Source organism: Kitasatospora sp. NPDC004614 (genome assembly GCF_042873675.1).
Taxonomy (GTDB): Bacteria; Actinomycetota; Actinomycetes; order Streptomycetales; family Streptomycetaceae; genus Kitasatospora.
On sequence record NZ_JBIALR010000006.1, the window covers coordinates 1 to 115,343 of the forward strand.

Here is a 115,343-nt window from a genome sequence, read left to right on the forward strand (position 1 = left end):
GATGGTACTGCAGGGGGGACCCTGTGGGAGAGTAGGACGCCGCCGAACAATCATTCAGGGAAAGCCCCCCGCCTTTTGGCGGGGGGCTTTTTCGCATTTCCGGGGCATTTTCGGACGCCCCTCGGGGTGGGCGGGTGGAACGAGTCCGGTCTGTGATCGGTGGGCTGTTGTCTGGGTCGGGGGTTGGCGGCAGACTGCCCGTCATCGAGATTGGTCCAGACCACCGGCGGACGGGAGGGCTTCGGGGGAATGGGAGCGGACGGGTGGGGTTCGCCCGCGGGGGTTCGGCGGGCGGGGCAGCACGGGGTGGTGCTGGGAGCTGCTGCGGTGACGGTGCTGGTGGCGGTGGCGGTGTTGACCGCGCTGACGGCACTGACGGGGAGTTCGGTGACGCAGGGGATGCGGCACCGGTTGGCGGCGGATCCGCGATTCTCGGTGTCGCTGTCGGGGCGGTATGCCGAGGGCGGGGACACGGCGGTGGATGCGCAGGTGCGGGCGGCGTTGCACCGGGCGTTGCCGGGGATGCCGGCGGAGATCGAAGAGGCGCTGCACGGGACGATGCCTTTGCGGACGCCGCTGCCGAAGGTGGCGGGGGTGGACTCGTCGCCGCTGGGGTTGGCGATGGCGCCGCTGGCGGTGACGGAGCCGCAGCGGGTGGCGGAGTTGGCGCGGGGGGCCTGGCCGACTGGGCTTGAGCAGGTGGCGGTGTCGGAGACGGCGGCGCGTTTGCTGGGGGTGTCGACGGGCGCGAAGTTGCCGTTGGCGCTGCCGGCCGGCGGGACCTTGTCGCTGACGGTGAGCGGGGTGTACCGGGAGCTGCCGGGGGCGGCGCGGCTGTGGCGGGCGTGGGGTGCGACGTCCGCGGTGGAGTCGCCGGAGCGCCTGGTGCTGGCGTCGCAGGAGTTGCTGCGGACGCATCCGCTGCTGCACGACCAGGTGGACGTGCAGTGGACGGCGGTGCCGGAGCCGGGGCAGGTGCGGCCGGAGGGGCTGGGGCTGCTGCGGGACCGGGTGGAGCGGCTGACGGGCGGTGATGTGAACCGGGCGGTGTTCCGGGGCGCGAACCCGTCGCTGCAGGGGTTGCGGGCGTCGAGCGATCTGTCGGCGGTGTTGAACGATCTGCGGTCGCCGATGATGGTGGCGCGGTCGGGGATGCTGGTGCCGGTGACGATGCTGGCGGTGCTGTCGGCGGTGACGATGGTGCTGACGGCTCGTCAATTGACTGATTTCCGGCGGGCGGAGCTGCTGTTGCAGCTGGCGCGCGGTGCGGGTCGGGCCCGGCTGTTGGGTGCCGCGGCGGTGGAGTGGGCGCTGTGCACGGTGCCGGCGGCGCTGCTGGGGGTGTGGGTCGCGGGGCCGTTGCTGCGGTTGCTGGAGCGGCTGGGGCTGCCGGTGGACGGGGCGGCCGCGGAGGCGACGGGCGCGGCGGCCTGGGCGGTGGCCGGGGTGGCGCTGGTGCTGCACGGGTGTGCGGCGCTGCTGCCGGTGCTGTGGACGGCGGACGGCGGCGAGCGGGAGACGCCGTCGCGCAGTGCCCGGCGGGCGGTGGCGCAGCGGGCCGGGGCGGACCTGGCGCTGGCGGCGGTGGCGGTCCTGGCCTATCTGCAACTGCGGCAGTACCAGGGGCTGTTGAGCCCGGCGTCGAGTGCGGTCGGGTTCGATCCGGTGCTGGTGGCGGCGCCGGTGGTGATGACGGTGGCGGCGGCGTTGCTGCTGTTGCGGTTGTTGCCGCCGCTGGGTCGGGCGTTGGAGGCGTTGGCGCGGCGCGGGCGGGGTCTGGTGGCTCCGCTCAGCGGTTGGCAGGTGAGTCGGGGCCGGGCGGGTCAGGCGGCGCCGGTGCTGTTGATGGCGTTGGCGTTGGCGGTCGGGGCGTTGACGACGACGGCGATCGCGGGTGAGGGGCCGAGCGATCGGGACCGGGCGGCGTTCGAGCTCGGGGCGGACCTGCGGGTGACGGGTGGTGAGCTTCCGGCGGGGGCGCGGCTGGCGGCGCTGTCGGCGGTGCCGGGGGTGGCGGCGGTGACGCCGGTGGCTTCGGTGGCGGGCCAGATCCAGGGGTCGCAGGTCTCGGTGCTGGCGGTGGACACGGCGGCGGTGGGGCCGGTGGCGACGTCGGAGCGGACGGCGCCGGGGGCCTGGACGCATGCGGTTCCGGCGGTCCGGGCGGATCTCGAACAGGGCGCGCTGGCCGACCAGTTGGCGTTGCTGCGGGACGACAGGGTGCCGGTGCACGGGATGCCGCTGGAGGGACGCCCGTCGGAGCTGAAGGTGCGGGCGGCGGTGTCGGCGGCGGACCGGGTGGGCCAGGTGTGGCTGGTCGCGCAGGTGGAGGACGCGAGTGGCCTGGTGACGCAGGTGCAGGCGGAGCTGACGGCGGACGGGGTGGCCCGGTCGGTGTCGCTGCCGTTGGCGTCGGGGACGTTGCACTATCCGCTGCAGGTCACGCAGTTGGGGGTGCGGAGCGCGGCGCGGGGTTTCCCGCGGGCGACGCTCCGGCTGACGGTGTCGGCGGTCGAGGGGGCGAGCGTGCCGCCCGGCGCGAGCTGGGTGAACGTCACGCGCGGGGACGTCCGGGTGGCGGGCATGGGGTGCCCGGGCGTGACGGATCTGGGGGATCGGCGGGTCGAGGCGGGGGTGTGCGAGGTGTCGAAGCCCGAGGGCGGGCTGCTGTCGGCGGTGGTGCGCGGGGCGGATCCGGCGCAGGGGGAGGCCTTGGACGGGGTGTCGTTCGGACTGCTGCCGCCGGGGGCGCCGAAGCGGGTGCAGGGGATGCCGGTGACGGGGTACCTGGTGCCGGCGCTGGTGAACGAGGCGTTCGCGCGGAAGATCCGGTTCGGGATCGGTGGCGAGGTGCGGCTGATGGGCGGCGCGGAGGACCTGTTCGGGCTGCGGATCGTCGGGGTGCTGCCGGAGCTGCCGGGTGGCGGGGACCGTGACAAGGCGCAGGTGCTGGTGGATCTGCCGGCGTTGTCGGCGGCGCGGTCGGGGCTGGGGCTGCCGCCGGTGACGGACGGGTCGTGGCTGCTGGCGGCGCAGTCGAGGGCCGGCGCGGAGCAGGCGGAGCGGGTGATCGCGGCGGATCCGCGGCTGGGCCGGGTGGAGAGCGTCCGGTCGCGGGCGGCGGCGCTGGCGGCGGATCCGTTCCGCTCGGGCCGGCGCAGTGCGCTGGTGCTGTCGTTGGCGCTGTCGCCGGTGTTCGCGGTGGCCGGGTTCACGGTGCACGCGGTGGGTTCGGCGCGCTCGAGGCGCCGGGAGTTCGCGGTGCTGCGGGCGATCGGGGTGCGGCGCCGGCAGTTGGCGGGGGTGCTGCGGCTGGAGCAGTTGGCCGTGGTGGGTTTCTCGGTGCTGCTGGGTGGGGCGCTGGGTGTCGCGCTGGCGGCGGTGGTGCTGCCGTTGATCGTGGTCGACGGGAGCGGCCAAGCGGTGTTCCCGTCCATGGAGTTGACGGTGGGCTGGGGCTGGACGGCGGCGGTGGTGCTGGCGACCGGTCTGGGGGTCGGCACGGTGGTGCTGGTGCTGTCGCGGATGTTGGCGCGGGTGGATCTGGCGCGTGAGCTGCGGGCGGGGGAGAGCGGATGAGGGGCCTCGGCGGGTTCGGTGGGTGGCGTCCGGCGCTGCGGGAGGCTCGGACGGGGTGGCCGGTGCTGGTGGTGCTGACGGCGCTGGCGGTCGTGCTGACGGTGGCGTCGCTGCTGTGGCCGCCGGTGTTCGACGGCCTGGCGACGAAGGAGCTGAGCCGCCGGCTGACGGTGGCGCAGGTGGACGGGCCGCTGGTGATGGCGCGGGCGTCGCTGAAGGCGCCGCGGAACTTCTACGGCAATTCCACGGCGCCGCAGTTCGGCTCGTTGGACAGTGACCTGACCCGGGTCGGGGAGACCCTGCGGCAGGGGGCGTCGGGGGAGTTGGCGCACACCCTGGTGCGGGTGTCGGGCTGGGCGCAGAGCGAGGGCATGAAGCTGTCGGGAGCGGGCGTGCCCGAGCCGGACGACAGTGGCACGTCGGTGTCGCTGGCGTACGCGCAGGACGCGGCGGACCGGGTGCGCTGGACGGCGGGCCGGGCGCCGGCGCAGCCGGACGGGGCGAAGGAGGCTCCGATCGAACTGGGGATGTCCCGCCGGGGGTTGGAGCAGTTCGGGCTGACGGTCGGGCAGCGGGTGAAGCTGGAGGGGCAGACGGAGGCCACCGAGGCGGTGGTGGTCGGCGAGTTCGAGCCGCTCGACGGCGCGGACCACCTCTGGCGTGAACTCCCCTTGCTGAACTCGCCGTTGTACGCGCCGGAGCCGAACGGGTACGTCCGGTACGGGCAGGCGCTGGTGGCTCCGGCGGGGCTGGAGGCGCTGGAGGCGCGCGGGTCGCTGTCGGTGTCGGCGACCTGGGCGTTCCGGGCGGCGCAGCAGCCCTGGGGGACCGGTGGCACGGCTGCGGGTACGCGTGAACTGGCAGTCGGGGCAAAGGGGTTCACCAGGTCGGCGGTGGACCGGGTGTGCGGCGAGATCGTCTCGGATTCGCTGCCGTGCCCGGCGGGGGTGCGGACGGTGTCGCCGCCGCAGGTGCAGGAGCGGCTGTCGGTGCTGATGGACCGGTTCGCGGAGCAGCGGGCCCGGACGGTGTCGTTGCAATCGTTCGCGCTGGCCGGGCTGTTGGCGATCGGGGTGTGCACGGCGGTGGCGGCGGCCCGGCTCGGGGCGCGGCGCCGGGAGGCGGCGCTGACGCTCCAGCGGGCGCGCGGGGCGGGTGAGGTCGCGCTGGCGGCCGTGCGGGCCCTGGAGGCCGTTCCTGCGGTCCTGGTAGGGGTGTTGGCCGGCTGGCTGGCGTCCCGGTCGCTGGCGGGGGAGCGGCCGCTCGGTGCGTGGTGGCCGGCGCTGCTGGCGGCCCTGCTGGTGGCGGGCGCGCCCGCGGTCGCGGTGTGGTGGCAGGGTCGGGCGGTCCGCCGGGCGGCCCGGGAGCCGGTGCAACGGCGGGGCCTGAAGCGGGCGTTGGGCCTGTCGGCGCGGGTCGTGGTGGAGGGCACGGTGCTGGCGCTGGCGGCGGCGGGCGTGCTGCAGTTGCGGCTGCGCGGCGCGGTGTCGGCGGCGGCGACCGACCCGGATGCTCAACTGGCCCTGGTGCCGGTGGTGTTGGGCCTGGCGGCGGTGGTCGTGGTGCTGCGGGTGTACCCGGTGCCGCTGCGGGTGCTGACCGGTTGGGCGCGGCGGCGGCGCGGCACGGTCGCGCTGGTCGGCCTGTCGCAGGCCGGGCGGCGTTCCGCGGCGGCGGCGACGGCGTTGCTGGTGCTGGTGCCCGCGCTGGCCTGCGCGGTGTTCGGCGCACTGGTGTCCGGGACGGTGCGGCAGGGCCGGGTGGAGGCCGCCGAGTGGCGCACCGGCGGGGACGCGGTGGTCCTCGGGCCGTCGCAACGCCCGTTGCCACTTGAGGAGTTGGCGAAGGTGCCGGGCGTCGGCGGGGTGCTGCCGGTACGCGGCGGGGTGGCCGTGCTGACCGCCGACGAGGACGGCTCGGTGGTCAAGGGCGTCGGCCTGGTCGGCGTCGACCGGGCGGCGCTGGAGGCGGTGGAGCCGGGCTCCCCGGTGGCGGCGGCGCTGTCCGGCGGCGCCCTGTCCGCACCGCTCGCCGCGGGCGCGGAACTGCCCGCGCTGGCCGACGCGAAGACCGCTGCGCGCTACCCCGAGGGGTCGTTCGACGCGGACGCCGGGGCGACCAGGTTCCGGGTCCGGATCGTCGGCGTGCTGCCCGCCGGGGCGGACCGGGACCGGGCGATCGGCCCGGTGGTCGGCGACGTCGCCACCGGCCCGCTTCTGGTGTTCGGCGGGCCCGCCGCGGACCGGCTGCCCCGGCAGACCGGGCAGCGCAACGCCGCGGTGCTGTTCGTCGAGCCCGGCCGGCCCGGCTCGCCGGCCAGTGCGCAGCGGATCGACGGCGCCCGGCTGCGGGCCGTGGTCGCGGCCTCGGCGGCGACCGGGGGCGCGGGTGGCGCAGGGGCGGCCGGTGGTGCGGTGCTGCGTGGGGCGCCGGTGGAAGTCCGCGATCTGGCAGGGCAGTTGAGGGAGTCGACGGACGACGGGCTGGTGTCGGCGCTGGAGCTGGCGTTCCGGACGGCGGCGGCGATCGGGCTGCTGCTCGGGCTGGCGGCGGTGGTCCTGGAGCTGCTGCTCGGCTCGGCGGAGCGCGGGCGGATGCTCGCGTACCTGCGGACGCTGGGGCTGGACGGGCGCTCTGCGGCGGGCGTCCAACTGGTGCAGCTGCTCCCGGTGATGGCGGCGGCGGTGGTCGGCGGGACGGTGCTCGGCCTGGGGCTGCCGTGGCTGCTCGGGCCGGCGCTGGAACTGCGGGCGTTCACGGCGGGGCCGGGGGCGCCGGCGTTCGCGCCGGACTGGCTGACGATAGCTGCCGCCGCTCTGGCGCTGCTGGTGCTGGTGCCGTGTGCGGCGGCGCTGGAGGGGGTGACGGGGCGGCGGCGGGTGCCCCAGTTGCTCCGGCTTGGTGAAGGAGCGCAGTAGCCGGTTCAAAAACGGACAGTGCAACGGGGTCGTGCGTCGTCGGCGTGCGGTCCCGTCGCGCTTGGCCGCGCAGTTCCGCCCCCTCGCTTCGTTGGGGGGACCCCCAGCGCCCCTGACGGGGCGCGAGAGTTAGGGGTGTCAGTAGGGCGCGGTAGGTTCATCGGTGCGATGTGTCCTGATTGTGGGTGAGGTGTCCGTTGCAGTTGGCGCAGGTGGAGGGGGTCCTGGAGCGGGTCACGTACGCCAATGAGGACACGGGGTACACGGTGGCGCGGGTGGACACCGGGCGTGGGGCGAATGATCTGTTGACGGTGGTGGGGGCGCTGCTCGGGGCGCAGGTGGGGGAGAGCCTGCGGTTGTTCGGGCGGTGGGGGTCGCATCCGCAGTACGGGCGGCAGTTCACGGTGGAGAACTACACGACGGTGCTGCCGGCCACCGTGCAGGGCATTCAGCGGTACTTGGGTTCGGGGTTGATCAAGGGGATCGGGCCGCGGTTCGCGGAGCGGATCGTGGAGCGCTTCGGGGTGGAGACCCTGGAGGTGATCGAGAACGAGCCGAAGCGGCTGATCGAGGTACCGGGGCTGGGGCCGAAGCGGACGAAGATGATCGCCAAGGCGTGGGAGGAGCAGAAGTCCATCAAGGAGGTGATGGTCTTCCTGCAGAGCGTCGGGGTGTCGACGTCGTTGGCGGTGCGGATCTACAAGCAGTACGCGGACGCGTCGATCGGGGTGGTGAAGAACCAGCCGTACCGGCTGGCGGCGGATGTGTGGGGCATCGGGTTCCTGACGGCGGACCGGATCGCGCAGGCGGTGGGTATTCCGCACGATTCGCCGGAGCGGGTGAAGGCGGGCCTGCAGTACGCGCTGTCGCAGTCCACCGACCAGGGGCACTGTTATCTGCCGGAGGAGCGGCTGATCGCGGACGGGGTGAAGCTGCTGCAGGTGGATGTGGGGCTGGTGATCGACTGCCTGGCGGAGCTGGTCGCGGCGGAGGGTGTGGTGCGCGAGCGGCTGCCGGGTGGGGACGGGCTGGAGGTCACCGCGGTGTATCTGGTGCCGTTCCACCGGGCGGAGATCTCGCTGGCGGGCCAGTTGCTGCGGCTGTTGCGGGCCGAGGAGGACCGGCTGCCGTGGTTCCGGGGGGTGGACTGGCCGGCCGCGCTGGGCTGGCTGGCGAAGCGCACGGGTGCGGAGCTCGCCCCGGAGCAGGAGCAGTCGGTGCGGCTGGCGCTGACCGAGCGGGTCGCGGTGCTGACCGGCGGGCCGGGCTGCGGCAAGTCGTTCACGGTGAAGTCGATCGTGCAGTTGGCGCTGGCGAAGCGGGCGAAGGTGGTGCTGGCGGCGCCGACGGGGCGGGCGGCGAAGCGGCTGGCGGAGCTGACCGGCGCGGAGGCGTCCACCGTGCACCGGCTGTTGGAGCTGAAGCCGGGCGGGGACGCCGCGTACGACCGGGACCGACCGTTGGACGCGGACCTGGTGGTGGTGGACGAGGCGTCGATGCTGGATCTGATCCTGGCGAACAAGCTGGTCAAGGCGGTCGCGCCGGGTGCGCACCTGCTGTTCGTGGGGGACGTGGACCAGCTGCCGTCGGTGGGTGCGGGCGAGGTGCTGCGTGACCTCCTGTCGCCTGGCAGCCCGATCCCGTCGGTGCGGCTGACCCGGATCTTCCGGCAGGCCCAGCAGTCGGGTGTGGTGGTGAACGCGCACCGGATCAACGAGGGCCTGCCGCCGCTGACCGACGGCCTGCCGGACTTCTTCCTGTTCGCGGAGGACGACACGGAGCGCGCGGCGGGCCTGACGGTGGACGTGGTGGCCCGACGCATCCCGCAGCGCTTCGGTCTGGACCCGCGGCGCGACGTCCAGGTGCTGGCACCGATGCACCGCGGCCCGGCAGGGGCGGGCGCGCTGAACACGCTGCTCCAGTCGGCGGTCACGCCGGCCCGCGAGGGCCTGCCCGAGCGGCGTTTCGGTGGGCGGACGTTCCGGGTCGGCGACAAGGTGACGCAGATCCGGAACAACTACGACAAGGGGCGCAGCGGCGTCTTCAACGGCACAGTGGGCGTCGTGACCTCGCTCAGTGTGGACGATCAGCGGCTGACGGTGATGACCGACGAGGACGAGGAGATCCCGTACGACTTCGACGAACTCGACGAGTTGGCGCACGCGTACGCGGTGACGATCCATCGTTCTCAGGGCAGCGAGTACCCGGCGGTGGTGATTCCCGTCACGATGTCGGCGTGGCCGATGCTTCAGCGCAACCTGCTGTACACCGCGGTGACGCGGGCGAAGAAGCTGGTGGTCCTGGTGGGGTCGCGGAAGGCGATCGGGCAGGCGGTGCGGGCGGTGAGCGCCGGGCGGCGGCACTCCGCGCTGGACCACAGATTGGCCTCGGGGCGTGGTTCAGGGGGTACGGTACGGGCAGAGGTTGTCTTGACGTGAAGAGATTTAGGGCGGAACCTGGTCTGGTGCCGATCTTGTCCGGTTCACACCGGCTGCGGCAGCAGAGTTTGTAGGCCCTGGTCCTTTCCCGGGTCACCCCCGGTGCGCGGCCGTCCTTCGGATGGGGGATCGTTGAGACAGTCAGGGCAGTCGGATGAGGATCAATTTCGTCGGTGAGGAAGACGTGAGCGACAAATCGGTAGTACTGCGGTACCAGGACGGCGAGTACGAGTACCCCGTCGTCGAGAGCACTGCGGGCAACGCCGGCTTCGACATCTCGAAGCTGCTTCCGCAGACCGGCCTGGTCACCCTGGACAACGGTTTCGGCAACACCGCCGCCAACAAGTCCGCGATCACCTTCATTGACGGTGACGCCGGCATCCTGCGCTACCGCGGCTACCCGATCGAGCAGCTGGCCGGCGAGGCCAACTTCATCGAGACCGCCTACCTGCTGATCAACGGCGAGCTGCCGAACGCGGGCGAGTTGGCGACGTTCAGCAACGAGATCACCCAGCACACCCTGCTGCACGAGGACGTCAAGCGCTTCTTCCAGGGCTTCCCGCGGGACGCCCACCCGATGGCGATGCTGTCCTCGGTGGTCGGCGCGCTCTCCACCTTCTACCCGGAGAGCCACAACCCGTTCGACGCGGACCAGCGCCACCTGTCGACGGTGCGCCTGCTGGCGAAGCTGCCGACGATCGCGGCGTACGCGTACAAGAAGGCGATGGGCCAGCCCTTCGTCTACCCGCGCAACGACCTCGGCTACGTCGAGAACTTCCTGCGGATGACCTTCGCCGTCCCGGCCGAGGACTACGAGCTGAACCCGGTCGTGGTCAACGCCCTGGACAAGCTGCTCATCCTGCACGCCGACCACGAGCAGAACTGCTCCACCTCGACGGTGCGCCTGGTCGGCTCCTCGCACGCCAACCTGTTCGCCTCGATCTCGGCGGGCATCTCGGCGCTCTGGGGCCCGCTGCACGGCGGCGCCAACCAGGCCGTGCTGGAGATGCTGGAGCAGATCAAGAACGACGGCGGCGACGTCGACGCCTTCATCCGCAAGGTGAAGAACCGCGAGGACGGCGTCAAGCTGATGGGCTTCGGCCACCGCGTCTACAAGGCGTTCGACCCGCGCGCCGCGCAGGTCAAGGTGCTCGCCCACGAGGTGCTGGCCCAGCTCGGCAAGTCCGACGAGCTGCTGGAGATCGCCCTCAAGCTGGAGGAGCACGCGCTCAAGGACGACTTCTTCGTCTCGCGTCGCCTCTACCCGAACGTGGACTTCTACACGGGTCTGATCTACCGCGCGATGGGCTTCCCGACCAGCATGTTCACCGTGCTGTTCGCGCTCGGCCGGCTGCCCGGCTGGATCGCCCACTGGCACGAGATGATCAAGGACCCGACCAGCCGGATCGGCCGCCCGCGGCAGATCTACACCGGCGTCGAGATCCGCGACTACGTGCCGCTCGACGGCCGCTGAGCGAGCCGCGACCGAACGAAGGGGCCCGGCCCCCGGCCTCCCGATGAGGGAGGCGGGGGGCCGGGCCCCTTTTTCGATGCCGTGGTGCTGGTCGTTGGGGCGCACGGCGCCCGGGACGGACCCCGGGTGGGGAACGGCCGCTCAAAGCAATCCCCGGGCTCCCGGATCCGGCCCGGCGCCGTGCGCGAGGGCCGTCGACGAATCGACGACCGTCCGGGGCCCGCCGGAGCCCCGCTCTACAAAAGGTAAGACGTAACAGGGGGCGCAGAGTTACGCCAGGGGGGTGTGAGTTGCCTCTCTCCACTCTCCGTGTGCATCCGCGCACCCGGACGGCGGAGCGCATATCACACCGCACGGTGAGCGCGCGACGTCACCCACCCCGCAGACACCGCAACCCAGCGTGATAGGAATCGTGGCAATCCGGTACGGACCGCCTGCCATCCGCTGAGCGGTGAACGGTCAGGGAGGGAGTCCGCTATGGCCAGGAACGTTGTTGTCACCGGTGGAGGAACCGGCATCGGCCTCGAGGTGGCCCGGCGCTTCGCCGAGGCCGGCGAGCAGGTGGTGATCGTCGGCCGCCGTCCCGGCGTCCTCGACCACGCCGCCGCCGAACTCGGCCCCAACGTCACCCCGTTGGTGTGTGACCTCGCCGACCCGGACGCCGTGGAGGCCGCCCTGGCCGAACTGCCCGCCCGGATCGACGTGCTGGTCAACAACGCCGGCAGCCGGGAGACGGTGTTCGGCGCCGGCCCGCACGCCGTACTGGCCCGCTGGCGCGGCGACTTCGAACGCAACGTGCTCACCGCCGTGCTGCTCACCGAGTCCGTCCGCGACCGGCTCACCCCCGGCTCCGGCCGGGTCATCACCGTCTCCTCGATCGCCGCGCTGCGCGGCGCCGGCTCGTACGGGGCGGCGAAGGCCTCGCTGCACGCCTGGAACAACTTCCTGGCCGCCCAGCTCGGCCCGTCCGGGATCACCGCCAACATCGTGGCGCCCGGCACGGTGGCGGGCACCGAGTTCTTCGGGCCGCGCCTGGACGAGGCGGAGGTCGCCCGCCGCTCGGCGCGCACTCTGCTCGGCCGGATCGGCGAGTCCGGCGAGGTCGCCGCCGCCGTGTGCTTCCTCGCCTCCGAGGAGGCCGGGTTCATCACCGGCGAGATCCTGCACTGCAACGGCGGTGAACTGCTCGGCCGTTGACCGGGCGGTTGGTGCTCAGGCCGGTGCTCAGGCCGGCTGGAAGCGGCGCAGCCGCAGGCTGTTGGTGACCACGAAGACCGAGGAGAACGCCATGGCGGCGCCCGCGATCATCGGGTTGAGCAGGCCGGTCGCCGCCAGCGGCAGGGCGGCGACGTTGTAGGCGAAGGCCCAGAACAGGTTGCCCTTGATGGTGGCGAGGGTCCGGCGGGAGAGCCGGATCGCGTCCGCCGCGGAGCGGAGGTCGCCGCGGACCAGGGTCAGGTCGGCGGCCTCGATGGCGGCGTCGGTGCCGGTGCCGATGGCCAGGCCCAGGTCGGCCTGGGCGAGGGCGGCCGCGTCGTTGACGCCGTCGCCGACCATGGCCACGGTGCGTCCTTCGGCCTGGAGGCGCCGGACGGTGGCGACCTTGTCCGCAGGCAGCACCTCGGCGATCACGTCCTCGGTGGGGATGCCGACCTCGGCCGCCACCGATTCGGCCACCAGCCTGTTGTCGCCGGTCAGCAGCACCGGACGCAGACCCAGGGCCCGCAGTTCGGCGATCGCCTCGGCGCTGGTCGGCTTCACCGCGTCCGCGACCTCCAGCACGGCGCGCGCCGCGCCGTCCCAGGCGACGGTGACGGCGGTGCGGCCGGCCCGTTCGGCGGCGGCCCTGGCGTCGGCGAGGGCGGGCGGCAGGGGGGTGTCGGCGAGCAGCGCGGCGCGTCCGGCCAGCACCTGGTGGCTCTCGACGGTGCCCCGCACGCCCAGGCCGGGGACGTTCTCGAAGCTCTCGACCGGCTTCAGCTCGCCGAACTTCTCCTGCGCGGCGGCGGCGACGGCCTGGGCGATCGGGTGCTCGGAGGCGTGCTCCAGGGCGCCGGCCAGCCGCAGCGCCTCGTCCGCGGTGGTGCCCTCGGCGGTGTGGACGGCGGTGAGGGTCATGCGGCCGGTGGTGACGGTGCCGGTCTTGTCGAGGACGACGGTGTCGACCTTGCGGGTGTTCTCCAGGACCTCGGGGCCCTTGATCAGGATGCCGAGCTGGGCGCCGCGGCCGGTGCCGACCATCAGGGCGGTCGGGGTGGCCAGGCCGAGGGCGCAGGGGCAGGCGATGATCAGGACCGCGACGGCGGCGGTGAACGCCTCGGTGGGACTGTCGGTGACCAGCAGCCACCCGACCAGGGTGGCGAGGGCGATCAGGATGACGGCGGGCACGAAGACGGCGGAGATCCGGTCGGCGAGGCGCTGGGCGGCGGCCTTGCCGTTCTGCGCGTCCTCGACGAGCTTGGCCATCCGGGCGAGCTGGGTGTCCGCGCCGACCCGGGTGGCTTCGACCACCAGCCGGCCGCCGGCGTTGACGGTCGCGCCGGTGACGAGGTCGCCGACGGCGACCTCGACGGGCACGGACTCGCCGGTCAGCATCGAGGCGTCCACGGCGGAGCTGCCCTCGACCACGGTGCCGTCGGTGGCGATCTTCTCGCCGGGACGGACCACGAACCGGTCGCCGACCGCGAGCCGGTCGATCGGGACGCGGGTCTCGCGGCCGCCGCGCAGCACCGCCACGTCCTTGGCGCCGAGGTCGAGCAGGGTGTGCAGGGCGGCGCCGGCGCGGCGCTTGGAGCGGGCCTCCAGCCAGCGGCCGAGCAGGATCAGGGTGGTGACGGCGGCGGCGGTCTCCAGGTACAGGGTGGAGGAGGCGGCGGTGCGGTCGACGGTGAAGGCGAAGGAGTGCCGCATGCCGGGCATCCCGGCGTGCCCCCAGAACAGCGCCCACACCGACCAGCCGAAGGCCGCGAGGGTGCCGAGCGAGACCAGGGTGTCCATGGTGGCGGCGCCGTGCTTGGCGTTGGTCCAGGCGGCGCGGTGGAACGGCCATCCGCCGTAGACGACGACGGGGCCGGTGAGGGCGAAGGACAGCCACTGCCAGTTGTCGAACTGGAGGGCCGGGACCATCGAGAGCAGCACCACCGGGAGACTGAGCACGGCGCTGATCAGCAGCCGTTCGCGCAGCGGGTCGGGCTCCGGCGCGGGGGCCTCCGGCTCGGGCTCGGGGGCCGGCGGGAGTTCGGCGGTGTAGCCGGTCTTCTCCACGGTGGCGATCAGGTCGGCGACGCTGGTGCCGGGGCCGAAGTCCACCCGGGCCTTCTCGGTCGCGAAGTTGACGCTGGCCTCGACGCCGTCGATCCGGTTCAGCTTCTTCTCGATCCGGGCGGCGCAGGACGCGCAGGTCATACCGCCGATCGCCAGTTCGACGCGCTCCCGGGGCCCGGCGGGGGCGGCGGGATCGGTGGTGGTGCTCATCGGCTCGTTCTTTCTCGGCGGCGGCGCGGGGGCGGGCATGCGGCCCACCCCCGGCGGCGGGTCAGACGGCCCGGCCGACCAGCTCGTAGCCGGCCTCGTCCACGGCGGCGGCGATCTGCTCGTCGCTGACCGGGGACTCGGCGGTCACGGTGACGGTGCCGGCCTTGGAGTCGGAGGAGACCGCGGTGACGCCCGCAAGGACGGAGACCTCGCCGTTGATGGCCTTCTCGCAGTGGCCGCAGCTCATGCCGCTGACGTTGTAGGTGACGGTGCTGGACATGGAAACCTCCGGGACGCTCGCGCTTGTACCGACAGGAACAGCATACCCCCCAGGGGTATTCCGTCCAGGGGTGACCGGCGTTTTCTTCGGCCGGAGCAACCAGCGGCCCGAACCCGAGCCTAGTCCGCGGCCGCCGCCCGTCCGTAACGCCGGGCGACCCGCCGCCACCCGTGGCGCCGAACGGCCCGACCGCCCGCCGAGGCCCGCCCGGTCGAGAAGGGCGGGGTGGACGGCGGTCCGATATGTTCGGAAATGTGCAACATCGACGCCGGGAACGGACGCCGGCCACCGGGAGCGGCGATGTGCCGTCCTCCTGGCGTCGGGCCGCGTTGCTCGCAGACCTGCAGGACATCCCCCTGCTGCTCCGCTCCGCACCCGCGCTGATGGCCATCGGCCTGGTGACGATGGCCGACCTGCTGGCCGGGTCGAGCACCTACCTGGCGCCGCTGATGGTCGTCGTGCCGTCCGTCGCCGCGCTCACCCTCACACCGCGCGAGCTGCTCGGGACGTGCCTGCTCGGCCTGCTGGCGATGCTGGCCCTCAACCGCTACTACGACCGGGTCACCGCCCCGTCCGACAGCCGGTTCCTGTTCGGCGCGGCGATCAGCTACATCGTGCTGAGCGCGTTCAGCGCCTGGGTCGCCGAACTGCGGATGCGACGAGCCCAGGCCTTCGCGGCCGTCAGCTCGGTCGCGGAGGCCGCCCAGCGGGCGCTGCTGCGCCAGCCCGACCCGGTCGTCGGGCCGCTGCGGCTGGCCGTGCACTACGTCTCCGCCGCGGACGCCGCCCGGATCGGCGGCGACCTGTACTCCGTGCTGGAAACCCCGCACGGCACCCGGGTGCTGGTCGGCGACGTCCGCGGCAAGGGGCTCGGCGCGGTGCAGACCGCCGCCGTGGTGCTCGGCGCGTTCCGCGAGGCCGCCTACGACGAGCAGCGACTGCCGGACGTCGCCGCCCGGATCGAGGCCAGCATGCACCGGCACGTCGCCGACGGGGAGTTCACCACCGCGCTGTTCGCCGAGTTCCGCGCCGCCGGCCACGTCGACCTGGTGCACCTCGGCCACGTTCCGCCGATCCGGGTCGGTGCCGACGGCCGCGCCGAGGTGCTGGAGGCCGCCGACCCGTGGCTGCCGCTCGGCCTCGGCGACCTCGCCGCCGGCGCACCCCGCTCCATCACCGTCCCGTTCGGCCCGCAGGACGTCCTGGTGCTGTGCACCGACGGCGTGATCGAGGCCAAGGGCCGCAGCTCCGGAACGTTCTACCCGCTGGCCGAACGGGTCGGCCCGCTGGTCAAGGACGGCTGGCGGTCACTGACCGAGCTGGACACCGCCGTCGCCCACCTCTACGGCGACCTGCTGGAACACACCGGCGGCGAACTCGGCGACGACGCGCTGCTGCTGCTGATCACCCGGCCCGGCGAGGCGCAGGCCGATCACTTGGCGTCGCCGTAGCAGTCGACCACGGCGGTGCTGAGCGGGAACCGGACCGGGGTGTCGCCGAACACCAGGGCCGACGCCTCGTCGGCCGCCGCCGCGACCTCGGCGGCCACCGCGTCCGCCAGGTCGGCCGGGGTGTGCACCACCACCTCGTCGTGCTGGAAGAACACCAGGTGCGGGCGGTCCGGGCCGGAACGCAGCGCGGCCAGCCGGCGGCGCAGCGCCGCCAGCAGGGCCAGCGCCCAGTCGGCGCCGGAGCCCTGGATGACGAAGTTGCGGGTGAAACGGCCCCGGGCGCGGGCCGAACGGCCGCCCGCCTCGCCGGACTCCGGGGCCTCGGTGAGGTCCAGCCAGTCCGCCGACGGCGGCGGGCAGACCCGGCCCAGCCGGGAGGAGACCACGCCGCCGTCCTCGCCGGTGCGGGCCGCGGCCTCCACGTAGCCCATCGCGTCCGGATAGCGGCGGCGCAGCGTGTTCAGCAGCGGGCCGATGCCGCCGCCCGTCTGGCCGTACATCGCGCCAAGCAGGCCCAGCTTGGCCTTCTCCCGGTCACCCTGGAAGGCGCTCGCGGCGAGCGCCGCGTACAGGTCGCCGCCGGCGGCAGTGCGGGCCAGGCCGCGGTCGCCGGACAGCGCGGCCAGCACCCGCGGCTCCAGCTGCGCGGCGTCCGCGACCACCAGCAGCCAGCCCGGGTCGGCGACCACGGCGCGGCGCAGGGTGCGCGGGATCTGCAGCGCGCCGCCGCCCCGGGAGGCCCAGCGGCCGGTGACCACGCCGCCCACCACGTACTCGGGGCGGAACCGGCCGCCGCGCGCCCACGCCGCCTGCCAGGCCCAGCCGTGCGCGGCGTGCAGCCGCGACAGCTCCTTGTAGCGGACCATCAGGGCCGCCGCCGGGTGGTCGACCGCCTTCAGCTCCCAGGAGCGGGTGGACGACAACTGGATGCCGCGATCGGCGAACGCCTTGATCACCTGGGTGTGCGAGTCCAGGTTGAACGGCCGCGCGCCGAGCGCCTGCTGCACCTCCAGGGCGAGATCGGACAGCTTCGAGGGCAGCGTGCCCGGAATGGTCGGACGCGGGCCCAGCAGCTCGGTCAGCAGCGCGTCGTGCACGTCCGCGCGCCACGGCAGCCCGTCGTACGCCATCTCGCAGGCCAGCAGCGCCCCCGCCGACTCGGCCGCCACCAGCAGCCGGAACCGGGACCGGGACGCCGGATCGGCGATCGCCGCGAGCCGCCGCAACTGCTCCGCGTGGACGGCCACCGTGGCCTCCAACGGATCGGTGCCGGGCGGCAGTTGCAGCCGGTCCGGGGCGAACAGGCCGTCCTCGTCGGGCAGCGCGCCCTCCGGCAGGTCGGCCGGCACCGGCAGCCCGCGCAGCCGCGCCCACGCCGCGCCCAGCGAACGCGGCGCACCGAACCGGCCCTCCCGGCCGAGCAGCAGCGCCTCCGTCAACCGCAGGTCGTGGCAGCGCGCCACCCGCTCCGGCAGCGCGGCCAGCAGCGGGCCGTACGCGGTGTCGGCGGTCGGCCACACCCAGCGCGGCGCGTGCTCGGCCTCCACCGCCGCGACCGCCTCGGCCAGCCGCGGCACCCGCTCGGCCGGGCCGAGCGGGGAACCGTCCTCGGCCAGCGGGCGCAGCCGCCCGCCCGGGCCGTGCGGGTCGGGCACCAGGGCGTATCGCACGGGGCGGCTCCTTCCGGGGGCGGGCAGGTTTCGTGCTGCGGCTTCGTGCTGCGGCTTCGTGCTGCGGCGGGGGACCTGTTGACGGTAGCCGGTACCGGTGACAGCCCACGTCAGCGGTGCTTGTGGGGATTCGGTGTTCCGCCCGGGCCCGGCGCCCCGTAGGGTCGGCGGACATGAGCGACAATCCCTTCTTCTCGCCCAGCACCCTGGTGTTCGAGCTTCCGCCCTTCGCCGAGATCCGGGAAGAGCACTACCGTCCGGCGTTCGAGCGGGGCATGGCCGACCAGCTCGCCGAGGTCGCCGCGATCGTCGCCGACCCGGAGCCGCCGACCTTCGACAACACCGTGGTGGCGCTGGAACGTTCCGGCGCGGTGCTGCGCCGGGTGAGCGTGGTGTTCGAGAACCAGGACTCCTCCGACACCACCCCCGGAGTCCAGGCCCTCGACGCCGAGATCAGCCCCCGGCTGGCCGCCCACTCCGACGCGATCCACCTCGACGCGGCGCTGTTCGCCCGCATCGACACCCTGCACCGCACCCGCCACGAACTCAGCCTGGACGCCGAGTCGCTGCGCCTGCTGGAGCGCCACCACACCGCCTTCGTCCGGGCCGGCGCCCGCCTCGACGAGGCCGGCCAGCAGCGGCTGCGCGAGATCAACACCCGGCTCGCGGCCGACGCCGCCGCGTTCCGCAAGAACACCCACGAGGCCTCGCTGGCCGGCGCCATCGTGGTGGACAGCGCCGACGCCCTCGACGGGCTGCCCGACACCGCGATCGCCGCCGCCGCCGAGAACGCCCGCGCGCTCGGCCACGACGGCCACTGGGTGCTCAGCCTGAAGAACTTCTCCAACCAGACCGAACTCGCCGAGCTCACCGACCGCGCCCTGCGCGAGCGCCTGCTCACCGCCTCGCTGCGCCGCGGCCTGGACACCAACGGCCCGCTGGCGGCCCGGATGGCCGCGCTGCGCGCCGAACGCGCCGCGCTGCTCGGCTACGACAGCCACGCCGCGTACGTCGTCGCCGACGAGACCGCCGGCACCGTCGAAGCGGTCGACGCGATGCTCGGCCGCCTCGTCGGACCCGCCGTCGCCAACGCGGAGCGCGAGGCCGCCGAGCTGGCGGCCGCCGCGGCCGCCGACGGCGTCACCGAATTCGCCGCCCACGACTGGGCGTTCTACGCCGAGAAGGTCCGCGCCGAGCGCTACGACGTGGACACGGCAGCGCTGCGCCCGTACTTCGAGCTTGAGCGGGTGCTGCGGGACGGCGTGTTCTTCGCGGCCGGCCTGGCGTACGGGCTGAGCTTCACCGAGCGTCCGGATCTGACGGCCTACCACGCGGACGCCCGGGTGTTCGAGGTGACCGACGCGGACGGGTCCTCGCTGGGCCTGTTCATCGGCGACTTCTTCGCCCGCGAGTCCAAGCGCGGCGGCGCGTGGATGAACGAACTGGTCCCGCAGTCCCGGCTGCTGGGCCGCAAGCCGGTGGTGGTCAACAACCTCAACATCGCGCACCCGCCGGCCGGCGAGCCGGCGCTGCTCAGCTGGGACGAGGTGCGGACGCTGTTCCACGAGTTCGGGCACGCGCTGCACGGCCTGTTCTCGGACGTGCGGTACCCGCTGTTCGCGGGCACCGAAGTGCCGCGCGACTTCGTCGAGTTCCCGTCCCAGGTCAACGAGATGTGGATGGTCTGGCCCGAGGTGCTGGCCAACTACGCCCGGCACCACGTCACGGGCGAGCCGCTGGCCGCCGAGACGGTGGAGCGGATGCTGGCCGCCGAGAACTACGGGCAGGGCTTCCGCACCGTCGAGTACCTGGCGGCGGCGCTGCTCGACTGGGCCTGGCACTCGCTGCCGGCCGGCACTGTCGTCGAGGACGCGGAAGCCTTCGAGACGCGGGCCCTCGCCGAGGCGGGCGTCGGGATGGCGACGGTGCCGCCGCGGTACCGGACCGGCTACTTCAACCACGTGTTCTCGAACGGGTACAGCGCCGGGTACTACGCGTACATCTGGTCCGAGGTGCTGGACGCCGAGACGGTGGAGTGGTTCGGCAGTGGCGGGCGCGGGGTGCGGGAGAGCGGCGAGCTGTTCCGGGCGGAGCTGCTTTCGCGGGGCGGGAGCCGGGACGCGATGGAGTGCGTGCGGGCGGTGCTGGGGCGGGAGCCCTCGATCGAGCCGCTGCTGGTTCGGCGCGGGCTGAAGTAGGGGCCGGGACCCGCGCCCCGACAGGGGCGCGGGGAACTGCGCGAGCAACCACGCACGAGCAGGACGGACGGCACCCGAGCGCCCCGTGCCTACCGTCCGGCGAACACCGGGCCGTAGCCGGGGGCGGGGCTGCCGGTGGGGGTGAGGGCGCAGTAGCCGCCGTTGCCGCGGCACCAGTACCACATGGTCCAGGCGGCGGCGAAGCCGTTCATCGCGGTGACCTGGCGGCGGATCAGTTCGGCGTTGCCGGGGGTGGCGGCGCTGGGCGGGCCCCATTCGCCGACCAGGACGGGGAGGTGGTGGGTACGGGGGTAGGTGGTGATGGCGTCGGTGTAGGCGTCGACGAAGCCGCCGGCCGGGTCCCAGTCCTGGCCGGCTTCGACGGCGGTGTCGTAGAAGTGCGGGGCGTAGCCGATCCGGTCGGCGCCGGGCCGGGGGTCGGTGAAGGCGGGGAGCCGGGTGGGGACGCCCTGGCCGACCAGGACGGTGGGTTCGACGAACAGCCAGGCGTCGCGGTCGACCTGACGGACCGCCGCGATCAGGCGGCGGTACATGGCGGGGAGCCGGCCCTGTTCGAGGGCGGCGGCGGAGGCGGCGAGGACGGCCGGGTCGGTGGGGTCGCCGTTCACCGGGCCGAACGGCTCGTTGAACAGGTCGTAGCCGAGCAGGGCGCGGTGGCCGCGCAGTTCGCGGGCGACGGTGGCGTAGAGGTCGGCCTGGGCGCGTTGCAGGTCGCGGTCGTCGTAGAGGTGGCGGAAGGCGGCCTGGACGGAGGGCTGGAAGTAGCCGGCGAACCAGTCGTTCGGGTCGGGGGTGAACGGCAGGCCGTCGTCGCGGGTGGCCCAGCTGGGTGCGCCGCCGTCGCCGCCGCCGAAGTACTGCCCGTAGACGTCCTGGTGGTAGTCGACGACGGCGTACAGGTGGTACTTCTCGGCCCAGTCCAGGATGCGGTGCAGGCGGGCGAGTTGGGCCTTGTCGTAGCGGCCGGGGGCGGGTTCGAGGCGGGCCCAGGAGACGGCGACGCGGATCAGTTGGAAGCCGTGCGAGGCGAGGTCGCGCAGGTCGGCCTCGGTGGTCTCGTCGTACTTGTCGAGGTTGAAGCCGCGCAGGTCGAGGACGCGTCCGTGCCGGTCGGTGAAGGCGGTGCGGCCGTCGGGGAGGGTGGTGGCGGAGACCTTGCGGGCGTCGAAGCGGTCGGCGAAGCGGTCGGCGTGGTCGGCGGGCGGGCCGGCCGAGACGGTGCCGAGGACGACGGCGGCGGTGAGCAGCAGGGCGGCGGCGGAGCGGCGGACGCGCACGGGGCACCTCGCGGCGGGGTGGGGAGGGGTGGGGTGCGCCGATCCTGCCGGAGCCGTCCCCGCCGCACAAGAGGTGAGACATGCTCATGTTCGATGGGTGGTCAGGCCTCCGGCGTGGCGAGCATCGGCGGCAGGTCGGCAGCCGCCGAGAGCCGGCCCCACAACAGGTCGGCGAGCGCCTGCACCATCCGGGCGCGCGGGCAGGGGCGGGTCTCCAGCCACCAGTCGCCGGCCGCCAGCACCATGCCGGTGATCGAGCGGCCCCAGGTCTCGGAGAGCAGCGGCCCGTCCTGCCCGAGGTCGATCTGCCGCTGGATGGCGCGGGTGATCTCCTCGGCGATCTGCCGCAGCGCGGGCGCCAGCGCGTTGCCCGCGCCGGTGGGATCGCCCGGCTCGGGGTGGGTGAGCAGCCGGTACACCTGCGGGCGGGCCTCGATCGCCGCCAGGTAGATGTCCAGCACGTGCTCGACCCGGTCGCGGCGCTCCAGCGGCTCGTTCAGGGCGGCCCGGACGGCGGCCAGCAGTCCGGCCGTGTGACGCGCCGTCAATGCGCCGATCAGGCCGTTCCGGTCGCCGAAGTGCCGGTACAGGATGGGCTTCGTGATGCCCGCCTCGGCGGCGATCGCGTTCATGCTGGCGCTCGGGCCTTCGCGCTGGACGACCCGGTCGGCGGCGTTGAGCAGTTGTTCACGGCGGGGTTCGGTGGTCATGCGCTGCTCCTCGTGCGTGCAGGGCGGTCCGGGACGGGCGTTGACACCGGTTACCTATCGGTAGCAGACTCGCCACCATGTTACCGGAGGTAACAGCGCAGTGGCGCGGACGCTCCGGCCCGCATCCCCGTCCCATGGAGGCCGACCCATGACCACCTTCTCGCTCGACCCCGGGCCGGACCAGATCGCCGTCCGTGACTGGCTGCACGGCTTCGCCGCCGACGTCATCCGCCCGGCCGCCGCCGAGTGGGACGAACGCGAGGAGACCCCCTGGCCGATCATCCAGGAGGCCGCGAAGATCGGCATCTACTCGCTCGACTTCTACGCCCAGCAGTTCTTCGACCCGTCCGGCGTCGGCATCCCGATCGCCATGGAAGAACTCTTCTGGGGCGACGCCGGCATCGCCCTGGCCATCACCGGCACCACCCTGGCCGCCGTCGCCGTGCTCGCCAACGGCACCGACGAGCAGATCGGCACCTGGGCGCCGCAGATGTTCGGCACCCCCGACGACGTCAAGGTCGCCGCGTTCTGCTCCTCCGAGCCCGACGCCGGCTCCGACGTCTCCGCGCTGCGCACCCGCGCCGTCTACGACCAGGCCAAGGACGAGTGGGTGATCAACGGCACCAAGACCTGGGCCACCAACGGCGGCATCGCCCACATCCACGTCGTGGTCGCCACCGTCGACCCCGAGCTCGGCTCGCGCGGCCAGGCGTCCTTCCTGATCCCGCCCGGCACCAAGGGCCTGAGCCAGGGCCAGAAGTTCAAGAAGCACGGCATCCGCGCCTCGCACACCGCCGAGGTCGTCCTCGACGACGTCCGGATCCCCGGCCACTGCCTGCTCGGCGGCAAGGAGAAGCTGGACGCCCGCCTCGCCCGGGCCCGCGAGGGCACCAGGGGCGGCGGCAAGAACGCCGCGATGGCCACCTTCGAGGCCTCCCGCCCCGCCGTCGGCGCCCAGGCCATCGGCATTGCCCGGGCCGCGTACGAGGTCGCCCTGGACTACGCCAAGACCCGGGTCCAGTTCGGCAAGCCGATCATCGAGAACCAGGGCGTCGCCTTCCAGCTCGCCGACATGAAGACCCGGATCGACGCGGCCCGGCTGCTGGTCTGGCGGGCCTCCTGGATGGCCGTCAACAACCGGCCGTTCACCAACGCCGAAGGCTCGATGTCCAAGCTGTACGCCGGCGAGACGGCCAAGTTCGTCACCGCGCAGGCCATGCAGATCCTCGGCGGCAACGGCTTCACCCGCGAGTACCCGGTCGAGCGGATGCACCGCGACAGCGCGATCTACACCGTCTTCGAGGGCACCAGCGAGATCCAGCGGCTGGTCATCGCCCGGGCCATCTCGGGCGCGCCCATCCGCTGACGAGCCACCCGCCGGCGGCCGGTCAGCGGGTCCGTCGGTCGGCGGGCTGCAGGTCGGCGGGCTGCAGGTCGGCGGTCCGCCCGTCAGCGGGCCGCCCAGAAGGTCAGCCCGGCGGTGGCGGCACCCACCAGTGCACCGACCACCGTCTGGGCCCGGGTGTGGTCCCGCAGCACCACGCGGGACCACCCCACCAGTGCCACCCCCGGCAGCAGGAGCAGCCACCACGGGCCGAGCGCGACCGCGGTGCAGACGATCGCTCCGCTGAGTACGGCGGTGTGCACCGAGACCTTCCACCACACCGTGATCGCCATGATCGGTACCAGCGAGGCGAACATCGCCAGTACCATCGCCGTCATGTCGGCCGGGGCGTCCAGGAGCATCATCGTCAGCAGGCTGACCAGCACCGATCCCATGATGAACGGGATCACCACCAGCCGGCGGCGGCGCTGCCCGACGTGCCGGTCCTCGATACTGCCCTGGCGCACTCCGCGGGCGATGAACCAGGTCGGTATCACCGCGGCGAACAGCGCGGCGAACGCCGCCCAGGCCAGCCCCGTCCAGCCGTAGCGGCCTGCGCCGATCAGCGGCAGCACTGCGATGATCACATTCTTCGGCTCCATGCCGTCGCTGATCCGGGAGGCCCAGGCGGTCTCGACGGCGGGGGTGGACATGCTGCCTGCTCCTTCGGCCGGGCCGGACTCGCGGTGTGACGATCCGGTCATCGGAGATTGTGCAGCACTGTTGAACCGCCGTGCGCCGGTCAGAAACCCGGCTCGCGCCGCTCCAGGAACGCCGCCAGGCCCTCGCGGACGTCCGGTGCCGTGCGGGAGGCGCGCTCCCACGGCTCCAGGGCGTCTGCGGCATCCGCTGCGGGGACGGCCAGGGCCGCCTTCACCGCGCCGATGGTCTGGGGTGAGCGGTGGGTCAGCAGGCGGGCGAACTCGCGTGCGCGGGAGTCGAGTTCCTCGGCCGGGACGACCTCGTCCAGCAGGCCGAAGCGCTCCGCGCGGGCGGCCGGGACGAGCGTGCCGGAGAACAGCAGGTACTTGGCCCGGGCCGGGCCGACCAGCGCGGCCAGCCGCAGGGTCGGTACCGCCGGGTACACCACGCCCAGCTTGGCCGGGGTGATGCCGAGCCGGGCGTCCTCGGCGGCGAAGCGCAGGTCGCAGGCGACCGCCAGCTGGCAGCCGCCGCCCACGCAGGCGCCCCGGATCACCGCCAGCGTCGGCCGCGGGAACGCTGCCAGCGCCTCCTCGGCCGCCACGTTCAACGCGTGATAGGCGTCCGCGGCGGCCGGATCGGCGTACACCCCGGCGAGTTCGGCGATGTCCGCACCGGCCGAGAAGGTGCCCTCTGCGCCGGTCAGCAGCAGCGCCCGCACGTCGGCGCGGGCGCCCAGCTCGGCCAGCAGGCCCGGCAGCGCCCGCCACATGGCGCCGGTCACCGCGTTGCGGCGCTTCGGCCGGTCCAGCAGCACCGTCGCCACCCGGTCCGCGCCCACCCAGCAGCGCAGGCCCGCCACGCCGGTCGGCAGCTCGGTGTCCCCGGGGCCTGGGCGGTCGAGCGGGTCGGTGTCTCCGGGGCCTGGGCGGTCGAGCGGGTCGGTGCTCGCGGACATCACGGCCTCCGGAATAGCGGGAAGGGACGGTTCGTCAGCCTTCCACAGCGTGCCGGGCGCGGGCCATGTGATCAGGATCAAGCCGCCTCGCAGGCCGCCCGCCACTCCGGCGCCAGCATCGACCAGATCTCCAGGTCCAGGCGCTCGCCGTGGTGCTCGGTGTGCTTGCGCATCGTCCCGTCCAGGGTCATGCCCAGGCGCTGGGCGGTCGCCCGGCTGCGCGGGTTCACCGTGGAGTTCCACCACTCGGCGCGGTACAGGCCGCGCTCCAGCAGCGCGTAGTCCAGCAGGTGCCGGACCGCCTCGGTGACCAGCCCGCGGCCGCGGCCGGCCGGCTCCGACCACACGCCGATCTCGCACACCCCGCCCTTGGCGTCGAAGTGGACGAACATCGTCCCGCCGACCAGGGTGCCGTCGAGCCAGATCCCGTAGATCCGGCCGGCGTCGGCGGCCTGCTTGTCGGCGTAGCGCTGCAGGGTCGCGCGGGCCGAGGCCAGGTCGGTGCTGATGGAGGCCCACGGGATGAACGGGTCGACGGTGGCCCGGGCGCGGTCCATGTGCGCCAGGAACTCCTCGGCCTGCCACGGCTCCAGCGGGCGGAGCTCGGCGTTCTCGGCGAGTGCGACGGTGTACATGGGCGGCCCCTCCGGCGTTCCGACATACATAACAAACGTTTGGTAGGTACCCTAGCGCGATGACACCACCCGCCCGCGGAGACCACGAAGCACGCCGCCGGGACGTCTCCGAGGCGGTCTGGCGAGTACTCGCCGCCCGCGGCTTCGGCGGACTCACCCTGCGCGCCGTGGCCGCCGAACTCGGCGCCTCCACCGGGCTGCTCACCCACTACTTCCCCAACAAGCGGGCGCTGGTCGCGCACGCGCTGGACGTCCTCGACCGGCAGAGCGCCGAACGCCACCGCCCCGCCACCGCCGAGGCCGCCACCGCCCGCGGCCTGGCCCTGCTGCGCGCCGCGCTGCTCGACATCCTGCCGCTGGACGGCGCGGGCGCCGCCGGCAACCGGATCTGGGTCGGCTCCTGGGACGCCGCGCTCATCGACCCCGAACTGACCGCCGAACACGCCGAGCGCTACCGCCGCAGCCGGCGGCGGATGACCGAGCTGTGCGCCGAGGCGCAGGAACTGGGCGAACTCCCCGCCGACCGGCCGGCCGCGGACCTGGCCGCGCTGGCCCAGTCCTTCGCGCTCGGACTGGTGGTGCAGGCGCTCTTCGCGCCCGCCGAATTCCCGCCGGAGCGCCAACGCGCGCTGCTGGACGGCTTCCTGGCCGGTCTGGCGACGGGGGAGCGGGCGGGCCCGGACGGGACGTGACCCGGGGCCGGCCGGGGAGCTCAACGGGGACCGGCCGGGGAGCTCAATGGGGGCCGGTCGAGGGCGGGTCGGCGACTGGCCGGGAGGTGCGCCGGCGACTGACCGGGTGCTGGCCGGGGTGGGGCTGCTCGGCGGGTCGCCGGAGCCTTGTGTGCCCCCAGCAGGATTCGAACCTGCGACCTACCGCTTAGAAGGCGGGTGCTCTATCCGCTGAGCTATGGGGGCCGGGTGTGACGTCGGCCCGCTTGCCGGGCCTGGGCGCCGGGACGGGATGTTCCGGGACAGGATACGGGTGTTCAGTTCCGCCACCTGGACTTCGAGGACCCGACAGGGGTGTGTCGGCCTCCACGGGGCGGTCCGATAATCGCAGGTAGTGCCCTGATGCGCAGCGTTCTGCGGCGTCCTGGAGCCGGACGTTGTGCAGTCGTTACGGGGCTGTCGCCCCACCCGTTATGCATTCGGCGTGGCAATCCCCCGAACCGGCCCGCGGGTGGGGGCATGTTTAGGGGTTCGTTCAGGTGGATGACATGGACGGGGCGAGTTGACGCCCGCCCGTTCGGGGTTTCGGCGGTGGCGCACAGGTGTCCTGCGGGTGTGCGGAGAGCCTTGTCGTGAACACGATCCCCGGTACGTCACTTCAAGTGATCGATTCTGAACAGGAAATCACCGGTATTTCACTCTTGCGAGTTATCCCGGTTTTCCACAGGGTCGAGTTTTCCACAGGGGAAGCGAAGTTTCCGGTCCGAATTCGTCGGTGGGAGGAGGATCTGTCCGCGGCGGAAATACCGTCGGCGAAAAGCGGTTCGGCCGGTCCGGCGGTCGGAGAACGGAGGCAGGGGAATGGACGGCGCGCTGGTGACGATGGTCGGCAATGCGGCCTCGAATGTGACGTACCGGGAGACGGCCGGCGGGGTGGCCGTCGCCAGCTTCCGATTGGCCGCCACCGAGCGGCGCTACGACCGGGAGCGCGGTGATTGGGCGGACGGCGAGACCACCTGGGTGACGGTGGTGGCCTGGCGGCGGCTCGCGGTCAACGTGGTCAGTTCGGTCAACAAGGGAGACCCGCTGGTGGTGAGCGGGCGGCTGCGGGTGCGCGAATGGGGAGAGGAGGGCAGTCGGCGCACGGAGGTGGAGATCGACGCCCGGGCGGTGGGGCACGATCTCGCCCGCGGCACCTCGGTCTTCAAGCGGGGGCTGGAGGCCCGGGCGGTGGAGGTCAAGGCGGCTGCGGCGCAGGGCGGTTCGGCGGCCGAGTGGCCGAGCGGCCCGGCGAGGGGCGGGTCGCGGGAGGTGCGGCTGGTGGAGGAGGCGGTGCCGGAGTGGATCGTCAGGGCGGTGGCGGCCCGTCGGGAGGCCGATGCGGCGGCGGGCGCGGCCGGCGGTGCCGCGGGCGGCCCGGCGGGTGTTGCGGCGGGTGGCGTCGCCGGGCCCGCGGGGCCGGGGGGTTCGGATGTGACGGAGGAGGTTCTGAACTGACGGATTCTGGGCACCTGAGGCACCGATCGGTGCAATCCTGATTGCCGCGGCGGCGGCTCGTGACTTTATGTCGACTCATCAACTCCCGCTGACAGTCCGCTCCTTGATAACGAAACAGCTACGATATCGTCCTGATTTGCTACGGGCGCCGAGTGCTCGGGCGGCGTCAATAGGATGCGTCTGGTCCACACACGTGCAGCGGCGCCACAGGGGGTTGCCGCTTTGCAGGGGGCGGGTTGCCAACGGCACGTCGCCGCCCGGAGGGATCGCACATGTTCCACAAGCAGGGGCGGGCCGTCTCCCGCATCGTTGCTGTCATGCTCGCGTCCGGTCTTGTCGTCGGGTCGGGGCTGCTCGCCACCGGTACCGCCGCCGCGGCCGACGGCAACTCGGGAGTGACCGGGAAGCTGGTGGGCGGAATTCGCTACGGCGAGAAGGTCGAGTCCGAGACGCGCCCGGGCCACTGGCTGCCCGTCACCGCCGGACAGTTCACCCTGGGGGTGACCGGCACCGAGTCCACGCTGGACGTCTACTGCATCGACCTGCTCAACGACACGCTCAAGACCGCCACGTACCACGAGACGGACTGGGCCTCCACGTCGCTCTCCCAGCCGGAGAAGGTCAAGGCCAAGGCCGGCCCGAAGATCCAGTGGATACTCGAGCACTCCTTCCCGAACATTGACGAGGTCGCGCTCTCCAAGGCCTCCGGCATCGACGGCCTGACCAAGGACGACGCCGCCGCGGCCACCCAGGTGGCGATCTGGCACTTCTCCGACCCGAACGTGCCGGTCCGGCTGGTCGCAGACCGCCCGACGACCAAGAAGCTCATCGACTGGCTGATCGCCCAGGCCGAGGCCAAGGGCGGCGCCGAGGAGCCCAAGCCCTCGCTGGCGCTCAACCCGGGCTCGGTGGCCGGCAAGAGCGGTGAGACGCTCGGCCCGATCACCGTCACCACCGGCGGCGGCGCCGCCGACGTCGCCGTCGCGCTCGACAAGAAGGGCACCGACGCGGGCGTCACCCTGGTCGACAAGAGCGGTGCCGCGGTGAAGACCGCCAAGAACGGCGACCAGCTGTTCGCGAAGGTCCCGGCCGGTGCCGACGCCGGCACCGCCACCATCAGCGCGGACGCCTCCGCCACCATCAAGCTCGGCCGGGCGTTCGTCGGTGACGACAACGGCAAGCACAGCCAGACGCTGATCCTGGCCGGCAGCAACAAGGTCAAGGTCAACGCCCTGGCCACCCTCGCCTGGGCGCCCACCGGTCCGATCCCGGCCGCCACCGGCAAGGTCGACTGCACGCAGGGTGCGCTGGTCCTCACCGTCTCCAACAAGGGCGACCGGGACTGGAACTTCACTGTCGGCGGCAAGGACGTCACGGTGAAGCCCGGCGCCACCCAGGACGTCGTCCTGCCGGTCGCCGAGGACACCGCCTACAACTTCACCGTCACCGGCCCCGGCGGCTTCTCGCAGACCTTCAGCGGCGTGCTGAACTGCAAGACCGACAGCGTCAGCCTGCCGCCGACCACCCCGCCGGCCACCCCGAAGCCCAGCTCGTCCGCTCCTGAGCTGGCCACCACCGGTGGCGGCATGGGCACCGGCATCACCGCCGCGATCGCCGGTGCGCTGGTCGTCGCCGGTGCCGCCGCGGTCTACGCCCTGCGTCGCCGCGGCCGCCACAGCCGCGCCTGACCCGCACGCTGACCCTCCCCGGCCGCCCGCCGGGGAGGGGCGGCCCCGCCCCCGCAACACTGGGGGCGGGGCCGTTCGCGTCCTGGGCCGCCCGCGGCCACGGCCCGGCCGGTCGCCGTTGCCGCACACCCTCGAGCGCGTTCGGGGCGGCACCGGCCTTACGGCACAATGGAACGCTGCAAGCCGATTAACTCGACGACGACGCCGGAGCGATCTCACGTGGCGGAATACATCTACACCATGCGCAAGGTGCGCAAGGCACACGGCGACAAGGTCATCCTTGACGACGTGACGCTCAGCTTCCTCCCCGGGGCGAAGATCGGCGTCGTCGGCCCCAACGGCGCCGGCAAGTCCACCGTGCTGCGGATGATGGCCGGCCTGGACCAGCCCTCCAACGGCGACGCCTTCCTCTCGCCGGGCTTCACCGTCGGCATGCTCCAGCAGGAGCCGCCGCTGGACGAGACGAAGACCGTGCTGGAGAACGTCCAGGACGGCGTCAAGGAGACCAAGGGCAAGCTCGACCGGTTCAACGAGATCGCCGAGCTGATGGCGACCGACTACTCGGACGCGCTGCTCGACGAGATGGGCAAGCTCCAGGAGGACCTGGACCACGCCAACGCCTGGGACCTGGACGCCCAGCTGGAGCAGGCCATGGACGCGCTGGGCTGCCCGCCCGGCGAGTGGCCGGTCACCAAGCTGTCCGGTGGCGAGAAGCGCCGCGTGGCGCTGTGCAAGCTGCTGCTGGAGCAGCCCGACCTGCTGCTGCTCGACGAGCCCACCAACCACCTGGACGCCGAGTCGGTGAACTGGCTGGAGCAGCACCTCGAGAAGTACCCCGGCACCGTCGTCGCCGTCACCCACGACCGGTACTTCCTGGACAACGTCGCCGAGTGGATCCTCGAGCTCGACCGCGGCCGCGCGTACCCGTACGAGGGCAACTACTCCACCTACCTGGAGACCAAGCAGACCCGTCTCAAGGTCGAGGGCCAGAAGGACGCCAAGCGCGCCAAGCGGCTCAAGGAAGAGCTGGAGTGGGTCCGCTCCAACGCCAAGGGCCGCCAGGCCAAGTCCAAGGCCCGCCTCGCCCGTTACGAGGAGATGGCGGCCGAGGCCGACAAGATGCGGAAGCTGGACTTCGAGGAGATCCAGATCCCGCCGGGCCCGCGTCTGGGCAGCGTCGTCATCGAGGTCGACCACCTCAACAAGGCCTTCGGCGAGAAGGTGCTGATCGACGACCTGAGCTTCACGCTGCCGCGCAACGGCATCGTCGGCATCATCGGCCCGAACGGCGCCGGCAAGACCACCCTGTTCAAGATGCTCCAGGACCTGGAGACCCCGGACAGCGGCACCGTCAAGGTCGGCGAGACCGTCAAGATCAGCTACGTCGACCAGACCCGCTCCAACATCGACCCGAAGAAGACCCTGTGGGAGGTCGTGTCCGACGGCCTCGACTGGATCAACGTCGGCCAGGTCGAGATGCCGTCCCGCGCCTACGTCTCCGCGTTCGGCTTCAAGGGCCCGGACCAGCAGAAGCCGGCCGGCGTGCTGTCCGGTGGTGAGCGCAACCGCCTCAACCTGGCGCTCACCCTCAAGCAGGGCGGCAACCTGCTGCTCCTCGACGAGCCGACCAACGACCTCGACGTCGAGACGCTGTCCTCGCTGGAGAACGCGCTGCTGGAGTTCCCCGGCTGCGCCGTGGTCATCTCCCACGACCGCTGGTTCCTGGACCGAGTGGCCACCCACATCCTCGCCTACGAGGGCGACAGCAAGTGGTTCTGGTTCGAGGGCAACTTCGAGTCCTACGAGAAGAACAAGATCGAGCGCCTGGGTGCCGATGCGGCCCGCCCGCACCGCGCGACCTACAAGAAGCTCACCCGCGGCTGATCCGCGGACGCTCACCCGCGGCTGACCCGCGGACGCACCGGCGGCCCGGCAGCCCACCCCCTCGGGGCGGACTGCCGGGCCGCGGCCCGTAGGCTTCCTGCGGGTCCACCTGATGTGAGGAGAACACCGTGGCACGCCACATCTACGCCTGCCCCCTGCGGTGGTCGGACATGGACGCCTTCGGTCACGTCAACAACGTGGTCTTCCTGCGCTACCTGGAGGAGGCCCGGATCGACTTCATGTTCACCCAGGCCGCCGAGGCCGGCGCCGGGGAGTTCGCGGGCGGGTCCGTGGTGGCCCGCCACGAGATCGACTACAAGCGGCCGCTGGTGCACCGCCCCGAGCCGGTCACCATCGAGACCTGGGTGACGAAGATCGGCGGAGCCTCGCTGACCGTCTCCTACGAGATCAAGGACATCGCCGAGGACGGCACCGAGACGGTCTACGTCACCGCCTCCACCGTGGTCGTCCCCTACAACCTCGTCGAGGGCCGCCCGCGCCGGATCAGCCCCGTGGAGCGGGAGTTCCTCAGCCGCTTCATGGACGAGCAGCCCGCCGCCGTCTGACCGGCCCCGGACCACGTCGCACCGAGACCGCCGCACTCACGAATCGAGCTGAACCCCGTGACCGCGAACCCCCGCCTCGACCTCGCCGACCAGGGCGAGGCCGCCGACCTGGTGGCCTTCCTGGGCCGGCTGCTCCGCTTCGACCGGGCCGCCGCGGTCCGGCTGCAGGCGGTTCCGGGGGCGGACGGCGGCGGCGTGCTGGCGGTGTTCGGACGGCTGCCGCTGGGCGGGTCGGCGGTGCTCGCGGTGCGTACCGTGCGGCTCGCCGGTGAACCGGCGGCGGCCGATCTGACCGTCTCCGCCGGGCAGTTGCTGGAGTCCGTGGACGAGCCGGGTGCCCACCTGACGCTGCCCGCCCCCGTCACCGGCCCGTCCTGGGCGGGCCTGCTGCCGCCGCGCTCCGGCTGGCAGCCGCTCGGGCAGCCGCCGGTGGACCGGGTGATGGACGAAGTGCGCACCGCCGTCGCCGAGTTCAAGCAGCGCGTCGCCGAGGTGCCGGAGCACCATCGGAGCCGGCAGACGGTGGACGCGATGGCGGACGAGATCTGGTCCCGGCCGCTGGGCGCCGCCGAGGGCCTGCCGCTGCGGGCCGCGCACGCCGCCCACGCGATCGGGTTCCTGCGGCCCGGCGCCCCGCTGCACGCGTTCCGGGCCGGCCCCTGGCTGCGTCTGGACGCCCCGGCCGGCTCGGTCGCCCTGCGTTCCGGCGGCGCCCCCGGTGCGGGCCTGGGTCTCAGCCCGCTGCGGTAGCCAGGAGCGGCGTCAGCCCGCGGTGTTGATCATCGCGGAGGCGGCGTACGTCATGTAGTTCCACAGCTCGCGCTCGTCCTCGGCGGGCAGCGCGAGCTGGTCGAGGGCGGTGCGCATGTTCCGCAGCCAGGCGTCGTGCGCGGCGCGGTCGACCTGGAACGGGACGTGCCGCATCCGCAGGCGCGGGTGGCCGCGGTTCTCGCTGTAGGTGCGCGGGCCGCCCCAGTACTGCATGAGGAACAGCGCGAAGCGCTCCTCGGCGGGGCCGAGGTCCTCCTCCGGGTACATCGGGCGCAGCAACTCGTCCTGGGCGACGCCCTGGTAGAAGAGGTGGACCAGCCGGCGGAAGGTCTGCTCGCCGCCGACGCGGTCATAGAAGCTCTGTTCCTCCTCCTCCTCCGCCGTCGTCGGCTGCACGGTCTCCTCGTGTACGGTGTCGCGCCCGGTGTCAGTCACCCGTCCATGGTCGCAGACGCCGACGGGGGCCGTACACCGGGACTTTCGGTGTACGGCCCCCGTCGCGGGGCGGGTGCGGACGGCTACGCGTCGTCCCAGTTGAAGAAGCGCCAGGCGATGGCGGACAGCACCACCGTGAAGCCCAGCAGGACGCCCATGCCGGGCAGGGCCTCGGCGATGCCGCCGCCCTGGCTGAGCACCGACTTGGCGGGGTTGATCAGGTAGCGCAGCGGCAGGGCCTTGGAGACGTCCTGCAGCCAGGCGGGCGCGAAGTCCAGCGGGATGAACGCGCCGCCGAGGAAGGACATCGGCAGGATGATCAGCTGGTTCAGGCCGTTCGCCGACTCCTCGGACTTCGCCAGCGAGCCGGTGAGCAGACCGAGCGACATGAAGGCCAGGGTGCCGCAGATCACCAGCGGGATCACCAGCCACCAGTTGCCGGTGAGCTTGAGGCCGAAGAAGTCCAGCTGCGCGACCGCGAGGAACAGCGCGGTCTGGGCGAGCGCCACGATCACGCTGACCAGCACCCGGGCGCCGACGATGGTGCCCGCCGAGATGGGCGCCAGCCGCAGGCGGCGCAGCACCCGCTTCTTGCGCCAGGTCACCAGGGTGAACGAGGCGCCGTAGACCGCGCCCATGGAGATGGCGTAGGCGAGCAGGCCGGGCGTCAGGTACTGGATCGGCTTGGTGGAGTCGTCCTCGACCTTGGTGGCGTCCAGGGTGAAGGCGGGGGTGGCGTGCGAGGCCTGCTGGTTGGCGGTCTGCACCAGGGAGTTCATGATGCCCTGCACGGTGCCGGACTTGACCTGGTCGGCCTGGCTGAAGCGGAGCACCAGCTTGCCGTCGGGGCCCTCGGTCACCAGGCCGTCGAGGTCGCCCTTCTTGACCTTGGCGAGGGCCTCGTTCTCGTCGGCGAAGGGGGTGATCTCCAGGACGGACAGCGGGCCGTCCTTCTGGTCCTTCAGCGCGTCCAGCAGCTTGACCTGGCCGACTTCGCCGACCTTGACGTGCGAGGTGCCGCCGCCCTTGTAGAGGACGCCGAACAGCACCAGGAACATCAGCGGCAGGGCCAGCGTGAAGAACAGGGTGCCCTTGTCGCGGACGAAGCCGAGCAGCATGACCCGGGACAGTCCGACGAAGGCGTTGGCCTTCTCCCGGCCGCCTTCGGAGGCGGGGGAGGCGGGGGAGGTGGGGGCCTGGTCGGTGGCGGTCATGCCCGGTACTCCCGTCCGGTCAGCTGGAGGAAGACGTCCTCCAGGGTGGCGCCGCGGACCTCGAGGCCGCGCAGCGCGTTCTCCTCGGCCAGCATGGAGAGCACCGGCCCGGGCGCGTCGGTGGACAGGGCCAGGGTGATGCCGTCGTCCTCCAGGTTGCTGAACACCGCGCCGGCGGCGGTGAGCAGTTCCCGGGCGCGGTCGGCGGTCAGCATTCCGGATTCCACCCGGATCCGGACGGTGTCGTCGATCTCGCGGACCAGCGCGGCGGGGGCGCCGGTGCGCAGGACCTTTCCGTGGTCCATCACCGAGACGCGGTCGCAGAGGATCTCCGCCTCGTCCAGGTAGTGGGTGGTGAGGACGACGGTGCGGCCCTCGGCGTTGATGTCGCGCAGCAGGTCCCACAGGTTGCGGCGGGCCTGCGGGTCGAGGCCGGTGGTCGGCTCGTCGAGGAACACCAGCTCCGGGTCGTGCACCAGGGCGCACGCGATGGACAGGCGCTGGGCCTGGCCGCCGGACATCTTGTCGGTCAGCGCGCTTGCCGACTCGGTCAGGCCGACCCGCTCCAGCATCGCGTCGGCCGCCTTCGGACCGATGCCGTAGAAGGAGGCGAAGGTGCGGATGGTCTCGCGCGCCGTCAGCTTGTTGAAGAACGCCGACGCCTGGAACTGCACTCCGATGCGCGGCAGCAGCTTGCTGTTGCGCGGCCACGGAGACAGGCCGAGCAGCTCCACCCGGCCCTCGTCGGCCTCCCGGATGCCCTCCAGGATCTCCAGTGTGGTGGTCTTGCCCGCCCCGTTCGGTCCGAGCAGACCGTAGAACTCGCCAGTGCTGACGGAGAGGGACACTCCGTCGACAGCCTGGACATCCCCGTACCGCTTCCGGATCCCGTCCGCGGTTATTGCTTCAGTCATGGGGCGAGCGTAGGGGGTGCGGGCAGTGCCCACGAACACTCTTGTACGAATTTTGATCGTTCGGTGATGGCCGGACATGCCACCGGCCCGGCGGTGGAAGCGATGAACGCCCCGCCGCCGGGCCGGTGGTGATGCGCCGTCAGCGAACTGACCGCCTGTCAGGCCCGGTGCACCGTGATGGTGGTCCAGGCGCCGATGTGGATGCGGTCGCCGTCATTCAGCGGGATCGCGGTGTGCGGCGGCAGGGTGTCCGGGCCGCCGTTGAGGGTGGTGCCGTTGGTGGAGTCCTGGTCGACCACCACCCAGCTGCCGTCCGGCTGTTCGGCGAGCAGGGCGTGCTGGTGCGAGGCGCCCGGGTCCTCCGGGGACACCGACAGGTCGATCTCCGGCACGGTGCCGCGCTGCTGGCTGCGCCGCCCGATCCGCAGCTGGCCCCGGCCGGTCAGCGGGATCCGCCGCTCCTGGGTGTACGGCGGGAAGAACAGCCCGGCCGCCTCCGGGCCGCTGCGGGTCATCATGTCGCTGAAGTAGTCGTGGTCGGCGGCCACCACGGCGAACCAGGTGGTGCGCTGCGGCGCGGCCGGCGGCTGGCCCTGCTGCTGACCCGGCTGCCCCTGCTGCCCGGGCGGGGTCAGCCGGAACGAGGTGCCGAAGTCGTCGCCGCTCTGCGGGGGACGCTGCTGCTGCCCCGGCTGCGGGCCGGAGGGCTCGGCGTACACCGGGCCCGGGCGCTCGTAGTCGCTGTCGGGGAAGGCGGCCGGCGGGCGCTTCTCGAAGCCGGGCGCGGCAGCAGGCCCTCCGTGGGCAGGCGCGGACGGTGCGGCGGGCGCGGACGGTGCGGCGGGCGCGGACGGGTAGCCGGGCGGCGGCGCGGAGGCCGGGCCGGGCGCGGGCTGCTGGTAGCCCGACCGCTCGTAGTCGGGCCGCTCGTAGTCCGGCCGCTCGTACGGGTTCTGCGGCTCGAACGGCTGCTGCGGGCGCTCGAACGGCGTCGGCCGCTCGAAGCCGGGCGCGGGCGCGGCCGGCTCGAACGCGGACGGCTCGAACCCGGCGGGCGCGGCCGGCGGCGCGGCGGGCGGCGGGAAGCCGTAGCCGTGCTGCGCGGACGGCGCGCCCTGCGGCGCCCGGCCCGGCTCGGGGCGGCCGTGCGGGCCGCCGGCGGGCTGCGGCGCGGGCGGCGGAGGCTGGTGCCCGGCCGGGGCGGGACCGCCCGGCGGGCGGGGCGTGACGGCCAGGTTGTAGTCGTACCCGCAGTCCTCGCAGTACCGGCCGGTCTGCGGGGTGCGGCAGATCGGGCAGGTGGCCAGCGCCGAGGTGGCGGCCGCCGGCGGCGGGGCGCCGTACGGGCCGGGGGCACCGGGTGCGCCGGCGGCGGGCCCGGTGGGCGTGCCGCCCGCCGGGGTGGCGGGGCGGCGCGGCTCGAAGTAGCCGCCACCGCCCCCGGCCGGGGTGCCGCGCGGCGGGGTGCTGCCCGGCCCGGCGGGCGGGAAGCCACCGCCGTACGGGGCCTGCGGCGGGGCAGGCGCGGCGCCGGGCGCGCCGGGGCCGCCGGGCTGGGCCGGTGCGGCCGGGAATCCGGGGATCGCCAGCCCGGGCGGCGGGGTCATCGGGAATCCGCAGTAGTCGCACCAGTCCTCGGCCTGAGACTCGTGTCCCCTAGGGCAGATCGGCATCAGGTCCCCCACACTCCAGCAGGTTCGGGTCCGGCGGTGTCCGGCTCACTTCTTCACGCGTACGGTCTTGGTCGATCGGGTCTCGAGTGTCATCGAGTCGGCCTCGCTCACGTTCTTACGGAACCGAACGGTACCCTCCCCGGCGTCCACGACGTCCACCACCTTCCGCAGCAGCTTGAGGGTGCCCTCGTTGCCGCCGGCGTGGGCGAGGCGGACGGCGGCGCCGAGTTTGGCGGTGGCGCGGTCCAGGTCGCCGGCCCGGTGGGCCTCCAGGCCGTCGCGGATGGAGTCGGCGAGTTCGGCCTGTCCGGTGTAGTGCGCGACCTGGGCGTTGATCCGGGTCGAGGAGGCCAGGTCGTCGGTCCAGACGGCGCGCACCAGGCCCTGGCCGAGGACCTCGGCGGTGCCGTCGGCCTGCGGCAGGACCAGGCTGATCCGGGCGGCCAGCATCTCGTTGCCGACGGCGGCGGCCGGGACTTCGACGCACACGTGGTAGTCGCGGGACTCGTCGCCCCACGAGCCGGTCGGGTAGTCGCCCGCCCGAGGGCCGGCCTCGGTGCGGCGTTCGGTGAGGTCCTCGACGGCGGGCGCGACCTGCTTGACGAACTTCACCCGGGCGTTGGCGGGCGTCCACACCCGCAGGGCCACGTCGGCGACCTGCTTGCCCATGGCGGTGGCCATCATGGCGCGGAAGTCGTCGGCGAGGCCGGAGGGTTCGGCGACGATGTCGACGGTGCCGAGCAGCGCGGAGGAGATCTTCCGCAGTTCGGCGACCTCCCAGTCGGTGCCGACGCCCCGGCAGTCGGCGGTGAAGGCGCCGGTCGCCGCGTCCAGGGCGCGTTGCAGGTCGGCGGGCTTCTCGTGCTCGTTGCGGCCGTCGGTGAGCAGGACGGCGTGCCGGATCGACGCCTGCGGGTGCGAGTCGAACAGCTGCCGGGCCTTGGTGATCCAGGTGCCGATCGCGGTGCCGCCGGACGGCTTGAGGCGGCGCAGCGCCTCCTTGGCGTGGCCGCGGGTGTACCGGTCGACGACGGCGAGCCGGCCGTTGCCGGGGAAGACGTCGACGGCCTCGTGGGTGCCGGCCACCACGGCGAACGCGACGCCGTCGCGCAGGGTGTCGATGGCGGCGGCGGTGGCCTCCCGGGCGTGCCGCATCTTGGTGTTCGGGTGCTCCATCGAGCCGGAGCAGTCGATCACCAGCACCACGGCGGCGCCCGGCCCGGGGGCGGGGGCCGCGCCGAGCGGCCGCCCGCCGGAGGTGCCACCGCCGGTCGCGGTGACGGTGACGATCGCGTTGACCTCCCGGGAGCCCTGCGCGAGGTACTCGTTCTGGAACACGTCGACGTCGAATCTCGGCGCGACGGGCTTGGACAACGAGGCCATGCGTGGGGCTCCTGTCGGAGAGTCGGGACGGTCAGTTCACGGCGGGTTCGGCGGCCTGGCGCAGCGGCACGGTGTCCGGGTCGGCGGCGGCGCGCGGCAGCGGGACGTCGACCAGGGTGGCGTCGTGGGTGGACGGGGCGACGTGCGGGTCGATCGGCAGCACGGCGACGGTGATGTTGTCGTGCCCGCCGCGCTCGACCGCGAACCGCACCAGCTCGCGGGCGGCGGCCAGCGGTTCGGCGCGGGCGTCGGCGCGGACGAAGAACGCCAGGTCGGTGGCGGCCTCGGCGTAGTTCCACAGGCCGTCGGTGCAGATCAGCAGCACGCCGGGGACGTGCGGGGTGAAGCTGACGGTGTGCGGGTCGAGGTCCTCGGCGTCGGCGCCGAGCCAGCCGGTGATGGCGTGGGCGCGCGGGTCGGCGTAGGCCTCGGCCTCGTCCATCAGCCTGGCGGCGACCATCCGGGCCGCCCAGGAGTCGTCCTCGGTGAGGCGGTACGGCTCGGCGGACTCGCGGTCGTCGGGGATCCAGTAGGCGCGGGTGTCGCCGACCCAGCCGATGGTGACCAGGCCGCCGGTGCTGACCGCGCTGACGTAGGTACAGGCGGGCGCGTTGTTGTGGCGGCCCGGTTCGGCGGGGGTGCCGTCGTGGGCGAGCGCGGTGACGGCCCGGTTGGCGGCGCCGATCGCCTCGTGCATGGCCCGGCCGGGGTCGCGGCCGGCCGCCAGCGCGGCGAGCAGCGAGTCGGTGGCGGCGGTGACGGCGGTGGCGGACGCCTCGTCGGGGCGGGCCGAGGAGGAGACGCCGTCGCAGACCACGGCGACCACGGCGGGCGAGCCGTCCGGGCCGTCGGTGGTGGCGACGCCGAACGCGTCCTCGTTGCGGTGGTGGCGCAGGCCCCGGTCGGAGACCGCGGCGACGCCCGTCACCTGGTGTTCCTGGTGGTCGCGTTCGCGGGGCTGGGCGTGCCCGCAGCGCTGGCACCAGCCGTCGGCGAGCTCGGTGGAGCCGCAGTTCGGGCAGCTGGGTACCACCGGCAGGTCGCGGAGGGTCGGCGGTCCGGTCAGGGCAGTGCCGCAGGCCCCGCAGAAGGCGTCCTGGGGCCCCAGCGGTTCGGCACAGGTCGGGCACTCGGTCTGCTGCGGCATGTTCACACCCACGTCCGGGGGCGGGCCCGGTTGGCCCGTTCCACCCACTCGATCCTTTTCTCGGCACGGTCGGTCAACCGTGCCAACACCCGGTAGGAGTGTTCCAGGGCGAGCCGCAGTTCCCGTTCCGCGGCGGGATGTCCCAGCACGGTCAGCGTGGCGGGCTTCCCTTCGGCTCCGGCCAGTACCCACTCCAGGGCGGTCTCCAGTACTTCGGCGGCGAGTTCGGCGCGCCGCCGGGCGTCCAGCGCGAGGGCCGTCAGCTGGGTGGAGCTGTCGGCGAGCTCGGCGGCCAGCGGCTCGGTGGCGGCGCGGCCGCGCAGCCGGGCCCGGACGGCGCCGATCCGGGCCGCGGTGTGGTGCGTGGAGCTCTCCGGCACCGACTCCAGCGCGGCGACCGCGCCGGGCCGGTCGCCGGCCCGCAGCCGGACCCGGGCCAGGCCGAACGCGGCGCCGACGAACGACCGGTCGGTGCCGCCGACCAGCCCGTAGTGGGCGGCGGCCTCCTCGGTGTCGTCGAGCAGTTCGGCGCAGACCGCGAGCGCCAGCTTGGGTGCGGCCTCGCCCGGGAACGCGTCGTACACGGCGTCGAAGGACTCGGCGGCGGTCTCGGCCCGGCCCGCGGCGAGCGCGGCCAGCCCCCGGTACCACACCACCCGCCAGTCGCCGGGGTGTTCGTCCTCCAGGGCGGCCAGCGCCTGGCCCGCGGTGTCGTCGTCGGCGAGTTCCAGGTGGGCGCGCACCACCCGCAGGCGCAGCTCGGCGGAGTCGGCGCCGGCCGCGCGCAGGGCGGTGAGGGCCTCGGCGGGGTCGGTGGCGGGCAGCGCGGACAGGAAGCCGGCGTTCGGGTCGGCCGGGTCGACCAGCGGCGCGGGCAGCGCCAGCGCGGCGGCCCGGGGATCCGGCGGCTGCTCGCCGAAGTCGGGGTCCACCACCCGCAGTTCCGGGCCGAACAGGGTGGAGACGGCGGGCCGGGGCCGGCCGTCCTGGAGGCTGAGCACCTCGCGCAGCACGCCGGTGAGCTGCCCGGCCATCTCCTCGGCGGAGGCGAACCGGCGGGCCGGGTCCGGGTCGGTGGCGCGCAGCAGGAAGCGGTGGAAGGACTCGTAGCGGGCGAACACCTCGACCTCGTCCGGGTCCGGCAGCTCGTGCCGCCGACGGCCGGTCCAGCCCTGGAAGTCGAAGGTCAGCACGGCCAGCGTGCGGCCCACCGTGTACAGGTCGGAGGCGGGGGAGGGGCCATCGGTGGCGATCTCCGGGGCCTGGTAGCCGACGGTGCCGTAGATCGGCCCGTCGTCGTCGTGCCGGCGGACCGCGCCCAGGTCGATCAGCTTGAGGGTGTCGTCCGACTGGATCACGTTGTCGAGCTTGAAGTCGCAGTACACCAGCCCGCGGGCGTGCAGGTAGCCGAGCGCGGGCAGCGCCTCCAGCGCGTACGCGACGGCCTGCTCGACCGGCATCGGCTCGCGGCGGCCGTCCGGGGTGCGGCGCTCGCCGGCGATGTCCTTCAGCGACTTGCCGCCGACGTACTCCATCACGATGTAGCCGTCGGCGGCGGCGGTGCGGGCGTCCGGGTGCTCGACGAAGTTGATGATCCGGACGATGTTCGGATGATCGACCTCGGCCAGGAATCGGCGTTCGGCGATCGCCACCGCCAGCGCGTCCTCGTCGCCGGTGTCCAGCAGGCCCTTGAGCACCACCCAGCGGTCGTTGACCCGGCGGTCCACCGCCAGGTAGATCCAGCCCAGGCCGCCGTGCGCCAGACAGCCCATCACCTCGTACTGGCCGCCGACCAGATCGCCGCGTACCAGCTTCGGGGTGAACGAGTACGGGGTGCCGCACTTGGTGCAGAAACCTTCCGGGCGGCCCGGGACACCGTTCTTCTCCCGGCCCACCGGGTGGTCGCAGCGCGAGCAGAACCGCTTCTTCTCCGGCACCTGCGGGTCCGTCAGCACCGCCTTCGACGGGTCGGCGGTCGGCACCGGCGGCACCGCGACCAGGCCAGCGCCGAGGTTGCCGCGCCGGCCGCTGCCGCTGCTGCCCCGGGAGCTGCGCACCGAGACCGAGCGGCCGGAGGCGGTGCGGGCGGAGCGGCGCGAGCGACCCGAGGAGGTCGGGGCCGGGCCGGACCACGCGGAGGTGGAGGCGCCGGACTCGGTGGTGACGCGGCCGGTGCCGGTGCCGGTCGTGCCGGTGGCGGGTTCGGCGGCCAGGCCGCAGTCGTCGCAGTAGCCGTCGGGGTCGATGGTGCCCGCGCAGTCGGGGCGGCCGCACGGCTCGCCGGGGGCGGGGGCCTTGCGCGGGGCCTGCGCGGAGACGGGGGCGGAGGCCGGTGCGGAGACGGGCCCGGACGCCGTGCGCGGGGCCGGGACGGAGGCGGTGGGGGGTGCCAGGCCGCACTCGGTGCAGTAGCCGTCGTCGTCGATCCGGCCGTCGCAGCCGGGGCGGCCGCAGGGCCGGTCCGGGGACGCGGAGCTGGCGGCGGCGGGGGCGAGACCGCACTCGGTGCAGTAGCCGTCGCCGTCGATCTCGCCGTCGCAGTCCGGACGGGCACACGCCTCAGCCATCGGTCTCCTCCCCCTTGGAACTGTCCTCGATCTGCGGTGCGGGCTCGGCCTGCGGTGCGGGCTCGCTCGGCGGCGCGGGCGCGGGCGCGGGCGCGAGCTGCGGTGCGGGCGCGAGCTGCGGTGCGGGCGCGAGCTGCGGTGCGGGTTCCAGCTGTGGTGCGGGCCGGCGCTCCGGGGCGCGCAGCGCGTGCTGGAAGCGGGCGACGGCCTCGGCGCCGGCCCGCAGGTCGCACGGGGCGCTCCAGAGCAGCCAGCGGGCCTTCTCGAAACGTTCGACCACTTCGGGGTCCTCGGCCAGGCCGAGCCGGGCGGCCATCGCCTTGTACGCCTCCAGCCGGCCGCGCAGTTCGGCCCGGACGGCGAGCGGCTGGGCGACCTCGGTGAGGGCCTGCCGGGCCCGGCCGAGTTCCTTGTCGGCGGCGTCCTCCAGGGCGTCCAGCAGCGGGCCGAGCCGGTGCCACTGGCCGGTCTGCTGGTAGCCGACGGCCTGGGTGATCGCCTCGCGCAGCGCGGACGCCGGGCCGGGTACGGCGGGTACCTCGGTGGCGGCGATCTTCGCCAGCACCTCGCCGCGGGCCCGTCTCGCCTCGGCGAGCGTCAGGTCGGCGCGCTGGAGCAGGTCGGCGACCTGCTGGAGGCGTTCGTGGGACTCGTCGCGCAGCCGCAGCAGCGCCTCCAGTTCGACCCGGACGTCGTCCAGGGCGCGGCCCATCCGGTCGAAGCCGGAGGTGTCGACGGCGCCGGTGGGGGAGGCCCAGGTGGCGTCCTCGGCGGCGCGGCCGCGCTGCGCGGGCACCCGGGACGGCCGCCACAGGGCCAGCGGGTCGGCCACCACCTCGGCCCGCAGCGCCGTCAACTGCCCGGCCAGCTGCGCGAGGTCGTCGGCCAGCGGGTGCCCGCCGGGGCGGACTCCGACGGAGAGCGCGAGCATCTGCACCCGGCCGAGTTCGGCGAGCAGCAGGTCGATCCGGGCGGGCAGCGCCGACCACACCGCGTCGACGGCGCTGACCACCTCGACCACCACGGCGTACCAGGCGTTCATCCGCTCCAGCAGCTCGGCGAGCGTGACCCGCTCCACCAGCCGGGCGGGCGCGCCGAGTTGACCGGCCGCCTCGGGGAGGCGGCCGCCGGAGACGGTGACGGCGCGGCCGGAGAGCAGTTCGCCGAGCTCGGCGAGTTCGGCGGCGGTGGGCCGGGTGCGGCGCGAGCGCACGGCGCGGGCCGAGGCCAGCGCCTCCGCGTACCGGTCGAACAGCGCCCACAGCAGCGCCATGCCGCCCTCGGCGACCGCCCAGCGCTCCTGGGTGCGCCCGGACAGTTCGGCGCCGGTCAGCAGCCGCAGCCCGGGGTGGTCCTGGAGCGCCAGCAGCGCCGCCTCGACCGCGTCGCGCTCGGCGCCCAGCCGGGCCAGCGCGCGGTCCACCTGCTCACGGTTCATCACCGGGCGGTTCCCTCCGACCATCGCGGTTCCTCCTCTCGGGCACGCTCGTGGTGACGGGGCGTCGCTCCGTCGGCGGCAAGTCTCCCCGACGTCCGCCCCGGGGCGGACGCCGGTCCCCCGCCGGACGGTCACGGCAGGTACGGGTCCGGGGCCCCCATGGTGTCGCGCAGCCAGTGGTCGTAGGACGCCTGCCAGCTGCCGTCGGCCCGCCGGTCGACCAGCACCTGGTTGACCCACGCGATCAGATCGGTGTCGTTCTGGTTCATCGCCACGCCCATCCAGGCGGGCAGGATCGGCTCGCCGACCATCTCCACCAGCGGGTCCTGGGCGACCTGCGCGGCGGCCAGCTCGCTGTCCGTCAAGGTGGCGTCCACCTCGCCGAGTTGCATCCGCACCAGGCAGTCCAGCTGGCTCTCCAGGGCGAGCACCGAGACGGTGCCGTGCGGGTCGCGCTTCAGCTCGGCCTCCGAGGAGGAGGTCTGCGCGACGCACGCCCGCTTGCCCTTCAGCGCCTCGGCCAGCGACTTGGCGTGCGCGGACTTCGGCACCACCACCCGCTGGGCGACCCGGAAGTACGGCGCGGAGAAGGAGATGTCTTTCTTGCGCTCGCAGGTGATGGTCATGGTGCGGGTGATCAGGTCGACCTCGCCGTTCTTCACCGCCTCGACCCGGCGGGCGGTGGGCACGGTCTTCAGGGTGACCTTGTCCGGGTCGCCGAGCAGCGACTTGGCGATGGCGTGCGCGAGGTCGAGGTCGAAGCCCTCGATCCGGCCGGTCTGCGGGTTGCGGAAGCCCCAGTGGTAGCTGTTCTGGTCGACGCCGACCACCAGGGTGCCGCGCTCGCGGATCTTGGCGATCTTCGCGCCGGCCGTCTGACGGGGCGGCAGCGAATCCGTCGGATCGCAGCTGTCGGTGGCCGCTGCCGGTGCCTGGGGCGCGGCCTGCGGGGCGGGCCCGCCCGCGCCGTCGGCGCTGCCGGTGGCGAGCACCCCGGCCGCGAGCACCACCGCCGCCACCAGGAAACGTGACCTTGCCGTACGCATCCCTCGTCCCCCCTCTACCGGTACTCGGCCAGTCGGCGGCCGATGCCGCGCAGCGCGGCGGCCGCGCCCAGGACGGTCAGCACTCCGGCGGCCACCGCCTGGCCGGCCAGCACGCCGTCCACGCCGCCCGCCTCCCGGGCGAACGCGTCCTGCTCGACCTGTGCGGCGGCCGCCCACTTTCCGTCGGCGGCCCGGAACGCGGCGTCCGCGGTGTCGGTGCCGCCCGCCGTCAACGTCCGTTGCAGCGCGGCCTCGTAGTCGCCGGCCGAGTTCTTCGCGGCGGCGTCCTTGTGCCGGTCCTGCCACTGCCGGAACGCGCGCTCGGCTTCGGTCAGCGGACCGACCGCCGCAGGATCCCGTTCTGCGCCGACCGCCAACCCGCTGACCGAACCGATGGTGCGCACGTCGGCGCCGAGCGTGGCGACCAGGCCGTCCCACTGCTTGGTGTACTTGTCGCTGGCGCCTCGGGCCACCAGGTCGAGGTTCTCCGCGGTGTGCGCCTGAAGTGCCGCGATCCGTACCTCGTTCAGGTCCTGCAGCGGCCGGGTGCCGAACGCATGACTGGCCGCCAGGTCGCTGTATGCCGTCGCGGTGCCCGTCATCAGCCACAGCAGCGCGGTCAGCACCGCCAGCGAGCTGCCGAGCAGCCCGAGGTTGAACACCCGGTTGGTGCGCCGGAACAGCAGCACCTGGTAACGGACCAGCGCGGCCAGCGCCAGTACACCGAGCGCCAGCGTCGTCCACGGGACCGCCCCGGCGTTGAGGTGGTCGGTGTGCAGGCGGGCCGATTCGGCGTCGGCGAGGCGCTGCGCCTGCGGCAGCACGGTGTCCTGCATCAGCTCGGAGGCGTACCGCAGGTAGGCCCCGCCGAGCGGCAGGCCCTGCCGGTCGACGGCCCGGGCGGTCTCCACCAGGCCCGCGTAGCGCGGCAGTTGCTGGTTGAGCTCGGCCAGCGCGCGCTGCGACTCGGCCGAGCCGCCGCTGCGGCCCGCGGCCTCGGCGAGCAGCCGGGCGGCGGTCGCCAGGTCGTCCTGGTAGCGGGCGCGGACCTCGGCGGGCTCGTTGCCGGCCAGCAGGAACCCGGCGGCGGCGGTCGCGTCGGCGTCCGCCAGCCGGCGGTGGATCTCGGCGGCGTCCTGGCTGAGCGGGCCGCTGGCCGACACCACCTGCCCGGCCGCCCGGGACCGGTGCGCGGACTGCCACACCGCCACCGTGCCGAACAGCAGTATCAGCGCGGCCAGCACCGCGCCCGCGGCGCGCAGCCGCCCCGGCGGGGTGGCCGCCGCGCTGCGCAGCCGGGCCACCGGCCCCGGTTCGCGGGCCGCCGCGGGCGCGGGTGCGCCCGCCTGCTTCGTCACTGCCGGTGCTGCCACCGTCCGACCTCCCCGTCCGACGTCCCCCGTCACCCCGCAGTATGGCGGGCCGCGCCGTCCACCACACCTGACTTGAGCGGGAGTTGATCTCTTTGTTCCCGTTCGGCCGCGGTGCGGTCCGCGCCCGCTGCGACGCGTGGCCGACGGCGGACGGTTCCGGGTCCTCGTAAGCTTTCGGTCATGCGCCTGATCGGAACCGTCACCCCCGACCGCCCGTTGCTCGTCCTCGCGCTGCCCGAGGAGGCCGCGTACCTGGACGCCGCGCTGCCGGTGCTGCTGACGGGCATGGGGAAGGTCAACGCGGCGGCCGCGCTGGCCACCGTGCTGGCGGGCGGCCCGAAGCCGTCCGCCGTGGTCAATCTCGGCACCGCCGGGGCGCTGCGGCCCGGCCTGGCCGGCACCCACGAGATCGGCCGGGTGCTCCAGCACGACCTGGACACCCCGCTGCTGGAGCAGCTCACCGGCCGCCCGATGGACGGCCCGATCGATCTCGGCTCCGCCGGGCCGGTGCTCGCCACCGGCGACCGGTTCGTCTCCTCCGACACCGAGCGCGACGAACTCGCCCGCGCCGCCGACCTGGTGGACATGGAGGGCTACGCGATCGCCACCGTCGCCCGCCGCGCCGGGCTGCCCGTCCGCCTGGTCAAGCACGTCAGCGACGAGGCCGGCGACGGCGCGGAGCTCAGCTGGCAGGCGTCCGTGGACGGCTGTGCCCGGCTGCTCGCCGACTGGGCCGCCGCGCAGCTGCGCTGAGGCCCCTGATGCGCGACTGATGTACGCCGAGGCGCCCGTCCGGGTTCGGACGGGCGCCTCGGCGGTGTGTCAGGACTGGTACGGGTTGGCGCCCGGCTGGCCCGGCTGGCCCGGCTGCGGGTAGGCCGGGGCCTGCGGCGGGTACGGCTGGGCCTGCTGCGGGGGGTATGGCTGGGCCTGCGGCGGGACGGCCGGGGCCTGCGGCGGGTACGGCTGGCCCTGCTGCGGCGGGTACGGCTGGCCCTGCGGCGGGACGGCCGGGCCGCCGCTGAACAGGGCGTTGACGAAGGTGTCCAGCTCGTTGCGCCAGTAGCGGCCGATGTTCAGGCGGGTCACCTTCGGCTCGCCCGGGAACTGGAACTTCAGCGAGCTCCACAGGGTGGCGCGGTTGACGTCGCTGATCGACGCGCGGGCCTGGTCGAGCGGGATGACGTGCACCAGTTCCTGCGGGCGGTTGCTCATCCGGGAGGCGCGGTGCACCGTGACGACCCGGTGGGTCACGGTCACGAAGTAGTACTTGATGAACAGCTGGCCGATCAGGCCGAGCTGGCTCATCAGCCACGGGCTCGGGCCCGAAATGGTGTGGAAGGTCACCACCGGACGGTCGTTCGGCTCGATCGCGGCGATCGCCGCGGCGACCTGCTCCTGCATGGTGGACTTACGGATCGCCATCTGGCATCGGCTCCCGGTCTCCGCGCGCACCCCCGTCGGACACGCTGTGAGTGCGCGACGCTAGCCGCCCCGCGAGGTGCCGTTCAACGGACAGAACGGGGCATCCCGCGCAGTTCGGCGAGATTTTCCCCAATCGAGATGCGATAGCGGAACCTGTCACCCCGGTGACGTACCGTCACCTGCGCGGAGCTCCCTCCTCGGGGTCGGCCACGACGTCCGCGACCGCGCAGGCGATGTTGTCCGGCCCGCCCGCCCGGTTGGCCAGCGCGACCAGCTGCTGCACCACCTGCTCGGGCACCGCGACGGTGCTCAGCACGGTGTGCAGGGCGTCGTCGGAGACCCAGCTGGACAGTCCGTCCGAGCACAGCAGGTAGCGGTCGCCCGCGCGGGCGGTGTGCAGCGACACGTCCGGGCGGTTGTCGCCCGAGCCGGTCAACGCCCGTACCAGCAGGGTGCGTTGGGGGTGCGAGGCGGCCTCCGCCAGGGTGAGGCGGCCGTCGTCGACCATCGACTGCACCAGGGTGTGGTCGTGGGTGATCTGGAACAGCTCGCCGCCGCGCAGCAGGTAGGCGCGGGAGTCGCCGATGTGCACCAGGGCGAGCTGCGGCTCCGACCACAGCATCGCCGTCAGGGTGGTTCCGGTGTCCGGGAGTTCGGACGCCGCCCCGACCCGGCCGTCGATCCGGGCGACGGCGTCCTCCAGGACGTTCAGCAACTCCCCGGCGGGGAGCTCCAGTTCCTTCAGCGCCTCGATCGCGGCGGCGCTGGCCGACCCGCCGCCGCCCTGCGGTCCCATGCCGTCGGCGACGGCGATCAGTCCGGCGCCGGCGTACGCGGCGTCGTCGTTGCGTTCGCGCACCAGGCCCGCGTCCGTTCGGGCGGCGTAGCGGATCCGGAGGGTACTCGTCGTCGTGTCCATCGTGGTGGCCTTCCCCGAGAGGTGGTCGACGAGGAGGGCGGCGAGCTCCCGGCGGGCCTCGGTCTCGGCCCGCACCGACTCCCAGTACCGGGCGACCTCCTCGGCCGCCCGGGCGGGCTCCAGTGCCAGCACCAGCCGGATCCGGGCCAGCGGCATGCCGAGCCTGCGCAGCCACAGCACCAGCCTGGCCTGCTCCAACTGGCCCGGCGCGTACCGCCGGTAGCCCGTGAACGGGTCCACCTCGGCGGGCCGCAGCAGGCCCAGTTCGTCGTACAGGCGCAGTGCCTTCGGCGACAGCCGGGCCGCCCGGGCGAACGCCCCGATGGTCAGCAGCTCCATCCCCGCCTCCTCGTACCGGACCGGTGTCCGGCACCACCGATGCTGGACCTTCCCCGAAGGTGAAGGTCAAGGCCCGAAAGCACGCCGCCGCCGGGCGACCTGCTCCCGGCGGCGGCGTCCGTGCGGTGGCGGGCCGTCAGGCCGCGACCGGGTGGGTGGTGGGGTAGGCGTCGCGCAGGCGGCGGTGGGCGGCGGGGTCGGCGTCGAGGTGGTCGAGGCCGAGCAGGGCGGCGCCGAGGACCGGCGGGGCGACCACGATGCGCGGTTCGGCGAGCGGGGCGGCGGCGGCCAGGCGGGCCGTCAGGTTGTCGATCAGCAGCGGGTGCCGGGAGGCGAGCACGCCGCCGCCGAGGACCACCGGGACCGGCCGGTCGAGCAGGTCGAGGCGGGTGAGCGCGATGGTCGCGAACCGGACGATCTCGTCGGCCTGCCGGTCGACCAGCGACAGTGCGATCGTGTCGCCGGCCTCGGCGGCCGCGAACAGCACCTGGGAGACCTCGTGCAGCCGGGGCAGCGCGAGCTGCCCGAGGTGGATGGCCTCGGCGACCGCGTTGGCCCCGGCCAGGCCGAAGTGCGCGCCGATCATGGGGGAGAGCAGGGTGGGCCCGCCCCGGCCGTCCTCGGCGCGGGCGGCGTGCCACATCGCGGCGTCGGCGAGTCCGCCGCCGCCGCCCCAGTCGCCGGTGAGCTTGCCGAGCGCGGGCCAGCGGGCGGTGCGCCCGTCCGGCCGCAGGCCGACGCAGTTGATGCCGGCGCCGCACACCACGGCCACCCCGAGCGGCCCGTCGGTGCCGGCCCGCAGCAGGCCGAAGGTGTCGTTGGCGACGTGCACGGACGGCGCCCAGCCGTGCGCGGTGATCGCCTCGTGCAGCCGCTGCTCCTCGACCGGCAGGTCGGCGTTGGCCAGGCAGGCGCTGACGTGGCTGGTCAGCGGCTGCCCGCCGGGCCGCAGCGGGATGCCGGCCTGCCGGGCGACGTCGTCGACCAGCGGGGCGAGGGCGGCGACCGCGGCCTCGAAGCCGGTGTTCTGCGGCTGGAAGCCGCCGCCGCGGGCGGTGCCGAGGACCCGTCCGTCGGCGCCGACCAGGGCGAGGTCGGTCTTGCTGTTGCCGGCGTCTATCGCGAGGACGCCGGGCAGGTGTGCGACGGGGCTCATCGGCCGCTCTCTTCGTGGTGGTGCCTGATCGTTCTCATGCCGCCGGTCACGCCCAGCTCAGGTGGTCGCGGTTGTGCGCGAGCAGCCGGTCGGTGAGCTGGTCGGCGAGCTCGAGCTGGCCGATCAGCGGGTGGGCGAGCAGCGCGTCGAAGACCCGGTCGCGGCCGCCGTGCAGGGCGGCGTCCAGTGCCAGGTGCTCGTACGCGGTGACGTTGGCGATCAGGCCGGCGTACAGCGGCTCGACGGGGCGCTGCGGCAGCGGGCGGACGCCGGTGGCGTCGACCTCGGCGGGGACCTCGATCACCGCGTCGTCGGGCAGGAACGGCAGCACGCCGTCGTTGCGGGTGTTGACCACCTGCACGGTGGTGCGGCCGTCGGTGCCGAGCAGCGAGGCGATCAGCTGGACGGCGGCCTCCGAGTAGAACGCGCCGCCGCGCTTGCCGAGCAGTTCGGGCTTGGTGTCGAGGGTCGGGTCGGCGTACATCTCCAGCAGCTGCCGCTCGATGGCGGCGACCTCGGCGGCCCGCGAGCCCTTGACCTTGAGCTCCTCCACCACCTGGTCGTGCTGGTAGAAGTACCGCAGGTAGTAGGAGGGGACGACGCCGAGCCGTTCGATCACCGGCTGCGGCAGGTGCAGGTCGGCGGCGATGGCCGCGCCGTGCTCGGCGAGCAGCTGCGGCAGCACCTCGCGGCCGCCGGCGGCGTTCGGGGCGTCGAGCAGGGTGACGCCGCGCTCCCAGGTGAGGTGGTTGAGGCCGACGTGGTCGAGGCGGATCAGCTCCGGGTCGACGCCGAGGTGGGCGGCGAACTTGCGCTGGAAGCCGATCGCGACGTTGCACAGGCCGACGGCCTTGTGCCCGGCGGTCTGCAGGGCGCGGGTGACGATGCCGACCGGGTTGGTGAAGTCGACGATCCAGGCGTCGGGGTTGGTGCGGCGGACCTGCTCGGCGATGTCCAGCACCACGGGGACGGTGCGCAGCGCCTTGGCGAGGCCGCCCGCGCCGGTGGTCTCCTGGCCGACGCAGCCGCACTCCAGCGGCCAGGTCTCGTCCTGGTTGCGTGCCGCCTGCCCGCCGACCCGCAGCTGGAGCAGCACCGCGTCGGCGCCCTGGACGCCGGCGGTGATGTCGGTGGCGGTGGTGACGACGGCGTCGTGGCCCTGCTTGGCGAATATCCGGCGGGCGAGCCCGGCGATCAGCTCCAGGCGGTCCACGGCCGGGTCGATCAGCACGAGTTCGCCGATCGGCAGGGTGTCGCGCAGCCGCGCGAACCCGTCGATCAGCTCCGGCGTGTAGGTGGAACCGCCGCCGACGATTGCCAACTTCAGTGCGGACATCAGCCCTTGACCCCTGTCAGTGTGACGCCTTCGATGAAGGCGCGTTGCGCGAAGAAGAACAGAACGATCACCGGTGCCAGCACCAGCAGCGTGGCCGCCATGGTGAGGTTCCAGTTGGTGTGGTGGGCGCCCTTGAAGGACTCCAGGCCGTAACTCAGCGTCCAGGCGCCGGGGTTGTCGCTGGCGTAGATCTGCGGGCCGAAGTAGTCGTTCCAGCAGTAGAAGAACTGGAACAGCGCGACGGCGGCGACGGCGGGCTTCGCCATCGGCAGCACCACCCGCAGCAGGGTGCGCAGTTCGCCGCAGCCGTCGATCCGGGCGGCCTCCAGGTACTCCCGGGGAATCGTCAGCAGGAACTGGCGCAGCAGGAAGATGGAGAACGCGTCACCGAACGCCATCGGGACGATCAGCGGCCACAGCGAGCCGGTCAGGTGCAGCTGCTTCGCCCAGAACAGGTACATCGGGATGATCGTGACCTGCGGCGGCAGCATCATCATCGACACCACCGCCATCAGCGCCAGATTGCGGCCCCGGAAGCGGAACTTGGCGAGCGCGTACGCCACCGGCAGGCTGGAGGCGACGGTCAGCGCGGTGCCGGCCGCCGCGTACAGCAGGGTGTTGCGCCACCAGGTGAGGAAGCCGGGGGTGTTCCAGACCTTCTCGAAGTTCGACCACTGCCAGCGGGTGGGCCACAGGTCGGAGGTGAGCGCCTGGTGGTCCGTCATCACCGAGGTGAGGAAGACGAACACGAACGGCAGCAGGAAGAACAGCGCGGCGGCGATCGCCAGCGCGTGCACGGCCACCCAGTGGAGGGCGGCCCGGCGGCGGGCGGTGCGGGCGGCGGTGGAGGCCGGGGCGGCGGCCTCGCGCGGCAGGGCGGGGGCGAGTGTCATCGGGGATCAGTCCTCCGCCAGGAATCCGGACCTGCGGCGCAGCAGGAGCGAGGTGAACGCCATCGACAGGGCGAACAGGATCACCGCGACCACGCAGGCCGAGCCGTAGTCGGAGCGCTGGAAGGCGAGGTTGTAGACCATCTGCGGCAGCGTCCAGGTCGAACCGGACGGGTACCCGGGCTCGAACTGCTGCCCGGAGCCGCCGATCACACCGGAGGCGACCTTTCCCGCGACGATCGCCTGCGTGTAGTACTGCATGGTCTGGATCACCCCGGTGACCACCGCGAACATCACGATCGGCGAGATGTTCGGCAGCGTGACGTACCGGAACCGCTGGAAGGCGCTCGCGCCGTCGAGTTCGGCCGCCTCGTACTGCTCCCTGGGAACGTCGAGCAGCGCCGCCATGAAGATCACCATCAGGTCGCCGATGCCCCACATGGCCAGCAGGGTCAGCGCCGGCTTCGACCAGGCCGGGTCGTTGAACCAGCCCGGCTGCGGCAGGCCCAGCTCGCCCAGCAGGTGGTTGACCGGGCCGGTGCCCGGGTTCAGCAGGAACGCGAACGCCATGGTGGCGGCCACCGGCGGCGCCAGGTAGGGCAGGTAGAAGGCGGTGCGGAAGAACCCGGAGCCGGACTTCACCTTGGTGATCAGCATCCCGATGCCGAGGCCGAACACCACCCGCAGGCTCACCATCACGGTGACCAGCCACAGGGTGTTGCCCAGGCCCTTCCAGAACGACGGGTACTTGGTGAACACGTACTCCCAGTTCCGCAGGCCGGAGAAGGTCGGCGCGAGGAACCCGTCGTAGTGCGTGAACGAGAAGTAGACCGTCGAGACCAGCGGGTACAGGAAGAAGACGCCGAACCCGATCAGCCACGGGGACAGGAACGCCAGCGTCCTGGCCCGCTCCCGCCGGCGCTTGGCCCGCAGCGCCGGCGGGACGGGGGTACTCACGACCGTCACCTCTTCGCCTGGTCGACGGCGTCGTCGATCTCCTTGGCGGTGGCCGTGAGCCCGGCCCTCAGGTCGGTGATCTTGCCGGACTCGACCTCGTAGCTGAGGTTCTGCAGCGAGATCTGGTAGGCGCCGCCGTTGACGCTGGCGGGGGTGGTCGAGGAGTTCGGGTTGCGCGCGATGTCCAGGAAGGTCCTGACGTTCGCGTCGGCCTCCAGCTTCGGCGAGTCCAGCGCGGCCAGGGTGCTCGGCACGTTGTGGATCGCGTTGGCGAAGGACACCACCGCGTCGGTGTCGGTGGTCAGGTACTTGACGAACTCCCAGGCCGCGGTGCGCTTCTTCGAACCGTTGGCGACACCGATGATGGTGCCGGTCTGGTAGCCGCGCCCGTAGGTGGAGGCCAGCTCGTCCGGCACCGGGAACGGCGCGGTCGCCCACTCGAAGGACGGCTTGTCGTCGGCCAGCGCGGCGGCCCGCCACTCGCCGTCCAGGCTCATCGCGACCTGCCCGGTGCTGAACGGATTCTTCGCGCTGTACTCGTCGCCGAAGCTCGTCCGGTACTTCTCCAGCTTCTCGAACCCGCCGAGCCGGTCGACGAGTTGCTTCTGCCAGGTCAGCTCGGCCGCCACCGTCGGGTCGGTCGCGACGTTGGACTTGCCGTCCGGGCCGAAGTAGCTGGAGCCGAACTGGCCGAGGTAGTGCGCGATCGGCGTCTCGTAGCCGTGGTAGTTCGGCATGAAGCCGAGCTGCTGGAACGAGTCGCCGCCGGGGATCGTCAACTTCGCGGCGTCCTCGGCGAATTCGCTGAACGTCTTCGGCGGGCCGCTGATCCCGGCCTTCGCGAACGCGGTCTTGTTCCAGTACAGGCCGTAGGCGTCGCCGAGCAGCGGCAGGGTGCACTGATTTCCCTGGTACTGGCTGTACTTGAGCATCGCCGACGGGAAGGTCTTCGCCGGGTCGATGCCGTCCTTCGCCAGCATCGGCCCGAGGTCCGCGAACACGTGCGAGGAACAGAACTTGCCGACGTTGTCGGTGCTGAACGAGGACACCACGTCCGGCGCGTCCGGGCCGCCGGCCCGCAGCGCCTGCTCGCTCTTCTCGTCGGCGATGTCACCCCGCACCTTGACGTGGATGTTCGGGTGCAGCTTCTCGAAGGCGGCGACGTTGTCGTTGATCGCCTTCACCTCGTTGTCCTGGTTCCAGCCGTGCCAGAAGGTGATCGTCACGTCCTGCCCGGACGCCGAACCGTCCTCCGCGCCACCGGAGTCGGTGCCGGTGCAGGCGGAGGCCAGAACGGCCGTGCAGAGCGCGGCGGCGAGCGCGGCCAGCGGGCGGCGGGCGCGTGGGGAGCTGCGGGTGGTGTCCACGGGATTGCACTCCTGACGAGGGTACGGGCGGCGGACCGGGCGGCCGGCACCCGTGCGGGGGAAGGGGAGCGGAACGTGCGGATCGGACGTGCGGGGCGGACGTTCGTGCTGCTCGGATCGGTGGTCTCAGCGGGTGCTGAACAGGGCGTCCCGGGTGGTCGCCAGCGCGCGCTGCAGCGCACCGGCCAGGACGGGCGACCCGGGGAGGGCGGACAGCCGGACCTCCGGCCGGGGGATCGACATCCGGCCCAGCGCCTGCTGGACCAGCTCGCGCAGGCGCTCACCGCCGGCGGTCGGCGTCCCCCCGGAGAGCACCACCAGCTCCGGATCGACCACCGAGGCGATCACCGCCAGCCCGACCGCCAACCGCTCGGCCAGCTCCGCCAGGAACGCCTCGCCCTCCGGGGCGTCCAGGGCCGCGGCCACCGCCTGCGCCGCGTCGGCGCCGCGCAGCCCGTGGGCCCGGGCCAGCGCCAGCACCGCGGGCTCGCCGGCCAGGTCCTGGAACCCGCCGGAGTGCTTCCGGCGGGCGCTCAACGACACCGGCGCGCCGGGCACCGGCATGTAGCCGACCTCGCCCGCGCCGCCGGTGAACCCGCGGTGCAGCCGGCCCGCCAGCACGATCGCCGCGCCGATGCCCTCCTCGGCCCACAGCAGCACGAAGTCCTCGCACCCGGCCGCCGCGCCCACGGACTGCTCGGCCACCGCGGCCAGGTTCACGTCGTTCTCGATCGACACCGGCGCGCCGATCGCCGTCGCCAACTCCTCCAGCAGGCGCGGAGAGTGCCAGCCCGGCAGGTGCGAGGCGTACCGCAGCTTGCCGGTCACCGGGTCCGGCGCGCCGCCGATCCCTATCACCACCTCGCGCAGCGAACCCGGCGGGAGCTGCGCGCGGCGCACCGTCTCGGCGACCGCCTCCGCGACCCGCTCCACCGTCTTCGCCGCCGGCCAGCCCTTGCACGGCACCTGATGCTCCGCCAGCGTCACCCCGGTGATGTCGGCCACCGCGACCCGCACCGTCGTGCTGGTCACGTCCAGCCCCGCGACGTACCCCGCCGCCGGATTCACCTGGTACAGCTGGGCGTTGGGCCCCGGCCCGCCCGCGGTCGTCCCCACCGGCACCACCAGGCCGGCGGCCTCCAGCCGGGCCAGCAGCTGGGACGCGGTCGGCTTCGACAGGCCGGTCAGGCTGCCGATCTGGGTGCGGGACAATGGGCCATTGGCGAGCAGCAGTTCCAGCGCGGCGCGGTCGTTTATGGCCCGGAGCAGGCTGGGCGTGCCGGCCAGCGGGGAACGGGAACTCTTCTGGGTGGTCACGGGCCCGATCATCCTCCATCCGGTGACGCCGACGCGGCCAACTGTTAGGAAAGTTTCCAATCGCCGGGGCGCGGTTGTCAACGGTCGGATGCGCGTTCGTTGCCGGAGTTTCGGCAGGGGCGGGTGGGGTGAGCCCGGACTCCTTGAACTGACGGACCGTCAGTCACCTTGTCAACAAAGCTCGTTACCCCTTTGTGGGGAAAGCGGAGGGCACTGTTCCGAAGCCCGACCCGGACACGCTAACCTCCGTTGAATCGTGTGCCCGCTCCGGGGGAGCGGGCGCCGACAAGAGGAGGGGAGGAACGTGCAACTCAAGAGAAGCGGCTACCGGCGCTCCGCCGCACTGGCGGCATTACTCGCCGCCGGAATCGCCACCGGCCCCGCGGTCTCCGCGCCCGCCGCCACCGCGGACGGTTCGGTGACGGTGCGGGTGATCCGCGCGGTGGACGAGAGCGGGACGTGGTCGGGCGCGGCCATGGAGCCCGGCATGGCCGGCGTGACGGTGACGCTGACCGGCGAGGACGGCAGGGTCAGTGCCGCCGTCACCGCGGCCGACGGCACGGTGACGCTGAAGCCGAGCAAGTCGACCACCAGCGGTAAGTACCGTGTGGACGTGGTCAATCCGAAGCCGGGCGTGCTGTACCCGGCGTTCGCCTCCCACGAGGGTCTCGCGGGCGGGCCGGACAAGCTGAGCAGCAACACCGAGTTCGTCGACCTGTCGGCGGGCAAGACGGCCACCGTCACCACCGGCCTGTGGAACCCGTCCGACTACTGCCAGCAGAACGCCCCGCTGGCCACCGCCTGCCAGCCCGCGCTCACCGAACCGGCGAGCAAGCGCACCCTGCTGAGCTTCCCGTACCGGTCCCGGGGCGTGAACCAGGACGTCACCAACATCAGCACCTCGGGTGACACCGGCAACGTCTTCGGCATCGCCTGGAACCGGGACGACAGGCGGCTGTTCAGCTCCGCCCAGGCCAAGCGCGACGCGCCCTACGGCCCCGGCGGTGAGGGCGCGATCTACGTCACCGACCCGGCGGCGAAGACCACTTCGCTGTTCGCCACCGTCCCGGACGCGGGCAACACCCCGCACACCGCCGACGGCGACGTCGCCTACCTGACCGCGGCCGGCAAGGAGAGCCTCGGCGGCCTGAAGCTCACCGAGGACAACCGCGACCTGTACGTGGTCAACCTCAACAACCGCAAGCTGTACCGCTACGACGCCACGGCGGCCACCGCGTCCGCGCCGAAGGCCGTGTACCCGATTCCGGTCGCCGACTGCCCGTCGGCGGACGACTGGCGGCCGTTCGGCCTCGGCATGCAGGACGGTGTCGGGTACGTCGGCGGTGTCTGCTCCGGCCAGTCCACCCAGAAGCTCGCCGACGTGCGGGCGATCGTCCTGCCGTTCGACCCGGCCACCGGCAAGTTCGGTGCGGCCGTGCTGAACCAGCCGATGGATCACCGCGGCACGCCCGCGAGCGTCTGCTCCGGCTACTACTGGTACCCGTGGCGGGACACCAAGCCGACGGACGGCACCTGCTACACCTACGGGCAGCCCGAGCTCGGCGAGATCGGCTTCGAGACCGACGGCTCCATGCTGCTCTCGTTCCGCGACCGCTACTCCGACCAGTCCAGCGCGGTCTTCGGCGCCGAGTACATGCTGACGGTCGCCTCCGGTGACCTCAACAAGGCGTGCAAGTCCGGCGACACCTACGTGATGGACGTCAACCTCGGCTGCGGGATCACCACCCGCGGCAAGGGCTTCTACGACACCCGGCGCATCGGCGACGTGCACGCCTACGCCACCTATGCGGGCATGGCGCTGTCCAAGGTGGAGAACTCCATCGCCACCTCCGGCTACGACGTGATGGACCACGCGTGGTCGGCCGGCACCATGTTCACCCTCCGCAACGGAGCCCAGGACCCCGGGCAGGGCCAGGAACTCACCGACGGCACCTCGAAGTTCGGCAAGGCCGCGGCCATGGCCGACCTCGAAGTGCTCTGCGACAAGGCGCCGCTCCAGATCGGCAACCGGGTCTGGTACGACCCCGAGCGCTCGGGTCTCCAACTGCCGCAGCAGAAGCCGGTTCCGGGAGCCACCGTCAACCTGTACGACGGCGACGGCAAGAAGGTCGGTACCGCCAAGACCACGCCGCACGGTGAGTACTACTTCGACAACACCAACGTCGCGGGCGGCCTGAAGCCCAAGACCGCGTACACGATCCGCCTGGACAACCCGGCGGACTACGCCAAGGGCGGCCCGCTGTACCACTGGGTCCCGACCAAGGACAACGTCGGCGACAACCGCCTGATCGACTCCGACGGCACCGTCCCCAAGGGCGGCACGTACGTCGAGCGGAAGCTCACCACCAACGGCCCCGGTCAGAACGACCACAGCTTCGACTTCGGCTTCATGCAGCAGCAGGGCGAGTTGCGCCTGGTCAAGAACGACCAGGACGGCAAGCCGCTGCCGGGTGCCGTGTTCCAGCTGTGGCGCGAGACCAACGGCACCGAAGGCCTCCAGGCCGACGGTGACAAGCCGGACACCAAGGTCGGCGACCCGTGCACCACCGGCGACGACGGCACCTGCCACACCGTCTCCGACAAGGGCACGTACTACTGGCAGGAGGTCACCCCGCCCAAGGGCTACCAGACCCCCGAACAGCCCGTCCTCGGCCCGGTCGTCCTCGACGACGACCACCTCGAAGCCGGCGTCACCACCACCGCCGTCAACCACCTGATCCCCCCGCCGCCCACCACCCCGGCCCCCACCCCGACCCCGACGCCTACCCCGGTGCCGTCGTCGCAGCCCTCGGGCGGCCTGGCCTTCACCGGCATGAACGACACCGTCCTGACGTACACCCTGGTCGGCGGAGCGATCCTGCTCGTCGCCGGCGCGGGTCTGCTGATCGCGGTTCGCAAGCGCCGCACCCACTGACGCCCCGGCGGCAGTGAGGCGGGCCCCGGGACACTCTCCCGGGGCCCTTTCCGGTCCGAGCGAGGAACAGCCTGAGTCCTCGTCAAGCTGGCGGCCACACCCGCCTGTTGTTCTGTGGCGGCGGAAGTGGAGGGCCAAGTTCCGAAGTTCGCGCTGGACCGCTAACCTCCGACACATCGACGTCCGCTCCGGGGGGAGCGGGCGCCGCGACAGGAGGGGAGAAGGTGCAAATCAAGAGAAGCGGTTATCGGCGTCCTGCCGCGCTGGCCGCTCTGCTGGCGGCCGGGATAGCCACGGGCCCGGCGGTCTCCGCGCCCGCCGCGACTGCGGATGGCTCGGTGACGGTGCGGGTGGTCCGCGCCGTTGACGAGAGCGGGACGTACAGCCCGGCGCTGGAGCCCGGCATGGCCGGGGTGACGGTGACGTTGACCGGCGAGGACGGCGCGGTGCGGACGGCGGTGACGGCCGCCGACGGCACGGTGACGCTGAAGCCCACCAAGGCCACCACCAGCGGCAAGTACCGCGTGGACGTGGTCAATCCGAAGCCCGGCGTGCTGTACCCGGCGTTCGCTGCGCGTGAAGGACTGACCGCTCCGGACAAGCTGAGCAGCAACACCGAGTTCGTCGACCTGTCGGCGGGCAAGCAGGCGACGCTGACCACCGGCCTGTGGAACCCGTCCGACTACTGCCAGCAGAACGCCCCGCTGGCGACGGCCTGCCAGCCCGCGATCATCGACCCGGCGGGCAAGCGGACCCTGCTGAGCTACCCGTACCGGTCCCGGGGCATCAACCAGGACGTCACCGACCTCAGCACCGCCACCGACACCGGCAACGTGTTCGGTATCGCCTGGGACCGGGACGGCCGGCGCCTGTTCAGCTCGGCCCAGGCCAAGCGCGACACCCGCTACGGCGCCGGCGGCCCGGGCGCGATCTACGTCACGGACCCGGCGACGAAGACCACCAAGCTGTTCACCACCGTGCCGGACGCCGGCAGCAGCGCACACGGCGGCGACCTCGACCCGGCGTTCATGGCGGCGCCCGGCAAGGAGAGCCTGGGCGGGCTGAAGCTCACCGAGGACGGCCACGACCTGTACGTGGTCAACCTCAACGACCGCAAGCTGTACCGCTACGACGCGACCACGGCCACGGCCGAGAAGCCCAAGGCGGTCTACAGCATCCCGACCCCCGCCGACTGCCCGTCGGCGGACGACTGGCGGCCGTACGGCCTCGGTATGCAGGACGGCGTCGGGTACGTCGGCGGTGTCTGCTCCGGCCAGTCCACCCAGAAGCTCGGTGACCTGCGGGCGATCGTGCTGCCGTTCGACCCGGTCACCGGGAAGTTCGGCGCCGCCGTCCTCAACCAGCCGCTCGACCACCGGGGTACTCCGGCGAGGATCTGCTCCGGCTACTACTGGTACCCGTGGACGGACACCAGGCCGACCAGCGGAACCTGCAACTTCTACGGGCAGCCCGAGCTCGGCGAGATCGGCTTCGAGACCGACGGCTCCATGCTGCTGTCCTTCCGCGACCGCTATCCCGACCAGGCCAACTTCTACCCGAGTGCCGACAACCCGGCCCCGCCGGGCGGCGTGAGGGCGCTCGCGTCGGGTGACCTGAACAAGGCGTGCAAGTCCGGTGACAGCTACGTGCTGGACGTCAACCTCGGCTGCGGGATGACCACCCGGGGCAAGGGTTTCTACGACGTAAGCCGGCTCAACAACTCGCACACCTACGCCACGTACGCGGGCATGGCGCTCTCCAAGGTCGAGAACTCCATCGCCAGCTCCGGCTACGACGTGCTCGAACACATCGTCACCGCCGGCACCATGTTCACCCTGCGCACCGGCGAGAAGGACCCGGGCATGGGCCAGGAACTCTCCGACGGCCGCTCCAGCTTCGGCAAGGGTGCCGCGATGGCGGACCTGGAGGTGCTCTGCGACCGGGCGCCGCTCCAGATCGGCAACCGGGTCTGGTACGACCCGGAGCGCTCCGGCCTCCAACTGCCGCAGCAGAAGCCGGTTCCGGGTGCGACCGTCAACCTGTACGACGCGGACGGCAAGAAGGTCGGCACGGCGAAGACCACCCCGCGCGGCGAGTACTACTTCGACAACACCAACGTCACGGGCGGACTCAAGCCCAACACGGCCTACACCATCCGGCTCGACAACCCCGCCGACTACGCGAAGGGCGGCCCGCTGTACCACTGGGTGCCGACCAAGGCGAACGTCGGTGACAGCCGCCTGATCGACTCCGACGGGACGATTCCCAAGGGCGGTACCTACGTCGAGCGGGCGCTGAAGACCGGTGGCCCCGGTCAGAACGACCACAGCTTCGACTTCGGCTTCATGCAGCAGCAGGGCGCGCTGCGCCTGGTCAAGCACGACCAGGACGGCAAGCCGCTGCCCGGCGCCGTGTTCCAGCTGTGGCGGGAGTCGAACGACACCGAGGGCTTGCAGCAGGACGCCGACACCAAGGTCGGCGACCCGTACACCACCGGCGACGACGGCACCTGCACCGCCAACGCCGACAAGGGCACGTACTACTGGCAGGAGGTCACCCCGCCCAAGGGCTACCAGACCCCTGAGCAGCCCGTCCTCGGCCCGGTCGTCCTCGACGACGACCACCTCGACGCCGGCATCACCACCACCGCCGTCAACCAGCTGATCCCCCCGCCCCCCACCACCCCGGCTCCCACCCCGAAGCCGGAACAGCCGTCGCAGAACGGCTCGCAGCCGTCGGGCGGCAGCCTGGCCTACACCGGCACGAACGACACCGTCCTGACGTACGCCCTGACCGGCGGTACGGCGCTGTTGGCGCTGGGCACCGCCGTCCTGATCGCCGTCCGCAGGCGCCGCGCCTGACGCCCCGCGACAGCAGACGGCCGGGGCCCGGGGAGTGCGAACTCCCCGGGCCCCGGCCGTCGTTGTACGGCAGAAGCGCCTACGCCAGGGGCGGTATCGGCTTGGCCGCCAGCGACCGCGCCGAGCTGGGGTCGGCCAGCGCGGACGGCGGCAGGATCTCGGGGGCGGGGGCCTGGGCGGGGACGGCGGCCGCCGCCTCCTCCTTGAGCTTGACGCCGGCCAGGTCGAACGCGGCCTTGATGCGCAGCCGCAGCGCGCGGGAGACCTGCGCGGACTTGCCGGGCGTGCAGCGGGCCTCGATCCGCAGCTCGACCGAGTCGACGGCGACCGATTCGATGCCGAGGACCTTGACCCGGCCCCAGATCAGCTCGTCGTAGGGGGATTCCTTGGAGAGCTGCTCGGCGGCCTCGGTGACCAGCAGTTCGACCCGCTCCAGGTCCTCCTTGTAGCCGACCTGGACGTCCACCGAGGCGGTGCCCCAGCCCTGGCTCATGTTGGCGATCCGCTTGACCTCGCCGTTGCGGATGTACCAGATCTCGCCGGCGGAGCCGCGCAGCTTGGTGACCCGCAGGCCGACCTCCAGCACGGTGCCGGTGGCGACGCCGGTGTCGATCTCGTCGCCGACGCCGTACTGGTCCTCCATGATCATGAAGACGCCGGAGAGGAAGTCGGTGACCAGGTTGCGCGCGCCGAAACCGATTGCCACACCCGCCACACCGGCGGAGGCCAGCAGCGGCGCGAGGTCCACGCCGAGCACCGACAGGGCCATCAGCGAGGCGGTGCCGAGGATGCTGAAGGACGACACCGAGCGCAGCACCGAGCCGATCGCCTCGGAACGCTGCTGGCGGCGCTCGGTGTTGACGACGCCGCTGTTGGCCAGCAGCCCGCCGATCACGCCGTGGTCGTTGTCCGCCTCGGCGGGGCGGCCCATCCGGGCGACCAGCTTGTCGATGACCTTGCGGACCACCGCCCGCAGTACCAGCGCGAGCAGCAGGATGAAAACGATCCGCAGCCCGTCGATCAGCCAGCCCTGCCAGTTGTCGTCGAGCCAGCTGGCGGCCTGCCGGGTGGAGTCGGTCACATCGGCGGCACTGGTGGGCAGGTTGAACGTCGGCGTCGTGGGATCGGGGGAAGAATCGGCGAGCATCGCCCCACTCTAGGGCCTGCCGTGCGGGCCCCCACGCCCCCGTTCACCCGCCCGGACGGCCCGTCAGACCGGTTCCGGCCACCGTCCGCGCCGCCCCGGCCACGGTGGGTGCAGGTGGGCCCCGAGCTGGGCATACCGCCTATGGGCGGCAGTGCGGGGTCCACCCGGGCGTGCGGCCCGTTCACAGAGAAATGGTGGCGTCGTACGAGGGCGTAAGGCGACACTGAGGGAGATCGCGTCCCGCAGGGGTCACGATCGCCCGCTCGACTCGGCGCGAGCCACGCGCCGCAGGCGTCCAAGGAGGCCCCGTGCCGCATGTCCTTGTCCTCAACGCGTCGTACGAGCCACTCGGTGTCGTCTCGATGCGACGCGCACTCATCCTGGTCCTCAACCACAAGGCGATCGCCCTGGAGGACGCGGGAACCACTCTGCACAGCGCCACCAGCGCCGTTCCGGCGCCGTCCGTCGTCAAGCTGACCCGTTTCGTGCGGGTTCCCTACCGAGGCCCCGTGCCGCTCACCCGGCGCGCGCTGTTCGCCCGCGACCACGGGCGGTGCGTGTACTGCGGGGCTGCCGCCACCAGTGTCGACCACGTGATCCCGCGCAGCCGGGGCGGTCAGCACCGGTGGGACAACGTGGTGGCGGCCTGCCGCCGCTGCAACCACACCAAGGCCGACCGGCACCTCGCCGACCTCGGCTGGCGGATGAAGCGCCCCCCGGCCGCGCCCAGCGGCCTGGCCTGGCGGGTCATCGGCACCGGGATCAAGGATCCGCGCTGGCGGCCCTACCTGGAGCCGTACGGCGGCCTCGACCAGTTCCGGGACTTCGAGCACCACGACCATCCGGAGCTGGCCGTTCCGTCCCCGGTCCGCACCCGTCCCGTCCGACGCGGCGAGCAGCACGCTCCGCTCTCCGCCTGACCAGACAAGGGCCTGCTCGACACGACATTCGGTACGCCTCATGGGCCGCCGGCGCACCCCGCAGCGGGAGCGTCGGCGGCCCACCGTGTATTCGGCCAGCCGGTGACCAGGGCCTGTCCGGCCGACAGACCTAGCCGGTGACCAGGGCCTGTCCGGCCGACAGACCGAGCCGGTGACCAGGGCCTGTCCGGCCGACAGACCTAGCCGGTGACGCCGTACAGCTCGACCGCGGACAGCGTGTAGCCGTAGCGGCCGGCCCGGCTGACGCCCTGCACCCGCAGGTACTGCGCGTCGGCGGCGTCGAAGCGGACCGTCTCGGTGCCGCCCTGCCCGTTGTCCACCACCGCCACGGTGGTCCACACCAGCCCGTCGGGCGAGGTCTGCACCCGGTAGCGGGAGGCGTACGCGTCGCCCCAGTGCAGCACCGCCGCACCCAGCCGGGTCGGCTGCGGCAGCCGCAGCTGCACCCAGGCGTCGTCCTTCGCGGGGGCCTTCCAGGACGTCTTCGGGTTGCCGTCGGCGATCGCCGCCGCCGGGGTCTTGCCGCTGTCGTCGCCCGAGGACGACGCGCTGGCGGAACGGGCCAGGTCGGGACCGCCGGTCGGCGGGACCACGTGCACCTGGAGCTCCTGGCGGACGGTGACCCCGCCCGCGGTGAACACCAGCGGCACCCGGTAGGTGCCCGACGGGGTGTCGGCGGCCGCCGACACCTGCACCGGGGCGCCCGCCTTGCCGCCGCGCGGCACCGTCACGGACCCGGCCGGCGCCACCGTCAGGCCCTTGGCGACGGCCGGGACCTCGGCCTTCAGCTCGCCGGTCAGCGCGTCCGGGCGGCCCGACTCCACGGTGGCCCTGGTCTGCACCGGGGCGGCGCCCGCCACCACGTCCAGCGTCGGCTCGGCCAGCGTCAGCCGGGCCGCCGGGACGTCCGCGTACCAGGGGATCACCTGGTTGACCACCGGGGCCTCGCCGCCGGGCCGCCACACCATGCGGAACGCGTCCACCTGGCTGCCGTCGGCGCGCAGCTCGTTGTAGCCGGGGCGGACCTGGCCGAGGTCGGCCCAGCTGCCGTCCGGGTGCCGCACCTGCACGGTCGCCTCGGCGCGCACCGCCGGGTCGGTCAGTACGGTGAGCCGGTCCAGCGGGCGGGCGGTGCCCAGTTCGACGGTCAGCGGGGCGTCGCCCGCGCTGGGCGGGGCCGCCGCCCGGAACGCCGAGTCCGGGTCGCCCGACAGCACCGCCTCCGGGGACGAGCCGGGAACCGCGGGCGGGCCGCTGACCTCGGCGTCCACCGCGTTCGGCGCGCCGGCGGTGAACTCGCGCACCGCGACGGCGGTCTTCTGCCCGCCGGTGGCGCGCAGCCGCACGGCCTTGGCGACCGCGCCCGCCGGGGCGTTCGCGATCACCACCCGCTGGTCGTGCACCGTCGTCAGCGGCTGCCAGCCGCCCGAGCCGCTGAAGTACTCCAGCACCCCGTCGTGCAGGTAGTCGTCGGCCGCCGAGGCCGAGTCCGGGTCGTCGCCGTGGCCGCCCATCAGCACCGTCACGGTGCCCAGCGGCTTCGCGGTGCCCAGGTCCAGGCCGAAGCTGTCGCCGACCTGCGGCGGCGCCGACGACCAGTAGAACGTCGTCGCGGAACCGTCCGCCATCAGCGCCGGGCCGTGGTCGTGCGCGGTGCCCAGGGTGGTGGTCGGGGAGGCGCCGGTGGTGATGCCCGCCCAGGTGTCGGCGGCCTTCGTCGCCCGGTCCAGGAACGCGTCCAGCACGCCCTTGCCGACCGTCACCGGGTTCTGCTCCAGCACCGCGCGCTGCCGGCCCAGCTCCAGCCGGGCCTGCCAGGCCGCGGTGCCGTCGCCGGCGTGCTGCGCGGTCAGCATGTCCAGCGCGGCCCGGCCCGCCGCGCCGTACGCCGCCAGCCGGGCCAGCCACGGCGCGGCGTCCGTACCCAGCGGGTCGCCCGCCAGTGTCTTCGGGGCGTCCGCCATCACCGCGAACGCCTCGCGCAGCGGCTGCGCCGCCTCCTTGACCTTCGCCTGGTCGGCGGGCGCGCCCGAGACCGGCTCCACCGTCGCCCAGTACCGCTCCACCAGCGGCGCCAGGTACGCCGACTCCTTGTCGCCCAGCGGCGAGGACGCGCTGTTGCCCGCCAGCGCCGCCACCGCGGCCCGCTGCGCCGGGCCGGCCGTCAGCAGCCGCAGCGCCGACGACAGCGAACGCTCCGGCACGTAGCCGCCCGGCTGCCAGCCGAAGTCGGCGGCGGTGGCCAGCGGGATCCGGGACGCCACCGGCTGGCTCATCGCCGAGGTCAGCAGCACCGCCGAGCGCTGCGCCACCTCGGGATCGCGGCCGCCGTAGCCGCCCAGGAACAGCCGGTCCGGCGCCGAGTCGTTCACCGGATAGTTGTCCAGCGTCATCAGCGGACGGCGGAACAGCTCGGCGGTCTCGGTGAGCTGAGCGCCCGTGACCTGCTTGGCGATCGCCGCGCCGCCGCTCCACACCACCTGCACCTCGGCGGGCAGCCCCGCCGCCAGCGCCGCCCGGTACGGCGTCGAACCCTGCTTCTGGAACTCGGTCGGCACCACCGACAGCGGCGCCAGCTCCGGGTGCGGCGCCACCACCCGCTTCTGCACCGCCGCCACCACCGCGGCCTGCGCCTTCGCCGCCGCCGCCGGCCCGGTGCCCAGCTTGCGGCGGTCCGTGCCGCAGTGCCACTCGTCGTAGGAGACGTTCGCGAAGTCCAACTGGAACGCCCGGACGCCCAGTTGACGCAGCCCGTCGAGCTTCGCGATCAGCGCGTCCAGGTCCTTGCCGGACGAGAAGCAGAACGACTGCCCCGGGTTCACCGAGTACGCCAGCGTCACGTGGTTGTCCCGGGCCCGGCCCGCCAGCTCGGTCAACTCCCGTACCTGGTCGGCCGGGTAGGGCTCGCGCCAGCGCCGCGAGCGGTACGGGTCGCCGCCCGGCGCGTACAGGAAGAAGTTCTGCTTGGTGCGGCCCAGGAAGTCCACCGCCGCCAGCCGCTGCTCGGGGCTCCACGGCTCCCCGTAGAACGACTCGGCGGTGCCGCGCACCGCCGCACCCGTCGGCCAGTCCCGCACCAGCACGCCCGGGAAGCCCTTGTCGCCCGCCGCGCCCTGGCCCTGACCGGGGCCGATCGGCGCCAGCAGCTGCGCCAGGCTCTGCGCCGCGTAGAACGTGCCCTCGCCGTCGATGCCCGCCAGCACCACCGCGCCGTACGCGCCGCCCGCGGTGGGCAGTTGGCCCACCGCCAGCAGGTGGCCGCCGGACGGCAGGCCGGTCAGCGCCGGTACCTCGGTGTCCTTCAGGCCCGCCGCCGTCGCGAGGGAGCGCAGCGCCCGGTCGGTCGGCCCGCCCGCGCCCTCGCGCGGGCCGCCCACGTACACCACCAGCGACCCCGCCGCCGGCGTCGCCGGCGCCTCCGGGACGGTCTCCACCTCGGCGGCGCCGGCCCTGGTCAGCAGCGCGCGCACCGCGTCCACCGCCGGGCCGTCCGCGCCGTCCGCCATCACCAGCGTCGCCCGCTTGGGCACCGCCACCGGCTTGCCGCCCGGCCGCAACTGCTGCGGGCGCGGGAACACCTGGGGGTCCGCCAGCGAACCCAGCGGCAGCGGCGCCTCGGCCGCACCCGGGACGTCCACCTCGGCGGAAACCGTCTGCCGGCCGCCCGGCTGCGCTGCGACACTCTGCGCGGGGATCAGCAGCCCGCCGACCACGGCCGCCGCCGACAGCGTCGCCGCCAGCCGCAGCGAACTGCCGCGCCGACCCGCCCGCCGCTCGGCGCGCACCGAGGCCAGCAGCGGGTCCGTTCCCTTGATGTCGGCGATGAACCGGTCCGCGGCGCGCGGCGCCAGTTGACGGGCCGTCCGGGCCGCCGTCCGGCGCGCCGTCAGCGCCGCGGGGTGGTAGAGCACCTCACGCAGTGCCGTTCCCTGCTCCAACTGCTGCCTCAGCCGACGTCCGGCCGCCACCGACACCCGCGCCTGCACCGGAGCCTCCTCGCCCGAAACATCCAGCTCACCGGCCCCCACAGCCCGCCCCGGCCCCCCATGGCCATCCGGCCCGACCAGCCCATCAGCTCTCCGCGTCCCTGTCAACGCCCGTGGCAGCTATGTCCGTTATCGCCCGGTATTACAGTGCTATCGCCGTCGCTCGCGGCAACCCGCCTCCGGAACGTTCACCCGTCCGGTGCCGACGGGCCGCCGTGTCGGTCGGGGTCGGCGGACGGGCGCGCGGGTAGGACTGTGCCTGTCGCGTTCGGGAGCCCGAGGACGGAGTGCGCTGGGTGGCCGCATACCTTGACCGAGAGCAGCTGGGAACCGATCAGGTGCCGGCGGAGGACAACCCGCCCGCACCACCGGAACTGCTGGCACTGGCCCACGCGCACGGGGTGGACACCAGCTACGACGCCGGCGCCGGGCCGGTCCAGGTCGCGCCGCGCACCCTCACCACGGTGCTCGCCGCCCTCGGCGTGGACGCCGGAACGCCCGAACTGGCCGCCGCCGCACTGGAACGCCACCGCGCCGAACAGGCCCAGCGACTGCTGCCGCCCACCGTGGTCGCCTGGCAGGGCCGGCGCACCGCGCTCGACCTGCCGGCCGACGCCGGGGTGCGGGTCGAGCTGGAGGGCGGCGGCTCCTGGGAGTTGACGCACGACCATTCCTGGTGGCTCCCGGAGGACGTCCCGCTCGGCCGGCACGTCTTGCACGTGACAGCCGGTGAACGGGCGGGCCGCGCCGCGCTGATCGTCGCCCCGGCGCGCATCCCCGAACCGCGGCAGCGCGGTTGGGGCTTCCTCGCGCAGCTGTACTCGGTGCTCAGCGACCAGTCCTGGGGCATGGGCGACCTCACCGACCTCGCCGACCTCGCCCAGTGGGCGGGCGCCGAACTCGGCGCCGGCTTCCTGCAGATCAACCCGCTGCACGCGGGCATGCCCGGCGTCCCCTCCGACCCGTCCCCGTACCGCCCGTCCTCCCGCCGCTTCGCCGACCCCGTGCACCTGCGGATCGAGGCGATCCCCGAGTACACCCGCCACGACGGGGTCCGCGACCTGGCCCGCCGCGCCCGGCTGCTGCGCGAGGAAGTGCTCGAACACGACGCGCTCATCGACCGCGACTCGGTCCGGGCGCTCAAGCAGCAGGCACTGGAACTGCTGCACACCGTGCCGCGCGGCGTCGGCCGGGACGCCGCGTACCGGGCGTTCGTCCGCCGCGAGGGCGAGTGGCTGGAACGGTACGCGGTGTGGAACGCGCTGGCAGAGGTGCACGGCGCGGCCTGGCACTCCTGGCCGAAGGGGCTGCGCCACCCGTCCAACCCCCAAGTCGCCGCCGAGAAAGCCGCGTTGGCCGACCGCGTCGAGTTCCACCGCTGGCAGGCCTGGCTGGTCGACGAACAACTGCGCGCCGCCCAGCGCGCCGCCACCGACGCCGGCATGCCGATCGGCCTGATCCACGACCTCGCCGTCGGCGTCCACCCCGACGGCGCCGACGCCTGGGCCCTGCAGGACGTCCTCGCCACCGGCATCTCCACCGGCGCCCCGCCCGACGCCTTCAACGCCCACGGCCAGGACTGGGGCCTGCCGCCCTGGCGCCCCGACACCCTCGCCGAAACCGGCTACGGCCCGTTCGCCGAACTGCTGCGCGCCGCCGCCCGGCACGCCGGCGCGATCCGGATCGACCACGTGATGGGCCTGTTCCGGCTCTGGTGGGTACCCGTCGGCGCCCGGCCCACCGAAGGCACCTACGTCCGCTACGACGCCGAGGCGATGCTCGCCGTCCTCGCCCTGGAAGCCCACCGGGCCGGCACCGCCGTCATCGGCGAGGACCTCGGCACCGTCGAACCCGGCGTCCGCGAACGGCTCGCCGAACACGGCGTGCTCGGCACCTCCGTGCTCTGGTTCGAACGCGACTGGCACGCGGGCGGCGCCGTCCTGCCCCCGGAACGCTGGCGGGCCGGCTGCCTCGCCACCCTCACCACCCACGACCTGCCCAGCACCGCCGCCCGGCTCACCGGCGACCACGTCGCACTGCGTCACCAACTCGGCCTGCTGGCCCGCCCGCTGGCCGAGGAACAGCACGCCGCCGCCACCGAACTCGCCGACTGGCAGCGCGAACTCGTCCGCCTCGGCCTGCTCGCCGACGGCGCACCCGTCACCCCCGAGGCGCTCCACGCCTACCTGCGCGCCACCCCCGCCCGGCTGGTCGGCGTCTGGCTGCCCGACACCGTCGGCGACCCCCGCCCGCAGAACCTCCCCGGCACCTGGGACCAGTACCCCAACTGGCGGCTCCCCGTCGCCGACGCCACCGGAACGCCCCGCACCCTCGACCGGATCGCCACCGCCCCGGGCACCGCCGCCATCGCCGCCACCCTCACCCCGCTCGGCGCCCCACCAGGCGTTCCGTCCGGCGTTCCGTCCGTCGCTCCGGCGGCGGGACACGCCGACAGGCGCACCCCGCCGGGCGACCCGGTGTAGGGGGCCGGTAAGTTGTGAAACGTGGACAAGAGGAACGCAATGCGCGCCGGTGCGGTCACCGCGGCGGCCACGCTGATGATGCTGATGTCGTCGCCCGCCATGGCGCTCGTACGCGACGACGGCGACGACCCGGGCGCCGGCCTGAGCGTCGGCCAGACCCTGGGCCTGTTTGTCGCCCTCCCGATCGTCTCCTTCCTGGTGATCGCGGGCCTCTGCATGATCCCGGGCAAGAAGAAGTAATCCCGCGTCAGGCCGCTGCGCACACCCCGCCGGGTGCGCGGAACGGCGGGGCCCAGCGCCCCCGGGACGGAACACCGGACGCCCGGCGCTCCTCGGAGCACCGGGCGTTCCGTCGTACCCGGACCCGGGCCGGACGCGCACGGGCGGGCGCTCGGCGCGCAGACCGCACCCTGACACACCGTCACCGTCCACCCCGGCGGTCACGGCAGGCCGGGGGTCTCCTCCTGCCGTCCGTCCGGGTGGATCAGCAGCGCGGGCACGCCCCTCGCGGTGAGCCACTCGAGGGCGTGCGGCATCGCGAAGGCCGCGGTGGCGAGGGCGTCCAGGTGCGCGAGGCGGTCGCCGACCAGGGTGAGCGAGGCGTAGGACGTCGCAGGACGGCCGGTGTGCGGGTCGACGATGTGCGGGCCGCGCTCGGCGGTACCGGAGGTGGCGACGGCCAGGTCGTGGCCGGTGACCACGCGGGCCACCGCGCCGGGGCGGTGCGGGTCGGCGATGCCGATGCGCCAGGGGCCGCCGGCGGTCTGCACGTCGCCGCCGCCGCTGACGCAGTGCTGGTCGGAGCCCGACTCGCGCAGGGTGCGGGAGGCCTCCTCGACGGCCCAGCCCTTGACCCAGCCGCTCGGGTCGAGGTGTCCGCCGGGCGTCGCGGTGAAGTAGCCGTCGGTCTCGGCGGCGAGTTCCGCGCAGCGCTCCAGCACCCGGGCGACCTCGGGGTCGCAGTCGGCGAGCGCGAGTTCGCCGCGGCCGAGCCGGCTGATCTCGCTCTCCGGCCGGTACGGTGAGAACACCGCGTCGATCCAGTGCAGGCGGGTGACGATCCGGGCGAGGGCGTCGGCGGTCCCGGCGCCGGGGTCGCGGACGGTGAAGGAGAAGACCGTCCCCATCACGTGCTCGACGTGGGTGGCGGTCACTTCTTCGCCGCCTGGTCCAGGGCGCTCTGCAGGGAGCGGGTATAGCCGTCGCTGGTGTAGGTGGCGCCGGAGACCACGTCGATGTGCGCGTTCTGCGCGGCCATCGCCTCCTGGTTGAGCTGCGGGACGGCGAAGCTGTTGATCTCCTGGTCGCGGCGGTCCCGGTTGGGGTACTGGATCACGTCGATCTTGCCGATCGCGCTGCCGTTCATGGTGACCCGGACCTGCACCGGCCCGTACCGGGTGTTGATGGCGCTGCCGGTGACGGTCCGGGTGGCACCGCCGGTACCGGGCGAGGACGACGCGGAAGACGGGGACGACGGAGACGACGGGGACGACGGGGACATCGGGGACGAGGCCTGGCTGCTGGTGCTCCCCGTGCCCCCGGCCACGGGGGAGGAGGAGATGGCGGCCGCGCCGGACGGGTCGTGCGGCTTCAGGGAGAGCAGCAGGACGACCCCGGCGGCGGTCGCGGAGGCGGTGATGACGGCTCGGCGCATGGCGGTGGGGGCTCCTAGAAGACGAAGGACTCGTGGTGGATGCGGGACGGCCGGACCCCGGCGGCGCGCAGCGCGCGGACCGCCTCGGCGGTGAACGCCTCCGGCCCGCACAGGTAGACCTCGTGGCGGCCGAGGTCCGGCACCAGCCGGTGCAGCGCCGCACCAAGGTCGCCGACCTGCTCGCGGCTACCGAGCAGCTCGTGCACCCGCTTGCCCCGGCCCCCGGCGGCGACGGCCGCCAGCTCGTGGCGGAACAGCAGGTCCTGGGGGTGCCGGGCCCGCTGGACGAGCGTCAGCCGCCCGGGCAGCGTCTCGAAGAGCGCCCTCAGCGGGGTGATGCCGACGCCCGCGCCGAGCAGCAGCACCGGCCCGCCGTGGCGGCGCCGCGCGGTGAACGCCCCGTACGGGCCCTCCGCCCGGACGGCGGTGCCGGGGGCGAGGCCGGCGACGGCGGCGCTGTGCTTGCCAAGGCCCTTGACGGTGAAGCGCAGGAAGTGCGGGTGGGGGGGAGCGGACAGCGAGTAGGGGTTGGCGGCCCAGCGCAGCTCGGGAGTGAGGAACTGGAGGCGGAAGAACTGGCCGGGCTCGGCGCGCAGCTCGTCCAGGTGCCGGCCGGTCAGGAAGACCGAGACCACGCCGGGCCCCTCGGGCCGGACCTCGGCGACCCGCAGCCGGTGCCGGCGGTCACGCAGGAACGGCCGCAGCAGCCGGTACCAGCCGAGGACGGCGGCGGTGCCGAGGTACAGCAGGTACCAGAGGGCCTTGGCCTTGTTGTCGGCCAGGTCGGCGCCGGTGGTGAGCTGGTGGCCGAAGCCGAGTGCGACGGCCAGGTAGGTGGCCAGGTGCAGGTAGTACCAGGCCTCGTAGCTGAGCCGGCGGCGGGCGGCCCGGGCGGAGACCGCGCCGGTGCCGAGGATCAGCAGGGTGGCGGCGGTGGCCTTCAGCATGTCGGGGAAGTGCAGGACGATCTCCACGCCCTGGTTCCACAGGCCCTGGCCGCTGGTCAGCGCGTAGCCCCAGATGACGGTCAGCACGTGCACGGTGATCAGCGACACCAGGTACCGGCCGCCGAAGGCGTGCCAGCGGGCCATCCGGTCGGCGCCGACCTCGCGTTCGAGCAGCGGAATGCGCGCCATCAGCAGCAGCAGGACGGGCGCGGCGTAGCCGGCCAGCAGGCCGGTGATACGGGCGGTGCCGGTGAGCCAGTCCGCGGCGCCGGCTATTCGCGGGGTGTCGATCCACCACAGGGCGAGCACGGCGAGGGCGCCGAGCGCGATCAGGGCGAGCGCGCCGTGCCGGACGGCGTCCGGGGGGAGGCCCTGGCGCGGGGCGGCGCGGCGGGCGGCGCGGGTCGGGCTGGTCAGTACGGTCAACGGGCCCTCCTTCGGTGGTGCTCTGCCACCGTGGCACCGGAATCTCTCAGTTCCCTATGAAAGGGCGCCGCCCCCAGGCCCTCCCCGGGGCGTTCGCGCAGGTCGCCGGGCCCGCACTCTACGCGAAGCGGTCGGATGATCTCACCGCTTTCTCATGCCGGAACGCCAGAATGGATCCATGCAGCACGCGGAAACCCCATGGCGGGTCCTGGTGGTGGACGACGAACCCGACCTGGTCGAGGTGATCTGCGGCGCCCTGCGCTACGAAGGCTGGCAGGCCCGCGGCGTCACCGGCGGCCACGACGCCGTCACCACCGCCGCCGAATGGCACCCGCACGCCATCGTGCTGGACGTCATGCTGCCCGACTTCGACGGGCTCGAAGTGCTCCGCCGGGTGCACCGCACCGACCCCGAGGTACGGGTGCTGTTCCTGACCGCCCGGGACGCCGTCGAGGACCGGATCGCCGGCATCTCGGCCGGCGGCGACGACTACGTCACCAAACCGTTCAGCCTGGAAGAGGTCGTGGCCCGGCTGCGCGGCCTGCTGCGCCGCGCCGCCCCCGCCGGACCGGCCGCCCCCGGCACCCTCACCGTCGGCGACCTGCACCTCGACCCGGCAGTCCGGGAGACCAGCCGCGGCGGCGAGATCATCGACCTCAGCCCCACCGAATTCGCCCTGCTGCGCTACCTGATGGAGCACCCGCGGCAGGTGCTCAGCAAGGCACAGATCCTGGACGCCGTCTGGTCCTACGACTTCGGCGGGCAGGCCCACGTGGTGGAGCTGTACATCAGCTACCTGCGCCGCAAGATCGACGCCGGCCGGCCACCGATGATCCACACCGTGCGCGGCGCCGGCTACGTACTCAAGGCGGCCACCGGATGACGGCCGCCGGACGGCCCCGCACGCTACGGGCGCGGCTGGTCGCGGGCGTCCTGGTACTGATCGCGCTGATCTGCGTCGGCGTCGGCTTCGCCACCACCTCGGCGCTGCGGCACTTCCTGGTCGACCGGACCGACCAGCAACTGGCCGCCGCCGGCGGACGCTACGCCGCCAGCCTCGAACACCCCGGCGTGAACGGCCACGACACCCGCGCCCAGTCGCCCGGCACCTTCGGCGCCCGCCTGGTGAACGGCACCGTCACCCACGCCGCCGTGGTCGGCGGCATCCCGCCCGGCGACGACGACCCCGTCCCGATCGCCGGAAGCGGCGGCAGCGACGCCCCCGTCCCGCTCACCGACCAGGACGTCCGTGCCCTGCGCGCACTCCCGGCCGGCGGCCACCCGCGCGACCTCACACTCTCCGCCCTCGGCCACTACCGGGCCGCCGCCGTCACCGGCTCCGACGGGGACGTACTGATCACCGGCCTGCCACTGCACCCCATCGACGAGACCGTCCAGCGCCTGCTGATGATCGAACTCGTGGTGTTCGCCGTCGCCCTCGCGGTCGCCGCGGTCACCGGCACCATCGGCGTCCGACTCGCGCTGCGCCCGCTGGAACGCGTGGTGGCCACCGCCGAACGCGTCTCCGCCCTCCCGCTGGCCAGCGGCGCGGTCGACCTCGGCGAACGCGTCCCCGACGACGACCCCGGCACCGAGGTCGGCCGGGTCGGCACCGCACTCAACCGGATGCTCGGCCACATCGGGGACGCACTGACCCGCCGTCAGCAGGTCGAGGAACGGCTGCGCGCCTTCGCCGCCGACGCCAGCCACGAACTGCGCAACCCGGTGGCAGCCGTCCGCGGCCACGCCGAACTCGCGCTCCGGCACCCAGGACCGGTGCCCGAGCCGGTCCGGCACTCACTGGAACGGATCACCGCCGAGTCGCAGCGCATGGGCACCGTCGTCGAGGACCTGCTGCTGCTCGCCCGCCTCGACGCCGGCCGCCCGCTCGCCGTCGAGGACGTCGACCTCACCCGGATCGCCCTGGACTGCACCGCCGACGCCCGGGCCGCCGCCCCACAGCACCGCTGGCTGCTCGAACTGCCCGCCGAACCCGTCACCGTCCCCGGCGACCCCCACCGCCTCACCCAAGTGGTGGCGAACCTGCTGGCCAACGCCCGCACCCACACCCCCGACGGCACCGAGGTCACCCTCCACCTCTCGGCCACCCCCACCGACGCGACCCTCACCGTCACCGACAACGGCCCCGGCATCCCGCCCGAACTCCTCCCGCACGTCTTCGACCGCTTCGTCCGCGGCGACCCCACCCGCTCCCGCCGCACCGGCTCCACCGGCCTCGGCCTCGCCATCGTCCAAGCCGTCGTCCAAGCCCACGCCGGCACGGCTACCGTGCACAGCGAACCCGGGGCAACCACCTTCCGCATCACCCTGCCCGCGCAGGACCAGGGAGAGCACCGCCAGGGGCGCGGGGAACTGCGCGAAGGGGAACGCACCCGTCAGCAAGATCGCGACGCCGGACAATGACCTGCACGTGACCGCGCCCTCCCGGACCGGCCGGCGCTTGCCGCGCAGCAGCAGCAACCCCGAACACGCCGGAGGCCCGGGAGAACGCGTCCCCCGGGCCCCGTCATGACCTCGTGTCAGCGATCCGCCGCCTGAGCCTTCAGCGCCCGCTCCACACCGGCCCGCGCCTCGACGACCTGGCGCCGCAGCGCCGGCGCCGGCTCGGCCGAGGCCAGCCACGCGTCGGTCGCGTCCAGGGTGGCCTGCGAGACCGCGTACGAGGGGTACAGGCCGCCGATGATCTGCTGCGAGATCTCGTGGCTGCGGGTCTCCCACACCTGCTTGACCGAGGCGAAGTACTTCTCGGTGTACGGCGTGAGCAGGTCCCGCTGGTCGGGCTGCTGGAAGCCGGCGATGACGGCCTCCTGCACGTAGTTGGTCAGGGTGTCGGACTCCACCACGGACTCCCACGCCTCGGCCTTGGCCTCGGCGGTCGGGCGGGCCGCCCGGCAGGTGGCGGCGTGCTCCTGGCCGGAGGAGGTGTTGTCGCGGGCGAGTTCCGCGTCGATCGCGGCCTCGTCGGCGCGGCCGGTGGCGACCAGGCGGCCGAGCAGCGTCCAGCGCAGCTCGGTGTCGACGGCCAGGCCCTCGACGGTCTCGGTGCCGTCCAGCAGCCCGGCGAGCAGCGCGAGCTGACCGTCCGTGCGGGCGGAGCCGGCGAGGGCGCGGGCCCAGGCGAGCTGGTGGTCGCTGCCGGCGGGGGCCTCGCGCAGCGCCGTCTCGGCGGCGGCGGCCCAGCGCTGCAGGCCGCTCTCGCGCCACGCCGGGTCGGCGTACAGCTCGAGGGCGAGCTTGACCTGGCGGTGCACGGACTGGACCACGCCGATGTCGCTCTCGCGGGGCAGGCCGGCCAGCGCCAGCGACAGGTAGTCGCGGGTGGCGAGTTCGCCGTCGCGGGTCATGTCCCAGGCGGAGGCCCAGCACAGCGCGCGGGGGAGCGAGTCGGTGAAGTCGCCGAGGTGCTCGGTGACGACGGCCAGCGAGTCGGCGTCGAGGCGGACCTTCGCGTAGGACAGGTCGTCGTCGTTGAGCAGCAGCACGGCGGGCCGCCGGCGGCCGGTGAGCTGCGGGACCTCGGTGCGCTCGCCGTCGACGTCGAGCTCGATCCGCTCGGCGCGCTCCAGCTTGCCGTCGACCAGTTCGTACAGGCCGATGGCGATGCGGTGCGGGCGCAGCACGGCCTCGCCGCGGGCGCCGGCGGGCAGCGCGGGGGCCTCCTGCAGGACGGCGAAGGACTCGATGGTGCCGTCCGCGGCGACCTCGAGGGCCGGGCGCAGCACGTTGATGCCGGCGGTCTCCAGCCAGGCCTTGGACCAGACGCGAAGGTCGCGGCCGCTGGCCTCCTCGAGGGCGCCGAGCAGGTCGGTGAGGCGGGTGTTGCCCCAGGCGTGGCGCTTGAAGTAGGCGCGCACGCCCTGGAAGAAGGCGTCCTGGCCGACGTACGCCACCAGCTGCTTGAGCACCGAGGCGCCCTTGGCGTAGGTGATGCCGTCGAAGTTGACCTGGACGTCCTCCAGGTCGTTGATCTCCGCCATGATCGGGTGGGTGGACGGCAGCTGGTCCTGCCGGTACGCCCAGGTCTTCATCTGGTTGGCGAAGGTGGTCCAGGAGTGCGGCCACTTGGAGCCGGGCGCCTCGGCCTGGCAGACCACCTCGGCGAAGGTGGCGAACGACTCGTTCAGCCACAGGTCGTTCCACCACTCCATGGTGACGAGGTCGCCGAACCACATGTGGGCGAGCTCGTGCAGGATGGTCGCGGCGCGCATCTCGTAGGAGGCGTCGGTGACCTTGGAGCGGAACACGTACTGGTCGCGGAGGGTGACGGCGCCCGCGTTCTCCATCGCGCCGGCGTTGAACTCCGGGACGAACAGCTGGTCGTACTTCGCGAACGGGTAGGCGAAGTCGAACTTGTCCTGGAAGTAGTCGAAGCCCTGCTTGGTGACGGCGAAGATGGCGTCGGCGTCGAGGAACTCGCGCAGCGAGGGGCGGCAGTAGACGCCGAGCGGCACGCGCTGCGCGCCGTTCTCGTAGGCGTCGAACACGCCGACGTAGGGGCCGGCCACCAGCGCGGTGATGTAGGTGGAGATGCGCGGGGTGGGCTCGAAGGTCCACACCCGGGTGTCGCCGTCGCCGGTGGGCTCGGGGGTCGGCGAGTTGGAGACCACGACCCAGCCGGTGGGGGCGGTGACGGTGAAGGCGAAGGCGGCCTTCAGGTCGGGCTGCTCGAAGTTGGCGAACACCCGGCGGGCGTCCGGGACCTCGAACTGGGTGTAGAGGTAGGTCTCGCCGTCCGCCGGGTCGACGAACCGGTGCAGGCCCTCGCCGGTGTTGGTGTAGGCGCAGTCGGCGACCACCCGCAGCTCGTTCGCGGCGGCCAGGTCGGGCAGCGCGATCCGGCTGTCGGAGAAGTTCTCCAGCGGCAGCGCGCGGCCGTTGAGGACGATCTCCGAGACGGCGGGGGCGACCAGGTCGATGAAGGTGGAAGCGCCGGTTTCGGTGGCGGTGAACCGGACCACGGTGGTGGACCGGAAGGTGCCGCCCTCGCGCGCCGAGCTCAGGTCGAGCTCGATGTCGTACGACTCCACATGCAGGAGTGCGGCCCGGGTGCGGGCCTCCTCACGGGTCAAGTTGGTGCCAGGCACTCGCAGGACTCCTTCGTCAGGGCTCGGTTACCGGCATCCTCCCACGTGCGTAACGATCCGTGTTCGTACTTGACGGCCCCTCCGATCTGTACCGGAGCATAGAGTTCACAAGTTGAAGCTGAACTTTGGACGAACGAAGTGCGCCCTGGAGGGTGGAACATGTCGACGGACACACCGGGATCGCAGTCCTCGCTGCACCGGGCGAATCTCGAACGGGTGCTGCGGGCGGTGCGGATGGCCGGATCGCTGACCCAGGCCGAGATCGCCCGGGGTACGGGGCTGTCGGCCGCGACGGTGTCCAACATCGTCCGGGAGCTCAAGGAGTCCGGCACCGTGGTGGTCGCCGACACCTCCTCGGGCGGGCGCCGGGCGCGCAGCGTCTCGCTGAGCGGGGACGCCGGGATCGTGGTGGGCGTCGACTTCGGCCACACCCACCTGCGGGTGGCGGTCGGCAACCTGGCGCACCGGGTGCTGGCCGAGGAGAGCGAGCCGCTGGACGTGGACGTCTCCGCGCAGCAGGGCCTCGACCTGGCCGAGCGGATGGTGGCCCGGCTGCTGGAGCAGGCCGGCTTCCAGCACGACAAGGTGATCGGCGTGGGCCTGGGCGTGCCCGGCCCGATCGACCAGGAGACCGGGGCGCTCGGCTCGACCGCGATCCTGCCCGGCTGGTCCGGGGTGACGCCCGGCCAGGAGCTGGCGCGCCGCCTGGGCATGCCGGTGCACGTGGACAACGACGCCAACCTGGGCGCGCTGGGCGAGCTGGTGTGGGGCGCCGGGCGGGGCCTGGGCGACCTGGCGTACATCAAGGTGGCCAGCGGCGTCGGCTCCGGCCTGGTGATCAACGGCCAGATCTACCGGGGCCCGGGGGGCACCGCGGGTGAGATCGGGCACATCACGCTGGACGAGGCGGGCCCGGTCTGCCGCTGCGGCAACCGCGGCTGCCTGGAGACCTACGTGGGCTCCCGTTACCTGCTCAACCTCTTGAACGCCAACCACCCGGGCGAACTGACACTCGGAAAGGTGGTGCAGTTGGCCCAGCAGGGCGATCTGGGCTGCCGCCGGGTGATCGCCGACGCCGGCCGCCAGATCGGCATGGGCGTGGCCACCCTGTGCAACCTGCTCAACCCCCGCCGGGTGATCCTCGGCGGCGACCTGGCCGAGGCCGGTGAACTGGTGCTTTCCCCGATCCGGGACTCGGTGGCCCGGTACGCCATCCCCAGCGCCGCCCGCCAGCTGTCGGTGGTCCCGGGGACGCTCGGTGGCCGCGCCGAGGTGCTCGGGGCGCTCGCCCTGGTGATGAGTGAGATGGGTGAGACGGGAGGGCTCTGACGGGGTGCGAGAGGTTCCGGACGGCTCCTGAGCGGCCGTCCGATCTCGACTGAGCCTTCAGGAAGATAACGAAAAGGTCTGAATCCCCTGGCCAGATGCTTTACTTGTTGACGACAAGCTTGGTGACGGGGTTGACTCCTGCCCACCTCGCCGCAACGTTGCGGCTCTGTCAGGGAGGCACCCCCCACCATGAACGCAATGATGCGTCGCGTTGTCGTCGGCACCGCCGCTGTCTCGATGGCCCTCACCATGGCCGCGTGTGGCAAGGCCGGCAGTGACAAGAAGGACAGCGCGGCCTCGGGCAACAACAAGTCGATCGGCCTGCTGCTGCCGGAGAACGCCTCCTCGACCCGTTACGAGTCGTTCGACAAGCCGTTCATCGAGGCGAAGGTCCACGCGCTCTGCTCCGACTGCAAGGTCGAGTACAGCAACGCCGAGGGTTCCGCCTCGAAGCAGAAGCAGCAGTTCGACACCCTGATCGCCCAGGGCGTCAAGGTGATCATCCTGGACGCGTTCGACGCCAAGTCGACCCAGTCCTGGGTGAAGGAGGCCGCCGACAAGGGCGTCAAGGTCATCGCGTACGACCGCCTGGCCACCGGCCCGGTCTCCGCGTACGTCTCCTTCGACAACGAGAAGGTCGGCGAGCTGCAGGGCCAGGCCCTGGTCGACGCCCTCGGTGCCAAGGCCGCCGACGCCAACATCGTGATGATCAACGGTGACGACGCCGACCCGAACGCCGGCAAGTTCAAGTCCGGCGCGCACAAGGTGCTGGACGGCAAGGTCAAGAAGGTCGTCTACGAGCAGAGCGGCGAGTGGAAGCCCACCGTCGCGGGCCAGAAGATCGGCGCCGCCATCTCCTCGCTCGGCAAGGACGGCTTCCAGGCCGTCTACTCGGCCAACGACGGCATGGCCGGCGCGATCATCACCCAGCTGAAGGCCCAGGGCATCAACGTCCCGGTCGGCGGCCAGGACGCGGGCCTCGACGCCGTCCAGCGTCTGGTCTCCGGCGACCAGGCCTACACCATCTACAAGGCCTACAAGCCGCTGGCCGAGGGTGCCGCCGAGCTCGCGGTCAACCTGCTCCAGGGCAAGGACATCAAGGGCGTCGCCACCGCGACCGTCGACAGCGACACCGACAAGGGCATCCCGGCCACCCTGCTGGAGCCCAAGGTCGTCACCAAGGCGAACATCAAGGACACCGTGATCGCCGACAACCTGTACAAGGTCGCGGACATCTGCACCGCCGACTTCGCCGCCGCCTGCACCGCGGCCGGCCTGCAGTAATTCCCGCCCGGCGGGGGCTTCCTGACCACCCGGAAGCTCCCGCCGGCCCTTTTTGTTGGAGCAGTCCCACCCCGCGCGCCCGGACCGGCGCGCGGGTCGCCCGTGTCGGAAACGTCAGGTCCGACACGGAACTCAAGGAGATGGTTCACGTGACAGGCGCACCCGTACTGGCGTTGCGCGGGGTCTCCAAGCGCTTCGGTGCCGTCCAGGCACTCACCGACGTGCAGCTGGAGGTCCACGCGGGCGAGGTCGTCGCCCTGGTCGGCGACAACGGCGCAGGAAAGTCCACCCTGGTCAAGACCATCGCGGGCGTCCACCCGATCGACGAGGGCGTCATCGAGTGGGAGGGCAAGCCGGTCACCATCGGCCGCCCGCACGACGCCCAGACGCTCGGCATCGCCACCGTCTACCAGGACCTCGCCCTGTGCGACAACCTCGACGTGGTCGGCAACCTGTTCCTCGGCCGCGAGCTCAAGCGCTTCGGCACCCTGGACGAGGTCGCCATGGAGAAGCGCGCCCGGGAACTCCTCGACACCCTGTCGATCCGCATCCCCAGCGTCCGGATCCCGATCGCCGGCCTGTCCGGCGGCCAGCGCCAGGTGGTCGCGATCGCCCGCGCCCTGGTCGGCGACCCGAAGATCGTCATCCTGGACGAGCCCACCGCGGCCCTCGGCGTCGAGCAGACCGCCCAGGTCCTCGACCTGGTCGAGCGGCTGCGCGAGCGCGGCCTCGGCGTGATCCTGATCAGCCACAACATGGCCGACGTCAAGGCCGTCGCGGACACCGTCGCGGTGCTCCGCCTGGGCCGCAACAACGGCAGCTTCGAGGTGGCCACCACCTCGCACGAGGAGATCATCTCCGCCATCACCGGCGCCACCGACAACGCGGTGACCCGTCGTCAGGCCCGTATCGCGGAGGACGCCAAGTGAGCACCGAAACCCCCACCACGCCCACCCCGCCCGCCGTCGACCCGCGCCTGCTGGTCCGCAAGGAGGGCCTGGCCGGTTACGTCGAGGAGTTCGGCCGCAAGATCCGCGGCGGCGAGCTCGGCTCGCTGCCGGTCGTGGTCGGCCTGATCATCATCGCCGCCATCTTCCAGTGGAAGACCGGCTCCTTCCTCAACGCCGACAACCTCACCAACATCACCAAGTGGATCGCCGGCCCCGGCCTGATCGCCACCGGCGTGGTCTTCGTGCTGCTGCTCGGCGAGATCGACCTGTCGCTCGGCTCGGTGGCCGGCGCCGCCGCCGCGATCTCCTCGGTGCTCGCCGTCCGCCAGGGCGTCAACGAGTGGCTGGCGGTGCTGCTCGGCATCGTCGCCGCGGTCGCCATGGGCGCCCTGCACGGCTTCTTCTTCTCGAAGATCGGCGTGCCCGCGCTGCTGGTCACGCTGGCCGGCATGCTCGTCTGGAGCGGCCTGCAGTACCTGGTCATCGGCAACCTCGGCACCGTCAACAACCTCAACGACGGCGTCATCGCCAACCTGGACACCTACTTCCTCGGCGACGGCGACATCATCTGGGCCTGGCTGGCCGCGATCCTCGCCATCGCGCTGTTCGGCGCCGGCCAGCTGCTGGAGGCCCGCCGCCGCACGGCCGCCGGCCTGCCGGCCCGGCCGATCGCCGAGATCGCGCTGCGCACCGGCGTGCTCGCCGTGGTCGTGCTGCTGGTCGCCTACATGTTCAACCAGGACCGCGGCCTCCCGCTGCCGCTGGTGCTGTTCGTCGGCGTCGTCGCGATCGCCGACTTCGTGCTCCGCCGCACCACCTACGGCCGGCAGATCTTCGCGGTCGGCGGCGGCATCGAGGCGGCCCGCCGGGCCGGCATCAACGTCGCCTGGGTGCGCACCTCGGTGTACATGATCTCGGCCGGCCTGGCCGGCTTCGGCGGTCTGTTCATCGCCTCCCAGCAGGGTTCGGCGGACAAGGGCCTCGGTGGCGCCAACGTGCTGATGAACTGCATCGCGGCGGCCGTCATCGGCGGCACCAGCCTGTTCGGCGGCCGCGGCAAGACCTGGTCGGCGCTGCTCGGCATCCTGGTCATCCAGTCGATCACCACCGGCCTGGACATGGTCCACGCCCAGCAGGCCATCCAGTACATGATCACCGGCGCGGTGCTGCTCGCCGCGGTGGTCCTGGACTCGGTCTCCCGCCGCACCCAGAAGTCCAACGGACGCGGCTGACCCGCACCACCCGCAACCGCGCGACCGGCACACCTCCCCGTTATACCGGGGCCGGTCGCGCGGTTCGGTGCTTTTCGGCCCCGGCCATCCGAACAGGGGGTCGGGGTTGCCCGCCGCACTACGCACGGGTAATGGCAATTAGACTCAAGCGGGGCGTACGCCCTCCGGGCCCATGCGGGCGCGAGAACTTGGACGAGGAGGAACGGGTGGCCCTGCTGACCCGTATTCGGGGACCGCGCGATCTCGATCGACTCACCCCCGCGCAGATGTCGGCACTCGCCGAGGAGATCCGCGCCTTCCTGGTGGAGGAGGTCTCCAAGACCGGCGGTCACCTCGGACCGAACCTCGGCGTGGTCGAGCTGACCCTCGCGATGCACCGGGTCTTCGACTCGCCGCGCGACCGGATCCTGTTCGACACCGGCCACCAGAGCTACGTCCACAAGCTGCTGACCGGCCGCCAGGACTTCTCCCGGCTGAAGATGAAGGGCGGCCTGTCCGGCTACCCCTCGCGCGCCGAGTCCGAGCACGACGTGATCGAGAACTCGCACGCCTCCACCGTCCTTGGCTACGCCGACGGTCTCGCCAAGGCCAACAAGATCCAGGGCCACAAGGACCGCCCCGTGGTCGCCGTGATCGGCGACGGCGCGCTCACCGGCGGCATGGCCTGGGAGGCGCTGAACAACATCGCCGACAGCCAGGACCTGCCGGTCGTCATCGTCGTCAACGACAACGAGCGGTCCTACTCGCCGACCATCGGCGGCCTCGCCAACCACCTCGCCACCCTGCGCACCACCCAGGGCTACGAGCGTTTCCTGTCCTGGGGCAAGGACGCGCTGCAGCGCACCCCCGTGGTCGGCCAGGCGATGTTCGACACCCTGCACGGCGCCAAGAAGGGCCTGAAGGACTTCATCGCCCCGCAGGGCATGTTCGAGGACCTCGGCCTGAAGTACCTCGGCCCGATCGACGGCCACGACCTGCAGGCGCTGGAGTCCGCGTTCACCAAGGCCCGCAACTTCGGCGGCCCGGTCATCGTGCACTGCATCACCGAGAAGGGCCGCGGCTACCACGCCGCCGAGAACAACGACGAGGACCGCTTCCACGCGGTCGGCGTGATCCACCCCGACACCGGCCTGCCGGTCAAGACCTCCGGCAAGGACTGGACGTCGGTGTTCGGCGAGGAGATGGTCGCGCTCGGCCGCGAGCGCCGCGACCTGGTCGCCATCACCGCCGCGATGCTGCACCCCGTCGGCCTGGCCCCGTTCGCCAAGGCCTACCCGGACCGGATCTTCGACGTCGGCATCGCCGAGCAGCACGCCGCCGTCTGCGCCGCCGGCCTGGCCACCAACGGCCTGCACCCGGTGGTCGCCGTCTACGCGACGTTCCTGAACCGCGCCTTCGACCAGGTCCTGATGGACGTCGCCCTGCACAAGCTCGGCGTCACCTTCGTGCTCGACCGGGCCGGCGTCACCGGCACCGACGGCGCCTCGCACAACGGCATGTGGGACATGTCGATCCTGCAGGTCGTCCCCGGCCTGCGGCTCGCCGCCCCGCGCGACGCCGAGCAGGTCCGGCTCCAGCTGCGCGAGGCCGTCGAGGTAGCCGACGCCCCCACCGTGGTCCGCTACTCCAAGGGCAACGTCGGCCCCGCCGTCCCCGCCGTCGGCACCGTCGGCGGCATGGACGTGCTGCGCCGCCCCGAGGACGGCACCGCGGACGAGGTCGCCGACGTGCTGATCGTCTCGATCGGCGCAATGGCCCCGACCTGCCTGGAGGCCGCCGAGCTGCTCGCCGAGCAGGGCATCACCAGCACCGTGGTCGACCCGCGCTGGGTCAAGCCGGTGGACGCCGCGCTGCCGGGCCTGGCCGCCCAGCACCGCCTGGTGGTCACCGTCGAGGACAACGGCCGGGCCGGCGGCGTCGGCTCCGCGATCGCCCAGGCGCTGCGCGACGCGGACGTGGACGTGCCGCTGCGCGACTTCGGCATCCCGCAGGAGTTCCTCGACCACGCCTCGCGCGGCGAGATCCTCGAGGAGATCGGGCTCACCGCCCCCGCCATCGCCAAGAAGATCGAAGCACTGGTCACCACCCGCTCCTTCGCCCGGAGCTGACCACCGGAAATCCCTCCAGCGCACCGTCACGGGACCGCATTTCGGCCCCGTGGCGGTGCGCTTATTGTCGGACAGTCACACCCATTCGCTGACTGCCACTGACTACGCCCGTCCACGCCCGGTAGGTTGTCACCCGTGTCCCTCACCCTCACGAGCAGCCCACGTGCCCTTGCCGAGCGCCTCCCAGAGCGCCTCCGCACCGGGTACTGGACCAGACTGGTCCCGCTGCTCGCCGTGCTGGCCACCCTGACCCACCTGCCGTCCTTCCTGCGCCCCGTGTGGAGCCCCGACGAGGGCTACCTCGCCACCCAGGCCCGGATGCTCGCCGACGGCGGCGTGCTCTACGACACCGTCGTCGACCGCAAACCCCCGCTGCTGCCCTGGCTGTACGAAGCCTGCTTCGCGCTCTTCGGCTCCGCCTCGCTCTGGCCGCTGCGCACCCTCGCGATCGTCGCCCACCTGACCACCGCCATCCTGCTCACCTCGCTGGCCCGCGGCCGCTGGGGCGACAAGGCCGGGCGCTGCGCCGGCATCCTCTACCTGCTGGTCTCCATCGGACTCTCGCCCGAGGACACCCAGGCCGCGACCTTCGAAGTCTTCATGCTGCCCGCCATGGTGGCCGCCTTCCGCTACGCCGAACGCCGCCGCTGGCTGGCCGCCGGCATCGCGGTCGCGCTCTGCTCGCTCACCAAGCAGACCGGCGGCGCCGTCATGCTCCCCGTGCTGTGGATGCTCCTCCAGGACACCCGCCGCCGCGGCGTCCGCTGGCCTCCCGCACTCGCCAAGATCGGCTTCGGGTTCGCGTTGCCGATAGCGCTGGTCGCCGTCATCCTCACCAAACCCAAGGGCTTCCTGTTCTGGGTCGTCACCGGCTCCGGCGACTACGCCGGACTCGGCTCCAACTGGCCGCAGATGATCGGCCGCGCGCTCGGCAACTCGGCCATCCTGATGGGCGCCGGACTGGCCTTCCTGCTGCCCTTCGCGCACCGCCTGTGGCTACGCCACCGCCGACGACCCGTCCCCGCCCGCGGACCCGAACACGGCTCCACCGTCGACCTGTGGATGTGGCTCGCCTCCTCGGTGATCGCCGTCTCCGTCGGCTTCCACTTCTTCGGCCACTACTACCTCCAGCTGATGCCCCCACTGGTCCTGCTCGGCGTCGGCGCCGTCGCCACCTCCGCGATCTCGTGGCGGCCGGTCCTGATCTACTCCGCCCTCGCCAGCAGCTTCTTCTGCGGCCTCGCCGTCCTCTGGCCCGGCCAGCGCCTCACCCAGTCCACCGAGGTCGCCACCGCCGTCGCCGCCCAGACCACCCCCAAGGACACCGTCCTGATCTGGGGCATGCACCCCGAGCTCTATTGGCTCGCCGACCGACGCCCCGCCACCCGCTACCTCACCGCCGGCTTCCTCACCAACTTCAGCGGCGGCAAGGGCGCCGACAAGGTCGGCGAACAGTACTCCGTCGCCGAGGCCTGGCAGACCTTCGACGACGAGATCTCCACCAACGGCTTCCCCGAGGTCGTCGTCGACGACTCCGGCACCTCCCCCTACCAGCCCGACATGGTGCCCCGCATCGCCACCCTGCTCAACACCCACTACGAGGTCGTCGGCGTCACCGGGGACACCGTCATCTACCGCCTCAAGAAGAAGTAGCAGCCGGTGGCCTACGTCCTCTCGGCGGTCGTCGCGGCCGAACCCCTGCTGCGCCGCGTCGCCGACCTCCCCGGCACCCGCGTCGTCCCGCTCGCCCAGGGCCTCGCCATGCTTCCGCTGCCGGACGCCGTGCGCGCGGCCCTGGACGACGGCACCCGCCCGTTCACCGGGTTCTACGAGTTCCCCGGCGGCCTCCAGCACACCCTGGCCGCCTGGTCCGACGCCGGACAGATCGCCTACATCGAGGCCGACATCTTCGGCGGCACCGGCGACCAGTCCGTCGCCGTCTGGACCCGCGGCGCCCTCACCCTCGGCCCTCTCATCGAACCGAACGCCGGCCCGATCTCCCTCGCCCTCCGCCACCTCGGCGCCCACGCGGACGGCCACCACGACGAGTTCGACGCCGTCGGCCTCGGCCGCCACCGCCGCACCGAGGCCTGGCTCAAGGACGCCTGACCCGCGCCGCGAAGCCCGCCACCGCCGCCACCAGCCCCTCCGGCCGGAACGCCGGATGCGGCGGCTCCGGACACCCCGGCAACTCCACCGCCCCCGGGATCAGCCCCAGCAGCCCGTCCGCCGTCCGCCGCTGGTGTACCAGGCCCTCCGGCACCGACGGCAGCACACCCACCGGCATCCGGAGCCCCGCCAACTCCTCGTCCGCGACCCCGCGCAGCACCCCGCCCGCCAGCAGCGGCGTCGCCTCCTCAGGCAGCCTCTGGTCCACCCGTACATCCCCCGCCGTCGCCGGCCACGCCAGCACCAGCCCCCGCACCCGCTCCGGCACCGCGAGCGCCATCCGCACCGCCACCGAGCACCCGTTGGACCCACCGACCACCACCACCGGCCCGTCCGGCAACCCCGCCACCAGATGCTCCGCCTCAGCCCCCCAACTCCCCACCCGCATCACCCGATCCGGCGCCACCACCTCCAGCCCCATCCCGGCCAGCCCCGCCACCACCCCGGTCCGCCCCCAGAACCGCTCCCCGTCCATCTCCTCGTCCCACAACCCGCCATGCACCAGCACCAGCACCGGCCAACCCCCTCCACGCAGAAGCTCGGCAGCATACTGGGCTACAGACCGGTGACCTGGCAGACGTAGACCCGCTGCTGACGGGGAGCGACGAAATAGGCAAAGAAGCCGTTGGTGACGGCAGCAGTTTTCATGGCCTCTCCGGGGCCCTGGTAGCCCGTGCCGTCGAGATAGCGGGCCTCAGCGGCGCGGACCAGCTCGTCGGCGCGTTGCTCGACCTTGGCCAGGAGGGCCGGTGGTGCTTCGGCGGCAAACTACTGCTCGTTCGGGTGGTACTCCCAGGACCAGGTCATCCGTTCACCGCCGCGTGGGCCCGGTTGAAGATCTCCAGGCATACGCGGATGGCTTCGCTCCATCGGGGATCGTCGCGGTCCAGGGTCTGCACGGCGTGTTCGGCTGCGCGCATGCGGGCGGCGGTGTCGAGGTGGCGGGCGACCTCGATGTGGGCGGCCCAGGTGTTCAGGAAGACCCGGAGGGGGTCGATGGAGCCGTCTCGGACTGCGAGGGCGAAGGCCTCGTCCTGTTGCTCCGCCATCTCCGGGAGCCGGTGCGGGGCGACCGCTGCCAGGGCCGCCCGGAGGGTGTCGGGGGTCTTCTGGGGACGCGGGATCAGCTCGTCGTCGGGGTGAACCGAGTGGTCGGGCTGCGCGGTCATGAGGTCCTCCCTGGATCGGCCCGGTCCAGCGTAGTCCCCGGTACGCCAACGGGCGGGCAGCCGTTCCCCCGTGGGGGAGTGCTGCCCGCCCGTGGACGGAACGCTTCGCGTCAGGCGGGGATCGAAGCCAGGCCGGGGGCCAGGAACTTCTTGCCGTTGACGCGCTCGGAGACGCCCTCGCGGTCGAGGTACGGGGTGATGCCGCCGAGGTGGAAGGGCCAGCCGGCGCCGGTGATCATGCACAGGTCGATGTCCTGCGCCTCGCCGACGACGCCCTCGTCGAGCATCAGGCCGATCTCCTGGGCGACGGCGTCCAGGGCGCGGGCGCGGACCTGGTCCTCCGTCAGGACGGAGTCGCCGAAGGTGAGGAGGGCGAGGACCTCGGGGTCGAGGACCTGGGCGCCGTCCTGCCAGATGTAGAAGCCGCGCTTGCCGGCCTTGACGACCTTGCCGAGGTTCTCGGAGACGGTGAACCGCTCCGGGAACGCGCCGTGCAGCGTCTCGGAGACGTGCAGGGCGATGGCCGGGCCGACCAGTTCGAGCAGGGCGATCGGCGACATCGGCAGGCCGAGCGGCTTGACCGCGGCCTCGACGGTCTCGAACGAGGTGCCCTCGTCGATGATGTTCTGGATCTCGCCCATGAAGCGGGTCAGGATGCGGTTGACCACGAACGCCGGGGCGTCCTTGGTGAGCACCGCGGTCTTCTTCAGCTTCTTGGCGACACCGAACGCGGTGGCCAGCGAGGCGTCGTCGGTCTTCTCGGCCCGGACGATCTCCAGCAGCGGGAGGATCGCGACCGGGTTGAAGAAGTGGAAGCCGACCACGCGCTCGGGGTGCTGGAGCTTGGAGGCCATCTCGGTGACCGACAGCGAGGAGGTGTTGGTGGCCAGGATGGTGGTCGGCGAGACCACCGCCTCCAGCTCCGCGAACACCTTCTGCTTGACGCCCATCTCCTCGAACACGGCCTCGATGACGAAGTCCGCGTCGCCGAACGCGACGGCCTTGTCGAGGTGGCCGGAGACCAGGCCCTTGAGCTTGTTGGCCTTGTCGCCGCCGATGCGGCCCTTCGCCAGCAGCTTGTCGATCTCGCCGTGGACGTAGCCCACGCCCTTGTCGATGCGCTCCTGGTCGATGTCGGTGAGCACCACCGGCACCTCCAGGCGGCGCGCGAACAGCAGCGCCAGCTGGGAGGCCATCAGACCGGCGCCGACCACGCCGACCTTGGTGACCGGGCGGGCCAGCGACTTGTCCGGCGCGCCGAACGGCTTCTTCGCGCGGCGCTGCACCAGGTTGAAGGCGTACAGGCCGGCGCGCAGCTCACCGCTCATGATGAGGTCGGCCAGCGCGGCGTCCTCGGCGTCGAAGCCGGCCTGCAGGTCGCCGTCCTTGACCTGCTGGATGATGTCGAGCGCCTTGTACGCGGCCGGAGCGGCCCCGTGCACCTTGGCGTCGGCGACCCAGCGGCCCCACAGCACGGCGTCGTCCCAGGCCTTGCCGCGGTCGAACTCCTCGCGCTCGACGACCACGTCGCCCTTGAGGACCTTCGCGGTCCACAGCAGCGACTGCTCCAGGAAGTCGGCCGGCTCGAAGATCGCGTCCGCGATCCCCAGCTCGAACACGTCCGTGCCCTTGAGCTGCTTGTTCTGGGCCATCGAGTTCTCGACGATGACCTTGACGGCCTTGGCCGGGCCGATCAGGTTCGGCAGCAGGGTGCAGCCGCCCCAGCCGGGCACCAGGCCGAGGAAGACCTCGGGCAGCGAGAACGCCGGGACGCCCGCGCTGACAGTGCGGTAGGAGCAGTGCAGGCCGACCTCGACGCCGCCGCCCATCGCCGCGCCGTTGTAGAACGCGAAGGACGGGACGGGCAGCGCGGCGATCCGCTTGAAGACGTCGTGGCCGCCCTTGCCGATGGCCAGCGCGTCCGTGTGCTCCTTGAGCACCTCGACGCCCTTGAGGTCGGCGCCGACCGCGAAGATGAACGGCTTGCCGGTGATCGCGACGGCGACCACCTTGCCCTCGGCGGCCTCGGCCTCGACCTGGTCCAGCGCCTCGGACAGCTTCGCCAGCGAGCCCGGGCCGAAGGTGGTCGGCTTGGTGTGGTCGAAGCCGTTGTCCAGGGTGATCAGCGCCAGCTTGCCGGCCTGCAGCGGCAGGTCCAGGTGGCGCACGTGCGCGGTGGTGACGACCTCGCCGGGGAACAGTTCGGCGGCGCGCTGAAGCATCTCAGTGGTGCTCATGGTCACTTACCACCCTCGAAGTGCGGGTTCTCCCAGATGACGGTTCCGCCCATGCCGAAGCCGATGCACATGGTGGTCAGGCCGTAGCGGACGTCCGGGCGCTGCTCGAAGCGGCGGGCCAGCTGGGTCATCAGACGCACACCGGAGGAGGCCAGCGGGTGGCCGAACGCGATCGCGCCGCCGTACGGGTTGACCCGCTCGTCGTCGTCCGCGATGCCGTAGTGGTCCAGGAACGCCAGCACCTGGACGGCGAACGCCTCGTTGACCTCGAACGCGCCGATGTCGTCGATGGTCAGACCGGCCTTGGCCAGCGCCTTCTCGGTCGCCGGGACGGGACCGATGCCCATCACCTCGGGCTCGACGCCCGCGAACGCGAAGCTCACCATGCGCATCTTGATCGGCAGGCCCAGCTCGCGGGCCACGTCCTCGGCGGCCAGCAGCGAGGCGGTCGCACCGTCGTTCAGGCCCGCCGCGTTGCCCGCGGTGATGTTGCCGTGCGGACGGAACGGGGTCTTCAGGCCGGCCAGCGACTCCATGGTGGTGCCCGGGCGCATCGGCTCGTCCGTGGTCGCCAGGCCCCAACCGGTCTCGCCGATCTCGGGGTTGGTGTTGCGGATCGCGATCGGCACCAGGTCCGGCTGGATGTCGCCGTTGGCGTACGCCTTCGCGGCCTTCTCCTGCGAGCGCACCGCGAACGCGTCGCAGCGCTCCTTGGTGAGGTGCGGGAAGCGGTCGTGCAGGTTCTCCGCCGTCATACCCATGAACAGGGCGGACTCGTCGACCAGCTTCTCCGAGACGAACCGCGGGTTCGGGTCCACGCCCTCGCCCATCGGGTGCCGGCCCATGTGCTCCACGCCGCCGGCCACGACCACGTCGTACGCGCCGAACGCGATGCCGCCCGCGGTGGTGGTGACGGCCGTCATCGCACCCGCGCACATCCGGTCGATGGCGTAGCCCGGAACGGACTTCGGCAGACCCGAGAGCAGCGCGGCGGTACGGCCGATGGTCAGACCCTGGTCACCGATCTGGGTGGTCGCCGCGACGGCGACCTCGTCGATCCGCTCGACCGGCAGGTTCGGGTTGCGACGCACGAGCTCGCGGATGCACTTGACGACCAGGTCGTCCGCCCGCGTCTCGTGGTACATGCCCTTCGGGCCGGCCTTGCCGAACGGGGTGCGGACGCCGTCGACGAAGACGACGTCCCTCGCGGTACGAGGCACCGGGGCTCTCCTCCCAAGGGGACATGGCTGGGCGAGCGCGCCAAACATCAGCGCTGCTACGCGACCAATCTACCCACGAGTAACAACGGTGGGCAAGGAGCCGAAGAAGTGGGATGCGCAACCAGGGGCGCGGGGAACTGCGCGAAGCGGAAGGCATCCGACCGCAAGGTCGCGACGCAGGGCAGTGACTTGCACGCGCTCGCGACCCTACGGACGTGGCCTGCGCTTGTCGCGCAGTTCCCGCGCCCCTGATCGCTCAGCCCTCCGCCGTCCTGAACGCCTCCGCGAGCGCCGGCGAGACCAGCTCCGTCTGCCAGGCGCGGGCCCCCAGGGCGTGCAGCGCGTCGGCGATCGACGTCGCGTCGGGTCGGGCCGGCGGCTCCCAGGAGACGCGGCGGACCAGGTCGGGGGTGATCAGGTTCTCCGCGGGCAGGTGGTGCTGCTCGGCGAGCGCGGCGACAGCCGCCCTCGCGCCGGTGAGGCGGGCCGCGGCGACCGGGTCCTTCTCGGCCCAGGCGCGCGGCGGCGGCGGCCCGTCGTGCGGGGCGGTCGCGGAGGGCAGCGCGTTCTCCGGGATCTCCCGGGCGCGTTCGATCGCGCCCAGCCACTGCTCGAGCTGGCGCCGGTTGACCCGGGGGCCGAAGCCCTGGACGGCGATCAGCGCGGGCGCGTTCAGCGGCATCGCGAGGGCCGCGTTGACGATCGCGGTGTCGGCCAGCACCCGGCCGGGGGAGACGTCGCGTTCGCGGGCGATCCGGTCGCGGGTCAGCCAGAGCTCGCGGACCACGGCGAGCTGGCGGCGACGGCGGACCTTGTGCAGCTGGGAGGTGCGCCGCCAGGGGTCGACCCGGGGTGCGGGGCGGGGGGCGGCGGCGAGGGCGGCGAACTCCTGGTGGGCCCAGTCGAGCTTGCCCTGCCGGTCGAGTTCGGTCTCCAGCGCGTCGCGCAGGTCGACCAGCACCTCGACGTCGAGCGCGGCGTAGCGCAGCCAGGGCTCGGGCAGCGGGCGGGTGGACCAGTCGACCGCGGAGTGTTCCTTGGCGAGCGAGAGGCCGAGAATGTTCTCGGTCATCGGGCCGAGGCCGACCCGGGGGAAGCCGGCGAGCCGGCCGGCGAGTTCGGTGTCGAACAGCACGCCGGGGTGCATGCCGACGTCGAACAGGCACGGGAGGTCCTGGGTGGCGGCGTGCACGACCCACTCGGTGTCGTGGATGGCCTCGTCCAGCACGGACAGGTCGGGGCAGGCGATCGGGTCGATCAGCGCGGTGCCCGCGCCGTTGCGGCGCAATTGGATCAGGTAGGCGCGCTGGCCGTAGCGGTAGCCGGAGGCGCGTTCGGCGTCGACGGCGACGGGGCCGGTGCCGGCGCGGAAGGCCGCGATGACGGCGGCGAGTGCCGCTGGGTCCGACACCACCGGTGGGAGTCCGTCCCTGGGTTCGAGGAGCGGAACCGGGGCGATCTCTTCTGGGATGGAGGCTACGGCGTCGGTCACCCCCCAAGGGTACGTCGTGTGCCGCCGCCGGGAGTGTTGTCCGACTGGTCGGACCATGTTCGGACCCGGGCCGTCCGGGGTGGGCGGGTCGTTCCGGAGGTCGGAGCGGGGCGGTGGGGGAGGGGTGACGGGCCGTCGGGAGGGGGCGCGGGAACGGCCCGGAGGAAACGTTCCTCCGGGCCGCCACCAGGGACGATGCGGATCAGTGGATGATTCCGGTGCGCAGCGCCACGGCGACCATCCCGGCCCGGTCGCCGGTTCCGAGCTTGCGGGCGATGCGGGCCAGGTGGCTCTTCACGGTGAGCGCGGACAGGCCCATCGCGACGCCGATCGCCTTGTTCGACTGGCCTTCGGCGACCAGCCGAAGCACCTCGACCTCGCGGCCGGACAGCTCCCGATAGGCGGAGGGCTGCGCGCCGGGCGCACCGGGAGCGCCGGGGGCGGCGCCGGACTGGCCCGGAGCGCCGTGCATGCCGGGGTGGTGGTGGCCGGGGATCCCGGGGCGCCGCATCCGGCCGGCCAGGCCGGCACCGATCGGCAGTCCGGGACGGCCCGGCATAGGCATGCCGGTGCGGGTACCGGTGACCACGTATCCCTTGACGCCGCCGGCCAGGGCCGAGCGGACCGCGCCGATGTCGTCGGCGGCGGACAGTGCCAGGCCGTTCGGCCAGCCCGCGGCGCGGGTCTCGGCCAGGACGGTCAGGCCGGAGCCGTCGGGGAGGTGGACATCGGCGATGCAGATGTCTCGCGGGTTGGAGATGCGGGGTCGGGCCTCGGCGATCGAGGAGACCTCGATGACGTCACGGACGCCGAGCGCCCATAGATGCCGGGTCACCGTGTTCCGGACCCGGGGATCAGCGATGACCACCATGGCGGTGGGCTTCGTCGGACGGTAGGCGACCACGTTTGCTGGGTGCTCAAGAAGGACCGACACCTGGGGCCTCCTGCGGGGAGTGGCGGACGGAACCCCGAGGGGGCGGTCGGAGCGTTCCGCGTCTGGAAAGGGTCACTGACACCTTCGGCAACAACCGTGACCGGCTTTAGCAAGTGATCACGATCTGGTGAGTAACAATACGGACAAATCGCGCAGGCGACCGGTACGACCTGCCCGGAAATCGCACAGATCCGATCGATTTCGACAGCGCGGTGATCACGAACGGTCGGGTAACCGACCGGGAGCGTCCACGAAGTCACACTCCGTCAGCCCTGCGGGTGGTCGCGCACCGGGACGGCTGACGGTCCCCCCGGGGTGTCTACGGCACGGGGGGTGCGGACAGCTGTACGAGCGCGGGCGTGACGGTGGCGCCGGGCCGGAGCGGGCGGGCGGCGGTCAGTGCGGGTTGCGCGGCCGGCGGCGGGCCGGCATCGGCACCACGCCGCCGAGGGCGCCGGAGTCGGCGGCCGGCGGCGGGGTGGACGGGGCGGGCGGCAGCCCGGCGCACACGCACAGCAGCTCGGCCCAGGCGGCCAGGTGACGGTCGAAGCGGCGGTCGGCAGGCGTCCAGGACGCGCGCAGCTCGATCTCGGTGGAGGCGCCGCGTTCGGCCAGCGCCCCGAAGTACTGCGAGTGGCATCTGGTCACGGTGCCGCCCGGCTCGGCGAACCGGGCGCCGTGCGCCTGGAGGGCGTCCATCAGCCAGCTCCAGCCGACCTCGGACAGCAGCGGGTCGCCGGCCATCTCCGGCTCCAGCTCGGCCCGGGTCATGGTGACCACCCGGAACTCGCCGTTCCAGGCCTCCGGAGAGGCCGGGTCGTGCAGCAGGACCAGGGTGCCGTCGGCCAGTTCCTCGCCGTCCACCTCGACCGAGGCGGACAGCGCGAAGGCGTGCGGGGCCAGCCGGCGGGGGGCGGGCCGAGGGGACAGCTGCACCTCGGGACGCAGCCGCGCCCCGGTCAGCGCCTCGACCGCCTCGCGGAACTCGATCGGCACCGACTCCCTGCCCGTTCCTCCACCCTGTGCGGATTGCCCGCCGACCGCTGCCATGTGCGGAAGCCTAGGTGGCGCGGGCCCGCAATCCGAGCACTTTCGTACCTCCGGCGTGCCGAAATTCCGGAAATCGGCCAGGCCGGGACCGCTGTGCGCGCCACGGGTGTCCGAGGTGTCCGTTTTGCCTGGTGGGCGGCCGGGACGGGAGCGCCCGCGTGCGAGGATGTGGGACGTGAGTGAGACCCCCGCAGCCCAGTCCGGTCAGCGGCCCCGCGGCGCCGCGTACGACTCCGTCTTCCTGCGCGCCGCCCGCAACGAGCCGGTGCCGTACACCCCCGTGTGGTTCATGCGGCAGGCCGGCCGCTCGCTGCCCGAGTACCTGAAGGTCCGCGAGGGCATTTCGATGCTCGACTCCTGCATGCGGCCCGACCTGGTCAAGGAAATCACCATGCAGCCGGTGCGCCGGCACAAGGTGGACGCCGCGATCTTCTTCTCCGACATCGTCGTCCCGCTCAAGGCGGTCGGCATCGACGTGGAGATCAAGGGCGGCGTCGGCCCGGTGATCGCCGACCCGATCCGCACCAAGGCCGACCTGCAGCGGCTGCGTCCGCTGGAGCCGGACGACATGCCGTACATCACCGAGGCGGTCGGCCTGCTGGTCGCCGAGCTCGGCGCCACCCCCCTGATCGGCTTCGCCGGCGCGCCGTTCACGCTGGCCAGCTACCTGATCGAGGGTGGCCCGTCGAAGTCGTACGAGAACACCAAGGCGATGATGTACGGCGAGCCCGAGCTGTGGGCGGAGCTCGTCGACCGGCTCGCGCAGATCACCTCGGCGTTCCTGAAGATCCAGATCGAGGCGGGTGCCTCGGCGATCCAGCTGTTCGACTCCTGGGCGGGCGCACTCGCGCCCGACGAGTACCGCCGTTCGGTGATGCCCGCCAGCGCCAAGGTGTTCGACGCGGTCGCGCCGTACGGGGTGCCGCGGATCCACTTCGGCGTCAACACCGGCGAGCTGCTCGGCCTGATGGGCCAGGCCGGCGCGGACATCGTCGGCGTCGACTGGCGGGTCCCGCTGGACGAGGCCGCCAACCGGGTCGGCCCCGGCAAGGGCCTGCAGGGCAACCTCGACCCGGCCGTGCTGTACGCCCCCACGCACGTGGTGGAGACCAAGGCCCGCGAGGTGCTGCACGCCGCCCAGGCGCTCGGCGGCAGCCACCACATCTTCAACCTCGGCCACGGCGTCATGCCGACCATGGACCCGGACGCGCTGACCCGCCTGGTCGCCTTCGTCCACGAGGCCAGCGCCCGCTGAGGCCCTACGGCCTGTCGCCGCCGAGGAACGCCAGGACCGCCAGGATCCGGCGGTGGGTGTCCTCGGCGGGCGTCCCTCAGCCGGCCCCCGGCGCGCAGGTCGACCGGATCGAGCTACGGCTCGCTCCTGGCGCGGAGGGCCTGCTGCGGCGGGGGTCCGGGCGTCGTGCTGCGGGCCGTGCGGGCCCGAGGGCGGCGGTGGTGCGATGAGGGTCAGTCCTCCGGTTCGGTCGTCGGCGGGTGCTGCGGGGGTGCGGGCGGGTTCTTCCAGGAAGGGGTCGTCGGGCGGGGGCGGGTGCGGTAGTGGCGGCGGAGGAGCCAGGCGGCGGGGGCCACGACCAGGAGGAACGGGGCGCCGGCGGCCAGGACCACCAGGAGGCCGTGCAGGACGGCGAGCAGGGCGTGCCAGCCGCCGGTGAGGGCCTTGCCGACCGAGGCCCAGAAGCCGTCCTTGTGCTTGGGCACGGCGCCGGTGGGCCGCTGGGCGTCCGTCAGCAGGTCGAGCGTCACGGTGGACAGCGACGTCCGGGAGGTGAGCTGCTGCTGCTGGCGTTCCAGCGCTTCCAGGTCGGACTCGCGGCGGGTCAACTCGCTTTCCAGTGACACCACTTCGGAGAGTGTCCTGGCCTCCGCCATCAGTGCCCGGACCCGGTCCACGCTGGCCCGCATCGACTTGATCCGGCTGTCCACGTCGGCGATCTGCCCGGTCAGGTCGTCGGACTGGCTGGTCATGGCGAGTCGCTGGCCCAGCCCACCGAGCGCGTCGACGGTCTTCTGGTAGGACTCCGACGGCACCTTCAGCGTCAGGGTGGCCTCGGCGCCGTCGCCCGCGCCGCGCCGGCTCTCGGCCGCCACGTAGCCGCCGGCCTGCCCGACCAGGTCCACGGCCTTGTCCCGGGCCGGTTCCAGGGCGTCCACCCGGACGGTCATCCTGGCCTGGTAGGCGATCTGACGGTTCGTCGGCTGACCGCTCGCCCCGGCGGACGGGGCCGCCGTTCCGCCCGCCCCGGCAGCGGCCACCGCCGCCTTGCCGTCACCGGCCGGTGCCGCCGGTGCGGCCGCCTGGTCCGCCGCCTTGGACGCCGAACTGCCCTCGTTCGCGCTGCATCCGGCCAGCAGCAGCACCGCCGCCAGTACGCCGACGGCCCCCGCTCTGTGCACCCGTACTCCCATGCCCGTGTCCCCTCCCCGGGTCGCGGGCGGGCCGCTCGCCCGCCCCGTCAGCACTGTGACGCGCGGGCCCGCGGACCGGACCCGGGCCGGCGGTACCGGAATGATCACGCCTCGGCGTCACCGCGGTCTCGGCGCCCAGTGGGCCGGTTCGGGATTCGGGATAAGGGCTGGAAGACTTCGAGGCATGGCGAAACCTCACGTCGTGGTGATCGGTGGCGGCGTCGCGGGCCTGGCCGCGGCCGCCTTCCTCAGTGACCGGCCGGTGCGGGTCACCGTGCTGGAGGCATCCGACCGCTTCGGCGGCAAACTGCTCGGCGGGGAGGTCGGCGGCGTCCGGGTCGACCTCGGCGCGGAGTCGATGCTGGCCCGCCGCCCCGAAGCCGTCGAACTGGCCCGGCAGGTCGGTCTCGGCGAGCAGCTGGAGCCGCCCACCACCGCCAAGGCGTCGATCTGGACCCGCGAGGGCCTGCGTCCGATGCCCGGCGGCCAGTTGATGGGCGTGCCCGGCGACCTGGACGCCCTCAAGGCCTCCGGCGTGCTCACCCCCGAGGGGCTGGAGCGGGCCGCGAACGAGCAGCCCGCCGAGATCGGCGACGACGCCGCGATCGGCGGCTACATCGCCGCCCGGCTCGGCCGCGAGGTCGTCGACCGCCTGGTCGAACCGCTGCTCGGCGGCGTGTACGCCGGGCACGCCGACGAGATCTCGATCCGCGCCGCCGTCCCGCAACTGCTGGCGCTCGCCCAGCGCGAAGGCTCGCTGACCGAGGCCGTCCGCGAGCTCACCGGCCGCTCCACCGCCACCGGCCCGGTCTTCCAGGGCCTGCGCGGCGGCCTCGGGACCTTCCCCGACGCCATCGCCGCCCACGACCGCGCGCACGGCGCCGAACTGCTCACCGGCCACCCCGTCGAGGCGCTGCGCCGCACCCCCGACGGCTGGCAGGTCACCACCGGCGGACAGCAACTGCACGCCGACGCCGTGGTGCTGGCCGTCCCCGCCCCGCACGCCGCCGCGCTGCTCGCCGTCGACGCGCCCGGTGCCGCGGCCGAGCTGCGGGAGATCGAGTACGCCTCGATGGCGCTGGTCACGCTGGCCTTCCGGCGCGCGGACCTGGCCGACAGCCCGCTCACCGGCAGCGGCTTCCTGGTGCCGCCGGTGGACCGCCGCAACATCAAGGCGTCCACCTTCTCCAGCAACAAGTGGGGCTGGCTGGAGCGCTCCGCGCCCGACACCTTCCTGCTGCGCACCTCGCTCGGCCGGCACCGCGAGGACGCCGCGCTCCAGCTGGACGACGCCGAAATCGTCGACCGCTCGCTGGCCGACCTGCACGAGGCCGTCGGCCTGACCGCCACCCCCTACGACCACGCCGTCACCCGCTGGACCGACGGCCTCCCGCAGTACCCGGTCGGACACCTCGACCGGGTCGCCCGGATCCGCACCCAGCTGGACGCGCTCGGCGCGATCACCGTGTGCGGCGCCGCCTACGACGGCGTGGGCATCCCCGCCGTCGTCGCGAGCGCCCGCAAGGCCGCCGAAGCCGTCCACCCCGTCAGCTGAACCACCCGCACAGAAGGGACAATGGGCTCATGACCGAAAGCACTGAGCAGCCCGTGAAGAAGAAGGCCCGCGACCTCAACCAGGTGATCCGCTACACCATGTGGTCGGTGTTCAAGCTCAAGGACGGCCTCCCCGAGGACCGCTCCGCCCTGGTGGCCGAGGTGGACGCCCTCTTCGAGCAGCTCGCCGCCAAGGACGTCACCATCCGCGGCACCTACGACGTGTCCGGCCTCCGCGCCGACGCCGACCTGATGATCTGGTGGCACGCCGAGAACTCGGACGACCTGCAGGAGGCGTACAACCGCTTCCGCCGCACCGAGCTGGGCCGCCACCTGGAGCCGGTCTGGTCGAACATGGCGCTGCACCGCCCCGCCGAGTTCAACAAGTCGCACATCCCCGCGTTCCTCGCCGACGAGCGCCCCCGCGAGTACGTGTGCGTCTACCCGTTCGTCCGCTCCTACGAGTGGTACCTGCTCCCCGACGAGGAGCGCCGGGCGATGCTGTCCGAGCACGGCCAGATGGCCCGCGGCTACCCGGACGTGCGCGCCAACACCGTCGCCTCGTTCGCGCTCGGCGACTACGAGTGGCTGCTGGCCTTCGAGGCCGACGAACTGCACCGCATCGTCGACCTGATGCGCGACCTGCGCCCGTCCCGCGCGCGCCTGCACGTGCGCGAGGAGGTGCCGTTCTTCACCGGCCGCCGCAAGTCGGTCGGCGACCTGGTCGCCGGACTGTTCTGACCCGCAGACCGAACGCCGCCGCCGTGCTCCTGCGCGGTGGCGGCGTTTTTTGCTAGCGGTGGCCCAACGCGGCCCGCAGGCGCGGGTCCTGGACGGCTTCGGGGCCGCGGATGGCGACGGCGGTGAGCAGGTCGTCGGTGGTGCCGGTGCGGCAGATGTGGGGCCAGCGGAGGGTGCGGAGCAGGCGCTGGCCGGCGGGGGCCGCCCAGGCGGTGTAGGCGTGGACGTCGACGCGGGCCATCAGCAGGGTGCCGCCCGTCAGGACCAGGGGCAGGGCGTACCAGGCGAGGGCCGTCCGGGCCGCCTGGCCGTCGGCGGTCAGGACGATCGTGAGCAGCAGCATCGCGACCGCCGCGAGCAGCGCCCAGCGCACCTGCCGGACCGCTCGCCGGGCCCGGTCCCGGATCACCGCCGGTGTCGCCAGCCCGGCCAGTGCCAGCCGGTCGCCGATGTCCCGGACGGTGGGGTGGGCGGCCAGCGCCGCCTTCAACTGGGCGGTGCGGCACTGGCCTTCGGGCCCGATCGCGCTGATCAGCGCCCGCTCCAGCCGGCCCCGGCCCTGCGGATCGACCACCGTCGTCCACCCCGTGTGCGCGAGGTGCAGCCGGCCCAGCCCGGCCATCCGGACCAGCGCCAGCTCCACCACCCGGCCCGGTCCGCCCGCCAGGTACGCGGTCTCGTACAGGCCGATCCCGGCGGCCCGGTCGGCGGCCGGCAGATGCTCGGCGAGGGCGTCGGCGATCGCGGCGACCCGGACCAGGTGCAGACAGGACAGCACCGCGGCGGCACAGGTCGGGATCAGCAGCAACACCCACATGATGTTTGTTCTAGTCCTGCGTACGCGGCAAGTGGAATGGATCCACCTGCCGCGATACCGAACTGTGACACGGCCTCAGCTCGAGCCGCACGAACTGGACGACCCGCAGGAGCTGGACGAACCGCACGAACTGGACGACCCGCAGGAGTGCGAGGACCCGCCGCAGGAGTGCGAGGACCCGCCGGAGTGCGACGACCCGCAGGAGTGCGAGGACCCGCCGGAGTGCCCGCCCGAGTGCCCGGAGTGCCCGGAGTGCCCCGAGGAGCCGGACGACCCGCAGGAGACGGCGGTGCTCCCGCACCACGCCCCGGTGGTGGCCGCCGCCGTGGTGTCCGAGGTGCTGAACGCGGGTGTCGAACGCTTCGACTTCGCCATCCGGACCGGCCGGACCGGTCCGGCCGTGGTGCCGTCGAGCGCCTCGCGCAGCGGCTGGTCGGCGGGGTCGGTCAGCGTGGCGGACCCGTCCAGCGCGAACGCGCCGACCACGGCCGCGTACTGCCGGTCGACCTCGCGCGGCTGCCACGGGCTGCTGCCCCGCACCAGCTCCAGCTGGCGTTCCCCGGCGGGCGTGATCCGCATCTTCGGCGGCCGTCCGACCATCAGGCGCACGGCGGCGACCAGGACCAGTGCCCCGAACGCGAAGAACGGGGGAGTGCTGGTGTCCCGCTCCGGCGCGTGCAGCCAGTGGAAGGTGGAGATCGTCCCGAGCCCCAGGGCCGTCCACAGCGCGAACACCTCCATCCTGCGGGCGCGCCAGGCCGCCTTGAGCTTGGCCGGGTGGCGCATCAGGCCGCGGGCGGCCAGCGCGTCGCCGATCCGCTGCACGTCCGGGCTGCCCAGCACGGACGCGCGCAGCACCGACAGGTCCCGTCCGGTGCGGCCGCCGACGGCGGTGATCAGCACCTGCTCGACGGCGTCGCGCGGCGCGACGTCGGTGACCGTCACCCGGTGGGCGCGGGAGATCACCGCGCGGCCCTCACGTTCCATCCGGACCAGCGCGGTGTCCACCGCCCGGGCCGGGCCGCCGGCCAGGAAGGCGGCGTCCAGCAGCGGCATGCCGCGTCCGGGCAGGCCCTGCGGTTCGGTGACCCGGCGGCAGCGGTGGTTGAAGACAGTGGCGGCGACCATGGTCACGGCGACCAGGGCCAGGGCCACGAAGAACAGGCTGTTCCACATTCCCCCGTGTGTCCTTTCGTGCGATGGATCGGTGCGGCGGCAGCGTGGTGCTGCGGTGGTTACCGGTGCGCTTTCACGGCGCGGCGCGGCAGCAGGCGGGCCCAGCGGCGGGTGGCCGGGTGGAGCAGGTGGTGCAGCGCCGGGTGCCAGGGTGCGGTGGGTGCGGCGTCCAGGGCCCAGCCGGCGAAGGTGCGGGCGTCTGCCCGGTAGCCGCCGGTGAGCGGGTGGTCGGCGGCGTAGCGGCGGAACAGCGGCGCGAAGTCCGCGCCGAGCAGTTCGGGAAGTTCGGGCATCAGGTGGCCGACGGTCTCCCGGCGCTTGGCGATCAGGCCCTCTGCCTGGGTGCGCAGTTGCGCGGGGTCGAATCCGGCCGGGGCGGGTCCGCCGGCCACCAGGGCGGCCAGCAACTGTTCCTGGCGGGCGGCCAATTGGTTTCGGGCCAGGGCGAGTTCGGCGTCGGCGCGGTCACGGATCAGATATTCGTCCAGTTCGGACACGGTCGGGCTCCTCCCGGTGGTCGCGGGCCGTGCGGTGGACCCGGCGGATGGCGTCGAGTTCGGCGGACAGTTCGGCGGGCGGCGGGTAGGCGCCGTCGCGTTCCAGCAGTACCCCGGGCGGGTCGGTGCGTTCGCACAGCGCGGCGAGCACGTCCAGCACGGGGGCGGTGACGGGGTGGGTGTGGGTGTCGTGCCAGACGCCGTCGCGTTCCACCCCGCCGGCGACGTGCACGTAGGCGAGCGCGTCCAGCGGCAGCCGGTCGAGTTCGGCGGCCGGGTCGATGCCCAGGTTGACCCGGTTGGTGTGCAGGTTGGCGACGTCCACCAGCAGGTGCACGCCGGTGCGTTCGACGAGTTCGGCGAGGAACTGGGCCTCCGTCAACTCGTCGCCCGGCCAGGCCAGATGGGCGGCGATGTTCTCCAGCGCCAGCGGCACCGGCAGTTCGCGCTGGGCGATCCGCACATTGGCGGCCACCACCCGCAGCGCCTCCCGGGTGCGCGGCACCGGCAGCAGGTGCCCGGCCTCCAGGCCGCCCGCCCGGACGAACGCCAAGTGCTCGCTGACCAGCGGCGCACCGAGCGCCTCGGCGACCGAGGTCAGCCGGGCCAGCCGTGCCGGGTCGGGTTCGGTGGCGTCACCGAGCCCCAACGAGACGCCGTGCGGAACGACGGTGACGCCCCGTTCGCGCAGCGCGGTCAACGAAGGCGGCAGATGGTCGGCGCAGACGTTCTCGGCGACCACCTCCACCCAGTCCAGGCCGGGCAGCCGCTCCACGGCGGTGTCGATCTCGGGGCGCCAGCCGAGCCCCGTACCCAGCTGCGGAATTCCGTGCGAGGACACAAAACACCCCTTCCCGCCGGGCCTTTCGACGGCCCCGCCTCCCCCATGCCGAGGGTGTATCCGGACGGAGCCGGTGCCAAGCAGGACACCGGAAACTCAGAGCTGAACTTGAGGTTTCCCACTCACTGAACCGACCGGCCCGCAGGTGGGGGAAATTCAGCAGCGCGCAGGCGAACGATTGACTAACGTGACATGCCTATGACTTCTATGCCGTACCACATCCGCCCGTTCGCACCCGAAGACGCCTCCGGGGCCACCGAGGCCTACCGGGCGGGCCGGCCGCACCTGGTCGTCACACCCGAGGTGACCAACTGGCTCGTCGGACTGCCGCACTTCAACCTGCTGGTCGCCGAACGCGGCGGACAGGTCGTCGGCTCCGCGAGGTTCGGCCCGGTCGCCGAGAGCACCACCCCCGACCAGGGCTTCCTGAACGTCAGCGTGATGCCCGAACACCGCGGCGCCGGCATCGGCACCGCGCTGCTCACCGCCGCCGAACGCGAACTCGCCGCGCTCGGCGTCCGCGACGCCCACGGCTGGGCCGACGGCACACCCGAAGCACTCGGCTTCGCCGCCGCCCGCGGCTACCGGCGCGGCCGCCGCGCCCAGTACGCCGGCCTCGACCTCACCGTCCCGCTGCCGCCGCTGCCGCCCACCCCGCCCGGCATCGAACTGCGCACCGCCGCCGACTTCCTGGACGACCCGCACCCGATCTACCTGGTCGACATCGACGCCACCCGCTCCGAACCCGGCGACCTCGTCCTCGACGACCAGTCGTACGAGAGCTGGCTCGCCGAGATCTGGCAGCGCCCCGACCAGGACCACACCCTCACCACCGTCGCCCTCGACCACGGCGAGGCCGTCGCCTTCTCCGCCGCCCAGACCGACGGCCGCCACTACTGGTCGGCGTTCACCGCCACCCGCTCCACCCACCGCGGCCGCGGCCTCGCCAAGCTCGCCAAGGCGCATGCGCTTCGGCGCGCGCAGGACCGGGGGTTGGCTGCCGCGTACACGCACAACGACGGGGAGAACGCGCCGATGCTCGCCATCAACGACTGGTTCGGGTACGGGGTTTGCGCGGAGGAGTGGAAGCACAGCCGGACGCTCTAGCTGCGCGAGCGGTTGGGCGCAAAATCAGGGGCGCGGGGAACTGCGCGACAAGCGCAAAGCACGTCCGCAAGGTCGCGATCAAGTGCAAGTCATTGTCCTGCGTCGCGATCTTGCGGTCGGTGCGTTCCCCTTCGCGCAGTTCCCCGCGCCCCTGGTTTCGCGCCCGCTACTCGACGTCAACCCCGTGGTCGCGGGCCAGGCCGGCCAGGCCGTCCGCCCAGCCCTGGCCGATGGCGCGGAGTTTCCAGCCGTCGGACGGGTGGCGGTAGAGCTCGGCGACCAGCATGGCGGAGATGGCGGGGTCGGTCGGCGGGTGGAAGACCCAGCGGCCGGCGCCGGAGGCGAGTTCGACGGCGGGGTCGATCAGGTCGGCGCAGGTGGCGTCGCCGTCCGTGTCGAGGTTGACCGACATCACGACGCGGCGGATGGCGTCCGGCAGTTGGCCGGTGCGGACGATCGCGCTGCCGTCGCCGGGTTCCAGGATGACGGCGCCGTCGGCCGCGGTCGGCTGGTGGTAGAAGACGAAGTCCTCGTCGGCGCGCACCTTGCCGTCGGGGCCGAGGAGCAGCAGCGTCAGATCGGCTTCCGCGCCGCCGGCCCGGAAGCGGACCCGTACCTCGCCGTCCGGGAGGGCGGTGTTCTGGCCGGGCATCAGTTCCACCGCCGGTGTCCCGTCGGCCCGTTGGGCGGGGACGGGGGCGGGCCCGAGGCGGCCGGGGAGGCCGTGTTCGCGGAGCAGGGTGAGCAGCATCGGGCCGTCCACCAGGGTGAGCGGCTGGCCCTCGGCGTGCTTGCGCGAGCCGGGGCCGAAGCCCGAAGTGGTGACCAGGATGCCGCGGTTGGCGCCCTGCCGGCGCATGGTGGATTCGAGGTCGCGGACGGCGCTGGGGGAGACGGTGTGCCGGTAGCGCTTGGCCTGGATGACGATCTTTCCGCCGGTGATCGGGTCCGGGTCCTCGGCGAGCACGTCCACGCCCTCGTCGCCGCTGCGGGCCGTGGTGCTGGTGCGGAAGCCGCGGCGGCGGAACAGTTCGGCGATCAGCTTCTCGAACTCGATCGGGTCCATCGCGAACAGGTCGGGCTCCTCGCCGTCCCCGGCGGAGGTCGCGGCGGCCGGGATCGGGGCGACCGTGTCGGCCTTCTCCGGCCGGTTGGACAGCCGTCCGGCGAGCCCGTCGAGCAGGCAGTCCAGCGGGGCGACCCGGTCCAGGGCGAGCCCGGCGAAGGTCTCCCGGTCGACCTCCACCGCGAGCAGGCAGCGGTCGCCCTCCTGGCCGGTCGCCGGGTCCGGGGCCACCACGACGCCGTTCAGGCCGACCGAGGCGATCAGATGGTCGGTGTCGGCCCGGAACACCTCGGCCAGCACGCGCAGCGCGCACTGCGCCAGCACCTCGCGGTAGATCTCCTTGCGCTGGGTGGCGGGCCGGGCCACCTCGTCCTCGCGGTCGTCGGACCGGACGTAGCGGTACCGGCCGACCGTCGGCACCACATCGAACGCCGGCAGCTCCCAGCGCACCACCAGCCGGCGGGTGTCCGCGTCCCAGGAGGCCTCGCCGTCGGTGGGGAAGCCGTCCGGCCAGTCCTCCCGCCAGTCGACGACCGCCTCGAAGTACTCGGCCACGGCTGCCGCGTCGCCCGCCCGCAGCCGCGAGGCGAGCTGCCCGGCCTGGGTGCTCTGCCCGGCCAGCAGCCGGTGCCGCTCGGCCGCCCACGCGTCGTACTGGGCACGGTAGTCCGCGAGTTGACGCTGCCGCTGCTGCTCGGCCGCCCCTGCCGCATGCCAGTCGTACTCGAACCTGGCCCGGGCGTGCGCGGCCTGCTCCTCCCACTGGCGGCGGGCGGCCGGGTTGTACGCCTGGGCGCCCGTCAACGGCGGGACCAGGTACCAGTTCTGATCGGGCATCGGCACCGGATTGCCCAGCGGACCCGGGTCGAACGGCGGGACCGCGCCCTGCCCGCCCCGGCTCTGCTCCGCAAGCGAGAACCCCGGACCGGCCAGCCCCGCCGCCAGCACCCCGCGCAACTCGGCGACCCGGTCGTCCAGTTCGGCCGTCCGCCGGGCCGCGTCCGCATCCCGCTGCTGCTGGTACGCCTTCAGCGCCTCGCGCTCACCCCGCGCGGCTGCTCGCTGCGCCTCGCGCTGCGCCCGCTCGTTGTCCCGCTGCTGCGCGGCCGCCGCCTTCCGCTGCGCCTCCGCGCGCTGGTGCTGCGCGCGCTGCGCCTCCGCCAGTACCGACCACACCCCGGAAGACCGCCGCCGCGCCACGCCCGCCCCACCCACATCCAGACCGACCAAGAGCGATCAGTCTTCCACGGGGGCGGGCGCCCGCGCCTCCTACTCGACCGGCTTCAGCTTCAGCGAGATCGAGTTGATGCAGTACCGCTGGTCGGTCGGCGTCCCGTAGCCCTCACCCTCGAAAACGTGCCCGAGGTGGCTGCCGCACTTCTTGCAGCGCACCTCGACCCGGCGCATCCCGAGGGTGCTGTCCTCCAGGTACTCGACCGAGTCCCCGGCCAGCGGGGCGTAGTACGACGGCCAGCCGCAGTGCGAATCGAACTTCGTCTCGCTGCTGAACAGCTCCGCGCCGCACGCCCGACAGCTGTACACGCCGACCGTCTTGGTGTCCGTGTACTCGCCGACGAACGGCCGCTCGGTGCCGGCCTCGCGGAGTACGTGGTACTCCTCGGGCGTCAGCTCGGACCGCCACTCGGCGTCGGACTTCTGGACCTCGTAGCTCACGGCGCACTCTCCAGGGCTCGGCCGTCGGATCAGACAGCAGGTGCAACGTCCGCCAGGGCGGCCAGAATTTCCGGGCCCAGGTTGGTGACGTCGCCCGCGCCCATGGTCAGCACCAGGTCGCCGGGGCGGGCCAGCGCGGCCAGCACGGCGGGTGCGGCGGCGAACTCGTGCTCGGCGCGGACGTCCGCACCGGCCCGGCGGGCCGAGTCGATGATCAGCTCGGCGGTGACGCCCGGGATCGGGTCCTCGCGGGCCGGGTAGATGTCCAGCACCACCGAGGCGTCGGCCAGCGCCAGCGCCTGGCCCATCTCCTCGGCCAGCTGCTGGGTCCGGGAGAACAGGTGCGGCTGGAACACCACCAGCACCCGGCCGTCGCCCGCCGCCTCGCGGATCGCCTCCAGGTCGGCGGCCATCTCGGTCGGGTGGTGCGCGTACGAGTCGATCACCTGCACGCCGCGGGCCTCGCCCTTCAGCTGCAGCCGCCGCCGCACCCCGGTGTACGCGCCCAGCGCCTTCGCCAGCCCGTCCGCCGGAACGCCCAGCGCGACGCCCGCGGCCAGCGCCGCCACCGCGTTGTGCGCGTAGTGCCGGCCGGGCACCGAGACGGTGAACGTCAGCTGCTCGCCGCCCAGTTCGACCGTCACCTCGCTGGTCATGCCGCGCGCCACCACCGACAGCACCCGCACGTCCGCGTCCTCGGCCGCGCCGACCGTCACCACGTTCAGGCCCTCGCGCCCGGCGACCCGGCGGGTCAGCTCACGGGCACCCTCGTGGTCGGACGACACCACCAGGGTGCCGCCGGGGACGATGCGGCCGACGAAGGTCTCGAAGGACTCGTAGATCTCCTCCATCGACGCGTAGTTGGCGTGGTGGTCCAGCTCCACGTTCAGCACGATCGCCACCTCGGGCGCGTACTTGTGGAAGCTGCGGTCGCTCTCGTCCGCCTCCGCGACGAAGATCTCGCCCGCGCCGTGGTGCGCGTTCGACCCCGGCAGGTCCAGGTCGCCGCCGATCGCGTACGAGGGCTCCAGGCCCAGCTCGCCCAGGCTGACCGCCAGCATCGAGGTGGTGGTGGTCTTGCCGTGGGTGCCCGCCACCGCGAGCGCCCGACGGCCGCCCATCAGCGCCGCCAGCGCGTCCGAACGGTGCACCACCGGGACGCCGCGCTCCTGCGCCGCCACCAGCTCCGGGTTGTCGGCGCGGATCGCGCTGGAGACCACCACGCTGCTGGTCCCGGCCGGCAGGTGCTCGGCCGCGTGGCCGACGAACACCGTCGCGCCCAGCTCGCGCAGCGCCCGCACGGTCTCCGACTCCTTGGCGTCACTGCCCGAGACGGTGGCGCCGCGCACCGCGAGGATCTTCGCCAGACCGGACATTCCGGCGCCGCCGATGCCGATGAAGTGCGGGGCGTGCAGGTCGTGCGCGGCGTCGTTCAAGGCTGGCTCCGTACGGGCGAGGTCGGAAAAGGGTCGTCCCGTGCGCTCGGTAGCTACCAGAGCGCACGGGACGATTCTGCCCTAATCGGGAGGGCGGTCAGGAGTCGCTGGCGAACAGCTTGAGTACGGGGACGCCGACCTCGTGCCGGGCGCGGGACGCCCAGTCGCGGTGGAAGAACTCCTCGACGAAGTGCGGCGAGGTCAGGACCAGCACCTCGTCGGCCCGGTTCTCCTCCACCACCTCGCGCAGGCGCACCAGCGGCTGCTGCTCGACCACCTCGCCGACCGCCTCCGCGCCGGCCCGCCGCAGGTGTCGCAGGCTGTGCTCCAGGGACTCGCCGGCCAGCGTCGGCCCGTCGCCGTCGCGCTCGTCGTGCTCGTGCACCGCCTGGTCAAGATGGCCGAGGGCCACATCGTCCAGGGCGCGCAGCAGTTCGTCCTGCCGACCGCGCGGCTGCATCAGGACGACGAAGGACACCTGTTCGTCGCCGTGGAGGGTGGTGACCAGCTCCACGTCGGCGTCGGAGAGTGCCTTTTCGATCATCAGTACGGTCTTGAACACGTGAGTCCCTTCGCTGGTACGGGCCCCCGGGTCCGGCTTCCATCCCCTCCTTCATAGTGCCCGGAGGAAGGATTCCTCACGCTGCACACGCGCCACATGGAACACGTGGTCCACATCGGTCAGGAAGTGGCTCAGGTGAGCGCGGGGTCGCTCGGGGACCGGTCCGGATCGGTCGGCCGCAGATAGCGGGTGAAGAGGAAACCTTCCTCCTCGATCAGGGACGCCAAGCGCATCCGCCGGACGTCCGCAACCTGCGGCCCGTTGACGATCCGCGGCGAGTCACCGCCCGTCACCAGAGGGGCCACCGAGAGGCACAGCTCGTCCAGCAGACCGTCCGCCGCGAGCCGCCCCAGCAGGCGGGGGCCACCCTCCGAGAGCTGGCGGCGCCAACCACGCTCCGTGAGCGCCCCGACCGCGCGGGGGAGGTCGACCGAGCCCGTTCCCGCGGTGATCACTTCGGCGACCTCGGCGGTCCGGGCGAGTCGGTCGGCCGGCGCGTCGGAAGTGGTGATCACCACCGTCGGGACCAGCGGCTCGGTGAACAGCGGCGCCGAGAGATCGAGGTCCAGGCTCCGCGTCACCACCGCGATCACCGGCGCCGGCAACTGACCCGCGGCGGCCCGCTGCTCCGCGAACTCCTTACGGGCCCGCCCCGGCCGGTAACCCTCCGCCCGCACCGTCTCCGCACCCACCAGCACCACGTCGCACAGCGCGCGCAGCACCCCGAAGATCCGCTTGTCCGCTGTGCTCGACAGCCCGTCCGAGAGGCCGTCCAGCCGGGCCGCGCCGTCCAACGAGGCCACCATGTTCGCCCGCAGCCACGGGCCTTCGGACGGGTACGCGTACGCCTGGGCCAGCCACTCCAGGGTGCCGGGGGTGCCGGGGGTGTTGCCGATCAGTTGCTCCATGGCTCAAGTCTCGCAGCGAGGCGAACGCATGCGGGCGCGAAACCAGGGGCGCGTGGGGGTACCTCCCGGCCCGCTAGGGCTGGGGGAGAACTGCGCGACAAGCGCCGCTCCCACGGTCAGGTCGCGTCCACGTGCAAGTCACCGTCCTGCGTCGCGATCTTGCGGTTCGGCGCCTTCCGCTTCGCGCAGTTCCGCCCCCTCGGCTTCGCCTGGGGGTACCCCCAGCGCCCCCGGTTTCGCACCCGTCTGCCCGCCCCCGTACGCTGGTTTCTCGTGTCTGCACCTGCCTCGGAGTCCGAAATCCGTACCGCGACAGCTCTCGCCTCCCGGCGGCCGGTGGTCCCGGCCGAGCGGCTGGTGGCCGAGATGGTGCCGCCGCCGCGTTTTTCCGGCGTGAGTTTCGGCAGCTACCTGCCGGATTCCTCGCAGCCGAGCCAGTACGAGGCCGTGCAGATCCTGGAGGGCTTCGCGGCGAGCCTGAACGCGGGTGCGGAGCCGGCCAAGCGCGGGTGGTTCCGCAGGTCCGCGCCGGCGCCGAGCGGGCCGGCGGGGATCTACCTGGACGGCGGGTACGGCGTAGGAAAAACGCATCTGCTGGCGTCACTGTGGCATGCGGTGCCGGGGCCGAAGGCGTTCGGCACCTTCGTCGAACTGACCAACCTGGTCGGCGCGTTGACCTTCCAAGGTGCGGTGAGGACGCTGAGCTCGCACCGGCTGCTGTGCATCGACGAGTTCGAGCTGGACGACCCGGGCGACACCGTGCTGGTGTCGACGCTGCTGAGCCGGCTGGTGGAGAACGGCGTCAAGCTCTGCGCGACGTCGAACACGCTGCCGGAGAAGCTCGGTGAGGGCCGGTTCGCGGCCGCGGACTTCATGCGGGAGATCCAGGGCCTGTCCTCGCACTTCCGCCCGGTGCGGATCGACGGCCAGGACTACCGCCACCGCGGCCTCCCGGCCGCGCCGCCGCCGTACACCGACGCCGAGGTGACGGCCCGCGCGGCCACCGCCCCGAACGCCTCGCTGGACGACTTCGACACGCTGCTGGAGCACCTGAAGGAGGTGCACCCCAGCCGTTACGGCGCGCTGCTGGACGACATCGGCGCGGTCTTCCTGCGTGGCGTGCGCCAAATCGACGACCAGTCCACCGCGCTGCGCCTGGTGGTGCTGGCGGACCGGATGTACGACCGGGAGCTGCCGATCACCGCGTCCGGCGTGCCGTTCGACCAGGTGTTCACCGAGGAGATGCTGCACGGCGGCTACCGCAAGAAGTACCTGCGGGCCGTCTCCCGCCTGGTCGCGCTGGCCCGGGATTCCGCCAAGTAACTCGGACTGTCGGTGGCCGGTCGTACGGTGGAGTCGTGCGTCCCATCACGAGTATTGAGCGGTCCGTGGCGCCCTTCGAGGTCGTCAGCCCCTTCCAGCCCAATGGTGACCAGCCGGCGGCCATCGCCGAGCTGGAGCGCCGGATCCGCGCGGGGGAGAAGGACGTCGTCCTGCTCGGCGCGACCGGTACCGGCAAGTCCGCCACCACCGCGTGGATGATCGAGAAGCTGCAGCGTCCCACCCTGGTGATGGCGCCGAACAAGACGCTGGCCGCGCAGCTGGCGAACGAGTTCCGCGAGCTGCTGCCGAACAACGCGGTCGAGTACTTCGTCTCGTACTACGACTACTACCAGCCCGAGGCGTACGTCCCGCAGACGGACACCTACATCGAGAAGGACTCCTCGATCAACGAGGAGGTCGAGCGGCTGCGGCACTCCGCGACCAACAGCCTGCTCACCCGGCGGGACGTCGTGGTGGTGGCGTCGGTGTCGTGCATCTACGGCCTCGGCACGCCGCAGGAGTACGTGGACCGGATGGTGCAGCTGAAGGTCGGCGAGGAGGTCGACCGGGACGCACTGCTGCGCCGCTTCGTGGACATCCAGTACACCCGCAACGACCTGGCGTTCAGCCGCGGCACCTTCCGGGTGCGCGGCGACACCATCGAGATCTTCCCGGTGTACGAGGAACTCGCCGTCCGGATCGAGATGTTCGGCGACGAGATCGAGGCGCTGTACACGCTGCACCCGCTGACCGGCGAGGTGATCAGCGAGGACGACTCGGTGTACGTCTTCCCCGCCTCGCACTACGTGGCCGGCCCGGAGCGGATGGAGCGGGCGGTCAACGACATCGAGCGGGAGCTGGAGCAGACCCTCGCCCGGATGGAGAAGCAGGGCAAGCTGCTGGAGGCCCAGCGGCTGCGGATGCGCACCACCTACGACATCGAGATGCTCCGCCAGATCGGCACCTGCTCGGGCGTGGAGAACTACTCGATGCACTTCGACGGCCGCGAGCCCGGCTCGCCGCCGAACACCCTGCTCGACTACTTCCCCGAGGACTTCCTGCTGGTCATCGACGAGTCGCACGTGACGGTCCCGCAGATCGGCGCGATGTACGAGGGCGACGCCTCGCGCAAGCGCACGCTGGTCGAGCACGGGTTCCGGCTGCCCTCGGCGATGGACAACCGGCCGCTGAAGTGGGAGGAGTTCCAGGAGCGGATCGGCCAGACCGTCTACCTGTCGGCCACCCCCGGCAAGTACGAACTGGCGCGCGGCGACGGGCAGGTGGAGCAGATCATCCGCCCGACCGGCCTGATCGACCCCGAGGTGATCGTCAAGCCGACCGAGGGCCAGATCGACGACCTGGTGCACGAGATCCGGCAGCGGGTGGAGAAGAACGAGCGGGTCCTGGTCACCACGCTCACCAAGAAGATGGCCGAGGACCTCACCGACTACTTCCTCGGCCTGGACATCCGGGTCCGCTACCTGCACAGCGACGTGGACACGCTGCGCCGGATCGAGCTGCTGCGCGAACTGCGGGCCGGCGAGTACGACGTGCTGGTCGGCATCAACCTGCTGCGCGAGGGCCTGGACCTGCCCGAGGTCTCGCTGGTGGCGATCCTGGACGCCGACAAGGAGGGCTTCCTGCGCTCCGGCACCTCGCTGATCCAGACCATCGGCCGTGCCGCGCGTAACGTCTCCGGCCAGGTGCACATGTACGCCGACAAGATCACCCCGGCGATGGACCTGGCGATCTCCGAGACCAACCGCCGGCGCGCCGTCCAGCAGGCGTACAACGAGAAGCACGGGATCGACCCGCAGCCGCTGCGGAAGAAGATCGGCGACCTGCTCTCCACCATGGCCGGCGAGGACGTCGACACCGAGGAGCTGCTCGCCACCGGCTACCGTCAGCAGGGCAAGGGCAAGGCCGCGGTGCCGTCGCTGGGCATCGACCGCAAGCCCGCGAAGAACCTGCCGGCGGCCGAACTCGCCGAGCTGATCCAGGACATGACGGACCGGATGCACACCGCCGCCGCCGAGCTGCAGTTCGAGGTGGCGGCCCGGCTGCGCGACGAGGTCAAGGAGCTCAAGCGCGAGCTGCGCCAGATGCGCGAGGCCGGCATGGCCTGATCCGGCTGTCCGAAACAGCCGCTGTGTCGTGGTTCTGCCACAGTCTCGCCGTCCCGGACCGGGGCGGCGGGGCGGCGGCGTAGGGTGGTGCGGACCGGCATGGGGGCAGGACGCTCCTGTCGCGGCCGGTCACGGGCGAGAAGCCGGGGCGACCCGGAGGAAGGGGTGGTGGCGTGTCGGTGAACCTGGCCAAGGGTCAGAGCGTCAGCCTGTTGAAGTCCAGTGGCGAGACCCTGAGCGTGGTCCGGATGGGCCTCGGTTGGAAGTCGGCGCCAGGCAAGCGCGGCTTCTTCAGCCGCCGCCCGAAGGACATCGACCTGGACGCGTCCGCCCTGCTGTACGACGGCAAGACGATGAGCGACGTGGTGTTCTTCTCGCACCTGGTCAGCAACGACGGATCGGTGCAGCACACCGGCGACAACCTGGTCGGCGGCGTCGGCGGCGAGGACGACGAGAGCATCCTGGTCGATCTGACCAAGGTGCCGCGCAAGGTCACCCAGATCGTGTTCACCGTCAGCTCGTACAGCGGCCAGAACTTCCAGGAGGTGCAGAACGCGCACTGCCGCCTGGTCGACGAGACCACCAACAAGGAGCTGGCCCGCTACGAGCTCGCCGGCGGCGGCACCCACACCGGTCAGATCATGGCCAAGGTGGAGCGGGACGGCGCGGGCTGGAAGATGACCGCGATCGGCGCGCCCGCGACGGGCCGCACCTTCCGGGACATGCTGCCGTTCATCGAGCCCTTCCTGTAAGCCGCTCCGCCCTGTGAGCGGCTCCGCGTAGGGGCGGCCCGGGCTTTACCCGATCACGCATCTCTTTACCTTCTTTACCTTCCCTTGGTTCCCCTGTTACTCTCGACGGGAGCGGAGGGGAGTATTCCCCGTTCAGTGACCCCGTCATCACGGATGCCCGTCGCGGCATCCCGGGGCACTGGCCGTGCGGCGCCGACCAATGGGTGTGCCGCGCGGCGGAAGAGACCTCCAGCAGTGACGATGTTCGCCTAACTGCCGGAGGAGCAGTCATGGACGTTTCCGCAGGCCTGTGGGCCGGCACCATCGTGGTGCTGGCCCTTTTGATCACCGCCGATTTCTTCATCGGCGGCCGCAAGCCGCACGAGGTCTCCCTCAAGGAGGCCGGGATCTGGACCGCGGTCTGGGTCGTGCTGGCCGTGCTGTTCGGCGGGTTCCTCTGGTGGTACGGCGGCGGAGAGCCGGCCGGGGAGTTCTTCGCCGGCTACATCACCGAGAAGTCGCTCAGCGTCGACAACCTGTTCGTGTTCATTCTGATCATGGGCAAGTTCGCGGTGCCGAAGATCTACCAGCAGCGCGTGCTGATGTTCGGTGTGATCATCGCCCTGGTGCTCCGGACGGTGTTCATCGCCGGCGGCGCGGCGCTGGTCTCCAGCTTCTCCTGGGTGTTCTTCATCTTCGGCGGGTTCCTGATCTGGACCGCCTGGAAGCTGCTGAAGGAGGCCCGGGCCGAGGAGGAGGGCGAGGAGGACTTCGAGGAGAACCGCCTGCTCAAGGCGGTCCAGAAGCGCATCCCGTCCACCGACAAGTACCACGGCACCAAGCTGTTCGTCCGGGAGAACGGCCGCCGGCTGATGACGCCGATGCTGATCGTGATGATCGCGATCGGCACCACCGACGTGCTGTTCGCGCTGGACTCGATCCCCGCCATCTTCGGCCTCACCCAGGACCCGTACATCGTCTTCACCGCCAACGCCTTCGCGCTGATGGGTCTGCGGCAGCTGTACTTCCTGATCGGCGGGCTGCTGAAGAAGCTGGTCCACCTGTCCTACGGCCTGTCGGTGATCCTCGGCTTCATCGGCGTGAAGCTGGTGCTGCACGCGCTGCACGAGGCCGGCGTGCACGTCCCGGAGATCAGCATCCCGGTGTCGCTGGGCTTCATCCTGCTGACCCTGGCGGTCACCACCGTCACCAGCCTGATCGCCTCGCGGAAGCAGGACGATTCCAACAAGCCGGAGAAGATCGACGCCTGACCGCACACACATGAGGGCCCCCGCCTCGGCGGGGGCCCTCATACTCTCCGCTCACCAGCCGCGTTCGCGCCACTCCGGCAGGTGCGGGCGCTCGGCGCCCAGCGTGGTGTCGTTGCCGTGGCCCGGGTAGACCCAGGTCTCATCCGGGAGGACGTCGAAGATCTTCTCGTTGACGTCCCGGAACAGCGAGTCGAAGGCGGCCGGGTCGCCCCAGGTGTTGCCCACCCCGCCCGGGAACAGGCAGTCGCCGGTGAACAGGTGCGGGTGGCCCTGCGGGTCGTCGTAGACCAGCACGATCGCGCCGGGGGTGTGGCCCACCAGGTGGCGGACCGTCAGCTCGACCTG

The 115,343-nt window shown here is 72.7% G+C and carries 85 protein-coding genes, 1 tRNA gene and 1 pseudogene (1 of these 87 running past the window's edge); 37 read left to right on the forward strand and 50 right to left on the reverse strand.

Annotation, left to right across the window (positions count from 1 at the left end; all coding sequences use genetic code 11):
- Nucleotides 1–309 precede the first annotated feature (309 nt).
- From ACFYST_RS15505 to ACFYST_RS15525, 5 genes are all read left to right on the forward strand, one after another.
- The gene (locus ACFYST_RS15505; protein ID WP_387862610.1) at nt 310–3,579 is read left to right on the forward strand and encodes an FtsX-like permease family protein; all 3,270 of its coding nucleotides are present in this window, start codon (nt 310–312) and stop codon (nt 3,577–3,579) included.
- Nucleotides 3,576–6,497 carry a hypothetical protein gene (locus ACFYST_RS15510; protein ID WP_387862613.1) on the forward strand — a complete coding sequence of 974 codons (2,922 nt, stop codon included), beginning with the start codon at nt 3,576–3,578 and terminating at the stop codon, nt 6,495–6,497. The genes ACFYST_RS15505 and ACFYST_RS15510 overlap by 4 nt, the downstream gene beginning before the upstream one ends.
- Nucleotides 6,498–6,694: 197 nt before the next feature.
- Entirely contained in the window at nt 6,695–8,935 is a 2,241-nt protein-coding gene (locus ACFYST_RS15515; RefSeq protein ID WP_387862616.1) for an ATP-dependent RecD-like DNA helicase, read from the forward strand.
- Nucleotides 8,936–9,119: 184 nt separating this feature from the next.
- Complete coding sequence (locus tag ACFYST_RS15520; RefSeq protein WP_387646642.1) at nt 9,120–10,409, forward strand: citrate synthase; 1,290 nt, start codon at nt 9,120–9,122, stop codon at nt 10,407–10,409.
- Between the two features lie 477 nt (nt 10,410–10,886).
- Nucleotides 10,887–11,606 (forward strand): SDR family NAD(P)-dependent oxidoreductase, encoded by a 720-nt coding sequence (locus ACFYST_RS15525; RefSeq protein WP_387646640.1) that lies wholly within the window; start codon nt 10,887–10,889, stop codon nt 11,604–11,606.
- A gap of 27 nt (nt 11,607–11,633) precedes the next feature.
- Here ACFYST_RS15525 and ACFYST_RS15530 read toward each other — a convergent pair whose 3' ends face one another.
- Together ACFYST_RS15530 and ACFYST_RS15535 are read right to left on the reverse strand one after the other, a co-directional pair.
- Nucleotides 11,634–13,883 (reverse strand): heavy metal translocating P-type ATPase, encoded by a 2,250-nt coding sequence (locus ACFYST_RS15530; RefSeq protein WP_387862617.1) that lies wholly within the window; start codon nt 13,881–13,883, stop codon nt 11,634–11,636.
- Between the two features lie 61 nt (nt 13,884–13,944).
- Entirely contained in the window at nt 13,945–14,163 is a 219-nt protein-coding gene (locus ACFYST_RS15535; RefSeq protein ID WP_387646634.1) for a heavy-metal-associated domain-containing protein, read from the reverse strand.
- A 254-nt stretch (nt 14,164–14,417) separates the two neighbouring features.
- Between ACFYST_RS15535 and ACFYST_RS15540 the strand changes: the two genes are divergently transcribed.
- Nucleotides 14,418–15,614, forward strand: a complete 1,197-nt coding sequence (locus ACFYST_RS15540; protein WP_387646632.1) for a PP2C family protein-serine/threonine phosphatase — start codon at nt 14,418–14,420, stop codon at nt 15,612–15,614.
- Here the strand turns inward: ACFYST_RS15540 and ACFYST_RS15545 are convergent.
- Nucleotides 15,596–17,284, reverse strand: a complete 1,689-nt coding sequence (locus tag ACFYST_RS15545) for a bifunctional 3'-5' exonuclease/DNA polymerase (protein WP_387862619.1) — start codon at nt 17,282–17,284, stop codon at nt 15,596–15,598. The genes ACFYST_RS15540 and ACFYST_RS15545 overlap by 19 nt on opposite strands.
- A gap of 173 nt (nt 17,285–17,457) precedes the next feature.
- Between ACFYST_RS15545 and ACFYST_RS15550 the strand changes: the two genes are divergently transcribed.
- Nucleotides 17,458–19,482, forward strand: coding sequence for a M3 family metallopeptidase (locus tag ACFYST_RS15550; protein WP_387862621.1), 2,025 nt, complete (start codon nt 17,458–17,460; stop codon nt 19,480–19,482).
- Nucleotides 19,483–19,571: 89 nt separating this feature from the next.
- On the opposite strand, the gene ACFYST_RS15555 is transcribed toward ACFYST_RS15550, so the two are convergent.
- Together ACFYST_RS15555 and ACFYST_RS15560 are read right to left on the reverse strand one after the other, a co-directional pair.
- The gene (locus ACFYST_RS15555; protein WP_387646625.1) at nt 19,572–20,780 is read right to left on the reverse strand and encodes a glycoside hydrolase family 5 protein; all 1,209 of its coding nucleotides are present in this window, start codon (nt 20,778–20,780) and stop codon (nt 19,572–19,574) included.
- Nucleotides 20,781–20,881: 101 nt separating this feature from the next.
- Complete coding sequence (locus ACFYST_RS15560) at nt 20,882–21,490, reverse strand: TetR family transcriptional regulator (protein WP_387646622.1); 609 nt, start codon at nt 21,488–21,490, stop codon at nt 20,882–20,884.
- A 148-nt stretch (nt 21,491–21,638) separates the two neighbouring features.
- Here ACFYST_RS15560 and ACFYST_RS15565 point away from each other — a divergent pair, with 148 nt between their 5' ends.
- Nucleotides 21,639–22,856, forward strand: a complete 1,218-nt coding sequence (locus ACFYST_RS15565) for an acyl-CoA dehydrogenase family protein (protein WP_387862624.1) — start codon at nt 21,639–21,641, stop codon at nt 22,854–22,856.
- 83 nt (nt 22,857–22,939) lie between these two features.
- Here the strand turns inward: ACFYST_RS15565 and ACFYST_RS15570 are convergent, their stop codons facing one another.
- From ACFYST_RS15570 to ACFYST_RS15580, 3 genes are all read right to left on the reverse strand, one after another.
- The gene (locus ACFYST_RS15570; protein WP_387862627.1) at nt 22,940–23,527 is read right to left on the reverse strand and encodes a hypothetical protein; all 588 of its coding nucleotides are present in this window, start codon (nt 23,525–23,527) and stop codon (nt 22,940–22,942) included.
- Between the two features lie 89 nt (nt 23,528–23,616).
- Nucleotides 23,617–24,474 (reverse strand): enoyl-CoA hydratase/isomerase family protein, encoded by an 858-nt coding sequence (locus ACFYST_RS15575; RefSeq protein ID WP_387862629.1) that lies wholly within the window; start codon nt 24,472–24,474, stop codon nt 23,617–23,619.
- Nucleotides 24,475–24,551: 77 nt separating this feature from the next.
- Nucleotides 24,552–25,109: a GNAT family N-acetyltransferase gene (locus tag ACFYST_RS15580; RefSeq protein ID WP_387862632.1), complete on the reverse strand. Its 558-nt coding sequence runs from the start codon at nt 25,107–25,109 to the stop codon at nt 24,552–24,554.
- A gap of 59 nt (nt 25,110–25,168) precedes the next feature.
- On the opposite strand from ACFYST_RS15580, the gene ACFYST_RS15585 reads away from it, so the two are divergent.
- Nucleotides 25,169–25,801, forward strand: a complete 633-nt coding sequence (locus ACFYST_RS15585; RefSeq protein WP_387862635.1) for a TetR/AcrR family transcriptional regulator — start codon at nt 25,169–25,171, stop codon at nt 25,799–25,801.
- A gap of 152 nt (nt 25,802–25,953) precedes the next feature.
- On the opposite strand, the gene ACFYST_RS15590 is transcribed toward ACFYST_RS15585, so the two are convergent.
- Nucleotides 25,954–26,026: transfer RNA gene (locus ACFYST_RS15590), tRNA-Arg, on the reverse strand.
- A 615-nt stretch (nt 26,027–26,641) separates the two neighbouring features.
- On the opposite strand from ACFYST_RS15590, the gene ACFYST_RS15595 reads away from it, so the two are divergent.
- The 5 genes from ACFYST_RS15595 to ACFYST_RS15615 all read left to right on the forward strand — a co-directional run bounded on the left by ACFYST_RS15595 (nt 26,642) and on the right by ACFYST_RS15615 (nt 32,165).
- The gene (locus ACFYST_RS15595) at nt 26,642–27,277 is read left to right on the forward strand and encodes a single-stranded DNA-binding protein (protein WP_387862638.1); all 636 of its coding nucleotides are present in this window, start codon (nt 26,642–26,644) and stop codon (nt 27,275–27,277) included.
- 272 nt (nt 27,278–27,549) lie between these two features.
- Complete coding sequence (locus ACFYST_RS15600) at nt 27,550–28,965, forward strand: Cys-Gln thioester bond-forming surface protein (protein ID WP_387646606.1); 1,416 nt, start codon at nt 27,550–27,552, stop codon at nt 28,963–28,965.
- A 219-nt stretch (nt 28,966–29,184) separates the two neighbouring features.
- Entirely contained in the window at nt 29,185–30,849 is a 1,665-nt protein-coding gene (ettA, locus tag ACFYST_RS15605; protein WP_387646603.1) for an energy-dependent translational throttle protein EttA, read from the forward strand.
- A 128-nt stretch (nt 30,850–30,977) separates the two neighbouring features.
- Nucleotides 30,978–31,415 (forward strand): acyl-CoA thioesterase, encoded by a 438-nt coding sequence (locus ACFYST_RS15610; RefSeq protein ID WP_387646600.1) that lies wholly within the window; start codon nt 30,978–30,980, stop codon nt 31,413–31,415.
- Nucleotides 31,416–31,472: 57 nt separating this feature from the next.
- A complete protein-coding gene (locus tag ACFYST_RS15615) occupies nt 31,473–32,165 on the forward strand; it encodes a hypothetical protein (RefSeq protein WP_387862641.1) in 693 nt (230 codons plus the stop codon).
- Between the two features lie 12 nt (nt 32,166–32,177).
- Here the strand turns inward: ACFYST_RS15615 and ACFYST_RS15620 are convergent, their stop codons facing one another.
- The 10 genes from ACFYST_RS15620 to ACFYST_RS15665 form a co-directional block, all read right to left on the reverse strand.
- Nucleotides 32,178–32,582, reverse strand: a complete 405-nt coding sequence (locus tag ACFYST_RS15620; protein ID WP_387863026.1) for a globin — start codon at nt 32,580–32,582, stop codon at nt 32,178–32,180.
- Between the two features lie 122 nt (nt 32,583–32,704).
- On the reverse strand, nt 32,705–33,835 hold the full coding sequence (locus ACFYST_RS15625) for an ABC transporter permease (protein ID WP_387862644.1): 1,131 nt from the start codon (nt 33,833–33,835) through the stop codon (nt 32,705–32,707).
- Nucleotides 33,832–34,749 carry an ABC transporter ATP-binding protein gene (locus tag ACFYST_RS15630; protein WP_387862647.1) on the reverse strand — a complete coding sequence of 306 codons (918 nt, stop codon included), beginning with the start codon at nt 34,747–34,749 and terminating at the stop codon, nt 33,832–33,834. The genes ACFYST_RS15625 and ACFYST_RS15630 overlap by 4 nt, the downstream gene beginning before the upstream one ends.
- A gap of 158 nt (nt 34,750–34,907) precedes the next feature.
- Complete coding sequence (locus tag ACFYST_RS15635) at nt 34,908–36,356, reverse strand: FHA domain-containing protein (protein ID WP_387862650.1); 1,449 nt, start codon at nt 36,354–36,356, stop codon at nt 34,908–34,910.
- Between the two features lie 111 nt (nt 36,357–36,467).
- A complete protein-coding gene (locus tag ACFYST_RS15640) occupies nt 36,468–37,805 on the reverse strand; it encodes a VWA domain-containing protein (protein ID WP_387862653.1) in 1,338 nt (445 codons plus the stop codon).
- 31 nt (nt 37,806–37,836) lie between these two features.
- A complete protein-coding gene (locus tag ACFYST_RS15645) occupies nt 37,837–38,952 on the reverse strand; it encodes a PP2C family serine/threonine-protein phosphatase (RefSeq protein ID WP_387862655.1) in 1,116 nt (371 codons plus the stop codon).
- 2 nt (nt 38,953–38,954) lie between these two features.
- Nucleotides 38,955–41,519 carry a tetratricopeptide repeat protein gene (locus tag ACFYST_RS15650; protein ID WP_387862658.1) on the reverse strand — a complete coding sequence of 855 codons (2,565 nt, stop codon included), beginning with the start codon at nt 41,517–41,519 and terminating at the stop codon, nt 38,955–38,957.
- Nucleotides 41,512–42,957: a hypothetical protein gene (locus tag ACFYST_RS15655; protein ID WP_387862661.1), complete on the reverse strand. Its 1,446-nt coding sequence runs from the start codon at nt 42,955–42,957 to the stop codon at nt 41,512–41,514. The genes ACFYST_RS15650 and ACFYST_RS15655 overlap by 8 nt, the downstream gene beginning before the upstream one ends.
- A gap of 131 nt (nt 42,958–43,088) precedes the next feature.
- Complete coding sequence (locus tag ACFYST_RS15660; RefSeq protein ID WP_387646573.1) at nt 43,089–44,003, reverse strand: glutamate ABC transporter substrate-binding protein; 915 nt, start codon at nt 44,001–44,003, stop codon at nt 43,089–43,091.
- A 14-nt stretch (nt 44,004–44,017) separates the two neighbouring features.
- The gene (locus ACFYST_RS15665) at nt 44,018–45,376 is read right to left on the reverse strand and encodes a hypothetical protein (RefSeq protein ID WP_387862663.1); all 1,359 of its coding nucleotides are present in this window, start codon (nt 45,374–45,376) and stop codon (nt 44,018–44,020) included.
- Nucleotides 45,377–45,556: 180 nt separating this feature from the next.
- Here ACFYST_RS15665 and ACFYST_RS15670 point away from each other — a divergent pair, with 180 nt between their 5' ends.
- Nucleotides 45,557–46,129, forward strand: a complete 573-nt coding sequence (locus ACFYST_RS15670) for a nucleosidase (RefSeq protein WP_387862665.1) — start codon at nt 45,557–45,559, stop codon at nt 46,127–46,129.
- Nucleotides 46,130–46,198: 69 nt separating this feature from the next.
- Here the strand turns inward: ACFYST_RS15670 and ACFYST_RS15675 are convergent, their stop codons facing one another.
- The 8 genes from ACFYST_RS15675 to ACFYST_RS15710 form a co-directional block, all read right to left on the reverse strand.
- Complete coding sequence (locus ACFYST_RS15675) at nt 46,199–46,801, reverse strand: hypothetical protein (RefSeq protein ID WP_387862668.1); 603 nt, start codon at nt 46,799–46,801, stop codon at nt 46,199–46,201.
- A gap of 175 nt (nt 46,802–46,976) precedes the next feature.
- Entirely contained in the window at nt 46,977–48,059 is a 1,083-nt protein-coding gene (locus ACFYST_RS15680; protein WP_387862671.1) for a MerR family transcriptional regulator, read from the reverse strand.
- A gap of 136 nt (nt 48,060–48,195) precedes the next feature.
- Nucleotides 48,196–49,215: an N-acetylglucosamine kinase gene (locus ACFYST_RS15685; protein ID WP_387646562.1), complete on the reverse strand. Its 1,020-nt coding sequence runs from the start codon at nt 49,213–49,215 to the stop codon at nt 48,196–48,198.
- Nucleotides 49,216–49,261: 46 nt separating this feature from the next.
- Complete coding sequence (locus ACFYST_RS15690) at nt 49,262–50,542, reverse strand: 6-phospho-beta-glucosidase (protein ID WP_387646681.1); 1,281 nt, start codon at nt 50,540–50,542, stop codon at nt 49,262–49,264.
- 8 nt (nt 50,543–50,550) lie between these two features.
- Complete coding sequence (locus tag ACFYST_RS15695; protein ID WP_387862674.1) at nt 50,551–51,444, reverse strand: carbohydrate ABC transporter permease; 894 nt, start codon at nt 51,442–51,444, stop codon at nt 50,551–50,553.
- Nucleotides 51,445–51,450: 6 nt separating this feature from the next.
- Nucleotides 51,451–52,398, reverse strand: a complete 948-nt coding sequence (locus tag ACFYST_RS15700) for a carbohydrate ABC transporter permease (RefSeq protein WP_387862676.1) — start codon at nt 52,396–52,398, stop codon at nt 51,451–51,453.
- A 5-nt stretch (nt 52,399–52,403) separates the two neighbouring features.
- Nucleotides 52,404–53,765 carry an extracellular solute-binding protein gene (locus ACFYST_RS15705; RefSeq protein ID WP_387646556.1) on the reverse strand — a complete coding sequence of 454 codons (1,362 nt, stop codon included), beginning with the start codon at nt 53,763–53,765 and terminating at the stop codon, nt 52,404–52,406.
- 126 nt (nt 53,766–53,891) lie between these two features.
- Nucleotides 53,892–55,082, reverse strand: coding sequence for an ROK family transcriptional regulator (locus ACFYST_RS15710; protein ID WP_387862679.1), 1,191 nt, complete (start codon nt 55,080–55,082; stop codon nt 53,892–53,894).
- A 304-nt stretch (nt 55,083–55,386) separates the two neighbouring features.
- On the opposite strand from ACFYST_RS15710, the gene ACFYST_RS15715 reads away from it, so the two are divergent.
- Entirely contained in the window at nt 55,387–58,017 is a 2,631-nt protein-coding gene (locus ACFYST_RS15715) for an SdrD B-like domain-containing protein (protein ID WP_387862682.1), read from the forward strand.
- Between the two features lie 224 nt (nt 58,018–58,241).
- A complete protein-coding gene (locus tag ACFYST_RS15720; protein WP_387862684.1) occupies nt 58,242–60,878 on the forward strand; it encodes a SpaA isopeptide-forming pilin-related protein in 2,637 nt (878 codons plus the stop codon).
- 79 nt (nt 60,879–60,957) lie between these two features.
- On the opposite strand, the gene ACFYST_RS15725 is transcribed toward ACFYST_RS15720, so the two are convergent.
- Nucleotides 60,958–62,025, reverse strand: coding sequence for a mechanosensitive ion channel family protein (locus ACFYST_RS15725; RefSeq protein ID WP_387646546.1), 1,068 nt, complete (start codon nt 62,023–62,025; stop codon nt 60,958–60,960).
- 308 nt (nt 62,026–62,333) lie between these two features.
- Between ACFYST_RS15725 and ACFYST_RS15730 the strand changes: the two genes are divergently transcribed.
- Entirely contained in the window at nt 62,334–62,945 is a 612-nt protein-coding gene (locus tag ACFYST_RS15730) for an HNH endonuclease (RefSeq protein WP_387646544.1), read from the forward strand.
- 200 nt (nt 62,946–63,145) lie between these two features.
- Here the strand turns inward: ACFYST_RS15730 and ACFYST_RS15735 are convergent, their stop codons facing one another.
- Nucleotides 63,146–66,952: a beta-N-acetylglucosaminidase domain-containing protein gene (locus tag ACFYST_RS15735; RefSeq protein ID WP_387862687.1), complete on the reverse strand. Its 3,807-nt coding sequence runs from the start codon at nt 66,950–66,952 to the stop codon at nt 63,146–63,148.
- A gap of 296 nt (nt 66,953–67,248) precedes the next feature.
- On the opposite strand from ACFYST_RS15735, the gene malQ reads away from it, so the two are divergent.
- Nucleotides 67,249–69,435, forward strand: coding sequence for a 4-alpha-glucanotransferase (malQ, locus tag ACFYST_RS15740; protein ID WP_387862690.1), 2,187 nt, complete (start codon nt 67,249–67,251; stop codon nt 69,433–69,435).
- A 21-nt stretch (nt 69,436–69,456) separates the two neighbouring features.
- Nucleotides 69,457–69,675, forward strand: coding sequence for a photosystem II reaction center protein PsbW (gene psbW, locus ACFYST_RS15745; RefSeq protein WP_387646538.1), 219 nt, complete (start codon nt 69,457–69,459; stop codon nt 69,673–69,675).
- Nucleotides 69,676–69,875: 200 nt separating this feature from the next.
- On the opposite strand, the gene ACFYST_RS15750 is transcribed toward psbW, so the two are convergent.
- Genes ACFYST_RS15750 through ACFYST_RS15760 form a run of 3 tightly spaced genes read right to left on the reverse strand, consistent with a single transcriptional unit; the run spans nt 69,876 to nt 72,462 of the window.
- The gene (locus ACFYST_RS15750) at nt 69,876–70,562 is read right to left on the reverse strand and encodes an FAD:protein FMN transferase (RefSeq protein ID WP_387646677.1); all 687 of its coding nucleotides are present in this window, start codon (nt 70,560–70,562) and stop codon (nt 69,876–69,878) included.
- 23 nt (nt 70,563–70,585) lie between these two features.
- Complete coding sequence (locus tag ACFYST_RS15755) at nt 70,586–71,089, reverse strand: FMN-binding protein (RefSeq protein WP_387862693.1); 504 nt, start codon at nt 71,087–71,089, stop codon at nt 70,586–70,588.
- Nucleotides 71,090–71,103: 14 nt separating this feature from the next.
- Nucleotides 71,104–72,462: a ferric reductase-like transmembrane domain-containing protein gene (locus ACFYST_RS15760; protein ID WP_387862696.1), complete on the reverse strand. Its 1,359-nt coding sequence runs from the start codon at nt 72,460–72,462 to the stop codon at nt 71,104–71,106.
- 178 nt (nt 72,463–72,640) lie between these two features.
- Between ACFYST_RS15760 and ACFYST_RS15765 the strand changes: the two genes are divergently transcribed.
- Nucleotides 72,641–73,345 (forward strand): response regulator transcription factor, encoded by a 705-nt coding sequence (locus ACFYST_RS15765; RefSeq protein ID WP_387862698.1) that lies wholly within the window; start codon nt 72,641–72,643, stop codon nt 73,343–73,345.
- Nucleotides 73,342–74,886, forward strand: coding sequence for a sensor histidine kinase (locus tag ACFYST_RS15770; protein ID WP_387862699.1), 1,545 nt, complete (start codon nt 73,342–73,344; stop codon nt 74,884–74,886). Before ACFYST_RS15765 ends, ACFYST_RS15770 begins: the two co-directional genes overlap by 4 nt.
- 116 nt (nt 74,887–75,002) lie before the next feature.
- Here the strand turns inward: ACFYST_RS15770 and pepN are convergent, their stop codons facing one another.
- On the reverse strand, nt 75,003–77,567 hold the full coding sequence (gene pepN / locus ACFYST_RS15775) for an aminopeptidase N (protein ID WP_387862702.1): 2,565 nt from the start codon (nt 77,565–77,567) through the stop codon (nt 75,003–75,005).
- Between the two features lie 159 nt (nt 77,568–77,726).
- On the opposite strand from pepN, the gene ACFYST_RS15780 reads away from it, so the two are divergent.
- From ACFYST_RS15780 to ACFYST_RS15810, 7 genes are all read left to right on the forward strand, one after another.
- Nucleotides 77,727–78,896 carry an ROK family protein gene (locus ACFYST_RS15780; protein WP_387646524.1) on the forward strand — a complete coding sequence of 390 codons (1,170 nt, stop codon included), beginning with the start codon at nt 77,727–77,729 and terminating at the stop codon, nt 78,894–78,896.
- Nucleotides 78,897–79,085: 189 nt separating this feature from the next.
- Complete coding sequence (locus ACFYST_RS15785; RefSeq protein WP_387646521.1) at nt 79,086–80,180, forward strand: sugar ABC transporter substrate-binding protein; 1,095 nt, start codon at nt 79,086–79,088, stop codon at nt 80,178–80,180.
- Between the two features lie 140 nt (nt 80,181–80,320).
- Nucleotides 80,321–81,109, forward strand: a complete 789-nt coding sequence (locus ACFYST_RS15790) for an ATP-binding cassette domain-containing protein (RefSeq protein ID WP_387862704.1) — start codon at nt 80,321–80,323, stop codon at nt 81,107–81,109.
- Complete coding sequence (locus ACFYST_RS15795; RefSeq protein ID WP_387646518.1) at nt 81,106–82,362, forward strand: sugar ABC transporter permease; 1,257 nt, start codon at nt 81,106–81,108, stop codon at nt 82,360–82,362. Before ACFYST_RS15790 ends, ACFYST_RS15795 begins: the two co-directional genes overlap by 4 nt.
- Before the next feature lie 206 nt (nt 82,363–82,568).
- Nucleotides 82,569–84,470 (forward strand): 1-deoxy-D-xylulose-5-phosphate synthase, encoded by a 1,902-nt coding sequence (dxs, locus tag ACFYST_RS15800; RefSeq protein ID WP_387646516.1) that lies wholly within the window; start codon nt 82,569–82,571, stop codon nt 84,468–84,470.
- Between the two features lie 135 nt (nt 84,471–84,605).
- A complete protein-coding gene (locus tag ACFYST_RS15805) occupies nt 84,606–86,123 on the forward strand; it encodes an ArnT family glycosyltransferase (protein ID WP_387862707.1) in 1,518 nt (505 codons plus the stop codon).
- Between the two features lie 6 nt (nt 86,124–86,129).
- Nucleotides 86,130–86,579 carry a hypothetical protein gene (locus tag ACFYST_RS15810; protein ID WP_387646510.1) on the forward strand — a complete coding sequence of 150 codons (450 nt, stop codon included), beginning with the start codon at nt 86,130–86,132 and terminating at the stop codon, nt 86,577–86,579.
- On the opposite strand, the gene ACFYST_RS15815 is transcribed toward ACFYST_RS15810, so the two are convergent.
- From ACFYST_RS15815 to ACFYST_RS15845, 7 genes are all read right to left on the reverse strand, one after another.
- Entirely contained in the window at nt 86,566–87,153 is a 588-nt protein-coding gene (locus ACFYST_RS15815) for an alpha/beta fold hydrolase (protein ID WP_387862710.1), read from the reverse strand. The genes ACFYST_RS15810 and ACFYST_RS15815 overlap by 14 nt on opposite strands.
- A 289-nt stretch (nt 87,154–87,442) precedes the next feature.
- The gene (locus ACFYST_RS15820; protein ID WP_387862713.1) at nt 87,443–87,808 is read right to left on the reverse strand and encodes a hypothetical protein; all 366 of its coding nucleotides are present in this window, start codon (nt 87,806–87,808) and stop codon (nt 87,443–87,445) included.
- Between the two features lie 110 nt (nt 87,809–87,918).
- On the reverse strand, nt 87,919–90,045 hold the full coding sequence (locus ACFYST_RS15825) for a 3-hydroxyacyl-CoA dehydrogenase NAD-binding domain-containing protein (protein WP_387862716.1): 2,127 nt from the start codon (nt 90,043–90,045) through the stop codon (nt 87,919–87,921).
- Between the two features lie 2 nt (nt 90,046–90,047).
- Nucleotides 90,048–91,265, reverse strand: coding sequence for a thiolase family protein (locus ACFYST_RS15830; RefSeq protein WP_387646502.1), 1,218 nt, complete (start codon nt 91,263–91,265; stop codon nt 90,048–90,050).
- Nucleotides 91,266–91,521: 256 nt separating this feature from the next.
- A complete protein-coding gene (locus ACFYST_RS15835) occupies nt 91,522–92,757 on the reverse strand; it encodes an HRDC domain-containing protein (RefSeq protein ID WP_387862718.1) in 1,236 nt (411 codons plus the stop codon).
- 202 nt (nt 92,758–92,959) lie between these two features.
- Complete coding sequence (locus tag ACFYST_RS15840; protein ID WP_387646499.1) at nt 92,960–93,691, reverse strand: LuxR C-terminal-related transcriptional regulator; 732 nt, start codon at nt 93,689–93,691, stop codon at nt 92,960–92,962.
- Nucleotides 93,692–94,087: 396 nt separating this feature from the next.
- Nucleotides 94,088–94,741 carry a DUF3000 domain-containing protein gene (locus ACFYST_RS15845; RefSeq protein ID WP_387646497.1) on the reverse strand — a complete coding sequence of 218 codons (654 nt, stop codon included), beginning with the start codon at nt 94,739–94,741 and terminating at the stop codon, nt 94,088–94,090.
- A 166-nt stretch (nt 94,742–94,907) separates the two neighbouring features.
- On the opposite strand from ACFYST_RS15845, the gene hemE reads away from it, so the two are divergent.
- Nucleotides 94,908–95,996 carry a uroporphyrinogen decarboxylase gene (gene hemE, locus ACFYST_RS15850; RefSeq protein WP_387862720.1) on the forward strand — a complete coding sequence of 363 codons (1,089 nt, stop codon included), beginning with the start codon at nt 94,908–94,910 and terminating at the stop codon, nt 95,994–95,996.
- Between the two features lie 212 nt (nt 95,997–96,208).
- Here the strand turns inward: hemE and ACFYST_RS15855 are convergent, their stop codons facing one another.
- On the reverse strand, nt 96,209–97,168 hold the full coding sequence (locus ACFYST_RS15855) for a DUF4349 domain-containing protein (RefSeq protein WP_387862722.1): 960 nt from the start codon (nt 97,166–97,168) through the stop codon (nt 96,209–96,211).
- Nucleotides 97,169–97,268: 100 nt separating this feature from the next.
- Here ACFYST_RS15855 and hemG point away from each other — a divergent pair, with 100 nt between their 5' ends.
- Complete coding sequence (gene hemG / locus ACFYST_RS15860) at nt 97,269–98,723, forward strand: protoporphyrinogen oxidase (protein WP_387862724.1); 1,455 nt, start codon at nt 97,269–97,271, stop codon at nt 98,721–98,723.
- 29 nt (nt 98,724–98,752) lie between these two features.
- On the forward strand, nt 98,753–99,463 hold the full coding sequence (gene hemQ / locus ACFYST_RS15865) for a hydrogen peroxide-dependent heme synthase (protein WP_387646489.1): 711 nt from the start codon (nt 98,753–98,755) through the stop codon (nt 99,461–99,463).
- A gap of 52 nt (nt 99,464–99,515) precedes the next feature.
- Here the strand turns inward: hemQ and ACFYST_RS15870 are convergent, their stop codons facing one another.
- The 3 genes and pseudogenes from ACFYST_RS15870 to ACFYST_RS15880 all read right to left on the reverse strand — a co-directional run bounded on the left by ACFYST_RS15870 (nt 99,516) and on the right by ACFYST_RS15880 (nt 102,779).
- Nucleotides 99,516–100,280: a TIGR04222 domain-containing membrane protein gene (locus ACFYST_RS15870; RefSeq protein ID WP_387646487.1), complete on the reverse strand. Its 765-nt coding sequence runs from the start codon at nt 100,278–100,280 to the stop codon at nt 99,516–99,518.
- A 75-nt stretch (nt 100,281–100,355) separates the two neighbouring features.
- Nucleotides 100,356–101,456 carry a TIGR04222 domain-containing membrane protein gene (locus tag ACFYST_RS15875; RefSeq protein ID WP_387862727.1) on the reverse strand — a complete coding sequence of 367 codons (1,101 nt, stop codon included), beginning with the start codon at nt 101,454–101,456 and terminating at the stop codon, nt 100,356–100,358.
- A gap of 59 nt (nt 101,457–101,515) precedes the next feature.
- Nucleotides 101,516–102,779 (reverse strand): annotated as a pseudogene (locus ACFYST_RS15880) (DUF692 domain-containing protein).
- A 207-nt stretch (nt 102,780–102,986) separates the two neighbouring features.
- On the opposite strand from ACFYST_RS15880, the gene ACFYST_RS15885 reads away from it, so the two are divergent.
- Nucleotides 102,987–103,901: a GNAT family N-acetyltransferase gene (locus ACFYST_RS15885; RefSeq protein ID WP_387862730.1), complete on the forward strand. Its 915-nt coding sequence runs from the start codon at nt 102,987–102,989 to the stop codon at nt 103,899–103,901.
- A gap of 166 nt (nt 103,902–104,067) precedes the next feature.
- On the opposite strand, the gene ACFYST_RS15890 is transcribed toward ACFYST_RS15885, so the two are convergent.
- The 5 genes from ACFYST_RS15890 to ACFYST_RS15910 all read right to left on the reverse strand — a co-directional run bounded on the left by ACFYST_RS15890 (nt 104,068) and on the right by ACFYST_RS15910 (nt 109,547).
- Nucleotides 104,068–106,143 (reverse strand): restriction endonuclease, encoded by a 2,076-nt coding sequence (locus tag ACFYST_RS15890; RefSeq protein WP_387862732.1) that lies wholly within the window; start codon nt 106,141–106,143, stop codon nt 104,068–104,070.
- 93 nt (nt 106,144–106,236) lie between these two features.
- Nucleotides 106,237–106,641: a peptide-methionine (R)-S-oxide reductase MsrB gene (msrB, locus tag ACFYST_RS15895; RefSeq protein ID WP_387646473.1), complete on the reverse strand. Its 405-nt coding sequence runs from the start codon at nt 106,639–106,641 to the stop codon at nt 106,237–106,239.
- A gap of 29 nt (nt 106,642–106,670) precedes the next feature.
- Nucleotides 106,671–108,077: a UDP-N-acetylmuramate--L-alanine ligase gene (gene murC / locus ACFYST_RS15900; RefSeq protein WP_387862735.1), complete on the reverse strand. Its 1,407-nt coding sequence runs from the start codon at nt 108,075–108,077 to the stop codon at nt 106,671–106,673.
- A 97-nt stretch (nt 108,078–108,174) separates the two neighbouring features.
- Complete coding sequence (locus ACFYST_RS15905; protein WP_387646470.1) at nt 108,175–108,639, reverse strand: indole-3-glycerol phosphate synthase; 465 nt, start codon at nt 108,637–108,639, stop codon at nt 108,175–108,177.
- Nucleotides 108,640–108,770: 131 nt separating this feature from the next.
- On the reverse strand, nt 108,771–109,547 hold the full coding sequence (locus ACFYST_RS15910; protein ID WP_387862737.1) for a pyrimidine reductase family protein: 777 nt from the start codon (nt 109,545–109,547) through the stop codon (nt 108,771–108,773).
- A gap of 273 nt (nt 109,548–109,820) precedes the next feature.
- On the opposite strand from ACFYST_RS15910, the gene zapE reads away from it, so the two are divergent.
- From zapE to ACFYST_RS15930, 4 genes are all read left to right on the forward strand, one after another.
- Complete coding sequence (gene zapE / locus ACFYST_RS15915) at nt 109,821–110,870, forward strand: cell division protein ZapE (RefSeq protein ID WP_387862740.1); 1,050 nt, start codon at nt 109,821–109,823, stop codon at nt 110,868–110,870.
- Between the two features lie 35 nt (nt 110,871–110,905).
- The gene (gene uvrB, locus ACFYST_RS15920; protein WP_387862743.1) at nt 110,906–112,996 is read left to right on the forward strand and encodes an excinuclease ABC subunit UvrB; all 2,091 of its coding nucleotides are present in this window, start codon (nt 110,906–110,908) and stop codon (nt 112,994–112,996) included.
- Between the two features lie 173 nt (nt 112,997–113,169).
- A complete protein-coding gene (locus ACFYST_RS15925) occupies nt 113,170–113,748 on the forward strand; it encodes a TerD family protein (protein ID WP_387646460.1) in 579 nt (192 codons plus the stop codon).
- A gap of 269 nt (nt 113,749–114,017) precedes the next feature.
- Nucleotides 114,018–114,998 (forward strand): TerC family protein, encoded by a 981-nt coding sequence (locus ACFYST_RS15930; RefSeq protein ID WP_387862746.1) that lies wholly within the window; start codon nt 114,018–114,020, stop codon nt 114,996–114,998.
- A 51-nt stretch (nt 114,999–115,049) separates the two neighbouring features.
- Here the strand turns inward: ACFYST_RS15930 and ACFYST_RS15935 are convergent, their stop codons facing one another.
- Nucleotides 115,050–115,343, reverse strand: partial view of an MBL fold metallo-hydrolase gene (locus ACFYST_RS15935; RefSeq protein WP_387646455.1) — the end only. It continues 360 nt past the right edge of the window; 294 of the gene's 654 nt are visible here — the last part of the coding sequence; its start codon lies beyond the right edge, outside the window; its stop codon occupies nt 115,050–115,052.

Bases quoted from the DNA above. Each gene is read 5' to 3' on its own strand.
- ACFYST_RS15525 (WP_387646640.1), top strand. From the start codon at position 10,887: ATGGCCAGGAACGTTGTTGTCACCGGTGGAGGAACCGGCATCGGCCTC.
- ACFYST_RS15910 (WP_387862737.1), bottom strand. From the start codon at position 109,547: ATGGAGCAACTGATCGGCAACACCCCCGGCACCCCCGGCACCCTGGAG.
- ACFYST_RS15855 (WP_387862722.1), bottom strand. From the start codon at position 97,168: ATGGGAGTACGGGTGCACAGAGCGGGGGCCGTCGGCGTACTGGCGGCG.
- ACFYST_RS15780 (WP_387646524.1), top strand. From the start codon at position 77,727: ATGTCGACGGACACACCGGGATCGCAGTCCTCGCTGCACCGGGCGAAT.
- ACFYST_RS15790 (WP_387862704.1), top strand. From the start codon at position 80,321: ATGGTTCACGTGACAGGCGCACCCGTACTGGCGTTGCGCGGGGTCTCC.
- ACFYST_RS15650 (WP_387862658.1), bottom strand. From the start codon at position 41,519: ATGGCTGAGGCGTGTGCCCGTCCGGACTGCGACGGCGAGATCGACGGC.
- ACFYST_RS15550 (WP_387862621.1), top strand. From the start codon at position 17,458: ATGAGCGACAATCCCTTCTTCTCGCCCAGCACCCTGGTGTTCGAGCTT.
- ACFYST_RS15725 (WP_387646546.1), bottom strand. From the start codon at position 62,025: ATGCTCGCCGATTCTTCCCCCGATCCCACGACGCCGACGTTCAACCTG.
- ACFYST_RS15765 (WP_387862698.1), top strand. From the start codon at position 72,641: ATGCAGCACGCGGAAACCCCATGGCGGGTCCTGGTGGTGGACGACGAA.
- ACFYST_RS15750 (WP_387646677.1), bottom strand. From the start codon at position 70,562: ATGGGGACGGTCTTCTCCTTCACCGTCCGCGACCCCGGCGCCGGGACC.
- ACFYST_RS15755 (WP_387862693.1), bottom strand. From the start codon at position 71,089: ATGCGCCGAGCCGTCATCACCGCCTCCGCGACCGCCGCCGGGGTCGTC.
- ACFYST_RS15685 (WP_387646562.1), bottom strand. From the start codon at position 49,215: ATGAGCCCCGTCGCACACCTGCCCGGCGTCCTCGCGATAGACGCCGGC.
- ACFYST_RS15670 (WP_387862665.1), top strand. From the start codon at position 45,557: ATGCGCCTGATCGGAACCGTCACCCCCGACCGCCCGTTGCTCGTCCTC.
- ACFYST_RS15560 (WP_387646622.1), bottom strand. From the start codon at position 21,490: ATGACCACCGAACCCCGCCGTGAACAACTGCTCAACGCCGCCGACCGG.
- ACFYST_RS15535 (WP_387646634.1), bottom strand. From the start codon at position 14,163: ATGTCCAGCACCGTCACCTACAACGTCAGCGGCATGAGCTGCGGCCAC.
- hemG (WP_387862724.1), top strand. From the start codon at position 97,269: ATGATCACGCCTCGGCGTCACCGCGGTCTCGGCGCCCAGTGGGCCGGT.
- ACFYST_RS15635 (WP_387862650.1), bottom strand. From the start codon at position 36,356: ATGACCCCGCCGCCCGGGCTGGCGATCCCCGGATTCCCGGCCGCACCG.
- ACFYST_RS15595 (WP_387862638.1), top strand. From the start codon at position 26,642: ATGGACGGCGCGCTGGTGACGATGGTCGGCAATGCGGCCTCGAATGTG.
- ACFYST_RS15845 (WP_387646497.1), bottom strand. From the start codon at position 94,741: ATGGCAGCGGTCGGCGGGCAATCCGCACAGGGTGGAGGAACGGGCAGG.
- ACFYST_RS15680 (WP_387862671.1), bottom strand. From the start codon at position 48,059: ATGGAGCTGCTGACCATCGGGGCGTTCGCCCGGGCGGCCCGGCTGTCG.
- ACFYST_RS15575 (WP_387862629.1), bottom strand. From the start codon at position 24,474: ATGTCCGCGAGCACCGACCCGCTCGACCGCCCAGGCCCCGGAGACACC.
- ACFYST_RS15655 (WP_387862661.1), bottom strand. From the start codon at position 42,957: ATGAACCGTGAGCAGGTGGACCGCGCGCTGGCCCGGCTGGGCGCCGAG.
- ACFYST_RS15675 (WP_387862668.1), bottom strand. From the start codon at position 46,801: ATGGCGATCCGTAAGTCCACCATGCAGGAGCAGGTCGCCGCGGCGATC.
- ACFYST_RS15660 (WP_387646573.1), bottom strand. From the start codon at position 44,003: ATGCGTACGGCAAGGTCACGTTTCCTGGTGGCGGCGGTGGTGCTCGCG.
- ACFYST_RS15530 (WP_387862617.1), bottom strand. From the start codon at position 13,883: ATGAGCACCACCACCGATCCCGCCGCCCCCGCCGGGCCCCGGGAGCGC.
- ACFYST_RS15600 (WP_387646606.1), top strand. From the start codon at position 27,550: ATGTTCCACAAGCAGGGGCGGGCCGTCTCCCGCATCGTTGCTGTCATG.
- ACFYST_RS15930 (WP_387862746.1), top strand. From the start codon at position 114,018: ATGGACGTTTCCGCAGGCCTGTGGGCCGGCACCATCGTGGTGCTGGCC.
- ACFYST_RS15640 (WP_387862653.1), bottom strand. From the start codon at position 37,805: ATGGCCTCGTTGTCCAAGCCCGTCGCGCCGAGATTCGACGTCGACGTG.
- ACFYST_RS15580 (WP_387862632.1), bottom strand. From the start codon at position 25,109: ATGTACACCGTCGCACTCGCCGAGAACGCCGAGCTCCGCCCGCTGGAG.
- ACFYST_RS15630 (WP_387862647.1), bottom strand. From the start codon at position 34,749: ATGACTGAAGCAATAACCGCGGACGGGATCCGGAAGCGGTACGGGGAT.
- ACFYST_RS15875 (WP_387862727.1), bottom strand. From the start codon at position 101,456: ATGTGGAACAGCCTGTTCTTCGTGGCCCTGGCCCTGGTCGCCGTGACC.
- ACFYST_RS15570 (WP_387862627.1), bottom strand. From the start codon at position 23,527: ATGTCCACCCCCGCCGTCGAGACCGCCTGGGCCTCCCGGATCAGCGAC.
- ACFYST_RS15785 (WP_387646521.1), top strand. From the start codon at position 79,086: ATGAACGCAATGATGCGTCGCGTTGTCGTCGGCACCGCCGCTGTCTCG.
- ACFYST_RS15625 (WP_387862644.1), bottom strand. From the start codon at position 33,835: ATGACCGCCACCGACCAGGCCCCCACCTCCCCCGCCTCCCCCGCCTCC.
- ACFYST_RS15870 (WP_387646487.1), bottom strand. From the start codon at position 100,280: ATGTGGGTGTTGCTGCTGATCCCGACCTGTGCCGCCGCGGTGCTGTCC.
- hemQ (WP_387646489.1), top strand. From the start codon at position 98,753: ATGACCGAAAGCACTGAGCAGCCCGTGAAGAAGAAGGCCCGCGACCTC.
- hemE (WP_387862720.1), top strand. From the start codon at position 94,908: ATGTGGGACGTGAGTGAGACCCCCGCAGCCCAGTCCGGTCAGCGGCCC.
- ACFYST_RS15825 (WP_387862716.1), bottom strand. From the start codon at position 90,045: ATGAGCACCACTGAGATGCTTCAGCGCGCCGCCGAACTGTTCCCCGGC.
- ACFYST_RS15585 (WP_387862635.1), top strand. From the start codon at position 25,169: ATGACACCACCCGCCCGCGGAGACCACGAAGCACGCCGCCGGGACGTC.
- ACFYST_RS15820 (WP_387862713.1), bottom strand. From the start codon at position 87,808: ATGACCGCGCAGCCCGACCACTCGGTTCACCCCGACGACGAGCTGATC.
- ACFYST_RS15695 (WP_387862674.1), bottom strand. From the start codon at position 51,444: ATGACACTCGCCCCCGCCCTGCCGCGCGAGGCCGCCGCCCCGGCCTCC.
- ACFYST_RS15565 (WP_387862624.1), top strand. From the start codon at position 21,639: ATGACCACCTTCTCGCTCGACCCCGGGCCGGACCAGATCGCCGTCCGT.
- ACFYST_RS15770 (WP_387862699.1), top strand. From the start codon at position 73,342: ATGACGGCCGCCGGACGGCCCCGCACGCTACGGGCGCGGCTGGTCGCG.
- ACFYST_RS15885 (WP_387862730.1), top strand. From the start codon at position 102,987: ATGCCTATGACTTCTATGCCGTACCACATCCGCCCGTTCGCACCCGAA.
- ACFYST_RS15645 (WP_387862655.1), bottom strand. From the start codon at position 38,952: ATGCCGCAGCAGACCGAGTGCCCGACCTGTGCCGAACCGCTGGGGCCC.
- ACFYST_RS15510 (WP_387862613.1), top strand. From the start codon at position 3,576: ATGAGGGGCCTCGGCGGGTTCGGTGGGTGGCGTCCGGCGCTGCGGGAG.